The 115,343-nt window shown below is 64.6% G+C and carries 97 protein-coding genes and 2 tRNA genes (2 of these 99 cut by a window edge); 72 read left to right on the top strand and 27 right to left on the bottom strand.

Annotated features, from left to right (window positions below):
• From I6F31_RS26500 to I6F31_RS26490, 3 genes are all read left to right on the top strand, one after another.
• Window positions 1-577, top strand: partial view of a phosphatase PAP2 family protein gene (locus tag I6F31_RS26500; RefSeq protein WP_035999564.1) — the 3' portion only. It extends 269 nt beyond the left edge of the window; only the last 577 of its 846 coding nucleotides appear in the window; the start codon falls outside the window, past its left edge; the stop codon is at window positions 575-577.
• 77 nt (window positions 578-654) lie between these two features.
• Window positions 655-1,392: a glycosyltransferase family 2 protein gene (locus tag I6F31_RS26495; protein ID WP_036027971.1), complete on the top strand. Its 738-nt coding sequence runs from the start codon at window positions 655-657 to the stop codon at window positions 1,390-1,392.
• On the top strand, window positions 1,389-1,727 hold the full coding sequence (locus I6F31_RS26490; protein WP_025036223.1) for a lipid-A-disaccharide synthase N-terminal domain-containing protein: 339 nt from the start codon (window positions 1,389-1,391) through the stop codon (window positions 1,725-1,727). Before I6F31_RS26495 ends, I6F31_RS26490 begins: the two co-directional genes overlap by 4 nt.
• A gap of 65 nt (window positions 1,728-1,792) precedes the next feature.
• Here the strand turns inward: I6F31_RS26490 and metC are convergent, their stop codons facing one another.
• Complete coding sequence (gene metC, locus I6F31_RS26485; RefSeq protein WP_036039383.1) at window positions 1,793-2,977, bottom strand: cystathionine beta-lyase; 1,185 nt, start codon at window positions 2,975-2,977, stop codon at window positions 1,793-1,795.
• 397 nt (window positions 2,978-3,374) lie between these two features.
• Here metC and I6F31_RS26480 point away from each other — a divergent pair, with 397 nt between their 5' ends.
• From I6F31_RS26480 to I6F31_RS26450, 7 genes are all read left to right on the top strand, one after another.
• A complete protein-coding gene (locus I6F31_RS26480) occupies window positions 3,375-4,391 on the top strand; it encodes an amino acid ABC transporter substrate-binding protein (RefSeq protein WP_035999559.1) in 1,017 nt (338 codons plus the stop codon).
• Between the two features lie 25 nt (window positions 4,392-4,416).
• Window positions 4,417-5,622 (top strand): ABC transporter permease subunit, encoded by a 1,206-nt coding sequence (locus tag I6F31_RS26475; RefSeq protein ID WP_036027974.1) that lies wholly within the window; start codon window positions 4,417-4,419, stop codon window positions 5,620-5,622.
• Window positions 5,619-7,139 carry an amino acid ABC transporter permease gene (locus tag I6F31_RS26470; protein ID WP_225147929.1) on the top strand — a complete coding sequence of 507 codons (1,521 nt, stop codon included), beginning with the start codon at window positions 5,619-5,621 and terminating at the stop codon, window positions 7,137-7,139. Before I6F31_RS26475 ends, I6F31_RS26470 begins: the two co-directional genes overlap by 4 nt.
• A gap of 11 nt (window positions 7,140-7,150) precedes the next feature.
• Window positions 7,151-7,888: an amino acid ABC transporter ATP-binding protein gene (locus I6F31_RS26465; RefSeq protein ID WP_035999552.1), complete on the top strand. Its 738-nt coding sequence runs from the start codon at window positions 7,151-7,153 to the stop codon at window positions 7,886-7,888.
• A 92-nt stretch (window positions 7,889-7,980) separates the two neighbouring features.
• Entirely contained in the window at window positions 7,981-10,212 is a 2,232-nt protein-coding gene (locus I6F31_RS26460; RefSeq protein ID WP_225186352.1) for a tetratricopeptide repeat protein, read from the top strand.
• A gap of 112 nt (window positions 10,213-10,324) precedes the next feature.
• Window positions 10,325-12,598, top strand: coding sequence for a tetratricopeptide repeat protein (locus I6F31_RS26455; protein ID WP_225186351.1), 2,274 nt, complete (start codon window positions 10,325-10,327; stop codon window positions 12,596-12,598).
• Window positions 12,599-12,716: 118 nt separating this feature from the next.
• Window positions 12,717-14,954 carry a tetratricopeptide repeat protein gene (locus tag I6F31_RS26450; protein WP_225186350.1) on the top strand — a complete coding sequence of 746 codons (2,238 nt, stop codon included), beginning with the start codon at window positions 12,717-12,719 and terminating at the stop codon, window positions 14,952-14,954.
• 61 nt (window positions 14,955-15,015) lie between these two features.
• On the opposite strand, the gene I6F31_RS26445 is transcribed toward I6F31_RS26450, so the two are convergent.
• Window positions 15,016-16,050 (bottom strand): cysteine synthase A, encoded by a 1,035-nt coding sequence (locus tag I6F31_RS26445; RefSeq protein ID WP_225186349.1) that lies wholly within the window; start codon window positions 16,048-16,050, stop codon window positions 15,016-15,018.
• Between the two features lie 640 nt (window positions 16,051-16,690).
• Here I6F31_RS26445 and I6F31_RS26440 point away from each other — a divergent pair.
• The 7 genes from I6F31_RS26440 (at window position 16,691) to I6F31_RS26410 (ending at window position 27,114) form a co-directional block, all read left to right on the top strand.
• The gene (locus tag I6F31_RS26440; RefSeq protein ID WP_225186348.1) at window positions 16,691-18,175 is read left to right on the top strand and encodes an efflux transporter outer membrane subunit; all 1,485 of its coding nucleotides are present in this window, start codon (window positions 16,691-16,693) and stop codon (window positions 18,173-18,175) included.
• Window positions 18,165-19,568 carry an efflux RND transporter periplasmic adaptor subunit gene (locus tag I6F31_RS26435; RefSeq protein ID WP_035999538.1) on the top strand — a complete coding sequence of 468 codons (1,404 nt, stop codon included), beginning with the start codon at window positions 18,165-18,167 and terminating at the stop codon, window positions 19,566-19,568. Before I6F31_RS26440 ends, I6F31_RS26435 begins: the two co-directional genes overlap by 11 nt.
• Window positions 19,569-19,605: 37 nt before the next feature.
• The gene (locus tag I6F31_RS26430) at window positions 19,606-22,755 is read left to right on the top strand and encodes an efflux RND transporter permease subunit (protein ID WP_225128768.1); all 3,150 of its coding nucleotides are present in this window, start codon (window positions 19,606-19,608) and stop codon (window positions 22,753-22,755) included.
• Window positions 22,755-25,856: an efflux RND transporter permease subunit gene (locus tag I6F31_RS26425; RefSeq protein WP_225186347.1), complete on the top strand. Its 3,102-nt coding sequence runs from the start codon at window positions 22,755-22,757 to the stop codon at window positions 25,854-25,856. The genes I6F31_RS26430 and I6F31_RS26425 overlap by 1 nt, the downstream gene beginning before the upstream one ends.
• Before the next feature lie 37 nt (window positions 25,857-25,893).
• The gene (locus tag I6F31_RS26420; RefSeq protein ID WP_225128772.1) at window positions 25,894-26,634 is read left to right on the top strand and encodes a tRNA-uridine aminocarboxypropyltransferase; all 741 of its coding nucleotides are present in this window, start codon (window positions 25,894-25,896) and stop codon (window positions 26,632-26,634) included.
• Window positions 26,635-26,718: 84 nt separating this feature from the next.
• Window positions 26,719-26,792, top strand: a tRNA-Cys gene (locus I6F31_RS26415).
• Window positions 26,793-26,967: 175 nt separating this feature from the next.
• The gene (locus I6F31_RS26410; protein ID WP_167361661.1) at window positions 26,968-27,114 is read left to right on the top strand and encodes a hypothetical protein; all 147 of its coding nucleotides are present in this window, start codon (window positions 26,968-26,970) and stop codon (window positions 27,112-27,114) included.
• A gap of 80 nt (window positions 27,115-27,194) precedes the next feature.
• Here the strand turns inward: I6F31_RS26410 and I6F31_RS26405 are convergent, their stop codons facing one another.
• Entirely contained in the window at window positions 27,195-27,401 is a 207-nt protein-coding gene (locus tag I6F31_RS26405) for a hypothetical protein (protein ID WP_225112836.1), read from the bottom strand.
• Window positions 27,402-27,664: 263 nt separating this feature from the next.
• Here I6F31_RS26405 and I6F31_RS26400 point away from each other — a divergent pair, with 263 nt between their 5' ends.
• From I6F31_RS26400 to I6F31_RS26340, 13 genes are all read left to right on the top strand, one after another.
• Window positions 27,665-27,925 (top strand): hypothetical protein, encoded by a 261-nt coding sequence (locus I6F31_RS26400; protein ID WP_025036239.1) that lies wholly within the window; start codon window positions 27,665-27,667, stop codon window positions 27,923-27,925.
• A gap of 421 nt (window positions 27,926-28,346) precedes the next feature.
• Window positions 28,347-29,267 carry an ABC transporter substrate-binding protein gene (locus tag I6F31_RS26395; RefSeq protein WP_225186346.1) on the top strand — a complete coding sequence of 307 codons (921 nt, stop codon included), beginning with the start codon at window positions 28,347-28,349 and terminating at the stop codon, window positions 29,265-29,267.
• A gap of 182 nt (window positions 29,268-29,449) precedes the next feature.
• Complete coding sequence (locus I6F31_RS26390; protein ID WP_225186345.1) at window positions 29,450-31,072, top strand: amino acid ABC transporter permease/ATP-binding protein; 1,623 nt, start codon at window positions 29,450-29,452, stop codon at window positions 31,070-31,072.
• A gap of 43 nt (window positions 31,073-31,115) precedes the next feature.
• Window positions 31,116-32,357, top strand: a complete 1,242-nt coding sequence (locus I6F31_RS26385) for an acetamidase/formamidase family protein (protein ID WP_225186344.1) — start codon at window positions 31,116-31,118, stop codon at window positions 32,355-32,357.
• A gap of 134 nt (window positions 32,358-32,491) precedes the next feature.
• On the top strand, window positions 32,492-34,822 hold the full coding sequence (locus I6F31_RS26380; RefSeq protein ID WP_225186384.1) for an acetamidase/formamidase family protein: 2,331 nt from the start codon (window positions 32,492-32,494) through the stop codon (window positions 34,820-34,822).
• A 13-nt stretch (window positions 34,823-34,835) separates the two neighbouring features.
• Window positions 34,836-35,219: a RidA family protein gene (locus I6F31_RS26375; protein ID WP_225136736.1), complete on the top strand. Its 384-nt coding sequence runs from the start codon at window positions 34,836-34,838 to the stop codon at window positions 35,217-35,219.
• Window positions 35,220-35,609: 390 nt separating this feature from the next.
• Window positions 35,610-36,773 (top strand): PspA/IM30 family protein, encoded by a 1,164-nt coding sequence (locus I6F31_RS26370; protein ID WP_225186343.1) that lies wholly within the window; start codon window positions 35,610-35,612, stop codon window positions 36,771-36,773.
• A 10-nt stretch (window positions 36,774-36,783) separates the two neighbouring features.
• Window positions 36,784-37,443 carry an OB-fold-containig protein gene (locus I6F31_RS26365; RefSeq protein WP_225186342.1) on the top strand — a complete coding sequence of 220 codons (660 nt, stop codon included), beginning with the start codon at window positions 36,784-36,786 and terminating at the stop codon, window positions 37,441-37,443.
• Window positions 37,444-37,466: 23 nt separating this feature from the next.
• The gene (locus I6F31_RS26360; RefSeq protein ID WP_225125444.1) at window positions 37,467-39,161 is read left to right on the top strand and encodes a flotillin domain-containing protein; all 1,695 of its coding nucleotides are present in this window, start codon (window positions 37,467-37,469) and stop codon (window positions 39,159-39,161) included.
• 207 nt (window positions 39,162-39,368) lie between these two features.
• A complete protein-coding gene (locus I6F31_RS26355) occupies window positions 39,369-39,737 on the top strand; it encodes a hypothetical protein (protein ID WP_036027987.1) in 369 nt (122 codons plus the stop codon).
• A gap of 137 nt (window positions 39,738-39,874) precedes the next feature.
• Window positions 39,875-39,949: transfer RNA gene (locus I6F31_RS26350), tRNA-Asn, on the top strand.
• Window positions 39,950-40,618: 669 nt separating this feature from the next.
• Entirely contained in the window at window positions 40,619-41,743 is a 1,125-nt protein-coding gene (locus I6F31_RS26345; RefSeq protein ID WP_225186341.1) for an AI-2E family transporter, read from the top strand.
• Window positions 41,744-41,769: 26 nt separating this feature from the next.
• Window positions 41,770-42,225 carry a potassium channel family protein gene (locus I6F31_RS26340; protein WP_035999460.1) on the top strand — a complete coding sequence of 152 codons (456 nt, stop codon included), beginning with the start codon at window positions 41,770-41,772 and terminating at the stop codon, window positions 42,223-42,225.
• A 49-nt stretch (window positions 42,226-42,274) separates the two neighbouring features.
• Here I6F31_RS26340 and I6F31_RS26335 read toward each other — a convergent pair whose 3' ends face one another.
• Window positions 42,275-42,958 (bottom strand): helix-turn-helix domain-containing protein, encoded by a 684-nt coding sequence (locus tag I6F31_RS26335; protein WP_225186340.1) that lies wholly within the window; start codon window positions 42,956-42,958, stop codon window positions 42,275-42,277.
• A gap of 305 nt (window positions 42,959-43,263) precedes the next feature.
• Here I6F31_RS26335 and I6F31_RS26330 point away from each other — a divergent pair, with 305 nt between their 5' ends.
• Window positions 43,264-43,887 (top strand): response regulator, encoded by a 624-nt coding sequence (locus I6F31_RS26330; RefSeq protein ID WP_225186339.1) that lies wholly within the window; start codon window positions 43,264-43,266, stop codon window positions 43,885-43,887.
• A 171-nt stretch (window positions 43,888-44,058) separates the two neighbouring features.
• Window positions 44,059-44,427, top strand: a complete 369-nt coding sequence (locus I6F31_RS26325) for a response regulator (RefSeq protein WP_225174926.1) — start codon at window positions 44,059-44,061, stop codon at window positions 44,425-44,427.
• 14 nt (window positions 44,428-44,441) lie between these two features.
• Here I6F31_RS26325 and I6F31_RS26320 read toward each other — a convergent pair whose 3' ends face one another.
• From I6F31_RS26320 to I6F31_RS26310, 3 genes are read right to left on the bottom strand one after another with little or no spacing between them, the layout of a single operon-like run.
• Complete coding sequence (locus I6F31_RS26320; protein ID WP_225174927.1) at window positions 44,442-45,026, bottom strand: invasion associated locus B family protein; 585 nt, start codon at window positions 45,024-45,026, stop codon at window positions 44,442-44,444.
• Between the two features lie 23 nt (window positions 45,027-45,049).
• On the bottom strand, window positions 45,050-45,934 hold the full coding sequence (locus I6F31_RS26315) for a dienelactone hydrolase family protein (RefSeq protein WP_225174928.1): 885 nt from the start codon (window positions 45,932-45,934) through the stop codon (window positions 45,050-45,052).
• A gap of 11 nt (window positions 45,935-45,945) precedes the next feature.
• A complete protein-coding gene (locus I6F31_RS26310) occupies window positions 45,946-47,634 on the bottom strand; it encodes a TrkA C-terminal domain-containing protein (protein WP_225174929.1) in 1,689 nt (562 codons plus the stop codon).
• Window positions 47,635-47,766: 132 nt separating this feature from the next.
• Here I6F31_RS26310 and I6F31_RS26305 point away from each other — a divergent pair, with 132 nt between their 5' ends.
• The 4 genes from I6F31_RS26305 (at window position 47,767) to I6F31_RS26290 (ending at window position 53,548) form a co-directional block, all read left to right on the top strand.
• On the top strand, window positions 47,767-48,447 hold the full coding sequence (locus I6F31_RS26305; RefSeq protein ID WP_225186383.1) for a YoaK family protein: 681 nt from the start codon (window positions 47,767-47,769) through the stop codon (window positions 48,445-48,447).
• Between the two features lie 173 nt (window positions 48,448-48,620).
• On the top strand, window positions 48,621-51,374 hold the full coding sequence (locus tag I6F31_RS26300) for a decarboxylase (RefSeq protein ID WP_225186338.1): 2,754 nt from the start codon (window positions 48,621-48,623) through the stop codon (window positions 51,372-51,374).
• A gap of 17 nt (window positions 51,375-51,391) precedes the next feature.
• Window positions 51,392-53,092: a transporter gene (locus I6F31_RS26295; RefSeq protein WP_035999441.1), complete on the top strand. Its 1,701-nt coding sequence runs from the start codon at window positions 51,392-51,394 to the stop codon at window positions 53,090-53,092.
• 15 nt (window positions 53,093-53,107) lie between these two features.
• Entirely contained in the window at window positions 53,108-53,548 is a 441-nt protein-coding gene (locus I6F31_RS26290; protein WP_035999439.1) for a hypothetical protein, read from the top strand.
• A gap of 163 nt (window positions 53,549-53,711) precedes the next feature.
• Here I6F31_RS26290 and ppk2 read toward each other — a convergent pair whose 3' ends face one another.
• Together ppk2 and I6F31_RS26280 are read right to left on the bottom strand one after the other, a co-directional pair.
• Window positions 53,712-54,512, bottom strand: a complete 801-nt coding sequence (ppk2, locus tag I6F31_RS26285; RefSeq protein ID WP_225186337.1) for a polyphosphate kinase 2 — start codon at window positions 54,510-54,512, stop codon at window positions 53,712-53,714.
• Between the two features lie 17 nt (window positions 54,513-54,529).
• Entirely contained in the window at window positions 54,530-54,982 is a 453-nt protein-coding gene (locus I6F31_RS26280) for a hypothetical protein (protein ID WP_035999435.1), read from the bottom strand.
• 164 nt (window positions 54,983-55,146) lie between these two features.
• Here I6F31_RS26280 and I6F31_RS26275 point away from each other — a divergent pair, with 164 nt between their 5' ends.
• The 7 genes from I6F31_RS26275 (at window position 55,147) to I6F31_RS26245 (ending at window position 63,007) form a co-directional block, all read left to right on the top strand.
• A complete protein-coding gene (locus tag I6F31_RS26275; RefSeq protein WP_035999432.1) occupies window positions 55,147-55,572 on the top strand; it encodes a hypothetical protein in 426 nt (141 codons plus the stop codon).
• Window positions 55,565-56,800: a biotin/lipoyl-binding protein gene (locus I6F31_RS26270; RefSeq protein ID WP_035999428.1), complete on the top strand. Its 1,236-nt coding sequence runs from the start codon at window positions 55,565-55,567 to the stop codon at window positions 56,798-56,800. Before I6F31_RS26275 ends, I6F31_RS26270 begins: the two co-directional genes overlap by 8 nt.
• Before the next feature lie 95 nt (window positions 56,801-56,895).
• Window positions 56,896-58,791: a sensor histidine kinase gene (locus I6F31_RS26265; RefSeq protein ID WP_085968738.1), complete on the top strand. Its 1,896-nt coding sequence runs from the start codon at window positions 56,896-56,898 to the stop codon at window positions 58,789-58,791.
• A gap of 110 nt (window positions 58,792-58,901) precedes the next feature.
• The gene (locus I6F31_RS26260; protein WP_225186336.1) at window positions 58,902-59,864 is read left to right on the top strand and encodes an ABC transporter substrate-binding protein; all 963 of its coding nucleotides are present in this window, start codon (window positions 58,902-58,904) and stop codon (window positions 59,862-59,864) included.
• 113 nt (window positions 59,865-59,977) lie between these two features.
• Window positions 59,978-61,651, top strand: a complete 1,674-nt coding sequence (locus I6F31_RS26255; protein ID WP_225186335.1) for a DUF3300 domain-containing protein — start codon at window positions 59,978-59,980, stop codon at window positions 61,649-61,651.
• Window positions 61,648-62,565, top strand: coding sequence for a DUF2950 domain-containing protein (locus I6F31_RS26250; RefSeq protein WP_225136713.1), 918 nt, complete (start codon window positions 61,648-61,650; stop codon window positions 62,563-62,565). The genes I6F31_RS26255 and I6F31_RS26250 overlap by 4 nt, the downstream gene beginning before the upstream one ends.
• The gene (locus tag I6F31_RS26245) at window positions 62,549-63,007 is read left to right on the top strand and encodes a hypothetical protein (protein ID WP_035999416.1); all 459 of its coding nucleotides are present in this window, start codon (window positions 62,549-62,551) and stop codon (window positions 63,005-63,007) included. Before I6F31_RS26250 ends, I6F31_RS26245 begins: the two co-directional genes overlap by 17 nt.
• Window positions 63,008-63,028: 21 nt before the next feature.
• Here the strand turns inward: I6F31_RS26245 and I6F31_RS26240 are convergent, their stop codons facing one another.
• Window positions 63,029-63,547 (bottom strand): GNAT family N-acetyltransferase, encoded by a 519-nt coding sequence (locus I6F31_RS26240; RefSeq protein ID WP_035999413.1) that lies wholly within the window; start codon window positions 63,545-63,547, stop codon window positions 63,029-63,031.
• 154 nt (window positions 63,548-63,701) lie between these two features.
• Between I6F31_RS26240 and I6F31_RS26235 the strand changes: the two genes are divergently transcribed.
• The 4 genes from I6F31_RS26235 to fabI are packed head-to-tail and all read left to right on the top strand — an operon-like array spanning window position 63,702 to window position 68,927.
• A complete protein-coding gene (locus I6F31_RS26235; RefSeq protein WP_057029173.1) occupies window positions 63,702-65,930 on the top strand; it encodes a DUF3141 domain-containing protein in 2,229 nt (742 codons plus the stop codon).
• Window positions 65,931-65,959: 29 nt separating this feature from the next.
• A complete protein-coding gene (locus I6F31_RS26230) occupies window positions 65,960-66,922 on the top strand; it encodes a phosphate acetyltransferase (protein ID WP_035999408.1) in 963 nt (320 codons plus the stop codon).
• A 5-nt stretch (window positions 66,923-66,927) separates the two neighbouring features.
• A complete protein-coding gene (locus I6F31_RS26225; RefSeq protein ID WP_225186334.1) occupies window positions 66,928-68,142 on the top strand; it encodes an acetate/propionate family kinase in 1,215 nt (404 codons plus the stop codon).
• Window positions 68,139-68,927, top strand: coding sequence for an enoyl-ACP reductase FabI (gene fabI, locus I6F31_RS26220; protein WP_225147950.1), 789 nt, complete (start codon window positions 68,139-68,141; stop codon window positions 68,925-68,927). Before I6F31_RS26225 ends, fabI begins: the two co-directional genes overlap by 4 nt.
• 18 nt (window positions 68,928-68,945) lie before the next feature.
• Here the strand turns inward: fabI and I6F31_RS26215 are convergent, their stop codons facing one another.
• Together I6F31_RS26215 and I6F31_RS26210 are read right to left on the bottom strand one after the other, a co-directional pair.
• A complete protein-coding gene (locus tag I6F31_RS26215) occupies window positions 68,946-69,545 on the bottom strand; it encodes a hypothetical protein (protein ID WP_225140824.1) in 600 nt (199 codons plus the stop codon).
• The gene (locus I6F31_RS26210) at window positions 69,542-70,468 is read right to left on the bottom strand and encodes an alpha/beta hydrolase (protein WP_225186333.1); all 927 of its coding nucleotides are present in this window, start codon (window positions 70,466-70,468) and stop codon (window positions 69,542-69,544) included. The genes I6F31_RS26215 and I6F31_RS26210 overlap by 4 nt, the downstream gene beginning before the upstream one ends.
• 132 nt (window positions 70,469-70,600) lie before the next feature.
• Here I6F31_RS26210 and I6F31_RS26205 point away from each other — a divergent pair, with 132 nt between their 5' ends.
• Window positions 70,601-73,108 carry an alpha/beta hydrolase gene (locus I6F31_RS26205; RefSeq protein ID WP_225147952.1) on the top strand — a complete coding sequence of 836 codons (2,508 nt, stop codon included), beginning with the start codon at window positions 70,601-70,603 and terminating at the stop codon, window positions 73,106-73,108.
• A 9-nt stretch (window positions 73,109-73,117) separates the two neighbouring features.
• Complete coding sequence (locus I6F31_RS26200) at window positions 73,118-74,002, top strand: alpha/beta hydrolase (protein WP_109143791.1); 885 nt, start codon at window positions 73,118-73,120, stop codon at window positions 74,000-74,002.
• Between the two features lie 196 nt (window positions 74,003-74,198).
• Here I6F31_RS26200 and I6F31_RS26195 read toward each other — a convergent pair whose 3' ends face one another.
• Genes I6F31_RS26195 through I6F31_RS26185 form a run of 3 tightly spaced genes read right to left on the bottom strand, consistent with a single transcriptional unit; the run spans window position 74,199 to window position 75,972 of the window.
• Complete coding sequence (locus I6F31_RS26195; RefSeq protein ID WP_036039469.1) at window positions 74,199-74,657, bottom strand: MaoC family dehydratase; 459 nt, start codon at window positions 74,655-74,657, stop codon at window positions 74,199-74,201.
• A 12-nt stretch (window positions 74,658-74,669) separates the two neighbouring features.
• Entirely contained in the window at window positions 74,670-75,320 is a 651-nt protein-coding gene (locus I6F31_RS26190) for a 3-oxoacid CoA-transferase subunit B (RefSeq protein ID WP_225125424.1), read from the bottom strand.
• Window positions 75,321-75,324: 4 nt separating this feature from the next.
• Entirely contained in the window at window positions 75,325-75,972 is a 648-nt protein-coding gene (locus tag I6F31_RS26185) for a CoA transferase subunit A (RefSeq protein WP_035999395.1), read from the bottom strand.
• Window positions 75,973-76,430: 458 nt separating this feature from the next.
• On the opposite strand from I6F31_RS26185, the gene I6F31_RS26180 reads away from it, so the two are divergent.
• From I6F31_RS26180 to I6F31_RS26160, 5 genes are all read left to right on the top strand, one after another.
• Window positions 76,431-76,610: a hypothetical protein gene (locus tag I6F31_RS26180; protein WP_035999393.1), complete on the top strand. Its 180-nt coding sequence runs from the start codon at window positions 76,431-76,433 to the stop codon at window positions 76,608-76,610.
• 142 nt (window positions 76,611-76,752) lie between these two features.
• A complete protein-coding gene (locus tag I6F31_RS26175) occupies window positions 76,753-77,415 on the top strand; it encodes a protein-L-isoaspartate O-methyltransferase (RefSeq protein WP_036028010.1) in 663 nt (220 codons plus the stop codon).
• Window positions 77,416-77,619: 204 nt separating this feature from the next.
• Window positions 77,620-79,005 carry a TolC family outer membrane protein gene (locus tag I6F31_RS26170; RefSeq protein ID WP_035999388.1) on the top strand — a complete coding sequence of 462 codons (1,386 nt, stop codon included), beginning with the start codon at window positions 77,620-77,622 and terminating at the stop codon, window positions 79,003-79,005.
• Between the two features lie 303 nt (window positions 79,006-79,308).
• On the top strand, window positions 79,309-80,073 hold the full coding sequence (locus I6F31_RS26165) for a DUF2497 domain-containing protein (protein ID WP_057029343.1): 765 nt from the start codon (window positions 79,309-79,311) through the stop codon (window positions 80,071-80,073).
• Between the two features lie 151 nt (window positions 80,074-80,224).
• Entirely contained in the window at window positions 80,225-83,101 is a 2,877-nt protein-coding gene (locus tag I6F31_RS26160) for a valine--tRNA ligase (RefSeq protein WP_225147953.1), read from the top strand.
• Window positions 83,102-83,193: 92 nt separating this feature from the next.
• Here I6F31_RS26160 and I6F31_RS26155 read toward each other — a convergent pair whose 3' ends face one another.
• A complete protein-coding gene (locus I6F31_RS26155; RefSeq protein ID WP_036028025.1) occupies window positions 83,194-83,796 on the bottom strand; it encodes a DNA-3-methyladenine glycosylase in 603 nt (200 codons plus the stop codon).
• Between the two features lie 130 nt (window positions 83,797-83,926).
• On the opposite strand from I6F31_RS26155, the gene lipA reads away from it, so the two are divergent.
• From lipA to I6F31_RS26140, 3 genes are all read left to right on the top strand, one after another.
• The gene (gene lipA, locus I6F31_RS26150; protein ID WP_036028026.1) at window positions 83,927-84,883 is read left to right on the top strand and encodes a lipoyl synthase; all 957 of its coding nucleotides are present in this window, start codon (window positions 83,927-83,929) and stop codon (window positions 84,881-84,883) included.
• Between the two features lie 6 nt (window positions 84,884-84,889).
• On the top strand, window positions 84,890-85,360 hold the full coding sequence (locus I6F31_RS26145) for a type II toxin-antitoxin system RatA family toxin (RefSeq protein WP_027542754.1): 471 nt from the start codon (window positions 84,890-84,892) through the stop codon (window positions 85,358-85,360).
• A gap of 156 nt (window positions 85,361-85,516) precedes the next feature.
• On the top strand, window positions 85,517-86,299 hold the full coding sequence (locus I6F31_RS26140) for a mechanosensitive ion channel domain-containing protein (protein WP_050996038.1): 783 nt from the start codon (window positions 85,517-85,519) through the stop codon (window positions 86,297-86,299).
• 6 nt (window positions 86,300-86,305) lie between these two features.
• Here I6F31_RS26140 and I6F31_RS26135 read toward each other — a convergent pair whose 3' ends face one another.
• The gene (locus I6F31_RS26135) at window positions 86,306-86,914 is read right to left on the bottom strand and encodes a CinA family protein (protein WP_035999375.1); all 609 of its coding nucleotides are present in this window, start codon (window positions 86,912-86,914) and stop codon (window positions 86,306-86,308) included.
• 3 nt (window positions 86,915-86,917) lie between these two features.
• Window positions 86,918-88,099, bottom strand: a complete 1,182-nt coding sequence (locus I6F31_RS26130) for a bifunctional 2-C-methyl-D-erythritol 4-phosphate cytidylyltransferase/2-C-methyl-D-erythritol 2,4-cyclodiphosphate synthase (RefSeq protein ID WP_035999374.1) — start codon at window positions 88,097-88,099, stop codon at window positions 86,918-86,920.
• 277 nt (window positions 88,100-88,376) lie between these two features.
• On the opposite strand from I6F31_RS26130, the gene dusB reads away from it, so the two are divergent.
• The 3 genes from dusB to ntrC are packed head-to-tail and all read left to right on the top strand — an operon-like array spanning window position 88,377 to window position 92,002.
• A complete protein-coding gene (dusB, locus tag I6F31_RS26125; RefSeq protein ID WP_085968735.1) occupies window positions 88,377-89,378 on the top strand; it encodes a tRNA dihydrouridine synthase DusB in 1,002 nt (333 codons plus the stop codon).
• Complete coding sequence (locus tag I6F31_RS26120) at window positions 89,375-90,550, top strand: nitrogen regulation protein NR(II) (protein WP_035999469.1); 1,176 nt, start codon at window positions 89,375-89,377, stop codon at window positions 90,548-90,550. The genes dusB and I6F31_RS26120 overlap by 4 nt, the downstream gene beginning before the upstream one ends.
• Before the next feature lie 9 nt (window positions 90,551-90,559).
• The gene (gene ntrC / locus I6F31_RS26115; protein WP_035999368.1) at window positions 90,560-92,002 is read left to right on the top strand and encodes a nitrogen regulation protein NR(I); all 1,443 of its coding nucleotides are present in this window, start codon (window positions 90,560-90,562) and stop codon (window positions 92,000-92,002) included.
• 189 nt (window positions 92,003-92,191) lie between these two features.
• Here ntrC and I6F31_RS26110 read toward each other — a convergent pair whose 3' ends face one another.
• Window positions 92,192-92,338, bottom strand: a complete 147-nt coding sequence (locus I6F31_RS26110) for a hypothetical protein (RefSeq protein WP_167361662.1) — start codon at window positions 92,336-92,338, stop codon at window positions 92,192-92,194.
• A gap of 173 nt (window positions 92,339-92,511) precedes the next feature.
• Between I6F31_RS26110 and I6F31_RS26105 the strand changes: the two genes are divergently transcribed.
• The 5 genes from I6F31_RS26105 to I6F31_RS26085 all read left to right on the top strand — a co-directional run bounded on the left by I6F31_RS26105 (window position 92,512) and on the right by I6F31_RS26085 (window position 98,572).
• Entirely contained in the window at window positions 92,512-94,920 is a 2,409-nt protein-coding gene (locus tag I6F31_RS26105) for a PAS domain-containing sensor histidine kinase (RefSeq protein ID WP_225186332.1), read from the top strand.
• 17 nt (window positions 94,921-94,937) lie between these two features.
• Window positions 94,938-96,308, top strand: coding sequence for a sigma-54 dependent transcriptional regulator (locus tag I6F31_RS26100; RefSeq protein WP_035999365.1), 1,371 nt, complete (start codon window positions 94,938-94,940; stop codon window positions 96,306-96,308).
• Between the two features lie 249 nt (window positions 96,309-96,557).
• The gene (hfq, locus tag I6F31_RS26095; RefSeq protein WP_007591126.1) at window positions 96,558-96,806 is read left to right on the top strand and encodes an RNA chaperone Hfq; all 249 of its coding nucleotides are present in this window, start codon (window positions 96,558-96,560) and stop codon (window positions 96,804-96,806) included.
• A gap of 11 nt (window positions 96,807-96,817) precedes the next feature.
• Window positions 96,818-98,197, top strand: coding sequence for a GTPase HflX (gene hflX / locus I6F31_RS26090; RefSeq protein ID WP_225147955.1), 1,380 nt, complete (start codon window positions 96,818-96,820; stop codon window positions 98,195-98,197).
• A gap of 153 nt (window positions 98,198-98,350) precedes the next feature.
• Window positions 98,351-98,572 carry a DUF2158 domain-containing protein gene (locus I6F31_RS26085; protein WP_128261685.1) on the top strand — a complete coding sequence of 74 codons (222 nt, stop codon included), beginning with the start codon at window positions 98,351-98,353 and terminating at the stop codon, window positions 98,570-98,572.
• Window positions 98,573-98,620: 48 nt separating this feature from the next.
• On the opposite strand, the gene mazG is transcribed toward I6F31_RS26085, so the two are convergent.
• Window positions 98,621-99,457 carry a nucleoside triphosphate pyrophosphohydrolase gene (gene mazG / locus I6F31_RS26080; RefSeq protein ID WP_057029181.1) on the bottom strand — a complete coding sequence of 279 codons (837 nt, stop codon included), beginning with the start codon at window positions 99,455-99,457 and terminating at the stop codon, window positions 98,621-98,623.
• Between the two features lie 127 nt (window positions 99,458-99,584).
• On the opposite strand from mazG, the gene queC reads away from it, so the two are divergent.
• Window positions 99,585-100,298 carry a 7-cyano-7-deazaguanine synthase QueC gene (queC, locus tag I6F31_RS26075; protein ID WP_225147956.1) on the top strand — a complete coding sequence of 238 codons (714 nt, stop codon included), beginning with the start codon at window positions 99,585-99,587 and terminating at the stop codon, window positions 100,296-100,298.
• A gap of 111 nt (window positions 100,299-100,409) precedes the next feature.
• On the opposite strand, the gene I6F31_RS26070 is transcribed toward queC, so the two are convergent.
• The 3 genes from I6F31_RS26070 to nthA are packed head-to-tail and all read right to left on the bottom strand — an operon-like array spanning window position 100,410 to window position 102,075.
• Window positions 100,410-100,787, bottom strand: a complete 378-nt coding sequence (locus tag I6F31_RS26070; RefSeq protein ID WP_225147957.1) for a nitrile hydratase accessory protein — start codon at window positions 100,785-100,787, stop codon at window positions 100,410-100,412.
• Window positions 100,787-101,446 carry a nitrile hydratase subunit beta gene (gene nthB / locus I6F31_RS26065; protein WP_225147958.1) on the bottom strand — a complete coding sequence of 220 codons (660 nt, stop codon included), beginning with the start codon at window positions 101,444-101,446 and terminating at the stop codon, window positions 100,787-100,789. Before nthB ends, I6F31_RS26070 begins: the two co-directional genes overlap by 1 nt.
• Complete coding sequence (nthA, locus tag I6F31_RS26060) at window positions 101,443-102,075, bottom strand: nitrile hydratase subunit alpha (protein ID WP_225112872.1); 633 nt, start codon at window positions 102,073-102,075, stop codon at window positions 101,443-101,445. Before nthA ends, nthB begins: the two co-directional genes overlap by 4 nt.
• Before the next feature lie 118 nt (window positions 102,076-102,193).
• Here nthA and I6F31_RS26055 point away from each other — a divergent pair, with 118 nt between their 5' ends.
• The 3 genes from I6F31_RS26055 (at window position 102,194) to I6F31_RS26045 (ending at window position 105,020) form a co-directional block, all read left to right on the top strand.
• Window positions 102,194-103,000: an enoyl-CoA hydratase/isomerase family protein gene (locus tag I6F31_RS26055; protein ID WP_128262154.1), complete on the top strand. Its 807-nt coding sequence runs from the start codon at window positions 102,194-102,196 to the stop codon at window positions 102,998-103,000.
• A 225-nt stretch (window positions 103,001-103,225) separates the two neighbouring features.
• The gene (locus tag I6F31_RS26050; protein ID WP_225186331.1) at window positions 103,226-104,365 is read left to right on the top strand and encodes a methionine ABC transporter ATP-binding protein; all 1,140 of its coding nucleotides are present in this window, start codon (window positions 103,226-103,228) and stop codon (window positions 104,363-104,365) included.
• The gene (locus tag I6F31_RS26045) at window positions 104,355-105,020 is read left to right on the top strand and encodes a methionine ABC transporter permease (protein ID WP_057029183.1); all 666 of its coding nucleotides are present in this window, start codon (window positions 104,355-104,357) and stop codon (window positions 105,018-105,020) included. The genes I6F31_RS26050 and I6F31_RS26045 overlap by 11 nt, the downstream gene beginning before the upstream one ends.
• Window positions 105,021-105,026: 6 nt before the next feature.
• Here I6F31_RS26045 and I6F31_RS26040 read toward each other — a convergent pair whose 3' ends face one another.
• Window positions 105,027-106,016, bottom strand: a complete 990-nt coding sequence (locus tag I6F31_RS26040) for a helix-turn-helix domain-containing protein (RefSeq protein ID WP_225186330.1) — start codon at window positions 106,014-106,016, stop codon at window positions 105,027-105,029.
• 183 nt (window positions 106,017-106,199) lie between these two features.
• Between I6F31_RS26040 and I6F31_RS26035 the strand changes: the two genes are divergently transcribed.
• The 3 genes from I6F31_RS26035 (at window position 106,200) to I6F31_RS26025 (ending at window position 111,961) form a co-directional block, all read left to right on the top strand.
• Entirely contained in the window at window positions 106,200-107,390 is a 1,191-nt protein-coding gene (locus I6F31_RS26035; protein WP_225140860.1) for a serine hydrolase, read from the top strand.
• 15 nt (window positions 107,391-107,405) lie between these two features.
• A complete protein-coding gene (locus I6F31_RS26030; RefSeq protein WP_225186329.1) occupies window positions 107,406-109,394 on the top strand; it encodes a primary-amine oxidase in 1,989 nt (662 codons plus the stop codon).
• Window positions 109,395-109,720: 326 nt separating this feature from the next.
• Window positions 109,721-111,961: a TonB-dependent siderophore receptor gene (locus tag I6F31_RS26025; protein ID WP_225147963.1), complete on the top strand. Its 2,241-nt coding sequence runs from the start codon at window positions 109,721-109,723 to the stop codon at window positions 111,959-111,961.
• 54 nt (window positions 111,962-112,015) lie between these two features.
• On the opposite strand, the gene I6F31_RS26020 is transcribed toward I6F31_RS26025, so the two are convergent.
• The 3 genes in view from I6F31_RS26020 to I6F31_RS26010 are tightly spaced (at most 35 nt apart) and all read right to left on the bottom strand, a layout consistent with a single transcriptional unit that may run on beyond the window.
• Window positions 112,016-113,467, bottom strand: coding sequence for an aldehyde dehydrogenase (locus I6F31_RS26020; protein WP_225112878.1), 1,452 nt, complete (start codon window positions 113,465-113,467; stop codon window positions 112,016-112,018).
• A gap of 35 nt (window positions 113,468-113,502) precedes the next feature.
• Window positions 113,503-114,234 carry an ABC transporter ATP-binding protein gene (locus tag I6F31_RS26015; RefSeq protein ID WP_036028046.1) on the bottom strand — a complete coding sequence of 244 codons (732 nt, stop codon included), beginning with the start codon at window positions 114,232-114,234 and terminating at the stop codon, window positions 113,503-113,505.
• A protein-coding gene (locus I6F31_RS26010; RefSeq protein ID WP_225112879.1) for a branched-chain amino acid ABC transporter ATP-binding protein/permease crosses the window boundary here: on the bottom strand, window positions 114,227-115,343 show its 3' portion. Its footprint extends 554 nt past the window's final position; the window shows 1,117 of its 1,671 coding nt (coding positions 555-1,671); the start codon falls outside the window, past its right edge — the gene reads right to left on this strand; it ends in the stop codon at window positions 114,227-114,229. Before I6F31_RS26010 ends, I6F31_RS26015 begins: the two co-directional genes overlap by 8 nt.

The following is a 115,343-nucleotide window of genomic DNA, read 5'->3' as shown; positions in this document are numbered from 1 at the left end:
TTTCGGCAAGGACGAGTATATCCTCTCGGTGCTGGGGGCTGCGCTGGTGGTGCTGGCGCTCGTCGCGGCCGGGCTGCGTGGGAGCCGCCGCGCGCTGCTGCTCGGCTTCGGCACGCGGCTGCAATTCCTGTTTCTGTCGGTTGCCGTGTCAGCCTTCGTCGCCGAGATCCTGAAATATGTCATCGGCCGCGGACGTCCGTTCGTCGGGGGCAAGGCCAATCCGTTCAACTTCGTCCCGTTCGAGGGGACGGGGGCTTATGCCAGCCTGCCGTCAGGCCACGCCGTGGCCGCATTCGCCCTGGCGTTTGCCGTCTCGGCACTGTGGCCGCGTCTGCGCGTCTTCATGTTCACTTACGCAATCGTGATCGTGCTGACGCGCCTGGTGTTGCTGGCGCATCATCCGAGCGACGTGGTCGCCGGCGCTCTGGTCGGAACGGTGGGCGCCATGGCCGTTCATTACTGGTTCGCGGCCCGAAAGCTCGGATTTGCCATCCGCGCCGACGGCACCATCGTGCCGCTTTCAGGGACGTTTTCCGACCGCCTCAAAAGGGTTGCCCACCGGGCATCCGCCCCATAAAAGCGGCTGCCTGCCGGGACCGCCGGTTCCCTTGGGCAGGTCCTTTGGGCAGGTCAATTCCAACCACGAGCCTCGATTTGTCGACGTCCCAGCCTTCGGTGTCCATCGTTGTTCCCGTGCGCAACGAAGCCGACAACATCGCGCCGCTGATCGCGGAGATCGGCGCGGCACTCGATGGCCGCTGGCCCTATGAGATCATCTACGTCAACGACGGCTCGACCGACGCCACCGGCGAGCGGCTTGGCGCCATCATGAAGCAGCAGAGCAATCTGCGTCAGCTTCGCCATGCAAGATCGGGCGGCCAGTCGGCGGCCGTGCGCAGCGGCGTGCGCGCGGCGCGCGGAGAGATCGTGGCGACACTCGATGGCGACGGCCAGAACAATCCGGCCTTCCTGCCCGACCTGATCGCTGCAGTCGAGAAGGGGGCAGGGCGCGTCGGTCTCGCGGCCGGCCAGCGGATCGGGCGCAAGGACACCGGCTTCAAGAAATTCCAGTCGCGCGTCGCCAACGGCATTCGCAACGCCATCCTGAAGGACGGCACGCGCGACACCGGCTGCGGGCTGAAGGCGTTCCGGCGTGACGTTTTCCTGATGCTGCCTTATTTCGACGGGCTGCATCGCTTCCTTCCCGCGTTGGTCCGCCGCGAAGGCTACGACATCGCCTATGTCGACGTGATCGACCGGCCGCGCCATTCGGGCGTGTCCAACTATGGTTTCTTCGACCGGCTGTGGATCGGCATCATGGATCTCGCCGGCGTTTGGTGGCTGATCCGCCGCAAGAAGCCGACGCCAGAAGTGACCGAGGTGGACGCATGATCATTCAATACGGTCAGGCGCTGAGCAATTATCTCTATGACGTCTTCGTCGCCAAGTTCGACTTCTGGCTGGCATTCGGCCTGGTCGCGCAGCTGTTCTTCACGGCGCGCTTCCTGGTGCAGTGGATCGCGAGCGAGCGCGCCGGCAACAGCGTGGTGCCGATGGCGTTCTGGTTCTGCTCGATGGGCGGCGGGCTGATGACGCTGGTCTATGGCGTCGTCAAGCGCGAGCCCGTCATCATCCTCGGACAGTCGCTCGCGACCATCATCTATATCAGAAACATCATGCTGATCTGGAAGAACCGCGGCACCGCCTCGAAGACGCTGGACCGCTGATCCAGCGTTCGGCTCCGCTTGTTGAAGCCTGGCACGTTGCTAGGCGAGATGCCCAATCCTGATGCTCACATGGCCGCTTTGAGGGCAGCGAAGCCGCGGTCGAGATCGGCCTTGAGGTCGTCGGTGCTCTCGAGCCCGATGTGGAGACGCAGCGTCGGGCCGCCGGGCTCCCATTTGGTCGCGGTGCGATAGGCATCGCAATCGAAGGGAATTGCAAGGCTCTCGAACCCGCCCCAGGAAAAGCCCATGCCGAACAGCTTCAGCGTATTAAGCATGGTGTCGACCGCCTGCTGCGGCGCCGGCTTCAGCACGATGCTGAACAGGCCCGAGGCGCCGGTGAAGTCGCGCTTCCAGATCGCATGACCGGGATCGGTCTCCAGCCCGGGATGCAGCACGCGCGCAACCTCAGGCCTTGCCGCCAGCCAGCGCGCCATCTCGAGCCCGGAGCGATGATGTTGCGCCAGCCGCACCGACAGCGTGCGGAGGCCGCGCAGCGCCAGGAAGACGTCGTCGGGGCCGGCACAGACGCCGAGCAAGCGGATGCCTTCGGCAATCATCGGCCAGGCCTTGGCGTTGGCCGAGATGGTGCCGAACATGATGTCGGAATGGCCGCCGATATATTTCGTCGCGGCCTGCATGCTGATGTCGACGCCCTGGTCCAGCGAGCGGTGATAGAGCGGCGTCGCCCAGGTGTTGTCGTCGATGACGAGCGCGCCGCGCCCATGTGCGACTTCGGCGATGGCGCGGATGTCGGGCATCTCGAACGATTGCGAGCCCGGCGCCTCCACCAGAACGGCCCGGGTGTTGGGCTTGAACAGCTTGTCGATGCCCGCGCCGATCATCGGATCGAAATAGGTGGTCTCGACGCCGTAGCGCGTGAGCATGCCGTTGCAGAAATTGCGCGAGGGCCGATAGATGTTGTCGACCACCAGGATGTGGTCGCCGGCTTTGAGCACCGAGAGCAGGGTGGTGGAAATCGCCGACAGCCCCGACGGCACGATACCGACGCCGGCGCATTGCGGACCCTCCAGCGCCATCAGCGTCTCCTGGAACGCCTTGGTGGTCGGGGAACCGTGACGGCCGTAGGTGAACTCGCCGCGATGGGCGTGCAGGTCCTCTGCGGTCGGATAGAGCACGGTCGAGCCGTGGAAGACCGGCGGATTGACGAACCCCTTCTGCGCCTTGGTGTCGCGGCCGGAGGTGACCAGCCGGGTCTCGGCGTGCTGCTCTTGGGGGGACGAAGAATCCATGCGCCTGCTTTCAAAACCGCGTTTCCACCGGACGCATCGCGCCCCTGGGCCGACCGAAAGGCCGCGGTCGTTAATAACAGAACACAGAAGAGTCCCGTCAACCCCTTGACCCGGAACGCCAGTCGTTCTGTGATGCGCAGGTGCTATTCAGTCGCCGCATGTTGAGGGGCCTGCCGCGACCTTCGATCCATTGCCTGACCGGACGTCGCGTCACAGCCAAGAGATGGCGGGCGCCGGCGGCGGGGATGAAGGTATGGGCTCCCGAGATCGGCGAGTGTTCGGCAAGGTTTTCCAGCATGACTCTTGCAAGGCCGGATTCTTGAAGGACCTGGTTTGGCAGAGACGATCCTAAGACAACATTCCTGACCTTGAGACGACCTTGAAAGGCCCAAAGCCCATGAAACGCGTAACCCTGGCTCTCTCCCTTGCTCTCGCCGCCGGCCTCACCGCCCAAGCCGCCGATGCGCAAACGCTCAAGACCGTCAAGGATCGGGGCATGCTGTCCTGCGGCGTCAGCCAGGGCCTGCCGGGCTTCTCCTCGCCCGACGACAAGGGCAACTGGACCGGCATCGACGTCGACGTCTGCCGCGCCATTGCCGGCGCCATCTTCAACGATCCGACCAAGGTCAAGTTCGTGCCGCTGTCGGCCAAGGACCGCTTCACGGCGCTGCAATCCGGCGAGGTCGACGTGCTCTCGCGCAACACCACCTGGACCATCTCGCGCGACACCTCGCTCGGCGCCAATTTCACCGGCGTGACCTATTACGACGGGCAGGGCTTCATGGTGAAGAAGTCGCTCAAGGTGAATTCGGCGCTCGAGCTCAACAGTGCATCGGTCTGCGTGCAGACCGGCACCACCACTGAGCAGAATCTCGCCGACTACTTCAAGGCCAACAACATGAAGTACGAGGTGATCGCGTTCGCCACCAACGACGAGACCGTCAAGGCCTATGAGGCCGGCCGCTGCGACGTCTTCACCACCGACCAGTCGGGCCTGTACGCCAACCGCCTCAAGCTCGCCAGCCCCAACGACCACATGGTGCTGCCCGAGATCATCTCGAAGGAGCCGCTCGGTCCGATGGTGCGGCACGGCGACGACCAGTGGTTCGACATCGTGAAATGGACGCTGTTCGCGATGCTCACCGCCGAAGAGCTCGGCGTGACCTCGAAGAACATCGACGAGAAGGCGAAGCTGGAAAATCCCGAGCTGAAGCGCGTGCTCGGCAGCGACGGCAATTTCGGCGAACAGCTCGGCCTGACCAAGGATTGGGTGGTGCGGATCGTCAAGACCGTCGGCAATTACGGTGAGGTGTTCGATCGCACCGTCGGCGCCGGTTCGCCGCTCGGCATCAATCGCGGTGTCAACAATCTCTGGAACAAGGGCGGTCTTCAGTACGCGCCGCCGATCCGCTGATCAGCCCTGATCGGCCGGCAGCGGCATGAGCACCGAGGCTCGAAAACCGCCGCCCCAGATCGCGCTGAAGATCCGGCGCATTCTGGGCGGCAAGGCAGGCTGGAACGGCGTTGCCGTCCAGTTTGCCTTCGCGGCGATCCTGGGCTGGATCGGCTACGAGATCGTCTCCAACGCGCGGGCCAATCTCGAGAACCAGCACATCGCCGCCGGCTTCGGCTTCCTCAGGAACAATGCCGGCTTCGACGTCAACCAGACCCTGATCTCCTATACCGGCTCGGACACGTTCCTGCGCGTGTTCGTGGTCGGACTGTTGAATACGCTCGTGGTCTCCGTGGTGGGCATTGTCTTCGCCACGGTGATCGGCTTCATCGTCGCGCTGTGCCGGCTGTCGCCCAATTGGCTGCTGTCGCGGGTCGGCGAGATCTATGTCGAGGTCATCCGCAACCTGCCACTGCTGTTCCAGATCCTGTTCTGGTACCTGGCGGTGCTCGCGGCCCTGCCAAATCCGCGGCAGAGCATTTCCCTGTTCGGCATTGCCTTCATCAGCAATCGAGGCCTCGTCATTCCCAGCCCGATCGGTCAGAGCGGTCTTGCGCCGTTCCTCGCGGTGCTGGCGCTCGGCATCGTCGCCTCACTGGCGCTGCGCGTCTACGCAAGGCGAGCGCTGTTTCAGCGCGGGCAGGTGATCCGCATCTGGCCTTCCGTGCTGGCCCTGCTGTTCGGGCTTCCGCTGGCCACGATGCTGGTCTTCGGTCTGCCTTTCACCTTCGAGCTGCCGCAGCTGAGGGGGTTCAACTTCGCCGGCGGCTCACGCATCATCCCGGAATTCGTGGCGCTGACGGTGGCGCTGGCGACCTATACCGCCGCCTTCATCGCCGAGATCGTGCGCGCTGGCATCCTGTCCGTTCACAAGGGGCAGATGGAGGCGGGATCTTCGCTCGGCCTCAGCCGCGGCGCCACGCTCCGCCTCATCGTCGTGCCGCAGGCCATGCGCGTCATCGTGCCGCCGCTGACCAACCAGTACCTCAATCTCACCAAGAACTCGTCGCTGGCGGTCGCGATCGGCTATCCTGACCTGGTGTCGGTGTTTGCCGGCACGTCACTGAGCCAGACCGGGCAGGCGATCGAGATCATCGCCATGACGATGGGCGTCTATCTCCTGATCTCGCTCCTCACCAGCGCGATCATGAGCGTCTACGGGTGGCGCGTCAGCCGGAGCCTCGGCGCATGAGCGATGTCATCTCGTCCAGCTTCGTCCGCCAGGACCTGCTCGCCGAGCGTCCCGCGCCGGTGAAGACCACGGGCTTCATCGGCCTGATGCGCACGCGCCTGTTCAACTCGCCGACCAACATCCTGCTGACGATCGTCGGCGCCTTGCTGCTCTGGTTCACCATCGTTCCCTCCGTCAAGTTCCTGTTGGTCGATGCGGTCTGGAGCGGTAAGGACCGCACCGCGTGCCTCGCCGAGAACGCCGGCTTTGCGGTCGGCGCCTGCTGGCCCTACATCCAGGCGAAGCTCCCGCAACTGATCTACGGCTTCTATCCCGAGGCCGAGCGTTGGCGGGTGAACTTGACGCTGTTGCTTGCAGTCGTCCTGCTGTTGCCGCTGCTCATTCCGCGGCTGCCGGCCAAGAGCCTGAATGCCGGCCTGTTCTTCGTCGCCTTTCCGGTGGTGGCGTTCTTCCTGCTGCACGGCGGCGGCATCAAGGGCTTCGGGCTGAGCTGGACGGCCGGCCTGCTGCAATTGTTCGACGAGAGCATCGTCGGTGCCGGACAAGCGCTGATCACATCGAGCAGGACCTCCGCGGTCGGTCCGCTGCTGTGGGCGCTCGGGAGCCTCATCGTGCTGCTCGGTACGCTGATCCATTGGCTGATCTTTCCGCTCACCTGGCTGCGCGATTATCTCCAGGGCACGGGCCAGCCCGTCTGGGCGGATTTCGGCGTCACGGCCGCGATCGTCTGCCTGATCGCCTTCGTTCTCGGCGGTGGCGTTCGCACCGGCGGGCGGGCTCTGGCGTCGAGCATCGCCACCTTCATTGGCATCGCCATCGTCATCAGGCTGATGGATCTCGATCACGGCGGATTGCCGATCGTAACGACGAATCTGTGGGGTGGCCTCCTGGTGACGCTGGTGGTGTCCGTCACCGGCATCGTCACCTCGCTGCCGATCGGCATCGCGCTCGCGCTCGGCCGCCGCTCGACGATTCCCTTGATCCGGATCTTCTCGATCGCCTTCATCGAGTTCTGGCGCGGCGTGCCGCTGATCACCGTGCTGTTCTTCGCAACCTACATGCTGCCGCTGTTCCTTCCCGGCAATTTCACCGTCGACGGCTTGGTGCGTGCGCTGATCGGCATCGCGCTGTTCACCGGCGCCTATCAGGCCGAGAACGTCCGCGGCGGGCTCGCGGCCATCCCGCGCGGGCAGAGCGAGGCGGCCGCCGCCCTCGGACTGTCCTGGTGGAAGACGACCTCGCTGATCGTGCTGCCGCAGGGGCTGCGGCACGTCATTCCGAACCTCGTCAACAGCTTCATCTCGCTGTTCAAGGACACCTCGCTGGTCTCGATCGTGGCGCTGTTCGATCTGCTCGGCTCGCTGCGCGCCTCGTTCGCGGATCCGAAATGGTCGACGCCGTCGACGGCGTTCACCGGCTTCGCCTTCGCTGGGATCATCTACTTCCTGTTCTGCTTTGGCATGTCGCGCTATTCCTTGTTCGTCGAGCACCGCCTCAACGCCCACCGCCGCAACTGATCGAGGCCACCATGTCCGAGCCCATCGTCAAGATTTCCGGCCTGAACAAATGGTACGGCGAATTCCACGTCCTGCGTGACGTCGATCTCGCGGTGCAGAAGGGCGAACGCATCGTGATCTGCGGCCCCTCGGGCTCGGGCAAGTCCACGCTGATCCGCTGCATCAATGCGCTGGAGGAATTCCAGGAAGGCGAGATCGTCGTCGACGGCATCGAGCTCGGGCCGAACCTCAAGCACGTCGACGCGGTCCGCCGTGAAGTCGGCATGGTGTTTCAAAGCTTCAACCTGTTCCCGCATCTGACCGTGCTCGACAATTGCACGCTGGCGCCGATCTGGGTCCGCAACATCCCCAAGAAGGACGCCGAGGTGACGGCGATGAAGTTCCTCGAACGCGTCAAGATCCCGCACCAGGCCAACAAGTTTCCGGGTCAGATGTCCGGCGGCCAGCAGCAGCGTGTCGCGATCGCCCGGGCCCTGACCATGAACCCGAAGGTGATGCTGTTCGACGAGCCGACCTCGGCGCTCGACCCCGAGATGGTCAAGGAGGTGCTCGACACCATGGTCGACCTCGCCGAGGAAGGCATGACCATGCTGGTCGTCACTCACGAGATGGGCTTTGCCCGCGAGGTCGCCAACCGCGTCGTGTTCATGGACGCCGGGCAGATCATCGAGGCCAACACTCCGAACGAGTTCTTCGCCGCCCCGCAGCACGCCCGCACCAAGCTGTTCCTGAGCCAGATTCTGCGCTGAGTCCGGCGACCCGTGGCCTCGCCGGTCTGACCGCAAGCCTGGCACCATCCGAATCGGCTTGCCTCTTTTCGGACCATCTCCGGAGAGAGACCTTGCAGAGCGGTGCTGGCGTGCGCGCATACCAGAATGCGCGACTGGAAAAGAAGCTGAAGAAGCAGGCGGACGCCGTCATGGCCTTCGCGATCGAGGCACTCGGGCAGGGCAGGCCCGATGAGGCCGAGATGCTCTGCCGCGAGATCTTGAAGGAGGTGCCGGATCATTTTCATGCCACGCATCTGCTCGGCCTGCGCGCGTTCGACGGCGGGCGGCTCGATGAGGCGGAATTCCTGCTCGAGCGTGCGATTGCGCTCGAGCCGCGTTCGCCCGATGCGCACGGCAATCTCGGCGCCGTCTATTTCGCGCTGGAGAAATTCGCTGGCGCCCGCGCCTGCCAGGAGAAGGCCATCGCGCTCAAGCCGAATTGTCCGATCACCCTGACCAATCTCGGCAATACGTTGCTGCACATCGGCCTCGGCAACGAGGCGATCGGGCTGCACGAGCGGGCGATCAGGCTGAAGCCGGATTATGCCGATGCGTTTTGCAACCGCGGCATGGCGGAATTGATGACGGGCCAGTTCGAGCGCGCCAAAGCGAGCTTCGACCGTGCCCTGACATTTCAGCCATCTCACGCCGAGGCGATCGCGGGCAGGGGGATGGTCAGCCTCGAGCTCCGACACTTCGCGCAGGCGGGTGCCGCCTTCGACGCCGCGCTCGCGATCAAGCCGGATTCGCCGCGGATTCTGTTGCAGCGTGGAAGGCTCAATTTGAGTTTAGCCCGGCTGGAGCAGGCGGCCGCGGACCTCGACGCGGCGCTGGCGCAATCGCCACGGCTCGAGCTCGCGCTGTGCTGGCGGGCGCAGATCGACATTCTCGCGGGCAACACGGCGCGGGCGATGGCAGGCGTCAAGACGCTGCTCGAGGTCAATCCGCAATCCGAGATGGGGTTGGCGCTTTTGGCGGCGTGCCATGTGAACCAGGGAGACATCGCGACCGCGCTCGCGCACCTCGACGCCGCGCTCGAGATCGCGCCGGATTTTCCGGAGGCGATCGGATACAAGATCTTCGTGCTGGACTACCTGCCGGAGGCCGATTTCGCCGCCCAGCAGGCCGCGCGGAAATACTGGTGGGACGCGATCGGCGCGAAGCTGCAGCAAAGGACGCTGGCGCCGCGGCCACTCGATCCTGACCGGCGGATCGTGATCGGATACGTCGCATCCGAATTCAGGAACCACTCGGCGGCATACTCTCTGTTGCCGGTGCTGCGCCATCATGATCACGCCCAGTTCAAGGTCGTCTGCTATTCCTGCTGGCCGGTGCAGGACGAGATGACGGAGAGCTTCAAGCCTCTCGCGGATGTCTTCGTCGATGCCGCACAATTGTCCGATGACGAGCTGGCCGACCGCATCCAGGCCGATGGCATCGATATTCTGATCGATGTCTCCGGGCACACGACCGGCAGCAGGCTTCATGTCTTCGCCCGCAAGCCGGCGCCGATCCAGGTGACGGGCTTCGGGCACGCCACGGGGACGGGCCTTCAAACCATGGACTACGTGCTCGCGGACCCGATCTTCATCCCGCAATCGGCGCGTCATCTCCTGGCCGAGAAGGTCCATGACCTGCCGTGCCTGATCACAATCGATCCGATCCTGGACATTCCGCCTTCAGAGCCACCCATGCTCCGCAACGGCTACGTCACTTTCGGGGTGTTCAACCGCATCTTCAAGATTTCAGACGAGGCCATCCGGGTGTGGTCGAACGTGATGCATGCGGAGAGGGGATCGAAGATCATCGTCAAGAACGGGCTGCTTGACGATCCATTGCTGCGCGATCGACTGGTCGCGCGGTTCGCGGCACAGGGCATCGCCGAAGAGAACGTCATCTGCATGGGCTCGACCTCGCGTCCCGAGCATCTGCGGGCCTTCGCGATGGTCGACATTTCCCTCGACACCTTCCCGCAGAACGGCGGCATCAGCACCTGGGAGTCCCTCTATGCCGGCGTTCCCGTGGTCGCCAAGCTCGGCAGCGGCGCCTCGTCGCGCGCCGGCGGCTCCATCGTTGCCGCCGTCGGCCTGGAGGACTGGGTCGCCGAGGATGACGCGGGCTATGCCGCCATCGCGTGCAACTATGCGGCGCAGCCGGCCTACCTGGCAAAGCTGCGGGCGGATCTCCCGGCTCGGATCGCAGCCTCGCCGGCCGGCGACGTCGAATTTTACACGCGCGAGGTCGAAGCGGCCTATCGCCGGTTCTGGCGCGATCATTGTGCCGCCGCCTCGGAGGTGGCGTAGGACGATTGCGCTGGGCCCCGGGAAATCCCGGAGGCGATAGGACTCCGGTGACCGGCGGGCCAAGCTCGCGAATCAGTTAGACTCTGCTGAGGGCATCCTCCGGAGATACACCTTGCAGAAGAGCGGCGGCGGCGCGCGCGCGTTCCAGAATGCGCGATTGCAGAAGAAGTTGATGAAGCAGGCCGACGCCGTCATTGCCGCTGCAGCGAACGCCTATGGCCAGGGCCGATATGCCGAGACCGAGGCGCTATGCCGCGAGATCCTGAAAGCCCTTCCGGATCATGTCGATGCCATGCACCTGCTCGGCATGTGCGCCCATGACGGCCGGCGCCTGGAAGAGGCGAGGGAGCTGCTTGAGCGCGTGATTGCGCTCGATCCGCGCCTGCACGATGCCCACAACAACCTCGCGACCGTGCATTTCGACCTCGGCAATTACGAGGAGGCGCGGCGCTGCCAGGAGAGGGCGATCGCGCTCAAGCCGAATTTCGCGGTGGCGCTGACCAATCTCGGCAACACGCTGATGCATATGGGGCTGTACGAACAGGCGCTCGAGATGCACGAGCGCGCCATCAAGATTAAACCGGATTATGCCGATGCGCTCTGCAATCGCGGCATGGTCGAGATCGTGCTTGGGCAGATCATGCGTGCCAAGGAGAGCTTCGATCGCGCCCTGCTGTTTCAGCCGCGTCACGCCGAGGCCATCGTCGGCAGCGGCATGGTCAGCATGGAGCTGCGGCACCACGAGGAGGCCGCAGCCAAGTTCGCTCAGGCCCTCGCAATCAAGCCAGGCGCGCCACGAATTCTGGCCCAGCGCGGACGGCTCAGTTACGAGCTGCAGCACCTGCAGGAGGCGCTGGCGGATTTCGATGCGGCGCTTGCGATTTCGCCCAAGCTCGAGCTGGCCCTTCGGGGCAAGGCGCAGGTCTGCCTCGTCATGGGAAGGACCGCGCAGGCGATGGCGGCCGCAACGACCTTGATCGAGCGAAATCCTCGCTCGGAGATGGGGTTGGCGCTTCTGGGCTTCGCTTATTCGAACCAGGGAGACATGGAATCCGCGATTGAATATCTCGATCGCGCGCTGGCGCTGCGACCGGACTATGGAGACGCGATCAGAGGCAAGATCTTCTTGCTGGACTACCTTGCGGAGGCGGATTTCGCGGTCCAGCAGGCGGTGCGAAAGTCCTGGTGGGATGCAATCGGCTCGAGGATTCCGCAAAGGACCCTGCCGAAGCGGCCGCTGGATCCGGACAAGCAGATTGTGGTCGGATATGTCGCGGCCGAATTCCGACAACACTCGGCGGGACTCACCTTGCTGCCCGTGTTGCGCCATCATGATCACGCCAAGTTCAAGATCGTCTGCTATTACGCCTGGCCGGGGGCGGACGAGTACACCGCCAAGTTCAAGGCGCTGGCGGATGTCTGGGTCGACGCTTGGCAGATGTCGGACGACGAGCTCGCCGATCGTATTCAGGCCGACAATGTCGACATTCTGATCGACGTTTCCGGCCACACGACCGGCAACAGGCTGCAATGCTTCGCGCGGAAGCCGGCTCCGATCCAGGCCACCGGCTTCGGACACGCGACGGGTACGGGCATGCCGACCATGGATTACGTGCTCGCCGATCCCATTTTCATTCCGCCATCGGCCCGGCATCTGTTTCCCGAGAAGATCCACGATCTGCCGTGCCTGATCACGATGGAGCCGGTCACCAATCTAAAGCCCTCCGAGCTGCCGATGCTCCGCAACGGCTACGTCACCTTTGGTGTGTTCAACCGCATCTACAAGATCTCGGATGATGCGATCCGCGTGTGGTCGCGCATCATGCGGGAAGTGCCGGGATCGAAGATCATCCTCAAGCATGGTTTGCTCGACGATTCCCTGCTGCGCGATAGCCTGGTCGCACGCTTCATCGCACAGGGTATTGCGGAGGAGGACATCACTTGCCTCGGCACCACCTCGCGTGACGACCATCTGATGGCCTTCGACAAGATCGATATTTCCCTCGACACGTTCCCGCAGAACGGCGGCATCAGCACCTGGGAATCCCTCTACAAGGGCGTTCCGGTCGTGGCCAAGCTCGGCATTGGAGCCTCCTCGCGTGCTGGCGCCTCCATCGTGGCGGCCGTCGGCCTCGGCGACTGGGTCGCGGAGGATGACGACGGTTATGTCGAGATCGCCCGCAAGTTCGCCTCGCAGCCCGAATATCTGGCAAAGTTGCGCGCGGGCTTACCGGCCCAGATCGCAGCCTCGCCCGCCGGCAATGTCGAGATCTACACGCGTGAGCTCGAGGCGGGCTACCGAAAGTTCTGGCGCGACTATTGTGCCGCTGCCGCCGAGCACGGCGACGCTGCGGTCAGCGGGGCGGACGCACCTGGCGGCTCCTGAGCCGCATCCTGCAGGCGACCCCCGGGATATCCCGGACGGATTTCTGGTCCGGCAGCCCGGCCGGGTCGGTGCGCGAATCAGTTAGACTCGGCCTTGGGCCATCTTCCGGAGAGACACCTTGCAGAGCAGCGTCGGCGCGCGCGCATTCCAGAATGCGCGATTGCAGAAGAAATTGAAGAAGCAGGCCGACGCCGTCATCTCCGCCGCGGCGAGCGCCTATGGTCAAGGCAGATATGCGGAGAGCGAGGCGCTCTGCCGCCAGATCTTGCAAGCCGTTCCGGATCATTTCGACGCGACGCACGTGCTCGGCCTCAGCGTGCAGCAGGGCGGGCGCCTCGACGAAGCGCAACAGCTGCTCGAGCGCGCGATTGCGATCGATCCGCGCTCGCACGAGGCTCAGAGCAATCTCGCGGCCGTCTACTTCGTGCTTCAGAAATTGGAAGCGGCGCGCGCCTGTCAGGAGAAAGCGATCGCGCTGAAGCCGAATTTTACGCCGGCCCTGGCCGGTCTCGGCAACACCCTGCTCCAGATGAACCTGCCCGAACAGGCCATCGAGGTCTACGATCGCGCGATCAAGCTGAAGCCCGACTACGCCGACGCGTTTTGCAATCGTGGCGTGGCGGAGCTGGCGCTGTTCCGGTTCGACCGCGCCAGGGAGAGCTTTGATCGCGCGCTGCTGTTTCAGCCGCGCCACGTCGAATCGCTCATCGGCAAAGGCGTGGTCAGCATCGAGCTCAAGCGCTACGATGAGGCGGAGGCTGCGCTCGCAGCGGCGTTCGCGATCAAGCCCGATTCAGCGAAGATCCTGGCGCAGCGCGGACGCCTCAATTCGTCCCTGTCGCGGCTGGAACAGGCGGCCGCGGACTTCGATGCGGCACTTGCGCTTTCACCCCGGTTCGAGATGGCCTTGCGGGGCAAGGCGGAGGTCTCGCTCAGCCTGGGAAACACCGCACAGGCGATCCTGGCCTGCACGACCTTGCTCGAGCAGAATCCACGTTCCACGATCGCATTGGCGTTGCTGAGCTCCTGTTTTGCAAATCAGGGAGAAATCGCGTCCGCAATCGAACATCTCGACGCCGCGTTGGCGATCTCGCCGGATCCAGACTTGATGGCGCGGAAGATCTACTATCTGGACTTTCTCCCCGACGCCGATTTCACGATCCAGCAGGCGACGCGACGGTCCTGGGGCGAAGCGATCGGTGCCCGCGTGCCGCAGAGGAAGCTCGCCCCCCGGCAGCTCGATCCCGACAGGCGGATCGTGATCGGCTATGTTTCCGCCGAATTCTGGTATCATTCGGCGGCGTTCGGCTTGCTGCCGGTGCTGCGCCATCACGATCATGCCAGCTTCGAGGTCGTCTGCTATTCGTGCTCGCCGACACGAGATGCGATCACAGCCGAATTCAAGTCGGCGGCAGACGGCTGGGTCGATGCCTGGCAGATGTTCGACGACGAACTGGCCGATCGTATCGAGGCCGACAAGGTCGATATCCTGATCGACGTGTCCGGGCACTCGTCGGGCAACAGGCTTCAGGTCTTCGCCCGCAAGCCGGCTCCCATCCAGGTCACGGGCTTCGGGCACGCGACCGGTACCGGCCTTCGGACGATGGACTACGTGCTCGCGGACCCGGTCTTCATTCCGCAATCGGCGCGGCATCTGCTGGCCGAAAAGGTCTATGACCTGCCGTGCCTGATCACGATCGATCCCATCCTCGATGTGCCGCCTTCGGAGCTTCCCATGCTCCGCAACGGCTACGTCACCTTCGGCGTGTTCAACCGCGTCAACAAGATCTCGGACGAGGCCATTCGCGTGTGGTCGAACGTGATGCGGGAGGTGGCCGGATCGAAGATCATCATCAAGCATACGCTGCTCGACGATCCCCTGGTGCGCGACGGCCTTCTCGCGCGCTTTGTCGCCCACGGGATTGCCGAGGAGAGGATCACCTGCCTCGGCTCGTCCGAGCGCGCCGATCATCTGCGAGCCTTCGCGCTGGTCGATATTTCGCTCGATCCGTTTCCGCAGAACGGCGGCGTCAGCACCTGGGAATCCCTCTATGCGGGCGTTCCGGTCGTCGCCAAGCTCGGCCACGGCGCATCCTCGCGCGCCGGCGGCTCCATCGTGGCCGCCGTCGGTCTTGACGACTGGGTGGCCGAGGACGACGAGGGCTACGCCGCTATCGCGTGCAAATTCGCTGCCCAGCCCGCGCATCTGGCAAAGCTGCGCGCGGTATTGCCGGCCCGGATCGCGGCTTCGGCCGCGGGTAATGTCGAAACCTACACGCGCAGGGTCGAGGAGGGTTACCGCAAGTTCTGGCGCGACTATTGTGCCGCGGCCTCGGAAAGCGGGGAGGTCGCTTAAGCCGGCCGAACCGCGCAGATTTTGTGGATCTGCGCCTTCGGCCCGAGGATGCCCGTGACGATCAGACGAAGGGCGGCTTGATGTTGCTGCGCTTCTCCAGCCATTCCGGCACCGGCAGGTTCTTGGCGCGCATGAAGTCGGCGTTGAACAGCTTCGACAGATAGCGGCTGCCGGAATCGCACAGCACGGTGATGATCGTCTTGCCGGGCCCGAGCTGCTTCGCAAGCCGCATCGCGCCGACGACATTGATGCCCGTCGAGCCGCCGAGGCACAGACCTTCATGCTGGAGCAGTTCGTAGATCGCACTGACGGCGTCGGTGTCGGGAATGAGATAGGCATCGTCGACCTTGGCAGTCTCGACGATCGCGGTGGCGCGGTTGAGGCCGATGCCCTCCGTGATCGAGCCGCCCGGCGTCGCCTTGGGATCGCCGGTCCTGAAATATTCGTACATGCCGGCACCGTGCGGATCGGCGCAGGCGATGCTGATGTTCTTGTTCTTCTCCTTCAGATAGCGGCTGACGCCGGCGAGCGTGCCGCCGCTGCCGACCGAGCAGACGAAGCCGTCGACCTTGCCGCCGGTCTGCTCCCAGATCTCAGGCCCCGTGGATTCGTAATGCGCCTTGGCGTTGTCCAGGTTGTTCCATTGGTCGGCGAACAGCACGCCATTGGGCTCGGTCTTGCGCAGCTCGTCGGCGAGCCGCCGGCCAACATGCTGGTAGTTGTTGGGGTTGGCGTAGGGAAGGGCCGGCACCTCGATCAGCTCGGCACCGCAAAGCTTCAGGAAATCCTTCTTCTCCTGGCTCTGCGTCTCCGGGATCACGATCAGGGTGCGGTAGCCGCGCGCGCTCGCAACCACGGCAAGACCGATGCCGGTATTGCCGGCGGTCGCTTCCACCACCAGCCCGCCGGGCTTCAGCTCGCCGCGCTTCTCGGCCTCCAGGATCATCCATTTCCCGGCGCGGTCCTTCACCGACTGACCGGGATTCATGAACTCGGCCTTGCCCAGGATGGTGCAGCCGGTCAATTCCGAAGCCTGCTTGAGCTTGATCAGGGGGGTGTTGCCGATGGCTTCGACAACGTCGTTGCGAATGGTCATGTCGGGGAAAATCACTACCAAGGGGTTGATCGGCTTTGGCCCGAACCTAGTGCTTGGGAGGCCAAAGGGGAAGGCTTTTGCGCTGCGGCGAACCCGACCGAAACGCCCGCGGAAACAGTGATATGCCTGCAGTAGGAAATGGCCCAACCCCGGCCCGTGCACGAAACGATTGCGCTCCCGATCAACGTTGTTGCGACCAATTCTTGCCACGGGCGAAACGGGTCGCGACAGGGCGCGTGTCCTGTTCGCGGGGGATTGTCTAGAAATGCGGTTGTCCCTCGGTGGTAAGAACCTCAGCCGCCGCAGCGGGAGAGGCGAAGCGAACCCTGCAGCAACGGGTGTGGCCGCGATATCACATGAAATCTTGGTAAGCTTGCTTACGTTTTCCCAATGTTTCGCAATGAAGAAAGTCTCTGCGAGACAGCCGCTTTTCGCATTCTTGTCAGTTCGCTCCCGCCTCGTTGGCACGGGCATCTCGCAATTGCGGCACTGTCCCGCCGTTCCGCGCCCGGCTAGTATGAAGCTCAGGTTCCGCAGAAAGCATCATCACTGTGAGCGCGTCGTCCAAAGCCTCCCGACCACCCTGCCGCGAATCGGTTAATCCGGCAGCGTTGCGGCGGCTTGATCTGCCCGGCGGGGGGTGGATGTGACACAGCAAGTTCCAGTGGTCGCCTCGCGGCGGTCTCGCGGTTCTGCACTCCGAACGCTGCGCGCGGCGCGATGGACTGCGGTGCTGTGCCTCGCCGCGGCTTCGGGGGCTTGCGTGCTGACCCAGGATCTTCCCGATCCCGCGCTCGACGTTCCCACGCATTACAAATATGCCGGGAAGGGCGACGCGCCGCCGTCGCTGGATTGGTGGCGCGGCTTCCGCTCTGCGGAGCTGACGCAGCTGATGGAGGAGGCGCAGACCGTCAATCTCGACATCGCCGCGGCCGTGGCGCGCATCGTCCAGGCCGACGCCCAGGCGCGGCAGGCCGGCGCGGCGCTGCTGCCGAGTGTCTCGACAGGCGGATCCGAAACCTATTCGCGCACATCGGGCTCGAGCGCTTCGGGACTGTCCATCGGCGGACGCGAGGTCGTCAATTATTCGGCCTCGCTGAGCGCGAGCTATCAGCTCGATTTCTGGGGCCAGAACCGCGACGCGCTGCAATCGGCAGAGGAGACGGCGAACGCCAATCGTTTCGATCGCGACACGGTCGCGCTGACCACGCTCGCCGCCGTCGCCAACGCCTATTTCCAGGTGCTGGCCTCGCAGGACCGCATCAGGACCTCACAGCGCAACATCGCGAGCGCGCAGCGCATCCTCGATGCGGTCAGGGAGCGCCGCAGGGCCGGCACCGGCACCGATCTCGACGTCGCCCAGCAGGAGAGCGTGCTGGCGAACCAGAAGGCGCTGGTGCCGCCGTTGCGCCAGACGCTGGACCAGAACGTCAACGCGCTCGCCGTGCTGGTGTCGCGGCCGCCGGAGAGCGTGCGCGTGCACGGCGGCTCTCTGGACCGGATCGCGATCCCGCGCGTGACGCCCGGCCTGCCGTCGGAGTTGCTGACGCAGCGGCCGGACATCCGCCGACAGGAGGCGCAGCTCGCCTCGGCCACCGCCAACATCGGCAATGCCCGGGCACAATTCTTTCCGACCATCCAGCTCACCGGCAATGGCGGCTACCAGAGCTCGGCGCTCGTCTCGCTGTTCCAGCCGCATGCGGCCTTCTTCCAGCTCGTCGGCAGCGCGACACAGCCGATCTTCGACGGCGGCAGGATCCTCGGCAATTTCGAGTTGGCCAAGGCGCGGCAGGACGAGCTGCTGCAAACCTATCGCAAGACCATCGTCCAGGCCTTTGCCGACGTCGACAACGCCCTGTTCTCGATCAAGCAGACCACGATCAGGCTGCAATTGCAGCGCGACGTCGTCGCCGCCTCGCGTCGCGCCTTCGATCTTTCCGAGCAGCAATTGCGCGCCGGCACCGCCGACATCGTCACAGTGCTCAACACCCAACTGACCCTGTTCCAGGCGGAAGACGCGTTGTGGCAGGCCCAACTCGCACGGCTTCTGGCCATCGTCAGCCTGTACCAGGCGCTCGGCGGAGGCTGGGAGCCGCGAATGGAGAAACCGGTCAATGCTCTTTAAGCCGGACACCAAGCAAGGCGCGCGAGAGGGGACAGCGAAGCGATCGCGCGGCCGCAGCTTCGTCATGACCCTGATCACGCTCGCGATCCTTGGCGGCCTTGGTTACGTCGGCTGGATTGCAATGCAGCAGCAGCAGGCGAACAACCGCAATCAGCGCCCCGATCTACCGGTGCCGGTGCTGGCGGCGAGCCCGCGCATCCAGGACGTGCCGGTTTATCTCGACGGCGTCGGCGCGATCCGCGCGCTCAACACCGTAACCGTGCGCTCGCAGGTCGACGGCAAGCTGATCGCAGTCAACTTCACGGAAGGCCAGGACGTCAAGAAGGGCGACGTGCTCGGCGAAATCGATCCGGCGATCTATCAGGCTCAGTACGACCAGGCGGTTGCCAAGAAGGCGCAGGATCAGGCCCAGCTCGCCAACCAACGCATCGACCTCGCGCGCTACGAGCAGCTCGCTGCCTCCAACGCCGGCTCCAAGCAGCAGGCCGACACCCAGCGTGCGCTGGTCGCGCAGACCGAGGCGCTCGTCAAAGCCGACCAGGCTGCGATCGACAACGCGGCGGCGACGCTGAGCTACACCAAGATCGTGGCGCCGATCTCGGGCCGCGTTGGCCTGCGCCTGGTCGACCAGGGCAACATCATCCATGCCTCCGACACCACGGGCCTCGTGGTGATCACGCAATTGCAGCCGATCGCGGTGTGGTTCAGCCTGCCGCAACAGCAGATCATGCGCGTCAACGCGGCGGCAGCGAAGGGGCCGCTCGCGGTCGACGTGTTCGGCAATGACGGCATCACGGTGATCGATACCGGCAAGCTCACCGGCATCGACAACCAGGTCGACCAGACCACCGGCACGCTCAAGCTCAAGGCCGAATTCCCCAATGCCAATTACCAGCTCTGGCCGGGCCAGTTCGTCAATGTCCGCCTCAAGGTCGAGACCTTGACGCAGGCGCTGGTGGTGCCGACCTCGGCGGTGCAGCGCGGCCCGATCGGCACTTTCAGCTACGTCATCGGCGCGGACAACATCGTCTCGGCCAAGCCCGTGACGGTGACCCAGCAGAACGAGCATGACGCCGTGATCGCGAGCGGCCTGTCGGCGAGCGAGAGGGTGGTCACCACGGGCTTCGCAAATCTGTCCGACGGCTCCAAGGTGATCGTCGGCCGCGATGACCAGACTCCGTCGGCCGATCTTGCCCCACGCAAGCGCTCGCGCGCACCGGACGCCCAGAAGAAGGATGGTGCTAACGAAGGCCAGAAGGACGGGCAGAAGGACGGCCAAGCCAAGGACGGCGAGTTGCGCGCCAAGCGCAAGAGCAGTGAAGGCGACCAGAAGGGGCAGACGGGACCGGCGCCGGGGCCGGGGGCATCGGAAAGTGGAGCCAAGCAGCCATGATCCCGACAACAGCCGCTTGAAGCGGCAGGCATAACCCATGGGTGTCTCCGAACCCTTCATCCGCCGGCCGATCGCGACCTCGCTGCTCGGCATCGCGCTTCTGATCGGCGGGCTGCTCGGCTATTTCGCACTCCCGGTCTCGGCGCTGCCGCAGGTCGATTTCCCGACCGTGCAGGTGACGACGCAGCTGCCGGGCGCGAGTCCGGACGTGATCGCCTCGCTGATCACCGCGCCGCTGGAGCGGCAGCTCGGGCAGATCCCGTCGCTCTCGGCGATGAACTCGACGAGCTCGTTCGGCGTCAGCCAGATCTCGCTGCAGTTCGAGCTCAACCGCGACATCGACGGGGCGACGCAGGACGTGCAGGCCGCGATCAATGCCGCCGCGGGCGTGCTGCCGAGGACGCTGCCTTACCCGCCGACCTACGCCAAGGTGAACCCGGCGGATGCGCCGGTGATGACGCTGGCGCTGCGCTCGGACACGATCTCGCTGCGGGTGATGAGCGACATCGCCGACACCATTCTGGCGCAACGTTTGAGCCAGATCTCCGGCGTCGGGCGCGTGTCCGTGCTGGGCGGGTTGAAGCCGGCCGTGCGCATCCAGGCCGATCTGGCCCGCCTTGCAGCCTACGGCATCGCGATGGAAGATCTGCGCACCGCGATCGCCAATGCCAATGTCTCGGGGCCGAAAGGCTCGCTCGACGGCGCGCAGCAATCCTACATCATCGCCGCCAACGACCAGATCGCGGCGGCTGAAGCCTACAAGCCCGTCATCATCGCCTATCGCAACGGCTCGCCGGTGACCATTGCCGACGTCGCCCAGATCGTCGACGGCCTCGAGAACGACCGCACCGGCGGCTGGTACCAGGGCACGCCGGCGGTCATCCTCGACATCCAGCGCCAGCCCGGCGCCAACGTCATCGACGTCGTCAGCCAGATCCGCGCCGAGATCCCGAAACTGCAGCGCGCGATCCCGGCCGGCGTGAATCTCACCATCGTCTCCGATCGCACCGTCACCATCCGCGCCTCGGTGCGCGACGTACAATTCACGCTGGTCCTTGCCGTCGTGCTGGTGACGCTGGTGGTGCTGCTGTTCCTGCGTTCGTTGCGCGCGACCGTGATCGCCGGCGTCGCGCTGCCGCTGTCGCTGATCACGAGCTTCGGCATCATGTATTTTGCCGGCTTCAGTCTCGACAATCTGTCGCTGATGGCGCTCACGATTGGCACCGGATTCGTTGTCGACGATGCCATCGTGATGATCGAGAACATCGTGCGCCACATGGAGAATGGCGACGGCGCGATGGAAGCCTCGCGCAAGGGCGCCAGCGAGATCGGCTTCACCGTGATCTCGCTGACGGTGTCGCTGATTGCGGTCTTCATCCCGCTCCTGTTCATGTCGGGCCTGGTCGGGCGCATGTTCCGCGAATTCGCGCTGACCTTGACGATTGCGGTCGTGACGTCGGCGGTGGTCTCGCTGACGCTGACGCCGATGATGTGCTCGCGGCTGCTCAAGCACGCGCACGAGGAGCTGGCCGTGCCGGGACTGGCCGCGATCAGCCGCTTCATCGACCGCACGGTCGACGCCTATCACGGATCGCTGTTGTGGGTGCTGGAGCGCCAGCGCGCCACGCTGGTCGTGACCTTCGTTACGCTGATCGCGACCCTGGTGCTCTATGTCGTCGCGCCCAAGGGCTTCCTGCCGCTGCAGGACACCGCGTCGATCACGGCGGTGACGGAGGCGGGGCCCGACGTGTCGTTTGCGGAAATGAAGAGGCGGCAGGCCGAGGCGGCCGAGGCCATCAGGGCCGACCCTGATGTGGTCGGCGTGGTCTCGGTGATCGGTGCGGGCTCCGTCAACCCGACCACCAATGTCGGCCGCCTCGTCATGAGCTTGCGGCCGCGCGGCGAGCGCCGCGACGATGTCAGCGTGGTCGTGACCCGGTTGAAGGAGCGGGTCTCCGGCATCCCCGGCATGACCGTCTATTTCCAGCCGGTGCAAGACGTGCAGATATCGACCCAGTCGAGCCGCTCGCAATACCAGTACACGCTGACCGGTACCGATGCGACGCTGGTCTCGGAATGGGCGCGCAAGCTGGTTGCGGAGATGCGGCGCGATCCCTTGTTCCGGGATGTCTCCTCCGAGGCGCAGGAGGGCGGCCTGCGGGCGCAGCTCGATGTCGACCGCACGCGCGCCGGCCAGCTCGGCGTGAGCCTGCAAGCAATCACCGACACGCTGAACGATGCCTTCGCGCAGCGGCAGATCTCGACCATCTACGGTCAGGCCAACCAGTACCGGGTGGTGCTGGAGGCGCTGCCGATGTATCAGCGCGATCCCTCGATCCTGTCGAAGCTCTATCTGCCGGGTGCCGCGAGCGCCACCGCGGGCGCGCCCAATGCCCAGGTGCCGCTGTCGGCCGTGGCGACGCTGAAGCGGACCACGGCGCCGCTCGCGATCTCGCATCAGGCGCAATTCCCGTCGGTGTCGCTCAGCTTCAACCTGGCGCCGGGCGCGGCGCTCGGCGATGCCGTCGAAGCCGTAAAGGTGATCGAGACCCGCATCGGCATGCCGGGCAGTATCGTCGGCGTCTATGCCGGCGACGCCGCCGAATTCGCCAAGGCACTCGCCGGCCAGCCCTGGCTGCTGCTCGCCGCCGTCATCACGATCTACATCGTGTTAGGGGTGCTCTACGAGAGCTATATCCATCCGATCACGATCCTGTCGACGCTGCCCTCGGCCGGCGTCGGCGCCATCCTGGCACTGATGCTGTGCGGACAGGACCTCTCGGTGATCGGCCTGATTGGCATCATCCTCTTGATGGGCATCGTCAAGAAGAACGCGATCATGATGATCGACTTTGCGCTCGAGGCCGAGCGCGGGCGGGGCATGTCGCCCAGTGAAGCCATCGTGCAGGCCTGTCTGTTGCGCTTCCGTCCGATCATGATGACGACGTTGGCGGCGCTGTTCGGGGCGCTGCCGCTCGCGATCGAAAGCGGCACCGGCGCCGAGCTGCGCTTTCCGCTCGGCATCTCCATCATCGGCGGCCTGCTGCTCAGCCAGCTCCTGACACTTTACACGACGCCCGTGATCTATCTGGCGCTCGATCGCATCAACCGTCGCCTCGAGCAGGCGCTGCCGCCGGCTGGATCCGGCGGCCCGCCGGTCGCCGGCGCGACCGAGGGGATGCAGTGATGGCATCGATCTCGGAGCCCTTCATCCGCCGCCCGGTCGCGACCACGCTGCTGTCGATCGGGCTGTTCCTGCTGGGTGTCGTCGCCTACCGGTTCCTGCCGGTCGCCTCGGTCCCGAACGTCGACTTTCCCGCCATCTTCGTCTCCGCCAGCCGGCCCGGCGCCGATCCGTCCGTGATGGCGGCGACGGTGGCGTCGCCACTTGAGCGGCGGTTGGGAGAGATCGCCGGCATCAACCAGATCACCTCGACCTCGAGCCTCGGCACGACCAGCATCCAGCTTCAGTTCGACATCGGCCGCAACATCGACAAGGCCGCGCGCGACGTGCAGGCGGCCATCAACGCCGCGATGGTCGACCTGCCGAGCGACTTGCCGACGCTGCCGCGTTTCCGCAAGGCAAACACGGCCGGCGCACCCATCTTCGTGCTGGCGTTGACCTCCAAGACGATCTCTCCGTCGGCGATCTACGACGTCGCGGATAGCGTGTTGGCGCAACGCATCTCGCAGGTGCCGGGCGTCGGCAACGTGTCGATCTCCGGCGCCGACCAGCCGGCCGTGCGCGTGCAGCTCAACCCGGTTGCGCTGTCCAATGCTGGAATCGCCACTGACGACGTGCGAACCGCGATCATCGCCGCCAACGCGCTCGGCCCCGTCGGCATCTTCGAAGGCGAGCGCCAGAGCGAGACGCTGTCGCTGAACAAGCAGATGCGCACGGCGAAGGAGTTCCGCGACATCGTCATCAAGAGCTCGGGCAATAATTTCGTGCGGCTGTCGGACGTCGCCGACATCGAGGATTCCGTCCGCAACGTCCGCTCGATCGCCTGGTTCAACAGGCAACCGGCGGTTCTGATCCAGATCACCAAGCAGGGCGATGCCAACGTCATCGACACCGTCGATCGGGTTAAGGCGCTGATCCCCGAGCTGAAGCAGTGGATCCCGGCCGGTGTCGAGATCTCCACCCTGGTCGATCGGACCGGCACGATCCGCGCCAGCGTGCTGGACATGCAATGGACGCTGCTGGCAACGTCCATCCTGGTGATGGTCGTCGTGTTCGTGTTCCTGCGGCGGCTGACGCCGACCATCGCGGCCGGCATCTCGGTGCCGCTGGCACTCGCCGGCACTTGCGCCGGCATGTGGGTCGCGGGCTTCTCCATCGACAACCTGTCGCTGATGGCGCTCGCCATCTCCGTCGGCTTCGTTGTCGACGACGCCATCGTCATGATCGAGAACATGTTCCGCAACCTCGAGCAAGGCATGCGGCCGTTCCGGGCGGCGCAGGAGGGCGCCAAGCAGATCGGCTTCACCGTGGTCTCGATCAGCCTGTCGCTGATCGCGGCCTTCACGCCGCTGATCTTCATGGACGGCGTCGTCGGTCGGCTCCTGCGCGAATTTTCGCTGACGCTGACCTTCGCCATCCTGGTCTCGACGCTGGTGTCGCTGACGGTCACGCCGATGATCTGCGCCCATTACATCCGGCAGGCCACCTCCGGCACGGCAACGCTGTTCGACCGCATCATCGAAGGCGCGCTGTCGCGCACCATCGTGTTCTACGCCCGCACCCTGCGCACCGTGCTGGAATTCCCGCTGCTGACGCTGCTGGTGTTCTTCGCCACCATCGCGCTCACGGTGACGCTCTACATCAAGGTCCCCAAAGGCTACTTCCCCACGGACGATTCCGGCTTCATCATCGGCGCGACGCGCGCCTCGGCGGACACCTCGTTCCAGTCGATGCTCGGCCTGCAGCAGCGGCTCGCCGAGATCGTGATGAAGGATCCCGCCGTGGCCGGCATCGGCTCGACGGTCGGCAGCGGGGGCCCGGGGCCGGCGACTTCGAACCGCGGCACCATGTTCATCAGCCTGAAGCCGCCGGAGGAACGTGGCCACGTGTCGACTGAGGTCGTGATCGACCGGCTCAGGCGCGCGCTATATCCCGTGCCCGGCATCCGCCTCTTCATGTTCGCTGCCCAGGACGTGCGGGCCGGCGGGCGTCAGAGCGATTCCGACTACCAATATACGCTCACCAGCACCGATCTCGGCCTATTGCAGAAATGGGCGCCGATCGTGGCCAAGCGCCTGGAGAGCGTGGAGGGCATCACCGACATCTCCAGCGATCGCGATCCTGGCGGGCTGCAGCTGACGCTCGCCATCGACCGCCAGAAGGCGTCCGCGCTCGGCGTCAGGGTCCAGGACATCGACAACGCGCTGAACAACGCTTTCGCACAGCGGCAGATCTCGATCATCTACACCCAGCGGAACCAGTACATGACCGTGCTGGAGATCGACCCGAAGTTCCAGGTCGACCCCTCCAATCTCGATCGCATCTACGTCGCCGGCGCGGGAGATGCGCAGGTGCCGCTGTCGGCCGTGGTGCGCGCGACGCGCGGGCTCGCTGCGCTCGCCGTCTATCATTCGCAGTCGTTCCCATCGACCACGGTGTCCTTCAACCTGATGCCGGACGTGCCGCTTCAGGCGGCGACCCAGAACATCCAGCGCGCGGTCGACGAGTTGCACATGCCCGAAGGCATTCGCGGCAGCTTCGACGGCAATGCCGGCGATTTCGCCAGGACCAGCGGTCGCCAGCCGCTCCTGATCCTCGGCGCTCTGGTCGCGATGTATATCGTGCTCGGGGTGCTCTACGAGAGCCTCGCCCATCCGCTCACGATCATCTCGACGCTGCCCTCGGCCGGCTTAGGTGCGCTGCTGGCCTTGCAGCTCACCAACACGCCGCTGACGGTGATCGCCTTCGTCGGCATCATCCTCTTGATCGGCATCGTCAAGAAGAACGGCATCATGATGGTCGACTTCGCGCTCGATGCCGAGCGCCAGCGCGGGCTGTCCTCGGCCGAGGCGATCTTCGAGGCCTGCCAGGCGCGCTTCCGCCCGATCCTGATGACGACCATGGCGGCGCTGTTCGCCGGCATTCCGCTGGTGATTGCGACCGGCCCCGGCACGGAGCTGCGCCGGCCGCTCGGCATCACCATCATCGGCGGCCTGTTCGTCTCGCAGATCCTGACGCTGTACACGACGCCCGTGATCTACCTGCTGATCGACCGCCTGCGGCGGCGATCCGAGCCGCGTCCGCTGGCGGCACCGGCGGAATAGGTTGTTGCAGCGCCGCGCGAAGCGTATAGCGGCGACCATGTCCAATCCGCCCAAGACTGCCGCCGCGCTGGCCGAGCCGATCCCCGAATGCCCGCATTGCCAGAAGCCGATGCCGCTGTGCATTTGCGACAGCGTCACGCCGATCGAGAACCGGCTCTCGCTCCTGATCCTGCAGCATCCGCAGGAGCAGGACAGGGCACTCGGCACGGCGCGGCTGCTGGCCAGGCATTTTGCCGATGCCACGGTGCGGGTCGGCCTGTCCTGGCCGAGCCTGTCCAAGGCGCTGGGACGGCCGGTCGAGAATGCTTCGCACTGGGCGGTGCTCTATCTCGGCTCGGCACGCGCGGCCGATCTCGATGCCGAAGGTGAGATCGTCGCACTCAACCGCAAGGGCGAGGTCGCGGAGAACCAGCGCGCGATCCTCGGCAAGCTCGAAGGTGTGGTGCTGCTCGACGGCACCTGGAGCCAGGCCAAGGCGCTGTGGTGGCGCAATCCCTGGATGCTGAAATGCCAGCGCGTGATCCTCAATCCGGCACGTCCCTCTCGCTACGGGCGCTTGCGCAAGGAGCCGCGCCGCGACGGCCTCTCGACCATCGAAGCCGCCGCGACGATCCTCGCCGGCCTCGAGCGGCGCCCTGATCTCGCCGAGACGCTTCATGCCAGTTTCGAACGGATGCTGGCTCGCTACCGCGAGGTCCAGGCCGAGATGCCGGAACTGGCACCCAAGCCCGCGCCCAAGGGCCGCCGGCGCGACTTCAGGCGCGGCAAGCGCGCCTGATTTCGGCTGGACATTTCGCTGTGCTACAAGCGGGCCGTGGGGTTGCCTAAGCCATTGATCCCCTATATTGGTCCGCCCTTACGGGGCCACGTGGCGGAGTGGTTACGCAACGGTCTGCAAAACCGTGTACACCAGTTCAATTCTGGTCGTGGCCTCCATCACAAGCCTCTGATTTTCCGCAAAATTTTGGCCTATGCGCGGTTCCGCCGAGCCGCACGTACCCGCCAGCCACCGGGTTTGCCCGGGGCTTGGCGGAAAGGTGCGATTCAGGTCCTCTGGCATAGACTTCGCATCTGCGAAGAGACGCATCCAAACCCTGGAGCTGGAGAGCACGTGGGCGACGTCGTTCGATTTGTCCCGAAATCCGAGCTGGAGCGGGCCCGCCTCATTGCCGAGGCGCGCGCGATCTATGACAGCATCTTCCCGCCGGCTGCACCCGACCGGGCGCCGCAGCAGGGCGAGGAGCGCGTCAAGACTTGATCGGGGCTGCGCCGGTCCCCGGCGCTCGGTCATGCCGAACCGCCCGCAAGGCGGACGCATCGGTTCACTTCAAGTCGGCCTCAGCAGGCCGCGTACCAGCCGTCGGGAAAGGGCAGGAGGGGCCAGGCGCCCTCGTTGTCATTGGCAGCCTTGTTGGCTGCCTTGGGCGTCGCGTCGAAGCTCCACGAGCGGGGCACGTAGTCCTCCACCGGCACGGGCGCGAAATCCTCAAAGACCATGGCGTCCCGGACAGCATCCAGCAGCAAATTGAATTCGGCTTCGCTCATCACACCCTCGCAGAATGCGGACGGCGCAATGTCGCAAAGCCGGTTTGTTTCCGGATTGATCCGATCGTTCGCATTTTAACGATGCGGCGATCGGGACCCGAATGGTTAGCGATTCCTGAAAATCCCCGCGGCAACCCTATGTGCCGCCGCCGCGCAGCGGGTGTGAAGGAGATCACGTTCCCGGCGGTTTATTTCTCGTAACCCCTTTGTCCCATGCCGGCCAATGCAGGCCGGAGCGGGCAGGGCAGAGCGGGAGACTGGTCATGAAGGCGAGGTTCTTGCGGTTTGCGGGCGTGAAGAGCCGGGCGCGGGGCGCCTCTACGGTCGGGCTATTCCTGACGCTATTTGCCTCCGCGGCCCATGCACAGGGAACTGCGGAGCAGCGGCGGGCCTGTACCCCCGACGTCTACCGGCTCTGCGCCGGCGAGATCCCCAACGTCCGCGCCATCACGGCCTGCCTGCGCCGCAACCGCGCGAGCCTCAGCGAGGCCTGCCGATCCGTGTTCGACCAGGCGGGCGGCTGAACGGCCCGGCTTGTGGGCTTGTGCGCAGCAAGTCCCTCGCAGGGGCTCGCGAATCCGTCACAGGCACCCTGTGGATATGCTGTGGATTTGCTGCGGATGCTGGACGTGGATGCTTCGTACCTTCATCGCATCTTGGTCGCCAATCGTCATATCTGCGTCAAATGAGCTCACCGAATGATTCAGCGGGCCGGCAGATCGCTGCTGCGGCCGAGAGCATTTCGTAATCCCCCGAATTCGGAATCCCTCACCTGCGTCGCGGTCCGCGGACAGTTTTTGGGCAACCGTTTGCCCAAATGCCGGGCGCGCTCCGTCCAAATTTTTGTACGCCCGCGGACAAGCTTTTCACCGCCCACTCCCGCACGCTTCCTCCCCGATCACTGGAGCATGGCAGACGCCATGACATTTCGGAGGAACTGGCGAGATGGAGAAGTCGATTTGGCCCCAGGCGCGGCGGGGAATGGCGCGCGCATCATTGCCGCGGTGCAAGCTCATGCTCGGCGCCGCCATTGCTTTCGGTCTCGTCGTTGCCTCACCGCTGAGCGCGCAGGCCGCAGCGCCCGCTGCCTGCGCCGCGCTTCAGGAAAAGTATCCGGACTGGAAGGGCAAGACGCTCGTCAATGCCATCAACCCGCACACGCCGGGCTATGAGACGATCGATCCGAAGGATCCCAGCAAGTATATCGGCTTCGACATCGATCTCGGCGAAGCCATCGGCGAATGTCTCGGCTTCAAGCTGACCTACAAGGCGGTGACGTTCGCGGCGCTCCTGACCACGCTTGCCGCCGGTCAGGCCGACATCGTGATCTCCGACATCTACGCCACCAAGGAGCGCGCCAAGGCGGCCGACTTCATCACCTACTCGAAGGTGTTCGATGGCGTGCTGGTCGCCAAGGGCAACCCGAAGGGCATCAACGGCATCAACCTGTCGCTGTGTGGCGCCGCTGCTGCCGAGAACACCGGCTATGTCGAGGTACCCCTGATCCAGGCGTTGATCCCGGAGTGCAAGAAGGCCGGCAAGCCGGAGCCGACCATCCAGCTTTACGACAACAACGCCAATTGCATCCAGGCGATTCTGGCCGGCCGCGCCGACACCTACATCAACGACGTCAACACCGTCGACAGCGCCGTAAAGGCCTATCCGGACAAGCTGGAGAAGGCGGTCGCTGTGACGATCCCATACTCGGTCGGCATCGCTGTTCCCAAGGGCAAGCCGAAATTCCGTGACGCCGTGCTCGCTGCCCTGATCGAGGTGCAGAAGGCGGGCACGCACATGGAGCTGCTGAAGAAGCACGGGCTTGATGTGAACAACTTCATGGAGCCGGAAATCCTCACGGCTGACTAAGCGCGCGGTTTACCTCTCCCCGACGGGAGAGGTCGGCGCGAAGCGCCGGGTGAGGGGCCGTAACCCTCACCCGGATGGTATCGAGCGATGCGACGCAGCCGAAGCTTTCGCTTCGAGAGGGGGCGCGTCCTCGAGGCGCCGCCTTCCACCAAACCCGATCCCGTTCTCATGACGGTCGACTGATGTCGCTGTTCCTTCATTACCTGAGCATGCCGTATCTGCTCGCGGGCATCGAGCTCACCCTCGAGGTGACCGCCCTCGGGCTCGGCGGCGGGTTGATCCTTGGATTGATCCTCGCCGGCATGCAGCTCTCGCGCTTCTGGCTACTGGCGGCGATCGCCAGGGCCTACACCGTGATCTTTCGCGGCACGCCGCTGATCCTCCAGATGGTGTTCGCCTACGACGCGCTGCCGCATATCGGGATCAAGCTGCCGGCCGTGCTGGCGGCAGGCCTTGCGCTCGCCTGCAACGAGGCGCCGTTCATTGCGGAGATGCTGCGCGCCGGCGTCCTTGGCGTCGACCGCGGCCAGGTGACGGCGGGGCAGGCGCTCGGCATGACGCCGTCGGTGCTGATGCGCCGGGTGATCGCGCCGCAGGCCATTCGCACCATGATTCCGGCCTTCGGAAACGAGGCGGTGAGTGCATTGAAAAACTCCTCGCTCGCTTCCGTCATCGCGGTGCAGGAACTGACCTTGCGCTCGACCCAGCTGGCGTCCTCGACCTTCGACTTCTTTTCCATCTTCTTCGCCTCAGGGCTGCTGTATCTCGTTCTGACCACGGCCATCAGCGTCATCCAGCTCTTCGTCGAATGGCTGCTCGATCTCGACCGAACCACGCGCCGCCAGCGCAAGCTGGCCGACTATCTGCCGTGGCGCCGTGTCGAACTCGTCACCAAGCTCGACCTTGCTGACGCGGCCAGCCCAGATCCCGAGCCTGCACCGGCAGAGCTGGCCGAAACGCCGCCACTCGCCCTGACCCGCGAGGAGCGCGCCCGCCGCGCGGCGACGATCGCGCGCAACAATATCGCGGTCGAGGCCAAGGACCTCACTAAGAGCTACGGCGGGCAAAAGGTGATCAACGGCCTCGACTTGACCGTGCGTGTGGGCGAGGTGGTCGCGTTGCTCGGTCCCAGCGGCTCCGGCAAGAGCACGCTGCTTCGCTGCATCAACCATCTGGAGAACTGGGACGCCGGCACGGTGCGCGTCGGCGGCCGGCGGCTCGGCTTCGGCGAGAATGGCAAGTCATTGTCGCCGCGCGCCATCGCCAACGAGCGGGCCAGTGTCGGCGTTGGCATGGTGTTCCAGCAATTCAACCTGTTTGCTCACCTCTCGGCGAAGGAGAACATCGCCGGGCCCTTGCGCTGGGTCCACGGCATGACCCGGATCGACGCCGACCGCCGCGCCACCGAGCTGCTCGACCGCGTCGGGCTGTCGCACCGCGCCGATGCGCTGCCGCGACATCTCTCCGGCGGCCAGCAGCAGCGCGTCGCCATCGCCCGCGCGCTGGCGCCCAATCCGAGCGTGCTGCTGCTGGACGAGCCGACCTCGGCGTTGGATCCCGAGCTCGTCAATGAAGTGCTGGTGGTGATCCGCCGCCTCGCGATTGACGACGGCCTCACCATGATCATCTCGACGCACCAGATCCGCTTTGCCGATGAGGTCGCGGACCACGTCGCTTTCCTGAGCGGTGGCACCATCGTCGAGGAGGGGCCGGCGCACGAGGTGCTCTCCAATCCACGCAATCCGCTGACGGCGCGTTTCCTCAGCGTGATGGAGGCCGACAAGACTCCGGAGACGGTGCGATGAGCCCTCTCTCCACCCTGTGCAAGATCCCCGAAAAGGTCACGTCATGAAGCATGTCACGCTGCCGGTTTCACCGAAAACCGTCCATTGGGGCTATTTCTCCAAAACGGTCACGCCGGCCCTGACGCTGCGCTCGGGAGACCGGGCCACGATCGAGACGCTGACCCACCACGCCAATGACGATTACGAGCGCATGATTCAGGGCGATCTCGGTGCCGAAAGCGTGTTCCTGTGGACGCGCGAGCACAAGGCGGTGGCGCGCCGCGGCTCGGGCCCGACGAAAGGCCCGTTCATCCGCGGCGCGGGCGAGGGGATCGGCGTGCACTTGCTCACCGGCCCCGTTGCGATCGAAGGCGCCGAGCCCGGCGACATTCTGGAGGTGCGCATCCTCGATATCAGGCCGCGGCCGAGCTGCAGTGCCTGTCATGCCGGCCGCTGCTTCGGCTCCAATGTCGCGGCGAACTGGGGTTTCCACTATCACGACCTGATCGAGGAGCCGAAGCCGCGCGAGGTCGTCACCATCTTCGAGCTCGACACCTCCGGCGAGCCCTATGCGAAGGCCGTCTACAATTACGTCTGGACGCCGCAGACTGATCCTGACGGCATCGTGCACCCGACCATCGACTATCCGGGCGTGCGCGTGGACCATGCCACCATCAGGAAGCGCGAGAAAATCCTTTCCGGCGCGAAGGTGCCGGCGCGGCTGCATTTCGGCACCATGGGCCTTGCGCCATCGGAAGCCGATTTCGTCAGCTCGATCCCGCCGAGCTATACCGGCGGCAATATCGACGACTGGCGCATCGGCAAGGGCGCGCGGATGTTCTATCCGGTCGCGGTCCCCGGCGCTTATTTCTCGGTCGGCGATCCCCATGCCGCGCAGGGCGACAGCGAGCTCGGCGGCACCGCAATCGAGACCTCGCTGACCGGCGATTTCGAATTCATCCTGCACAAGAAGGCCGACCTCGGCGGCACCAGTCTCGAAGGCCTCGACCATCCCATGCTCGAGACCGATCATGCGTGGTCGTTCTACGGCTTCACCTATCCGAATTATCTGGCCGCGCTCGGCGCCAACGCGCAAACTGAGATTGCCAATCACAGCAGTCTCGACCGTGCGATGCGCGATGCGTTCAGGAAGCTCCGCCGGTTTCTAATGACGGTGCACCGCCTCAGCGAGGACGAGGCGATCTCGCTGATGTCGGTCGGCGCCGATTTCGGCGTCACGCAGGTGGTCGATGCCAATTGGGGCGTCCACGGCACGATCAGAAAGAACATTTTCCGCTGCGAGTAATGCATTGAGACGCAGACTGTTTTCGGGATGAGCAGGTGACAAGCGGAGACTATTTGCGGCCCGTCGCAGCGACGGAGGACCGCGTGCGTCTGGCACAGAGGTTGCTTCGATCGACCGCAATCTGGGTCGATCCGATGAGCTTTCGCCCGTTCACGAGCGAGTCCTACACGCAAGACGACCGGCCCGAAGCCTGGCGGGACGTGCTTGCGGCGGTCGGCCTGCAGCCGGCAGGCGGCCATTCCTTCTTTGACGGGCATGCTACCGCCTCCCATCGCCAGACCGCCGGCGTTGCGCTGACGCGCATGGCCGCGGGCGCGCAGAGCGTCGGTCCGCTGGCACGAGCGAACGAAGACCTGCCGATCGCGCTGATGCCGGTCGAGGATGGCATGGTGTTGAAAACCGTCGGCGGACACCGCATCGTTCCCGTCGGTCATCTCGTGATGCTGCCGCGCGGCGGCGACTGGAGCATCGTGTTCCAGCGGGACATGCGCGCCATCGTGCTGTCAGTCACCTCCGAGGCGCTGCACGGACGCCTTTCCGGTAAGCCGCGGCTCGGCGAGCCGCGCGTCGTTCCGACCAGCGGCTTTGCCGAGGTGTTCTCGCGCCTGCTGGACGCGACCGCGCGCACGCTCGACACTTTGAGCGATTCCGAATGGAATCTGCTTGCGCAGTCGCTCGTCGATCTTCTCCTGACGCTCGCGCATCAACTGGCGGCATCGACGTCCGACGCCGGGGCGAGCGCGACGCAGGCCGCGCTGCTGCACCGGATCTGCCAGACCATCGAGCGCCGCCTGGACGATCCCGATCTGGTGCCGGCGCGCGTCGCCCAGGCCGAGGGAATTTCCGAGCGATATCTGCAAAAGCTGTTCGAGACGGTCGGCGACAATTTCACCCATTATGTTCGCGAGCGTCGTCTCCAGCGCGCCTGGGCGGATCTGTCCAATCCGTCGGAGGCGCATCGGTCGATCTCGGAGATCGCCTACGCCTATGGCTTTGGTGACTCCGCACATTTCAGCCGCGCCTTCCGCCATCGCTTCGGTCTGCCGCCGCGCGAGTTCCGACAGCAGGAGGCGGAGCGGGCGACAGTGCAACCCGGCGTCACCGGCCAGCGTGGCTGGCCGCAGGAAGCGCTGGCACAATTGCGTGCGCATCAGAGCGTGGAAGCCCGCAGCCGCGTCGCTTGCGCCGGCGCCGGGGAGCCGACGACCACCGAACGCCGTCATCACCATCTCCCGGTCGAGGCCAGCCGCGTTCATTGGGGCTATTTCAACCGTTCGCTGCCACCGCAGATCGAGATCGCGTCGGGTGACACCATCACCATCGAGACGCTGACGCAGCACGCTTCTGACGACCCCGAGTTGATGATAACAGGCGACGCCGCCGCGGAAAGCGTATTCGGCTGGACGCGAAGCAAGAAGAACGTCGACCGCCGCGGCGCAGGACCCATGGATGCCAGCGTGTTCGGCCGCGGTGCCGGCGAGGGGTTTGGCGTGCACATCTGCACCGGTCCCGTCGCGGTGAAGGACGCTCAGCCCGGCGATGTGCTGGAGGTGCGTATCCTCGACATCGTGCCGCGCGCGAGCCGCAATCCGAATCATGCGGGTCGTGTGTTCGGTTCGTCGGTCGCAGCGTGGTGGGGCTATCACTACAACGAGTTTCTCGGCGGTCCCAAGCCGCGCGAAGCCGTCACCATCTATGAGATCTTCGAGGAAGCCGAGCTGCCGCACGCCCGCGCGCTCTACTCCTATCGCTGGGAGCCGCAGACCGATCCCTTCGGCGTGGTGCATGCCACCTACGACTATCCCGGCGTTCCCGTCGCACCCGGTACGATCAAACGTCGGCACGCCGTGCTCGACGGCATCAAAATTCCCCTGCGTCCGCATTTCGGCGTCATCGCGCTGGCGCCGCGCGAGGTCGATTTCGTCGATTCCGTGCCGCCGTCCTACTTCGGCGGAAATCTCGACAACTGGCGGCTGGGGAAGGGGGCGACCGTCTATCTTCCCGTGTCGGTCCCTGGCGCGCTGCTGTCGGTCGGCGATCCTCATGCGGCGCAAGGCGACGGTGAGCTCAGCGGCACCGCGATCGAATGCTCGATGACCGGCACCTTCGAGGTGATCCTGCACAAGAAGGCCGGTCTCTCCGGCCGTCCCTTCGCCGATCTCTCCTATCCTCTGATCGAAACCGAGAGCGAGTGGGTGCTGACCGGCTTCAGCCACCCCAACTATCTCGCGGAATTCGGCGCGCAGGGGCAGAGCGAGGTCTACGCAAAATCCTCGCTCGATCTCGCCATGAAAGACGCTTTCCGCAAGATGCGGCGCTTTCTGATGAACGTCAAAGGCCTCAGCGAGGACGAGGCGATCGCGCTGATGTCGGCGGCGGTCGATTTCGGTGTAACACAGGTCGTCGACGGCAATTGGGGCGTGCACGCCATTCTCAGCAAGCGCCTCTTTCAGGACGCATCTTAACCAGGACATCCAAGTGAAATTCCACATGATCAGCGGCGGACCGAAGCCGGTCGCGCCCTTCAGCCACGCGGTGGAGACCGACGGCTTCGTCTTCGTGACCGGCCAGATGCCCGATACGCCGCAGACGCCGGGCGTGCTGCCCGAGGGCATCGTCGCGCAGACGAAGGCCGTGATGGAGAATTTGAAGGTGGTCCTTGCGGGCCTCGACCTCGGCCTCGAGCACGTCGTGATGACGCGGATCTATCTCACGCGCTTCAAGGAAGACTATGCGGCGATGAACGAGACCTATCGGACGTACTTTCCGCCGGATCGCCTGCCGGCCCGCACCTGCGTCGGCGTCACCGGCCTGGCCTATGATGCGCTGATCGAGATCGATCTGGTGTGCCGGCGGCCGTGACGGTCTAGGCGCGTGGCCTAGATTGAGCGAAGCGATATCCGGAACCGCCGCTGCGCTCTGAAATGAGAGTCACAGAGGTGTCGCGTCAGACTCCGTCACTGCGAGCGCAGCGAAGCAATCCAGACTGCCTCCTCGGAAGCAGTCTGGATTGCTTCGTCGCAAGAGCTCCTCGCAACGACGCGCCGAGGGAGTGATGGCCTACCGAACGCTCCCCGCATTTCATCTCAAATTGCAACCGTTGCGTGCAGGAAGTCTTGATCGGCCGTCCGCTAGGGATGATCGGCCGCCTTGAACGCAGGCCCTCGTCGTCGCGACTAACCGACAGAGCGCATAGGGATCAGCAGAACGTGATCGAGCTTCCTCTTCCTAAAGCACTAAAATGGTGCTTTAGTGCTTTCCATGAGCCAATCGCCCCGATACGCGCCGTCCGCGCTGCGTTACCGGCTTGCCCCTGACCCGGCTGCCAAGGCCGCCATCGACGCGACATTCCAGGCCTATGACCGCATGATGGAAATCCTCGACGAGGTGGCGCGGATCCACAATGTGGGTTCCAATGTGGTCCTGCTCCATGCCCATGCCTATGAGCCGATCCGCAAACAGACGGCGCTGCCTTCGCGGCTGGTGACGTTGGGGCTGCGCGACCGCGCGGAGTATCGCGCCGCGCAAGGGCGCCGCCTGCCGCTCGACGACAAGCTCGCCAAGATCAAGGGGCCCGCCACCATTTCGATTGCGACCGTGCAAGGGCGCTTCAGCGTGCCCTTCGACTACGCCGGCTATGCCGAGGGCTGGGGACAGAGCGTGCCGGCGCGCCTCATCCGCACCGACGACGGTTTCGAAGTTCACTACGGCGTCACGCCGAACAGCCTGCCAGAGGAGGAGAACGCCATGGATACCATCGCTGCCGCTCCCGACAATTTCCTGTCCCGAGTCGGGCGCCTGATTGCCGGGATCGCGTACGATGCGATCGAGCAGGCGGAGGGCAAGAACAAGCTGAAGGTGGTCGGACAGGCCATCCGCGAGATCGAGCGCGCCGAGACCGAAGCGCGCGATGCGCTCGCCGCTGCCCGGGCCGAGGAATATCGCCTCAACGCGCGCCGCAGCGAGATCGAGCGGGCGATGACCGATCTGACCGCCAAGATCGAGGCCGCGATCGCAGACGGGCGCGATGATCTCGCCCGCGCCGGCATCGCGCGGCAAATGGACCTGGAGGCGCAGTTCGAGGTGCTCTCTCGCGCCATCGACGAGAACAACGAGAAGATCGAGCAATGCGTCACATCGCTCCGCGCGGTGCTGTCGGCGCTCCAGGATGCCGAGCAGCGCCGCGCCGATCTCGAAAAGAGCGAGGCACAGGCCAGCCCACAGACATCGACGTCGTCGCGGAAATCCGGCGGCACCTCCGCTGCCGCAAAGGCGCTGCGGGCGGGCAGGGCAGTGGCACGGGCCACCGGCGTGCCGCCGGGAATTCCTTATTCGAGCGACATCGACGAGCTGAGCACGCTCCATCGCGACAAGGAAATTGCAGCGAGGCTGGCCCGGTTGAAGTCGGGCGGCTGAGTGCGGTGTCATGAGCGCTCTGCTCGAACACGTCATGGCGCCTGAGGTCAGGCCGTTCGCGATTGCGGCGGCCATGATCGTCATCGTCGGCTCGGTCGAGGTGATCTCGATGCTGGTCGGGGCCTCCTTGAGCGAGATGCTGGGCACCAACATCGATTTTGCTCATCCCAGCGACAACGGCGTGCTCAACGTCATTTCCTGGATCAATGTCGGCGGCGTGCCGCTCTTGATTTTCCTGCTGCTGCTGCTCGGCGCCTTCTCCATCACCGGCTTCCTGATCCAGGACCTCGCGCGAATGGTTGCCGGTCCCTTGCCGGCGTCGATCGCCTCGGTCGGGGCGGTTGCCGCATCGGTTCCGTTGGTCCGCGTTTCCAGCCGTGCGATAGCGCGGATCATTCCCAAGGACGAAAGCTACGTCGTCGGCTTGGGGGATCTCGTCGGCCGCATCGGGGAGGTCGTCGTCGGCCCGCTCGACCAGGGGCCGCCCGGCCGCGTCAGCGTCGCCGACGTCCACGGCAACCGCCATTTCGTCTCGGCGGTCGCGGCACCGTCATCGGGACCTTTGCCGCAGGGAACCATGGTCCTCCTGGTCGACCGCGATGGCACGCGCTTCGTCGCGGTGAAGGCCGACGATGAACTCAAGCCGCCCAAGCCCACTCTAAGCAATTAGCAAGTCCCACAGCGGAGAAAGCCATGTTCGACATCGCAGTCCCGGCCGTGATCGGCGTCGCGCTGATCGTCGTCCTGGGGATCGTCTTCACCATCCTCTACAAGCGCGCCACGCGCGACGAGGCCTTCGTGCGCACCGGGCTCGGCGGCAAGAAGGTCGTGCTCGACGGCGGCGCCATGATCCTGCCGATCTTCCACTCCTATGCCAGCGTCAATTTGAAGACGTTGCGCCTCACCGTCGAGCGTAAGGAGCGGGAATCCCTCATCACCAAGGACCGCCTGCGCGTCGACATCGTTGCCGAGTTCTACGTCCGCGTCCGTCCCGACGAGGAGAGCATCGCGCTCGCAAGCCAGACGCTGGGCGCATTGACCAATGACGCCGAGGCGCTGCGCAACCAGGTCGAGGCGAAATTCGTCGACGGCCTGCGCTCGGTCGCCGCGACCATGAGCATCCTGGAGCTTCAGGAGAAGCGCTCGGATTTCGTCAAGCACGTGCAGTCGACCGTCGAGTCCGACGTGAAGTCGAACGGGCTCGAGCTGGAATCGGTGTCGCTGACCAAGCTCGACCAGACCGACGTCAAATTCTTCAACCCGGAGAATTTCTTCGACGCCGAAGGTCTCACCCAGCTGAAGACGGTCACCGAGACCCGCCGCCGCGATCGCAACGCCATCGTGCGCGATAACGAGGTGGCGATCGCGCAAAAGGACCTCGAGGCGCGGCAGCAGACCCTTGGGATCGAGCGGACCAAGAAGGAAGCCGAGCTGTCGCAGGAGCGCGACATCGCCAACAAGACGGCGAGCACCCGCGCCGAGGTGGCGACCGCGACGCAGACGGCGCGTCTGACCGAGGAGAACGCTCGCATCGACACCGATCGTGCGGTTGCCGAGAAGGAGGCGGGCGCCAAGCAGGTCAAGGAAACCGCGGTGATCGAGTCGGAGCTGGCGATCAACAAGCGCAAGACCGACGCCCAGCGCGAGATCCAGATCGCGACGCAGGAGAATGAGATCCAGATCGCGGCGAAGAGCAAGGAGACGTCGGAAGCCGTCGCCGAAGCCAAGACCGCCGAGGCGCTGGCCGTCTCCGCGGAGGAAAAGGTCGTCACCGCGCGCGCCATCGAGGTCGCCGATCGTGCCCGCCTGACCCAGGTGCTGGCCGCACGCACCGAGGCCGAACGCAAATCGACCGAGCTGATCGTCGCGGCCGAGGCCGAGAAGAAGGCCTCGCTCGATCGCGCCGAAGCCGTCAAGACGCTGGCCACCGCGGAAGCCGAATCCAACAAGATCAAGGCGGTCGGCGTCCGCAACATCGGCGAGGCGGAAGCCGCCGTCATCACCATGAAGAACGAGGCGCAGAACAAGCTCGGCAGCAACGTCATCGATTTCGAGATCGCCAAGAAGCGGATCGAGACCATGCCGTCCGCGCTGGCCGAGATGGTGAAGCCGATCGCGAATCTCAAGGATGTCCGCATCCTGCACACCGGCGGCGCGTTCGGCGGCAACGGTGCGAGCGGAGGTAATGTCGGCTTCGGCGAAGGTCTGGCCGGCGAGCTGCTCAAGGTCCATGCGCTGCGTCCGATGATCGACGAGATCCTGCGCCAGAGCGGCTTTGCGCCGGACGAGGATCCGGTGAAGGCGCTGGTCGGCGCCGTGACCGGAAAGAGCAACGGCGCGGCCGTGCCGGCGCCGCTGCCGGAGAAAACAAACGCCGCCGAACTATGAATGCCGGTTCATTGCTGCGGAGAATTCGAATCGATAAACAGGCGGGGCGCGTCTCGCGTCGCGCGAACGTTCCGGAGCGCGGATCGATCGTGTCTTGAATCGGTCGATCTCGCTCCGGACGAGTCTTGAGGCAACGTTTTGTTTGCCACGGCGCCTGCGTCGATCGACATCGGGCGCCGAGACCTGTTTCGAGCGGAGAATTTCACAATGAAGCATTTTCTGTCCGGATTGATCGCGATCGCCCTTTCGATCGCCGCCGCACCGTCGCTTGCGGCCGATGCCCGCAACGTCACCGTCGTCAACGAGACCGGCTATGCCATCAAGTTCCTGGGCTTCAACGCGCCGGATGACGGGCTGGACGAATGGGAGAACGAGCTCGACAAGGTGTTGCAGAACCAGGCCAGCACTTATGTCGAGTTCGACGACGACGATGAAGGCTGCGTCTGGAACATCCGGGTCGACTGGAAGAACTATGACGAGTCGGTGCTGTGGAAGAACGTCAATCTCTGCAAGCTCACCGCGCTCCGCTTGCGCTACGACCCCGGCACCAAGACCACCTCGTTCCTGGCGGAATAATCCTCGCCCGGTCCCGGCCGGAGGAGCGGCCATTCCAGGTCCCTCCGAGCGCGTTGCGGATGATGACGAATTCGTCCTTTGCAAGCGCAAGCGGCTTTGTTATACGCAGCCGCGCGCGAACGAACGGTTCGCCCTTTTCCTCGGTAGCTCAGCGGTAGAGCATCCGACTGTTAATCGGATGGTCGCTGGTTCGAATCCAGCCCGGGGAGCCATCAGGCTGTTTCCAAGCCTTTCAAAACACTCCAGAACTAAGCAAGTCCTAGGGGTAAGCCACTGAAAAATCAGAGGTTTCAACGTCTCGTTCTGTTCTGCCACTTCCGCCGTGGTCCGGAGCGGCTGGGGATATGGAGGGGGTAGGGGCCTTGTACCGACCCAAATTGCCCCTCGGGATCCCCCAAATTCCGGCGACGGCGTTGGAATAAAGTTCCAAAAGGCACTCTCTGATCGGGTCGTCCTGAGCGCCAAGTCCGAATCGAAGGAATGAAAGCCGGCCGATACCTCCAGAGCCCCTGGCCCTCTTGGTCGTGACCAGAAAGAACAGGCCGCCGGGCGGAGCGGCCGATATAGCTCGGCCGTACCCGCCATTAGCCTCCAGACGGGCACAGCAATCGAGATCATGGGCTTTGCCGTCGGTCGGAGCTATGTCGAGATCAATCCGTTCGTCGGCGTCAACTTCACGACTGCTGGCTCAGGTCCAGCACCGGGGCATTCTCACTCGCGGGCGGTGGACCGCGCAATCTGCGCCGAGACGCAACTGGCTGCGCGCCTGTTGCCGATCTCGCTAGGTGACCGATCGCCTGGCTTGATCTGGATCAAGCCTCCTCGGCGGGCCGCCCCGCTAGCTTTTCAGTAGCGGTCCGTCGGCTTGGAGGCAACGACCCTTGAAAACGCTTCGCCAGCTTCTGTCCGCGGAGGACATTGTCCAACTCGTGATCCGGCTGGGCTTGCTCGGGCTGCTGATCTTCTGGACATTTCTCGTCCTCCGGCCGTTCGTGCCGATCCTGAGCTGGAGCGCCGTGTTGGCGGTGGCATTTCATCCCGTCTTCGCCTGGCTCGCCCAACGCCTCGGTGGCCGTCCCCGGACAGCCTCAGCCGTTCTCACCCTGATCACGCTGGGCATCGTCATCGGTCCCGCCGCGTGGCTCGGCCTCAGTGCAGTCGAAGGGATCCGGGACCTTGCGGCCCAGATCGGCAGTGGCGATCTCGCGCTCCAGGCCGCACCGGAGCAGATCAGGAGCTGGCCGTTGATCGGTCCTCAGCTCTACGCGATCTGGAACGAGGCCTACACGAACATCCGTGCGGCGCTGCGCGAGGTGGCGCCGTACTTGAAACCGCTCGCCGGAGTGATGCTGTCGTTTGCCGGTGACACCGGAATTGGCATGCTCCAATTCCTGCTGTCGGTGATCGTCGCGGGCTTTCTGCTCCCGCACGGCGCGCAGCTCGTCGCCGCGCTGCGCGGCTTCCTGTTGCGCGTCGTGCCCGGCCGGAGCGAGCACTTTCTCGAGCTCGCCGGCGCAACCATACGCGCCGTCGCGCAGGGCATTATCGGCGTCGCTATCCTTCAGGCCTTGCTGGCGGGCATCGGCTTCAAGCTCGCAGAGATCCCAAGCGCGGGACTGCTCGCGGTCGTCGTGCTCTTGCTGTCGATTGTCCAAATCGGCGCCGGCCCCGTTCTTTTCCCCGTGCTGGTCTGGATATGGGTGGACAAGGACGTGACCGTCGCCCTGCTCTTGACTGTCTATCTGGTCGTCGTCGGTCTGCTCGACAACGTGCTGAAGCCGCTCGTCATGGGGCGGGGCCTGACGACGCCGACGCTGGTCATCCTGATCGGGGTCATTGGTGGTACGCTCGCGCATGGAATCATCGGACTGTTCATTGGGCCGATCATCCTGTCGGTGGCCTGGGAGCTCGCGACCGCATGGACAGGAATCGACCGCGCTGCTTCAGCGCGGGTCGATCAGGAAACCGTTGTCGCAAAGGAAACCATCGAGGCACGCTTGGCCTAGGCTAAAATGAGGTGTGTTTCACCCCGATGATGCTCCAATTCCTTGTCGGCACGCTCGTCAGCGTGATCAATATCGGAATCCACGCGCTCGTGACGGTGGTCGCCGTCACGGTGGCCCGCAGTGCCGTCCCGCGCCATACCAAGCGGCCGCGATTGCACCTCATGAGCGTCATGATCACGATCGCCGTCGTGTTGAAGATCGCCCACATGATCGAAATTCTGATGTGGGCGGCGACCTATCATATCGTGCACGCGGCGACCGCCGACGCGGACATGCTCTACTTCGCGTTCGTCAACTACACCACGCTCGGCTACGGCGACATCACGCCGGTGCCCGAATGGCGGCTGATTGGCCCGCTGACCGCCATGAACGGCGTTCTTCTGTTCGGCTGGTCCGCCGCCATCCTGTTCGAGGTTTTGCTCAGGACGCTCGACCATCTCGGGCTCACGGAAAAACCCGGCGCGGACCTGCCGGGCACCTGAGCCGGGGCGATCGCGACCATTGCGGATCGCGAACCGGCATTTCGCCGGTTCACGGCTGCAGATCGAGTCCTGCGAGCTGGTGCCGGTCGAGGAGCACGATCTGGCGCTGGGTGTTGCCGATGAAGCCGAGCACGCCGAGTTCATGCAGCCGCGACAAAGCCCGCGAGACGGTCTCCAGCGTCAGGCCGAGATAGTCGGCAATGTCGCGTCGGGACATCGGAAGCGCCATGACGCCGGCAGCCGTCAGGCGCTTGTCCATTTCGAGCAGGAATGCGGCGACGCGCTCCAGGGAGGTCTTGCGGCCGAGCAGCAGCATGTGGTCTTCAGCATGCTGGAGGTTGTTCGTGGTCATGCTGAGCAGGTTTCTGGCTACCATGGCATCGCTCTCGGCCACGATTTCCAGGCTTTGGCGTTTGATCAGCCGTACCGTGGTGTCGACGATGGCTTCCGTCGTGAAGCGGTGCTCGCTGCCGTTCTCGAGCCCGAAAATGTCGCCGACGAGGTGAAATGCGCCGATCTGCCTGCGCCCGTCCGACAGCAGCTTGTAGCTACGCACCGCGCCGGATTTGACCTGGTAGACATACTCGGCCGGCTCCTTCTCGCCGTAGATCTCGGAGCCTTTTCGGTAGGAAAATTCGCTTAAATTGACCAGGGCATTTGAATGAGATGCCATGCCGAGGTCGCGGAGGGTATTGGGACGCAGCTTGGAATCCGTCGTGATGCGAACGAACATAGGCCAACTCCTCAGCTTTTCCGCCGAATTGGTCTGTCAGACGAAATACTTTGCCGGAAATGCGCCGCGCTATCCCACTCCCGCCGAAGTTGATTTTCGGCCAGCGAGGTATTGTTATCCATTGTCCCAAGGTTCATTGTACCATAGGACAGCACGGACGATTGCTGCGCTGGATGAGAAGCCCTCTGCGCAGGGTAGCTGCGGCAAATTGCGAAGCAGATATTTCGACTTTCAGACGTGAGGATCGCTTTGAACAATGAGAAGGACGTCGAGCGTCCTCATTGAGTTGGGCGAGAGGTAGAAAGTTGCCAGGCCTTGTTCACGTCGTTGACGATGACGAGTCGTTTCGGACCGCGATCGAGCGCCGGCTAAAGCTCGCGGGATACGAGGTCGCGACCTACGCCTCGGCGCTGGAGCTCCTGGACTCGGCGCCGGATGACGGGCAGGCGGGATGTATCCTGCTCGACGTGCGGATTCCGGGCCTGAGCGGTCCCGACCTGCAGGCGCGGTTGGCTGCGGCGGGGTCGATGCTGCCCATCGTCTTCCTGACCGGTCATGCCGACACGCCGACGACCGTGCGCGCGATCAAGGCAGGTGCGGAAGACTTCCTGACCAAACCGATATCGTCCGAGCAGTTGCTCGATGCGATCGAGCGTGCGCTGGCCAGTCAGCGGACCGCACGCGCCCAGGCCAGCAGGCTGGATGCGTTTCGTGGTCATCTGGCCACGCTGACGCAGCGCGAGCGACAGGTGTTCGATCTGATCGTGCGCGGCCGGATCAACAAGCAGATCGCGCATGAGCTGGGCACCACCGAGCGCACCGTGAAGGCGCACCGCCATCAAGTGATGGAGAAGATGCAGGTTCGCTCGCTGGCGGAACTCGTTTCGATCGCAGAGCGTCTCGGAATGCTCGATCCGGAAGAACGCTGACGGCTCTGAAAAGGCGCGCGGTTCCCTCGAACGTGCCTGTCCCAAAGGACAATGCAAGGGCGTGTTGACAGTGCACGACGAGCTATGTGCAATAATGCACATAGGCACACGCGAAAGCGCGGAGCTGTCGTATCCGATATCCCACTGTCGTCTTCCGGAAAGGCAATCGCCTTGCTCCTGCGCGAGTCCGTCTTCGTCGTCGATGACGATCCGTCCATGCGGACCAGCATGGACAGGCTGCTGCGAGGATACGGCTTCGCCACAACCCTGTTCGACACGGGAGGGGCCTTGCTCGATCATGGCAGGTTCCACACCGCGATCTGCATCATCCTCGACATCAATCTGGGTGCAAGGTCCGGCATCGAGGTGCGGCGAAGCCTGGCCGAGAAGGGCATTGCGGCACCGGTGATCTATGTCACCGGCAATGACAGCCCGGCAAACCGCTCGGCCGCGATTGCCTCGGGCTGCATCGCCTATCTCATCAAGCCGTTTGCGGCGCAGTCTTTGATCGAATCCGTCCAGCGCGCCCGCGTCTTGTAGCTCCACGACGGCCGTCATTCTTCGACATATTGCTCGAGTATCCTGGTCGGCGCCCCCTTATGGGCGGAACCGAATTGCGCGAGCGGAATCGAAGTCGTCACGGCAAGAAGATTGGAGTCGACGAGTTCGAGCAGAAGCGTTTGACCGTTTTCCATCTCCGAGATGATTTTTGGCGTCACGACGTCCGCCGCGACGCATAAATTGGTGAGACACCAGGTATAAGGAATGCGGAACGCGGCGCCATGGTCGACGGCCAGTTTCGGTGCTTGCTGCAGGTACATTCCGACCGGCACGAAAAGTTGCAGGCGGGCGGTGGGCGCGTCCTCCCGCTCGATCAGATCAATGCGCACGGCTGTTTGCCCGGTCGCGAACCGGCCAGTGATCGAGGTTCGGCAGAGGGTGGGCGCGCCGCCGGCCTTGAAGCACAATTTCTGCCAGCTGCCATAGGTGATGTCGCTGGCGTCGCGCTGGCCGCGTGTTGCGACCTCGGAGGACTTTTCCGCTTGCGCCGCCTTGAGCGAAGCGACAGCCAAGACCGTCGCGACTCCGGCGGCTGCAACCATCAGGAGACCAGAGAGACAATCAAAAGCACGGGCCATCGCTGCAACTCCGAGATCCGGACTCAGTTCTGCGCGTCGAGAAACTTCGCCACCAACGGCGACCAGAGCGGAACCGCGTCCGGCGAACCGAGGAGGAAATGTCCCTCGTTGCCGAACGGGGGCATCAGGTGATATTCGGCCCGGCCGCCGGCGCCGATGAAGGCAGCGTGCATGCGCTTCGATAGGTCGGGACCGAAATACGTGTCATTCCCGGTGTAGATCCACAGCATCGGCACGCGCGATGTGCGGCCGAAATCGGCGGTGGCCTCGACCAGTCGGTCGGGCGCGCAATTGTTGTTCGGCTTGCCGTCGACGCGTCCGCCGCGGCCTCCGGCAAAGACGATGATGGCCTTCACCTGTGGCGGGTTCACGCTCGACAAGGCGATCGAGGCCCAGCCGCCGGCGGACTGGCCGACCACGATCACGTCCTTGGGGATGATCCGCTTCTCGGCGGCCAGATAGTCAATGATCCAGAGATCGACCTGGGCGACCGCGAGGCCGGCATCACGGAAATTGGGATTGGCGCACTTCCCGATTTTCGAGAAGAACGGGCCGAACATTCCGCGTTCGGGGATGTCGATTGCCTGCGCGCCATAACCGCTGCCTACCGGGGCCGCCACGAGATAGCCGCGCCTCGCAAACCATTTGGCGGCGTCGCGAAATTCGACCAGAGGGAAAAGGCTGCGCTGGGTCGCGTCGAGCGAGACACCGTGATTCATGATGACGAGCGGGAACGGACCGTCGCCGACCGGGCGCACCAGATAGGCGAACATCGGCAGCGGCAGGGGCAGCGCCCAGATTTCCTCCTGGATGCGGACCTCGTCCGCGGCGTGCGTGGGCGATGCGGCCACGAAAACGCTGAGCAAGGTGATCGCGAAAAAATGGAGCAATGCAGGTCCGCGTCGCATCCGGGCCTCCCTCAACCTGAATAGGTTGCGGCCACGACGATTGGGCCGAGCACCGTGAGGACGACATTGCCGACCGCGTAGGGGACGGCGACACCGAGCACCGGCGTCTGGCTCTCGGCAACGTCGCAGGCGCCGGTGACGGCGGCATCGACCGTCATGGCGCCGGCGAGCGCACCGCAGGTCACGACCGGATTCATGCGCAGCAGATAATAGGCAACCAGCGTTCCCACCGTCATCGGGACCAGCGTGACGACGATGCCCATGCCGACCAGCAACAGACCGTGCGCCTGGATCGCCGACCAGGCGGCAAGGCCGTTGCCGAGTCCGATCGCCGCGATGAAGCCGCCGAGGCCGATGTCGCTCAGGGTCTGCTGCGCCGCGGGCGGCATTGCGCCGATGCCCGGCCTGCGCGAACGCAACCAACCGCAGACGAGCCCGGCGATCAGCGCGCCGCCGCCGCCACCGAGTGTCAATGCGACAGTGCCGATTTTGAAGCTGGCAAGGCCGGCCAGAAGACCCACTGCGATGCCGGCAGCGAGAAAGGCGATGTCCGTGCGGTCGCTCGTATTCAGAGCGTGTCCCACTGGCGCCGTTGCCCGCGCGATATTGCCGGTGCTGCCGACCAGCGTCATGACGTCGCCGAGATAGACGCGCGTATCGGGACCGAGCGGCACTTCCCGCCCCATGCGCGTCAGCGCACGCAGGAATACACCGCGTGCATTGTCGCCGAGCCGGTCAACGATTTCGCGCAGTGAGCGGCCGTGCAGCTGGCGGTTTTCAACGAGCACTTCGATCACATTGCCGGGCAGGTTGCGTAGCAGTTCCCCCGCGTCGATCTCGGCCCCGAGGATCGGCTTGGCCGCGACGATCGCGGCGGTCGGACCGGCGATGACGATGTCGTCGCCGGCCTCGAGCACGGTATCCTGCTGCGGCTTGATGTCGGCCCCGCTGCGCACGATCCGCTCTACGACCGTGCGGCCGCCGATCTCCGCCTCGATCGCACTGATGGTGCGACCTGCGCCGGCCGTGACGCGATAGGCGCGGGCCTGGAATTTGCGATAGGACAGGTTTTCCGTCTTTGGCGGCGTACCGCCGGCGAGCTCCGCCTCGAGCTTCTTCGCCTCCGCCTTCAGATCGATCCGCATCAGCCGCGGCGCGACGAATGGCACGAACAGGAGCGTCAGGATGTAGCCGAGCACGTAGGTCACCGCATAGCCCGCCGCGATGTTGGCTTCCTGCTGCTTCAGCACGTCGCTCGGCAGGCCGAGCTGCGCCAGCGCGCCGGATGCGGTGCCGATCACCGAGGATTGCGTCAGCGCCCCTGCCGTCAGTCCTGCCGCTGTCCCCGTATCCAACGTGAAGACACGCGCGAAGATGAGCACGAGCGCGAGCCCCGTGGCGCCGATCACCAACGCCAGCACGACCTGTGCCAAGGTCCGCACGCTCAGCGAGGCGAAGAATTCCGGTCCAGAACGGTAACCGATCGTAAAGACGAACAGGCTGAACAGGATCGCCCGGAGGATCGGCGGGAACGTGAAGCTCCCGAGCTGTCCGATCAGCACGGCGACAATCAGGATGCAGGCGGTGGTTCCGATCGAGAAGCCGCGGATCCTGATGCGGCCGAGGATGGTACCGATCGCGATCGCGAGCAGCAGGAATATTTCCGGTGCGGTGGCGATGATCCACCTGACGGTTTCCATGGCATTCCCCCGGCGCTTTGGCGCGATTTGATTGGCGGCGGCGAGATGTTGCTTGATCCAGATCAAGCCTTCGCGGCGACGTGGCGGCGGCTATGACGCGATGGAATGTTCGCGACAGCCCATATTGCCGTCATGAGTACCCTGAACGTCACAACCGGTGCGATCCGCCGCGAGGAGACAGTCGAGATCGTCCTGCTGCTCGCCTTTGTCGGCGGCTATATCGACGCCTATACCTGGATCATCCACGGCGTGTTGGCGAATGCCCAGACCGCCAACCTGATCTTCCTGTGGATTCACGCGATGGCGGGCAACTGGGCGAAGGCGCTGCACTTCGTGCCGCCAATCCTGGCGTTCGCGGTCGGCATCGTGCTCGCAGCCTGGCTGCGCCGCGCAACGGGCGAGCGGGCCAGCGCGGTCAGTACGTTGATCGAGATCCTGCTGTTGATAGCGATCGGCATCTTGCACAATAGGTTGCCCGATTTGGCTGGAACGCTCGGTATTTCCGCCGTGGCAGCGATGCAGGCCGCAATGTTCGTCAAGGTCGAAGGCACAGTGTGCAGCACGGTGATGATCACCAGCAACATGCGTCAGGCCATCGAGAACGTCTTCGCAGTCGCAGCAGGCGGCGCACCACTCGGAACGCTGCGCCGCTCGGGCATTTTCATCGCGTTGTGCGTCGTGTTCGGCTTCGGTGCCGCCGCCGGAGCCTTTGCAACCAAGAGCGTCCCCGATCTCGCGCTGGGCCTGCCGGTCGTCGCGCTGTTGATCGTGCTGCTGCGCAGCGAAGCGCTACGTTCGCAGGAGGGGAGATGAGCGCGCCAATGATCAGGTGAGCGTCGCACAACGAACGGCCTGATCTTTTCGTGTTGCGCTGCGAACGGCACGGCGTCGGCCCGCAGAATGCACGCGACCGTTGACTTGGATCAATGGAGCGAGCCGCGCCGCACCCACGATCCGCATCACCTTTAGAGGATCGGGAGAGAGAGATGTCCAAAGACGCCAAGCCCGCACAGAAGCGTATCGACCAGTTCTTTTCCGGCCCGGGCGCGCGGGCAGACGACTGGCGCGACGTTGTGGAAGCAGCAAAGACCTGGGCGCGCGTCGGCAATCGCACAGCCTATGACGCGGGGTTGGCCGATCTTTCGATCATCGAAGAATTTCACGGCTATCCCGGTCCGCACCTCATGGCGGCGCTGCGGGAAGCAGCAGTCGCCGGCGACGGTGCATCATCGTTCGCCCTTGCGACGAGAATTGCCCAGGCACTGGCGACGCGATCCTTCCGCCAACATGCCGGTGACTGGAGCCCCAAGGACGACGGCAACGGCGATGCGCCCGAGCTCGCGCCGCCGGCCTTTGGCGCGCACAGCGCGCGCAGGCCGTATTTCGAAACCCTGATCGTCACCGGCGTATCTTCCAGCCAATGGCCGGCGCTGGCCGCGGAATGGCGCAAGCTGCGGCGCCCGGTCGACGCGTTCATCTATGAACCTGTGATCGTCGGCAGCCTGGAGGACGCTTTCTGTGCGACGATGCTCAATCCGAACATCGGAGCCGTCATCATCAACGAGGGCTTTGGCCTGCGTTCGCGGCACGATGCACCGGTGTTGCGCTCGATCATGGCCTCGGCCGGTCTCAACGACGAAACCGACGCTTCGGCGCTGCGGCTCGCCCAGATCATCAAGCGCGTCAGGCCCGAGCTCGACCTTTACATGATCTCGAACCGTGACGTGGAGGAGCTCGCCGGCAATCCCGAGGCGGACGTGGTCCGCCGCATCTTCTATTCCGTTGAAGAGCTGCTGGAACTCCACCTATCGATCCTCGAAGGCATCCAAGATCGCTACGACACGCCGTTCTTCGACAATCTCAAGAAATACGCCCAGCGTCCGATCGGCACCTTCCACGCGCTGCCGATCGCCCGCGGCAAGTCGATCTTCAAGTCCGACTGGATCCGGGACATGGGCGAGTTCTACGGCCCGAACCTGTTCCTGGCCGAGAGCAGCGCCACCACCGGCGGTCTCGACAGCATGCTGGAGCCGACCGGCAACATCAAGAAGGCGCAGGAGAAGGCGGCGAGGGCGCTCGGCGCCGACCGCGTCTTCTTTGTTACCAACGGCACATCGACGTCCAACAAGATGACGGTGCAGGCGCTGCTCGCGCCCGGCGACATCGCGATTGTCGACCGCAATTGCCACAAGTCGCATCACTACGGCATGGTGCTGGCCGGTGCGCAGCCGCTCTACGTCGAAGCCTTCCCGATGACGGAATATTCGATGTACGGCGCGGTGCCGCTGAAGACCATCAAGCAGGCGCTGCTGGGCGCCAAGGCCGATGGCCGGCTCGACCGCGTCAAGATGGTCGACCTCACCAACTGCACGTTCGACGGCCATATCTACAACACACGGCGGGTGATGGAGGAATGCCTCGCCATCAAGCCCGATCTGATCTTCCTGTGGGATGAAGCCTGGTTCGGCTTCGCGCGTTTCTCGCCATTCCTGCGCCGCCGCACCGGACTTGGCGCGGCCAACGAGATCGAGGCATGGATGCGCGATCCCAAGTCGGTCGCGGCCTATGAGAAGCAGCAGGCCGAGCTCGGCAAGAACCCGTCCGACGAGGTGCTGCTCAAGACCCGGCTGATCCCGGACCCCCGACAGATCCGGCTGCGCGTCTACCAGACCAACTCGACCCACAAGTCGATGTCGGCGATCCGCCAGGGCTCGATGCTCTCGGTCAAGGACGTCGAATTCCACACCGTGGAGCAGCAGTTCAAGGAAGCGGTGTTCACCCACGCCTCGACAAGCCCGAACCAGCAGCTGATCGCGAGCCTTGACATCTCACGGCGGCAGATGGAGCTGGAGGGCTATGGCCTCGTCGCCAATGCGATCGAGATCGCGTTCGCGATCCGCCAGGCGGTCAACAACAACCCGCTGATCTCGAAATATTTCCGCATCCTCGGTGCCGACGCCATGGTGCCGGCGCAGTACCGCCAGAGCGGCTTCACCGACTTCCTCGCCCCCGGCGTCAACTGGGCGAACACGCTGAAGAGCCTGGACGAGGACGAGTTCTGCCTCGACCCGACCCGCATGACGCTGGTATGCGGCACGGCCGGCTATGACGGCACGCAGTTCAAGGGCATTCTCGCCAACGAGTACAACATCCAGGTCAACAAGACCTCCCGCAACTCGGTGCTGGTCCAATCCAACATCAACAACACTCGCAGCGACGTCGCGCATCTCGTTCGCGTGCTCGCCGAGATCGCGGGCGAGATCGACCGCGGCCTGGCCCAGGGCGGTGCCAATGCGCGAAAGACCTTCGAGGCACGGGTGACGAGCCTCATGAAGGACGTACCCGATCTGCCGAACTTCTCGCATTTCCACCCGAGCTTCCGCGGCGATGCTGGCACCAAGACCAACGAGGGCGACATCCGCAGCGGCTTCTACGCGGCCTATGACGTCGCCGGCTGCGAGCACATCCGCCTCAACGATCCCGAGATCGACCGGCGGCTGAAGGCCGGGCCCGAGCTCGTCTCGGCCAACTTCGTGATCCCGTATCCGCCGGGCTTCCCGATCATGGTGCCCGGCCAGGTCATCACCCAGGAGACGATCGACTTCATGCGCAAGCTCGATGTGAAGGAGATCCACGGCTACGACGCCAAGGAAGGGCTGAAACTCGTACGGACGGAAGCCTTGGCCAAGCTCGGCAGGCCAAAGCCCAGCGCCCAGCCGAAGCTCAAGGCCGCGTCATAGGTCGGGAGGGGACGAACATGCAGGCATTTTTCCAGTTCTTGCAGCAGTACCCGTATCTGCTGCTGTTCTTCGTGGTCGGTCTCGCCGTCTATATCGGCCGAGCCAGCATCAAGGGTTATGGCCTCGGCATGGTCGCCGGTGCCATCGTGGTCGGCGCGGGCATCTCGGTCTGGGCATCCAGCTATGGCGTGAAGCTGGAGTTGAACAACTTCGCCAAGAGCCTGTTCTACTATCTCTTCATGTACGGCGTCGGCCTGCGCGTAGGTCCGTCCTTCGTCAACAGCCTGCGGGGCGACGGGATCAAATTCTTGTTCCTCGCGGTGGTGTCGAGTGTGATCGGCCTGACCCTCGTCGTGCTTGGGGCGAAGCTCTTCGCATTGCCGCCCGGTGCGGCTGGCGGAATGCTGGCGGGATCGCAGACCATGTCGGCGGCGATCGGTTCGGCCGAGCAGGCCGTCACGTCGGGAGTCGTGAAACTGCCTGCCGGGATGAAGCCCGAGGACGCCTCCGGCATGATCGCTTTGTCCTACGGTATTACCTATATTTGGGGCACCGTCGGCATCATCCTGATCTGCAAATACCTGCCGCGCTGGTGGGGCGTCGATGCCAAGGCCGCCGCCAAGAAGTATGAGCAGGAGTTCGGCGTCAAAGATCTCGAAGGCGGCGCCCTGACCGGCTACCGTCAGTTCGGTCTGCGGGCCTACCGGCTGGAGAATCCTGCGACGATCGGGATGAGCATCGCCAAATTCCGCACGGTCAATCCCGAGTACCGTATCGTCAATGTCGGGCGCAATGGTGAGCCGCAGGGGGCTGATCCCGAGCTCGTGCTGCAGAAGGGCGATATCGTCGCGCTGGGCGGATCGACCGAGCATCTGACTGAGAAGATGGGCCTGATTGGTCCGGAGGTCGCCGATGCCAAGACGCTCGGTATACCCATGGACCAGGCGGAAATCGTCGTCTTCAACAAGGACGTCGTCGGGCGGACCTTCGAGTCCTTCCGCGACACGGCCATCGCCGGCCAGCTGCAGGTGACCAAGGTCGAGCGGGGCGGGGTGCAGATCCCGGCCGGTCTCAAGACCAAGCTGGAGCGCATGGACATCGTCTCGGTGGTCGGCCTGAAGTCGGCGGTCAACGAGCTCGGCGAGATGTGGGGCCGCATCGCGCGCGCCAACACCTCGACCGACTTGCTGACCCTGTCGGTCGGCATGATCATCGGCTTCCTCATCGGCATGATCGAATTCCCCGCCTTCGGTGCCAAGGTCGGTCTCGGCAATGCCGGCGGGCTGTTGCTGTCCGGCGTGATCGTGTCCTCGGTCGTGTCGCGGCTGCGCTTCTTCGGCAATACGCCGAACGCGGCGCGAAACGTGCTCGAGGATCTCGGCCTCGTTGTGTTCGTCGCGATCGTCGGGGTCAATGCCGGCGCCGGCCTGTTGGCTCAGCTCACCGGCGCGCTCGCGCTCAAGATCTTCATCGTCGGCTTCATCGCGTGCACGATCCCGCCGTTCATCGTCTGGGCGATCGGCTTCCACGTCTTCAAGATCAATCCGGCGGTGCTGATGGGCGGCGTTGCCGGCGCGCGGTCGCATTCCGGCCCGTGCCGCGAGGCCGCGGTCGAGATCCAGAGCTCCGTGCCCTGGATCGGATTCCCGGTCGGCTATGCCGTCTCGGGCATCCTTCTCACCATCTTCGGCTACTTCGCGATGATCCTGGCTCAATAAGGGGAAGAAAACGTCATGAGAAAACTGTCCTTCGGCGCCGTCCTGGTCGCTTCGCTCGCCGCTGTTGCCGGCTTTAGCACGTCCGCGCGTGCCGACACCGGCCAGGTCGCGGTCGTCTTCACCAAGGGTGGCTTCATCGTCGGCGCCGGTGGCGGTGAGGGCGTTCTGGTCTACCGGGGCAAGAAATACCCATTCACGGTGTCTGGCATGAGCGTGGGCCTCACCATCGGAGCGTCGACCACGAAGTTCGTCGGCCGCGCGCTCAATCTAAAGGGGCCGGCGTCGATCGAAGGCTCTTATGCCGTGGGAGGAGCGGGTGGGGCAATCGCCGCAGGTGCCGGCGCCGTTCAGTTGCAAAACAGCAATGGCGTGATCCTCCAGCTCAGCGGCCCGCGGGTCGGCGCGGAAGTATCGGCTGCAGTCGGTGGCGTCACGATCCGCCTGAAATCGAGTTGAAGGGGTTGTATGGCCATTGAGCGATCGACGGCAGCGTCGGGCCCCTAGGGCATGATCCGGAAAAGTGTGTAGCGGTTTTCCGAATAGAACATGCTCAAACAACAACCTAAAGCGCGATGACGATTCATTCCAATCGCATCGCGCTTTAGCGGCCTGACGCTGCTCAATAGCGCTGCGCGACGAAACTCATTTTCTTGAGGCTGGCCTGGTCGTTGTAGCGTCCCTTGTCGGAGCGCTTCGGCAGTTTGATCTTGTCCTTCTTGATGCGCTTGAAGGGGATGGCGCCGAGAAGGTGCGCGATGCAGTTGAGCCGCGCCCTTCGTTTGTCGTCAGAGCGGACGATGTTCCAGGGCGCATCCTTCGTGCTGGTCTTCTTCAGCATCAGGTCGCGCGCGCGCGAATAATCGTACCAGCGACGGAAGGATTCCAGGTCCATCGGACTGAGCTTCCACTGTCGGACCGGGTCGTCGATGCGGGCCTTGAAACGGCGCTCCTGCTCGTCCATGCCGACCTCGAGCCAGATCTTGATCAGGATGATGCCGCCGTCGATGACGTATTTCTCCATCTGCGGGCACAGGTTGAGGAAACGCTCGTGCTCGGCGGGGGTGCAGAAGCCCATGACGTACTCGACACCGGCGCGGTTGTACCAGCTCCGGTCGAAGATCACGATCTCGCCGCCGGCCGGAAATCGCTCCATGTAGCGCTGGAAGAACAATTGTGTCTTCTCGCGGTCGGACGGCGCGGGCAGGGCGACGACCCGGAACACGCGCGGGCTGACCTTCTCGGTGATCGCCTTGATCGTGCCGCCCTTGCCGGCGGCGTCCCGACCCTCGAACAGGACGATGACCCGGAGCTTGTTTTCCCGCACGTAGTCCTGGAGATGGCACAGCCCGACCTGGAGCTTCTCGAGCTCCTTCTCGTAATCCTTCCGCTTCATCCGCTCCGCAGGGCCGTCCTTCGCCATGCCGATCCCACCTGTTGCTAATCGTCCCAGGAAATGGTCACGCCGATGTCGCCGGGCACGCCGCCCGGAAAATCGATGATCTGATAGGCGATGCGATAGCCGCGCGGTTTCAGGTAATCGGTCCAGAGCTGGAAGATCTCCTTGGGAATTCCGGTCAGGGTGTTCTCCCAGCCCTTCTCCATCTGATTGATGGCGCGGCCCTTGTCCGTGCAGAGCGAGTTGGGGAAGCGATAGACCAGCACTTCCGTGAGGCCGTTGCGCACCGCGCGCTGGATCACGGTCGAGGCGAGCTTGATCTTCTCCTCCTCGGTCTTGCCCGAGGGCTTGCTCAAGCGCTCGATCAAGGCGCGCTTCTCCGCCTCGGCCGCGGCGGCAAGGCGCACATATTCCTCCGCCTTTTCGGCTTCCTTGAGGGCGGCTTCCTTACGAATCTGGGCTGCGCTGGGGATGAGATCGTCTAGGCCGGGCATGGCGGGCGGCTCCTGATGGTTGTCCAATCAGCATGCGGCTGACGCTAGGGTTGGCCCTGACGTGTTCCCTTGACTCAAATCAAACAAACGCGAACATACCCGAACACAGTGCCGCCCATGGACGTTTTGACCGGGAGAGACGTTTGAGCGAGCAGCTTCATCCGATGGCACCGCATCATCTGCCGTTTTATCTCGCACCGGGGAGCGGGACCGATACGCTGATGGTGGTGATGGGCGTATTCCTGATCGGGGCCGTGCTCTGGGTCGGCACGCTCTACTGGAAACTGCACAGCCTGCCCGAGCGGATGGCGCACAAAACGCATAAACTGCAGTTCGAGTTAGTCGCCGTGCTCGGCCTGATCTCGCTGTTCACGCACATGCACATCTTCTGGATCGCCGGACTGCTCCTCGCAATGATCGATCTTCCGGATTTCGGCACGCCGCTGCGCAGCATTGCCGGGTCCGTCGAGAAGATCGCCGACGCGACGCCGGCCTCCGATGCGGAGGAAGTCCAGGCTGAGGCGGCCGTCGCACCGCCCCCCGCGGACAAGCCGGGACCCGCCAAGGAGAAGGAGCGCAGTCATGCTTGAGCTGCTGATCTGCTCCCTCGTCACGATCCTTCCGGACTACCTGTACCGCCGCTACGCCCAGGGCAAGCGCTTCGGGAAGGAAATCACCTTCTTCTCGGTCTGGTACGAGCTGCGCTGGGGCATCACCGCCTGCCTGATGCTGACGGTGTCGCTCATCACCATGATCTTCTACTTCCATCCGGCGACATCGTCGGCGACGCTGTACTTCCGCACCGTGCCAATTCTGCCCGAAGGCTCGGGCCGTGTTGCCGAGGTCAAAGTCGGCTTCACCGCGCCCGTCAAACAGGGCGATGTGCTGTTCACGCTCGATAGCTCGAAGCAAAAGGCTGCGGTCGAGACCGCCAAGCGGAAGGTGGCAGAAGTCGATGCCGCCATGCAGACGGCGCAGGCCGACGTGGTCAAGGCCGAGGCGCAGCTCGGCGAAGCGAGGGCCAACTACCAGCAGGCCAAAGACGAGCTCGAGGTCAAGACCGAGCTCCAGCGCCGCAATCCCGGCATCGTTCCACAGCGTGACATCGACAAGCTCCAGGTGCTGGTCGATCAGCGACAGTCCGGCATCGACGCCGCGACGGCGGCGAAGCAGTCAGTGTCCTTGCAGGTCTCGGCTCTGCTGCCGGCCCAGAAGGCCAGCGCCGAAGCCGCGCTCGACCAGGCGCAGGTCGATCTCGACAAGACTTTCGTACGCGCCGGCGTCGACGGGCGCGTCGAGCAGTTCCTGGTTCGCCCCGGCGATGTCGTCAACCAGCTGATGCGTCCGGCCGGTGTTCTCGTTCCGGAGGGCGCGGGCCGCAAGGCGCTCCAGGCCGGTTTCGGCCAGATCGAGGCGCAGGTCATGAAGACCGGCATGGTGGCGGAAGCGACCTGCATATCCAAACCCTGGGTCATCATTCCCATGGTGATCACGACGGTGCAGGACTACATCGCGGCCGGACAGTTTCGCACCGGCGAGCAGCTCATCGATCCGCAGAATGCCGTCCGTCCCGGCACGATCCTGGTTTTCCTGGAGCCGCTCTACAAGGGCGGTCTCGACGGTGTCACGCCGGGCTCGAGCTGCATCGTCAACGCCTACACCAGCAACCACGAGGAGATCTCGGCCAAGGACACCCCGACCAGCCGGAAGATCGCGCTCCACGTCGTCGACGGCGTCGGCCTCGTGCACGCGCTGCTGCTGCGGATCCAGGCGCTGTTGCTGCCGATCCAGACGCTCGTGCTGAGCGGCGGGCATTGAACGTTGAGAGAAGGGCGATGACCCTGTGCCGGAGTCGCAAGGCCATTCAGCTTTGCCTACGGTCCGGGACATGGTTCTATACCGATGTTGTGAGGATGATCGCGCAGGAGGAGTGGGGGCGTCAAGCCGGCTTCCCGGATCGTGGACGCATGCGCATGCGCGTCTGGTTTCTTGCTTTGCTGACGCTCGCTTCTTGCTTGCTCGAGCCCTCGGCCGCATTGGCTCAGCAGGCCAAGCGAGTTGTCATCCTGCATTCTTTTGGCCGCGACTTCAGGCCCTGGGGGCAATATGCAAAGTCCATCCGGGAGCAACTTGACCGACTTTCGCCATGGCATCTGGATATCCAGGATCACTCCCTCGTCGCCGCCCGGTTCGGCGATGAGGATCCTCAGGCAGCCTTCGTCTCTTATCTCAAGGCGCTGAACGCACGGCATCAGCCTGATCTAATCGTCTCGATCGGCGCTCCTGCCGCGAACTTTGTGCAGCGAAACCGGTCAAATCTTTTTCCGCGTGTGCCAATGGTGTTGACGGCGGTTGAACAGCGCCGGGTGGATTCCGCCAATCTCTCGCCCGAGGACAGCGTCGTTGCCGTCGCGCATGATTTCCCTCGATCCTTCAACACCATTCTCAAAGTGCTTCCTGCAACGAAGAGAATCGTCGTGGTGAACGGTGCGTCCCCGAACGAAATGGTGTGGCGAAGAGAAATCCAGAAGGATGCTGACCTCTTCGCGGGCAAAGTCGAGTTCATCTGGCACGACGGTATGTCGTTCGAGGCTATCCTGCAGATCTGTGCTGCACTTCCGCCGGACTCCGCAATTTTTTGGCATCTCATGAATGTCGACGCCACGGGCGTGGCCTACGAAGGTGATCGAGCCCTGCAGGCGCTCCACAAGGTCGCCAATGCTCCGATCTTCTCCTACGACGACGGCTTTTTTGGCCGGGAGATCGTCGGCGGCCCCATGTACTCCGTCGAGGAGATCAGCCGCCTGACTGCGACCGTGGCTGTACGGCTGCTCGGGGGAGAAAAGCCGGCCGATGCCAGGCCTGCCGCGGTCAGATTCGCGGCTGCCAAATTCGACTGGCGACAGCTTCATCGCTGGGGAATCAGCGAGAGCCGCTTGCCTCCCGGCAGCGAGGTATTTTTTCGCGAGCCAAGCATCTGGCAACGCTATCGCTGGCAGATGTTGATGATATCGGCCGCCTTTCTAGTACAGGCTGGTCTCATCAGCGGGCTGCTGCACGAACGCCGGCGCCGCAGGTTCGCCGAGATCGAGTCACGGCAGCGCCTTGCCGAACTCGCGCACGCCAACCGTTATTCTGCCGTCGGTGAGCTGACCACGTCTATCGCCCATGAGCTGAACCAGCCGCTCGGCTCCATCCTGACCAATGCCGAGACAGCGGAACTCATGCTGCGAGCGAGCTCGCCTGACATCGACGAGGTTCGTCAGATCCTCGCCGATATCCGGCGCGATGATCAGCGGGCAAGCGAGGTGATCCGGAGGCTGCGCTCCATTCTGAAAAAGGCGCCCTTTGAGGTCAGGATTATCGAGCTCAACGATACCGTTCGCGAAGCAATCGATCTCGTGAAGACCCTCGCGGGGGGGCGCCGCATCAGCCTCATCTACGTGCCTCTTCTCACCCAACTTCACGTCAAGGGAGATCCGGTCCAGCTTCAGCAGGTCATTCTCAACCTGATCATCAACGCAATGGATGCGATTTCCGATGCGGACGCCGGAAAGCGGGAGGTCAGCGTGTCGACGCTCAGCACCGGCAATCAGGCCGAGATCAGGATCGCCGACACCGGGCCCGGAATACCCGCCTCCGATCTCGCAAGCCTGTTTGATCCGTTCTTCACGACCAAACCGCAAGGCATGGGCATGGGCCTTGCAATCGCCAGAACCATCGTCGAGGCCCATCACGGCACGATCGCTGCTGCGAACCAGCCTGCGGGCGGCGCACTGTTCACGATCAGGCTTCCGACCGCTCGCTGAGCGGGCGGTATCTTGATCTTGATCAAACATCACGGCGCTGAAGCCGTTCTCTCTCGGTCGCATGACAAGTACGACGGGCGAGCGTGAGGCGTATGAGACGTCGTGACTTCATGAGGCTGGTTGGTGCTGCCGCTGCATTGCCGGTCCTGGCGAAAGCCCAGGACCGAATGCCCGCCGTCGGCGTGCTGACGGGCAATGTCGCTGGTGATCCCGGCGCGCAAATGCGCGTGGAAGCCTTTCAGCAGGGTCTCACCGATCGAGGCTGGGTCGCCAACCAGAACTACCGCCTGGAGGTGCGCTGGCCGGGCCCCGATCCGGCGCGCCAGAAGTTGGAGGCGCTCGAGCTCGTCGCCGCGGCGCCGGACGTGCTGTTCTCGACCAGTACGGGATCAACACGTGCGCTGCGCGATGCAACGCAACGAATTCCGATCGTCTTCGTGGGGCTTTCCGATCCGGTAGGGACGGGGCTTGTCGCTAATCTGGCCCGGCCGGCCGGAAATCTGACCGGCTTTTCGCTCTATGAGCATTCGATGAGCGGGAAGTGGCTCGGCCTTTTGAAGGACATGGTGCCGGGAATGAGCCATGCGGCCCTGCTGTTCAATCCGGAATCGGCACCCTACGGACCGTTCTATGTTCAAGCGGCGCACCAGATGGAAGGCCGTCTCGGCCTCAAGATTGCCGGTGCGAGCGTTCGCAGCGGTCCGGAGATCGCGGGAGCGATCGAGACGGCGGCGCGCACAGGCGGCGGCCTCGTCGTGCTGCCGGATGGCGGCTTCTTCGGAACCCACAGCGCGATGGCCATTGCATTGCTGGCGCAGCGGCGCGTGCCCGCCATCTTCGCAGTCCGTTTCTACGCGTCGAATGGCGGGCTGATGTCGTATGGTGCAGATCTGACCCAGCAATTTCGTGATGGCGCCGGCTATGTCGACCGCCTCCTGCGCGGTGCCGATATCAGCACTCTCCCGGTGCAATTTGCCACCAGGTTTGAGTTCGTCATCAATATGAAGACGGCCAGGGCGCTCGGCCTGACGGTCCCGAGCCGGCTTCTGCTGGATGCCGAGCTAATCGAATGATAATCCGATCTTGCGCTGCGGCAGCCCCGACTGCCTCGTTTCGTTGATCTCGATCAACAAACGGCTGCGCCCCGGCTTGATCCTCGCGCACTCGAAGTCCCAGGGAGGATGTGATGTTTCGTTGCGGCAAGACCCTGATGGCGCTGGCGCTGTTGATGGCAACTTCGGTCGCCGCAATGGCGCAGACCCCAACGACGCCTGCAGCCCCGGCGCCGCAGGCGCAGCCTGCCAGCCCGCCCGCACCGGCGGCCGAGCTCCTGAAGCCCGAGCAACTCGAGGCCCTCGTCGCGCCGATCGCGCTTTATCCGGACGAGTTGCTCGCAAATGTACTGGCCGCCTCGACCTATCCGCTGGAGGTGGTGCAGGCCGACCGCTGGCTGAAGGAGCGCAAGAGCCTGAAGGGCGATGCGCTGAAGACGGAAGTGGAAAAGCAGGGCTGGGACGACAGCGTCAAGGCGCTGGCCAGCACCGCCGATGTCCTCGCGATGATGAGCGAGCAGCTCGACTGGACCAAGAAGCTGGGCGATGCCTTCCTCGCCCAGCAGCCCGACGTGATGGACGCGATCCAGCGTCTGCGCAACAAGGCCTATGACAACAAGAAGCTCGTCACCACCAAGCAGCAGAAGGTCAGCGTCCAGTCTCAGGAAGGCAAGCAGGTCGTCGTGATCCAGCAGGCCGATCCCGCGGCGATGTACGTGCCGTATTACGACCCGGCGACGGTCTACGGCAGCTGGCCCTATGCGGAGTATCCGCCTTATTATTGGGGCTACCCGTCTTATATCGGCGCCGGCGTGGTCGCGGCTGGCATCGCGTTCGGCACGGCCTGGGCGATCGGACGCTGGGGCAATTACTGGGGCGGCGGCTGCAACTGGGGCAACCGCAACGTCTATGTCAACCATCGCACCACGAATATCGGCAATGGCTGGCAGCACAATCCGGCGCACCGCGGCGGTGTGCGCTACAACAACAGCAATGTTCAGCAGCGCTTCGGCAACAACAATCTGAAGGCCGGCGTGTCGGACCGGATGGATTTCCGCGGCCGCGACGGCAACCAGGTGCTGCGCCCCGACCAGGGTGCCGGGGACCGGGCGGGAGATCGTGCGGGTGATCGCGGCAGTCCAGGAGATCGCGCAGGAGATCGCGCAGGGGATCGCGCCGGCAATCGTGGCGACCGTCCGGGCGCGGGCGATCGCCCCAGCGCAGGGACGCGCGACCGGCCTGGCGGCGGCGATCGTGCCGGTGCCGGTGATCGTGCCAAAGGTGCGACCAAGGGCGGTGGCGATCGCGCCAAGGCTGCGAACCGCGCCGGCGGCGGTGCGGCCAATCGTGGCGGGGCCATGAACGTTTCCTCCGGCCGCTCGGCTGCCGCGGCATCCGCGCGCGGCCGCGCCAGCATGGCGAGCATGCCGCGCGGTGGCGGCGGCGGACCAAGCTTTGCCGGCCGCGGCGGCGGTGGCGGAATGGCGATGCGTGGCGGCGGTGGAGGAGGCGGCTTCCGCGGCGGTGGCGGCGGTGGTCGGCGTTCCGACGCAGCGCTGAAGCATGATGTCGTCCTGCTCGGTCATCTCTCGAACGGCCTCGGCTATTATCGCTTCAGCTACGTCGGCAGCGACAAGGCCTATGTCGGCGTGATGGCGCAGGAGGTCGAGCAGGCGATGCCCGCTGCCGTGACCCGCGGCAGCGACGGCTATCTGCGCGTCCATTACGAAAAACTCGGGCTGACGTTCCGCACCTATCGCGACTGGCTCGCCGGCGGCGCGAAAATTCCTGCGGAGGTGATGCCATGACCGGTCTGAAATCGTTTAGCCGTGCGCTGATGCCCGGCGTCCTCGCGCTCGCGCTGCTCGGATCGGCCTCTCTCGCACAGGAATCCTACAAGACACCGGAAGAGGCCGCGTCTGCGCTTGCCGCCGCGGTCAAGAGCGGCCCGAAAGACATCTTGAAAGTGCTCGGCAGGAATGCGGAGGACATCGTGTCGTCCGGCGACGAGGTTGCCGACAACGACATTCGGGCGCGCTTCACCGCGATGTACGACGCCAAGCACGGCATCAAGGCGGAGGGCAACAAGACCGCCACCTTGATGCTCGGGCCGGACGATTTTCCGTTTCCAATTCCGCTGGTCAACACCAGGACGGGTTGGGCGTTCGACACCGACGAGGGACGCATCGAAGTGCTGCGCCGTCGCATCGGCCGCAACGAGCTCGACGCGATCCAGACCGCGCTCGCCTTCGTCGACGCGCAAAACGAATATGCGGAAAAGGACCGCGGCGAGGGCGTCGGCGTCTACGCGCAGCGCATCGTCTCCTCGCCCGGCAAGAAGGACGGCCTGTTCTGGCGCGACGACAGCGATCCGAGTCCGCTCGGCGCGCTGGCGGCCGAAGCCTCGAAGGAGGGCTATCGCGGCGGCGATGTCGGCCCTGCACCCTATCACGGCTATTACTTCCGGATTCTGAAAGGGCAGGGGCGGGACGCTCCCGGCGGCGCGCTCAACTACGTCGTCAAGGGCAAGATGATCGGTGGCTTCGGCCTGATCGCCTGGCCCGCGGAGTACGGCAATTCGGGCGTGATGACCTTCTTGGTCAATCATGACGGCGTCGTGTATCAGAAGGATCTCGGCAAGCGCACGGCGTTCGTCGCCGAGCGCACAACGTTGTTCGATCCCGACGAGACCTGGAAGAAGGTCGATGCCGCAAAACCCTGAGCCGCGCGTGCGCGCATTTCGCCTGATCGCGCTGCTCCTGCTCGCGCTCGGGCTGACCCTGCCGGCGGCGCCGTCCTTCGCGCAGGCCACCGGTCAGGTCAGAGTGAAGATCGTCAAAGCGGGATTCCTGGCCGGCGGTGGCGTGGGCAGCGGCGTGTTGACGTACCGGGGCAAGACCTACCCCTTCAACGTCAGCGGCGTGAGCCTGGGCATCACGGTCGGTGCAACGGTCGGCCGCCTCGACGGCTGGGCATCCGGTATCCGGGAGGTCAGTGACTTCGCCGGCAACTACAGCTCCGTCGGCGGCGGCTTTGCGCTGGTCGGCGGCGCCAATGGTGTGCACCTGCGCAATGAAAAGGGCGTCACGATGGTGCTGCAAGGCCCGAAGGCGGGACTCGAGCTGGCGGCCAATATCAGTCGGATCACGATCGCTTTGAGGTGAGGCTCAAGCCGGGCGCGAGGATCAAAGCGTGAGCGACAGGTGCACCGTTCTCGGATCGTCACTCCGCGCGAGCTTGAAGCCCGCCTTCGCGAACACGCTGCGCATGGGCATGTTGTCGGACAGAACCTCGGCTGTGAGCTCTCTTACGCCTTGTTCGCGCGCGATCTCTGTCAGGTGCCTCAGCAATAAGGAGCCCACCCCGCGACCTTGCCAGGCATCCACCACGACGAAGGCCATCTCGGCCCGACCGGGCTCGACGATGACGTACCGGCCGCCGCCGATAATGGCGTATCGACCCTGTTCCTCGGCGAGAGCGGCCAGCGCAACGTGATTGCTGAAATCCACGTCCATGAAGAAGGCACGCTCCTTCTCCGAGAAATGCCGTTTCAAAACGAAGAACCGGCTTTGCAGCGATTGCGGTCCAGTGCGCGCAATGGCAGCGAGCATATCCGCCTCGTCGCTGGCGCGAAGCGCGCGGACCTGGATCGGGGTGCTGTCCTTCAGCACGGTTTGCACGCTGTAAGTTGCAGCTTGGGACATTGCCGATGTCGCTCTTTCAAAACCGCCCGGCCGGGTCTCATGCCCTATAATGCAGGATAGACGCCTCCGAAGCGTGCAGATCATCTTGACCTAGATCAACGTTCGTCCTCGCTCCAAGCCGTCAATTGGCCGAGGCGACGGAGAGGTCGAGAACATGTCCATGCACAAGATGCAAATTCCGGGCGGTCCCATGTCGGGGCTGGTCGCCTCGGCAGTCGAATACCTCGTCGATGCGGGACAGCGCAGTATCCTGTTCCTGGATATCATGCGCCGGCGCGGGGACCAGTACAGGGAGCACCTCGCGCAAACCGCCCCGCATGTTTTGCAATATGCGGCGGAGTTGATCATCGACGGGCGCCAGCTCGCCGAACCCGTCAATTACGCGCTGGTGCGCATCGTTCCGCCCGCCAACGTCGAGATCGACATGAACCGGCGGCCGTTCGTCGTGGTCGATCCGCGTGCGGGCCACGGCCCCGGCATCGGCGGCTTCAAGGCCGACAGCGAGATCGGGGTGGCGATGAAAGCAGGCCATCCCTGCTACTTCATCGGATTCCTGCCGGACCCGATGCCCGGTCAGACCATCGAGCGCATCGCGCGTGCCGAAGCCATCTTCATCGAAAAGGTCATGAGCCTTCACCCGGATGCCGACGGCAAGCCCTGCGTGATCGGCAATTGTCAGGCCGGATGGGCCGTCATGATCCTGGCCTCGCTACGTCCCGAGCTATTCGGCCCGCTGATCATCGCCGGCGCGCCGCTGGCCTATTGGGCCGGCGTGCATGGAAAATATCCGATGCGCTACTCGGGCGGGCTGTTGGGCGGAAGCTGGTTGACGGCCCTGACCTCCGATCTCGGCGCCGGCAAGTTCGATGGTGCTTGGCTGGTGCAGAACTTCGAGAACCAGAACCCGTCGAATACGCTCTGGACCAAGCAATACAACGTCTATTCCAAGGTCGACACCGAGGCGGATCGTTACCTCGAATTCGAGCGTTGGTGGGGCGGCCACGTCAACCTGAACGCCGAGGAGATCCAATTCATCGTCGATGAGCTGTTCGTCGGCAACAACCTCGCGGCCGGCAACATCGAAATGTCCGATGGCCGGAAGGTCGACCTTCGCAACATCAGATCCCCGATCGTGGTGTTCTGCTCGGAGGGCGACAACATCACGCCGCCGCAGCAGGCGCTGCATTGGATCCTCGATTGCTATGCCGATGTCGATGAGATCAGGGCCTATGGCCAGACCATCGTCTACACCGTGCACCAGAACATCGGCCATCTCGGCATCTTCGTCTCCGGCGGCGTCGCCAAGAAGGAGCACGCGGAATTTTCCAGCAACATCGACCTCATCGACGTTCTGCCGCCCGGACTCTATGAAGCGACGTTCGAGGCGAAGGATGAGGAAACCGCAAGTTCGGATCTGGTCGTCGGCCAGTGGGTGATGCGCTGCGAAGCGCGGACGCTCGACGACATCCGCGCCATGGGCGGCAATTCGCCTGAGGACGAGCGACGCTTTGCCACCGCCAAACGAATCTCGGAAATCAACCTGGCGGCCTATCGAAAATTCGTCCAGCCATGGCTCAAGCGCATGGTGACGCCACAGATGGCCGAATGGGCTCACAACATGCATCCGCTGCGGCTGCAATACGAGCTGTTCAGCAGCCAGAATCCTTTCATGGCGACGGTGAAATCATTGGCCGAGAAGGCCGCCGAGAAGCGCAAGCCGGTCGCCGCGGACAATCCGTTCCTGGCGTTCCAGGAGCAGATCTCGAAGCAGGTCGTTCACGCCCTCGACAGCTGGCGCGATTCACAGGAGGCGCTCAGCGAAGCGATGTTCCTCAGCGTCTACGGATCCCCGGCGCTCCAGGCGGCGGTCGGGATCGATCCGACGTCCACGCCGTCGCGTCGGCGTGAGATGTCCGCCGAGCATCGCACCATGCTCGAGAAGCGCATTGCCGAGCTGAAGTCGCGGATCGGTGAGGGCGGCCTCCGTGAAGCGGCGTTGCGCGCTTTGCTCTATGTCGGCTCGGCACGGGGGATGGTGGACGAACGCAGCATCGAGGCTCTGCGCCGGGTCCGCCGGGATCATGGCGGCGCACGCATGTCTCTTGCCGAGTTCAAGATGCTGGTACGCGAGCAGTTCTTCATGCTGCTGCTCGACCGGGAAGGGGCGCTCGCTGCAATCCCGAAATTGCTGCCTGACGACATGAACGTTCGCCGCGCAGCATTCGAGGCGATCGAGCAGGTGCTGTCGGCCAGTGCGGATGTCACCGGCGAGCGCGCCAACCGGCTGCGGCAGATCGCCGGCCTGTTTGGCCTCGACACCGCGGAAGGTGCCGAAAGGGCGTCGAACGTTGCCCCTTTCGATCCCAAGGCGAAGGCGTCGTAACGCGAGTTGCAAGGATCGGGAGCGACATCATGTCAGCAGATGCGACGGCCACGCAGTCTCCCAGCAAGTATGATCGCCTGATCGCGGCGGCCAGGGCAATCCCGCCGACGCCGACCGTCGTGGTGCATCCCTGCGATGAGACATCCTTGCGCGGCGCCGTCGACAGCGCGTCTGCCGGCATCATCCGGCCGCTCCTGGTCGGACCGGAGCGGAAGATCCGGGATACGGCTGGCACGTTCGGCCTGGACATCTCGGGTTATGAGATCGTGGATGCCGCGCACAGCGACGAAGCCGCGGCGAGGGGTGTCGAATTGATCCATGCCGCGCGCGGCGAACTGCTCATGAAGGGCAGCCTTCACACCGACGAGCTGATGCGAGCCGTCACGGCCAAAGTCGGGGGATTGCGCACCGATCGGCGCATCAGCCACGTTTTCGTCATGGATGTGCCGGCCTACGCCGAGACGATCTTCGTCACTGACGCCGCAATCAACATCTTCCCCGATCTGGACGCCAAGCGGGACATCATTCAGAACGCGATCGATCTCTACAATCAGGCGGGCTTCGGCAAGTCGCCGCGGGTGGCCATCCTTTCCGCGGTCGAAACCGTCACATCGAAGATTCCATCCACGATCGAGGCCGCGGCGCTCTGCAAAATGGCGGATCGCGGCCAGATCACGGGCGGCGTGATCGACGGGCCGCTGGCGTTCGACAACGCGATCGACCTCGAATCCGCGCGGATCAAGGGCATCAAGTCCGAGGTGGCCGGCCGTGCTCAGATCCTGGTCGTGCCCGACCTCGAAGCGGGCAACATGCTGGCCAAGAACCTCGCCTATTTCGCCAAGGCCGACGGCGCCGGCATTGTGCTCGGCGCGCGCGTCCCCGTCGTCCTGACCTCGCGTGCGGACAGCCCAAGAGCGCGGATGGCGTCCTGCGCAGTTGCTGCACTTTATGCTCACGCGCGGCGCCAGAAGGCGCCGACAGTCGCGGCGTGACCGCCATGGACAGCATCCTCGTCGTCAACGCCGGCTCATCGAGCGTCAAGTTCCAGGTCTTTGCGGTCGAGGGTGAGGGCGTTCTGCGCCGCCTGATCAAGGGGCAGGTGGACGGCATCGGCAGCCGTCCGCGCTTGCGGGCGAGCAGGGCAGGCAATGATCCCATGGCGGACCGGGCCTATCCGATCGAGGCCATTCCGGACGTGCCGGCGGCGATGCAAGTCGCGGGGGAATGGCTGCGGAACGAGGCGCGCATCCATCCATTGGCGGTCGGGCATCGCGTCGTCCATGGCGGGCCGGATCATGAGCGGCCAATTCTCGTCGATCATGGCGTGGTGGCACGGCTAGAACGCTTCGTCACGTTAGCGCCGCTGCATCAGCCGCACAATCTGGCGCCGATCCGCTCGATCCTGGCTAATTTCCCGACGATACCCCAGGTCGCGTGCTTCGACACCGCGTTTCACCGCACGCACGGTCCGCTGGCCGATCATTACGCCATCCCCTACCAGGTTCACGCCGAAGGTGTGCGACGCTACGGCTTTCACGGGCTCTCCTATGAGTACATCTCCAGGACCTTGCCCCAGATTGCGCCAGAGGTCGCAAAGCGCCGGGTGATTGTCGCCCATCTCGGCAGTGGCGCGTCGATGTGCGCGATGAAGAATGGGCTGAGCGTCGAGAGCACGATGGGATTCACCGCGCTCGATGGGCTGCCGATGGGCACGCGCCCGGGCCAGCTCGATCCGGGCGTCGTGCTGTACCTATTGTCCGAGAAGGGGATGACGCCGTCGAAGGTGCAGGATTTTCTCTATCGCGATTGCGGATTGAAGGGGCTTTCCGGGCTCAGCAACGACATGCGCGAGCTGGAGGCGAGCACGGATCCGCAAGCGAAGCTGGCGGTGGACTATTTCGTCTATCGCATCGGCCTCAACGCCGGAATGCTGGCGGCGGCGTTGCAGGGGATCGATGCCTTCGTCTTCACCGCCGGCATCGGCGAGAACTCGAGCGGCATCCGCGCGCGTGTGGCGGAGCAGCTCGGCTGGCTTGGCGTGGCACTCGACCCAGCCGAGAACACGCGCCATTCGCGGCTGATATCGGCAAAGACGAGTCTCGTTCCGGTCTACGTCGTCCCGACGGACGAGGAGCTCATGATTGCGCAGCACACGCTGACGCTGTTGATGAACGGCCAATCGCCCAACCCCAGACAAGAGAGGGTGTCATGATTACAGTATTTCCGGACAGCAAGGTCGCACTAAAGGGGAAGAAGGGCCTCGTCGTCGGCATCGCCAACGACCAATCGATCGCCTGGGGCTGCGCCAGGGCGTTTCGCGCGCTCGGAGCCGATCTCGCCGTCACCTATCTGAACGACCGCGCCAAGAAGCACGTCGAGCCGTTGGCGCAGGCCCTGGAAGCGCCGATCTTCCTGCCGCTCGACGTCATGGTCGAAGGCCAGACTGAAGCGGTATTCGAGCGGATCAAGTCGGAGTGGGGGCAGCTCGATTTCCTGCTTCATTCCATCGCCTTTTCGCCGAAGGAAGCATTGCACGGCCGCGTCGTCGACGTCGGCCGCGACGGCTTTCTGAAGACCATGGACGTCTCCTGCTGGTCGTTCCTGCGGATGGCACATCTAGCCGAACCCCTGATGAAGAACGGCGGCACGATGTTCACCATGACCTATTACGGCAGCCAGATGGTGGTGGAGAACTATAATATCATGGGCGTTGCCAAGGCGGCGCTCGAAGCCGCGGTCCGCTATGCCGCTGCCGAGCTCGGTCCGAAGGGCATCCGCGTGCACGCGATCTCGCCAGGGCCGCTCGCCACCCGCGCGGCCTCGGGCATTCCGGAGTTCGATGAGCTAATGGACAAGGCGCAATCCAAGGCGCCCTCGCGCAGCCTCGTCAGCATCGACGATGTCGGCAACGCCACCGCGTTCCTGGCGCTCGACGGCGCCAAGCTGATCACCGGTGGCGTGCTCTATATCGACGGCGGCTATCACATCATCGATTGAGCGCGCAATCGCGCGTTGTCATGCCGGCGGTACGCCGATGCCGATGCACTCGAGTAATTCGCGCCAGAGCTTGCGGACGTCGGCGTGACGCTGCGCGAGCGCCGCACTGACCGCGTCGCGATGCGGCGCAAGGTCTGTGCTCTTCAGAAACAGAATCTGGGCCTGCAACAGCCGGCCACTCTCAAATTCGATCCGGCGTAGCGCCATAACAAAAGGATCCTGCGCATTGGCCTCGATCGGTAGGATCGCAGCCGGCCGTATGCCGGCATGCACGGCGTGGGCAAGCGCTGCGAGGTGAATCATTTGGGCAAGGCGAGGGTCTGCGATCCCTTCGACCGGTGCAGGCAGCCAGGCGGACTCCCATGAGGCGAGCATGTAACCCAGGGAAGGATCCAGCACCCAGGACGTGGCGCGCAGCAGCAGCGAGACGATCTCGGTCTCGCGATAAAATTGAGCATTCAATTCGGTCTGCCATGCCGCGTCGAGCCTCGCGGGCAGCATGAAAGCGAATTGCCGAGCCAGGGCGCCGTGCGCCGAAATCAGGAATGCTGCGACCTTCGTCTGCTGGTTCGGTGGAATGCGACCGTCCGGCGCGACGGGACCGAGGAAGCCGCTCATGGCAGCGCTCGCTTGACCGGGATGGCACGCAGATGATCGTAGCCGGCAGGAAACGGCGTGAGCTCGCCGCCGGGCTGGTCCGGCGCCACCCAGACCGCTTGATTGCCCTGCCAGCGGCCGGCCAGCACGTCTTCGGCAAAGCGCGCCAGCAGATCGGCGGTCAGTGCCCCTTTCTCCAGCGTGAAGGCGTGATAGGCCATGGGGATGATCACCAATGAGCTGTTCTGAATCTCGACACGCAATGTTTCGTGGAGAACCCGCGGCGTCAGGAAATCGAACTCGCCGTTGAGAATCATGGTCGGAACGGCGATCGCGGACAGGCGCGGCGTGAGCGGCTGGAAGTCGAGGAAAGATTCCATCAGGTTTTGCAGCGCGTAGACGTCGTTGACCAGCCAACCTTGCCGCTTCACGCTCTCGAGCTTGTCCAGCAGTGGCTTCAGCCATTGGTCCGAGAGGTTCATGGGCAACAGGAGATCCTGGAGGTAACTCGTGCCACCGAGGATCAGGCCGGTCCGCAGCGCATTGCCAAGCAGCAAGAGTTGCGGCGACAGCTCCGCAAAGCAGCTCATCGGCACCAGCCCGGCCAGCCGCTTGCCATGCTCGATCGCATATCGCAGCGCGATCAGGCCGCCAAAGCTGATCCCGCTCAGAAAGATCGGACCGTCCCCGAGTTCGTCGATGAGGAGGCGCAGTGCAGCGACTTGATCGTCCTGGCTGATGAAGAGCCTCGGCTTGTCGGAGGCGCCCTGGCCGAGAAGATCGAAGGTCGCAACGCGAAAGCCTCGCGCCGACAAGGCCTCGCGATAGGCGCTCCACAGCTCGGAATATTGCGTCAGCCCGTTCACGAGAACATAGGCCGGTGCGCCCGCCGGCCCGTCGAGCTCATAGCGGATCCGATATGAGCCGTGGCTGAGTAAGGGCATCGCGAGGGTACCGCCGGTCTTTTGATGCCCGCGATCCTCGATTCCTCCGAGCGGATTCCATTGAGCTAGATCAAACCTTCCCCGGCCGCCCTGCCTAGCGTTTCAGGAAAATCTTCCAGGGAGGATCGCATCATGGCCGGACGAGATGCGTTGAATCGTTGCCTGTTGAGCCTGATCGTGCTGCTGCTCGGAACGGCGATCGCAACCGCACAGCCTTTCACGCGCCGTTCGTCGCAGGTGCAGCATGACGGGCTGAAGAAGACCTACGAGATCGCCAACTTCCGCCTGGGCGGCAAGTACGACCTGACCGACCCTTCCAAATGGGAGAACGGCGGCGAGGGCGGCGTCACGCTGGAATCGCTCGGGGCCGGCAAGCTGCGCACGGCTTACATCGCCGTCGGCAACGCAAGGCGCAACGCGGCGGGCGAGATCACCAATGCCATCGTGATCAACTCCTATTATTCCGGCGATTCCACCGACATGTACGAACAGTGGGTCAAGGGTGCGGCGTTGTCGGGTGGCGTACCCATCATTGGTCCGGGCCGGCCGATCGATACGGATCGTTACTATGTCATCATGGTCGATCCGCTCGGCACTTGGGGCGCGAGCAAGCCATCCGACGGCCTAGGCATCAAGTTTCCGCAATACAGCTACTACGACATGGTGCAGGCGAACTACCGCCTGCTGCGCGACGAGCTGAAGGTCGCGCGCGTCGCGCTGGTGACCGGCGTCTCCATGGGTGGCACGCAGACCTACGTCTGGGGCGTGATGCATCCGGAATATGTCAGCGCCCTGATGCCGATCGGCGGCACCACGCAATCGGATGGCGACGACCCCGTCGGCAACTGGACCTTCCAGATGATGACGGCCGCGATCCAGGGCGATCCGGTCTGGCAGGCGACCGAGGGCGATTATTACAAGCTCCCGAAGGAAAAGCATCCGGTGCCGGGCGTGGCCTTCGGCTGGTCGATCCTCGGCATGACGGGTTATGACTTTTCCTTCCGCACGACCCAGAACTGGGCGGCGGTACAGCCCGAGATTTTCTATTGGGATCCGCCGAACGAGAAGGCCGGCCTCAACGTCACCAATCGCGCCAAGCTCTACGACGCCGTCGACCTCGTCTGGCGCAATCGGGTCGGCGAGACCCATAACGTCAATCCCTATCTCGGTCGCATTCAGGCTCGCACGCTGGTGATGCACATCACCAACGATCTCTGGCTCAACTTCAAGCTGGCGCAGAAGGCCGTTGATCGTGTGCCCGGCGCTGACCTCATCGCACAGGAGAGCCCGGTCGCGCATTACGGCGTGTTCCCGATCATCAATCAGCGCAAGAACGATCCGAAGTTCGTCACCTTCATGGATGACGTGGCGGCCCTCGATCGTGCCCAGAAATTCGTCGACAAGAACTATCGCGTGCCCGACGTCGCCCAGACGATCGATCCCAAGAAGTCGTTCTGGAAGGCCTACGTGACCTATCCCTATCCGGTCAAATTCGGCAGTGCCAAGGACAAGAGCGGCAATTCCTGGGAAATCGGCTACATGGACGAGTATGCCGGCACCGACAAGGATCCGAAGGTGCTCGTCATCATCCACGGCAAGGGCGCGTTCGGCGGCCATTACGGCAACATCATGCAGTATGCGCTGCGCAGCGGCCTGCGCGTGATCGTGCCGGACCTACCGCATTACGGCATGTCGGGGCCCGGCAATCTCGACAAGAATCCCGCTCGCACCATGCAGGACATGCGCGAGGTGATCTACGACCTCGTGGTCAACCAGCTCGGAGTCAAGAAGGCGTACTATCTCGGCCACTCGCTCGGCGGCCAGTTCGTCGTGGGCTACGCCCTGACCTGGCCTGATGCGGTGCAGGGCCTCGCCTTGGAGGCGCCGTCCGGCCTCGAGGAATATCCGCGCGAGATCACCATTGCCAAGGACAAGAAGGCGCCTCTGTTCGCCGACGGTCTCGGCCGAGACTTCGACAAGTGGAAGCAGGTCTGGGACCAGACCGGTATTCTCGCTGCGGAAAAGGCGCGGAGCGAGCAGAACGTCCGCGACTTCTTCTACTTCAAGAAACGTGATCCGGACACCGGCGTGGTATCGGCTGCGAAGAGCGGATACTTCTTCAACGACAGCGAATATGCCCGTTTCCATACCGAGCAACGCGCCGGGCTTACCAAGGGCAACCCGAAGGAGCTCGATCAGTGGTGCAACGTCTTCATCTTCGACATCTACACGATCGGTGCTGAGCTCCAGCAGGATGACCCGAAGAACCTCTATGAGCGGGTCACCCAGATCAAAGCGCCGATCTTCCTGGCGTTCGGCGACAAGGAGCCGTTCATTCCGACGCCTGCGTTCAACGGCCTGACGGACCTCGGCCGCGACGTCATCACGCCGTTCATGACGCGTATGACCAATGCCGGCAACCGGCCGATGCTCAAGATCTATCCGGAGACCGGACACTTCATCCACACCGATAATCCAGTGGAATACGCTGCCGATGTCGTGGATTTCGTGACCAACGGGGAGGTGGACACATCATCGCCGCTCGGAACCGATCGCATGATCAAGGGCGCCGTCGTCTCTGCCTTGCCAGTGGCGCCGACACCGCCTGGAGCGGCTCCGACGGCTGGCCTCAACAAGTAGGGCCCGGCGGTGCCAAGGGTGCAGGCGGGCGAACTCCGACTCGGCTGGCGGGAGTGGGGAGGAGGCGACGTCACCGTCGTCTTCATCCACGGAAATCTCGCCAGCAAGGACTGGATCGAGCTCGCCGCGCCATTGTTTCCGATCGGGCTCCGTGTGGTTGCAATCGATTGGCGCGGCTGTGGCGACAGCGACCGGCCGAAGCCGTCGGCCGACTATTCCAACTACTCCATGCGGCAGCACGCCGAGGACATGCTGGCGGCGCTCGATACGCTCGGGATCGGCTATTGCCATCTCGCGACACATTCCACCGGCGGCATCATCGCCGCCAGAATGCTGCTCGAGCAGCCGCAGCGCTTCGGCCGTGTGTTCGCGCTCGATCCGGTAACGCCGCTCGGCATGGCCTTCGATGCCGATCAGATCGGATTATTCAGGGCCATGATGTCGAGCAAGGAGCTGACGCGGTCCGTGATGGCTACAGCCGCTTCTTCGCTGTTCGTCCCGGAGAGCATGGGGCCGAACATGGTCCCTCGCTTTCGCGAGGGGCTGGGAGAGATCCAGACGCTGTTCGATCGGATCATCGAGCAGACCTTCGGCGTATCGGAGGGGATCTGGATCGGCACGCCGGTGAACCTGACGCGGGAGAAGGAGAGCCGTGAGCTGGAGCGCCGTATGTCCGAGATCCGGCATCCGCACCTCGTGTTGTGGGGCGAGCGGGACGGTTGGATCGCGCCGGCCGATCTCCGTGCTATGGCCGAAGCGATGCCGGATTGCCGGCTGGTCATCGTGCCAGGCGTAGGGCATTCGATGAACCTCGAATCGCCGGCACTTTATGCAGGCTATTTCGGCGCCTGGTTCGGAGGACGTGCCGCGTCACCATCCACGGCGCCAAGCTGATCCCCGGCGGGGCCTCGACGTCGACGGCGGCCACCACATCGTCGATTGACGCGCTGAGCAGTCCGGGACCCATGATCGATGGTGACATATTGCCAGTGTTTTGCCCGACGGAGCAACCGGTTCCGGGCGAACAGGAAACATCCGTCAAATCAGCCCCATGTCTACTGTGCATGGGGTGGTTTTTCGACTCTTTGACTCAGCGATAGTGCAGAGCGATCAATTCGGCGACACAGGCCGGCCTTTTGCCGCCCTCGATCTCGATCACGAGGTGGTAGTTGACGCGCAGCCCGTCCGGCGGCACGTCCTCCGCTTCCGCAATCGTGACCCGGCCGCGCAGCTTCGAGCCGGCCGGAACCGGCGCGAGATATCGGATGCGGTCAGCACCGTAATTCAGCGTGTTGCGCAGCCCCTTCAGGCCGATGACCGAGCGGATGAACAGCGGGGCAAGGGCAAGCGAGAGCAGGCCATGGGCGATAGTCTTGCCGCCCGGCATCTCCTGCTTGGCGCGCTCCTGGTCGACATGGATCCACTGCTCGTCGCAGGTCGCCTCGGCGAACTGGTTGATGCGGTCCTGCGTGATCTCGATCCAGTCGCTGGCGCCTATCTCGGTGCCGATTGCGGATTTGATCTCGTTGAAGTCGCTGAATATTCGCATGGGTTGACCTGTTCAGAGCTTCATTTCCGGAACATTGTCGGGAATGGCGAGTTCGGCCTCCGTCAAGGCCATGACCTCGCCGATGCTCATGCCGGGTGCTGTTTCCAGCAGCGTCGCCTTGCCATCGGGAAAACCGATCACGGCCATGTCGGTCACGACAAGGTTGACAGGGCGTGCCGAGGTCAGCGGCAGCGAGCATTTCACCACGATCTTCGACTTGCCCTTGGCCGCGTGCTGCATGGCGACGATCACGCGCTTGGCGCCGGTGACGAGGTCCATTGCGCCGCCCATGCCCGGGACCATCTTGCCCGGAATCATCCAGTTCGCGAGATGGCCATGCGCATCGACCTGGAGGCCGCCGAGCACGGTGACATCGACGTGGCCGCCGCGGATCAAGCCGAACGACATCGCGCTGTCGAAGGTGGATGCGCCCGGCAGCGCGCTGATCGGGCGTCCGCCGGCATCGGTGAGCGTCGGATGCGCCATCCCCTGCTCGGGAATCGGCCCGGTGCCGATCAATCCGTTCTCGGACTGGAAGAAGACCTTCAGGTCCGACGGCACATAATTGGCGACCAGGGTCGGAATGCCGATGCCGAGATTGACGAGATTGCCGCTCTTCAGCTCCTTGGCGACACGCCGGGCGATGATGATCTGGGGATCCATGATGTCACCCGTTGGTGATGAGATAGTCGACGAGCGGCGCGGGGGTGACGACGTGATCGGGCGCGATCACGCCGACCGGGACGATATGCTCCGCCGTCACGATGACGGTGTCGGCCGCCATCGCCATGACCGGGTTGAAATTGCGCGAGGTGAGGGCGTAGGCGAGGTTGCCGAGGTAGTCGGCGAGGAAGGCGTGCACCAATGCGAATTGCGCCCGCAGCGCCGTTTCCAGCAGGAACGGCTTGCCGTCGACTTCGATCTGGCGCTTGCCTTCGGCCACCAGCGTTCCGACCCCGGTCGGCGTCAGCACCCCGCCGAGACCGCACCCGCCGGCGCGGATGCGTTCGACGAAGGTGCCTTGCGGCACGAGGTCGACCGCGATCTGGTTCGCCAGCATCTGCTGCTGCGCCTTCGGATTGAGACCGATATGCGTTGCCGTCAGCTTCGACACCAGTGCCTGATCGAACAGCTTGCCGACGCCCTTGCCGGGCGTGGCCGCGTCATTCGAGATCAAGGTCAGACCCGTCTTCCTCTGACGCACGACTTCGTCGAGCAGCCGCTCCGGCGTTCCAACTCCCATGAAGCCGCCAACCATGACGCTGGCGCCCGCCGGGATCATCGCAACGGCTTCTTCGACGGAAACAGCCTTCATGATCGAAACTCCCGGTCGCCCGACGATGGGCTGAAGGGCGGTAATGTGTGGATGTTGGCGGGCGGGCGACGGGCTCCCTTGATATGGGTCAAGGGCCTCTGGATCATTGCGCGCCGTCAGCGCGCCCTTCTCCAACGTGAACGCATGGTAGGCCTTGGGAATGATTTGGGAACCTCGACGCTGAGGCGCGCTAAAAGGCTCAAGAGAAACCGACGCTTCCGTAACGAAACCGGATCCAGTCCGGAGAGCCGAATCTTACTAAATTCAAAAGCTTGCCCTTGCATCCTGATGCTGCGTGCTATGTGCTTTGCCTGAAATCTAGAGCGAAGCACCGGGGTGCAGCACGGAATCGCGCTCGAACACCTGTGCGTCGGCGAGGTCCCGCCATTCGGACGGCGCCAAAACGACTCAATTTACGTCGAGCGTGGATCTGCCGGACACTCGCGGAGCTGATTCCCATGCCAGACAACAAGGTCGACCGTTCTGATTTGGCCCCCTCGATTCTGCCGGCCGGCATCCCCGAGCTCAGCGACGATGAATGCCTCGCTTGTCTCGCGCGCGCAGTCGAGGCGCCGGATTCGGCGCGGCTTGACGAGGTCGCTGGCCTCATTGGCCGCCTGGCAGTCGCCATCGAATAGGGCCGGCCCGGCCCTCCCATCAGGAGAGGTTGCGGAGGGCGAAACGCGCATCGCCAACCGCTATGTTGCGTTTTGACCGAGCATGCTCCAAAAGATGCCGCGATTTTTCTCCGCGGCATCGTCCGCATTGCAGGGTCCGCAAATGTCCGGTTTTTCGACCGCGCGCCAAAAAATGGTCGATGGCCAGGTGCGCACCAATGACGTCACCGACCGTCGTGTTCTCGATGCCATGCTCACGGTGCCGCGCGAGGCCTTCGTGCCGGCCGGCCGGCAGGCGCTGGCTTACCTCGATCTCGACCTCGACGTCAGCGAAGGCGCCGCCAAGCGGTTCCTGATCAAGCCGGCGCTGACCGGCAAGCTGCTCCAGGCCGCCGAGATCGGCGCGGATGACAACGTGCTGGTCGTGGGCTGCGCCACCGGCTATCTCGCCGCACTGGCCGCCAAGCTCGCGCGTCAGGTCACGGCGACCGAGTGCGATTCGGCTTTGGCGGCCAAGGCCAGCGACGCCTTCGCCGCCCAGGGGCTTGCCAATGTCGCCTGCAAGGCGGCGGCCTGCACCGAGGGGGACCCTGCTGCTGCCCCCTATGATGTGATTCTCCTCAACGGCGCGGCCGAGGTGATGCCGGAAGCGCTGCTCGGGCAGCTGAAGGAGGGTGGGCGCCTGGTGGGGGTGTCGGCCGAATCGAGGCCGCCGCGCGCCACGATCGTGACCCGTACCCACGGCGAATTCGGTCATCGGACCCTGTTCGACGCCGCCGCCCCGGTGCTTCCCGGGCTGGAACGGGCGGCTGCCTTTGTCTTCTGACGGCCCCAAAGCCGCCCCAAATCCCGTTCTGAATCAGAAGTGTGGCCGGGATGCTGCACGCGAAGAGTTTCCACTGAGAACCACCCCCAGGTAGTTCCGTCGCGCTTGACCGCGTCCTATGTTGCGGCGGGGCAACGACTCCATTGGTACGGTACCCCGGCTCGCGGGCACGAGCCGGGCGCTAGAACGAACGGAATTTCACGGATGCATGGGGTGAAGCTCTTCACCGGAGCTGCGGTTTCGGTCCTGCTGCTGGCGCTTGCCGGGCCGACACCTGCCTTGGCGGATACGATCGAGGGCGCGCTGGTGCGCGCCTATCAGAACAACCCGCAGCTCAACGCACAGCGTGCCCAGGTGCGCTCGACTGACGAGGGCGTGCCTCAGGCCTTGTCGGGCTATCGCCCGAGGGTCAATCTGACAGCGACCGGTGGCTATTCATATCAAGATTTGCAGAGTGCCCCGGGGACCAACTCAGTCTACGGAACGAGGGTGCCTCGCAGCATTGGCGTGACGGCGACACAGACGCTCTACAATGGCAACCAGACCGCCAACCGGACCCGCGCGGCGGAGAGCCAGGTGTCCGGTACGCGTGAAGCGCTGCGCGGTATGGATCAGAGCGTACTGCTGAGCGCCGCGACGACCTACATGGACTATCTGCGGGATGCCGCCACGCTCGAAGTCCAGCGCAGCAACGTGCGCGTCCTCGAGCAGACACTGAAGCAGACCCGCGACCGCTTCAATGTCGGCGAAGTGACCCGCACCGACGTCGCCCAATCGGAAGCGCAACTGGCGGCCGGGAGGACCCAGGCGCTCACCGCTGAAGCGAATCTGACGACGACCCGCGCGAACTACCGTCGCATCATCGGCAACGAGCCCACGAATCTTGCGCCCGGCTCGCCTGTCGATCGGTTTCTGCCTCAGACGCTGGCTTCCGCCATCGAGCTCGGCCTGATCGAGCACCCCAACGTGACGGCCGCCATGTACGGCATCGACGTCAATTATCTGCAGGTCAAGATCAATGAAGGAGCGTTGCTGCCGACACTTTCGGTTCAGGCAACGGCCCAGCGGGCCGACGAACAATCCTTGATTCAGATGCGTTCGTACACCGCATCGGCGATCGCGCAGCTCACCGTGCCGATCTATAATGGCGGTGGTGAATATTCGCTGATCCGCCAGTCCAAGGAGAACCTGGCGCAGCAGCGGCTCAACCTCGAAACGACTCGCGACCAGACCCGCGCGACCATTGTGCAATGGTGGGGCTCGCTGCAGGCCACCAAGGCGCAGGTGCAGTCGGCTCAGGCGCAGGTGACGGCGTCCGAGATCGCCCTGAACGGCGTCCGCGAGGAGGCCAAGGCCGGCCAGCGCACCACGCTGGACGTGCTCAATGCGCAGCAGGCGCTGGTGAACGCGCGCGTTGCGTTGGTGACCGCGCAGCACGATCGCGTGGTCGCATCGTATAACGTCCTCGCGGCGGTCGGGCGTCTATCGCCGCAGGTCCTCGGCCTTGCGACTACGACCTACGACCCCAGCGTTCACTATCATCAGGTGCGGGACAGCTGGGCGGGTGTGCGCACGCCTGACGGCCGCTGATTCCCGTAATCATCCGGTCGATCTCGCCAATAGCCGAGGTCGACCGGTGCTTTGCTTGCAATCGTCAAAATCCCTGACATAGCCTTGCCAAGATGATGCGGGTCGATTCGCCCGCGTTGATGTCGTGTGCGTAACGCTTCGGCGCCGGGGGCAGGGGCGCACCGCTGCGCGTCGAGCCGTGATCTGGGGACAAGTCGGGCTGCGGCGACGAAAATGGCGGACCCATCGTTGCGGAACCGGCCAATCCTGCCGTGCTTGGTGTAAAACAACGCATGCGAGGGCGTTGATGATGTGGAGTCGGAGATGACGCAGCCTGCAAAGGTCACAGAACCCTCGATGGAGGAGATTCTGGCCTCGATCCGGCGCATCATTGCCGACGACGAGGCAAAGCCCCCGCCGGCTGAGGCCGCCAAGCCCGAGAAGGCTGCTGCGCCCGCCGCGCCGCCGAAGCCGCAGGCGATGAACGACATTCCGCCATCCAAGGTCGCTCCGCCTAAACCCGCCGCCGAGAAGCCGGCACCGCCGCCGGCTGCAAAGCCGGCGCCGCCACCTGCGCCGGCGCCCGCGGCGGACGCATCCAACAGCCAGGACGATATCGACGCGTTGCTGGCGGGTCTCGATGCGGCCACACCTACGCCGGAGGTCCGCGCGCCCGAGCCAGAGCCCGAGCCTGAGCCCGACGTGCTCGAACTGACCGACGACATGGCGATGGACCCGACGCCACCTCCGCCGCCGCCGACCTTCCGCAAGGTCGAGCCACGCGACGATCTCGAATTCGCCGAGCCGCCGCGTCCCGCCCCGCCGCCGTCCTACGCGCCGGTGGACTTCGACGCGCCGCCGCTGCCCCCGCAGCAGCCGATCCTCGCGCAATCGACGGTCTCCGCGGTCGAATCCGCCTTCAACTCCCTGGCCCATACGGTGCTCAGCAGCAATGCGCGGACGCTGGAGGACCTGGTCAAGGAGATGCTGCGGCCGATGCTGAAGTCCTGGCTCGACGACAACCTGCCCGGCCTCGTTGAACGCATCGTGAAGGCCGAAATCGAGCGGGTCTCGCGCGGCGGCCGCTGAGGGCGGCCGAAGGGCCCTCATAAAGCCCGGCTTGGGCGTCATATTCGGGCCCCGGACCGGGCTGGAAAGCGCTGTTGCCGCCTCGTTTTCCCTGACCTTTTCGTTGACTTTTCGTTGACTTGGCCCCCTCGCGCGGCTTTCTAGCAGCCCCATGATCGAGAAAAATTACCAGCCCGCCGATATCGAAACTCGCATGTCCGTGGTGTGGGAGGACAGCCTTGCGTTCAAGGCTGGCCGGCCCGACCGCCGTGATGCCGTGCCCTTCACCATCGTGATCCCGCCGCCGAACGTGACGGGCTCGCTGCACATGGGCCACGCCCTCAACAACACGCTGCAGGACATCCTTTGCCGGTTCGAGCGCATGCGGGGCCGCGACGTGCTGTGGCAGCCCGGCACCGATCATGCCGGCATCGCCACCCAGATGGTGGTCGAGCGGCAGCTGATGGAGCGCCAGCAGCCCGGTCGCCGCGAGATGGGCCGCGAAAAGTTTCTGGAGCGGGTCTGGCAATGGAAGGCCGAGAGTGGCGACACCATCATCAACCAGCTCAAGCGCCTCGGTGCGTCCTGCGACTGGTCGCGCGAGCGCTTCACCATGGACGAGGGCCTATCGAAGGCCGTCGTCAAGGTCTTCGTCGAGCTGCACCGCGAGGGCCTGATCTACAAGGACAAGCGGCTGGTGAACTGGGACACCAAGCTGCTCACCGCGATCTCCGATCTCGAAGTGCAGCAGACGGAAGTGAAGGGCCACCTCTGGTATCTGCGCTATCCGATCGAGGGCAAGACGTTCAACCCCGAGGATCCCTCGAGCTTCATCGTGGTCGCCACCACGCGCCCCGAGACCATGCTCGGCGATACCGGCGTGGCCGTCCATCCGGAGGACGATCGCTACCAGAAGCTGATCGGCAAGAATGTCGTCCTGCCGCTGGTCGGCCGCAAGATCAAAATCGTCGCCGACGAGTATTCCGATCCCGAGAAGGGATCGGGCGCTGTGAAGGTGACGCCGGCGCACGACTTCAACGATTTCGAGGTCGGCAATCGCCACGGGCTGCGCCGGATCAGCGTGCTCGACAGGGAAGGCTGTCTCGATCTCCTCGACAACGAGGATTATCTGCGCGACCTGCCCGAAGGCGCTGCGCAATTCGCCGAGGAATTCCACAAGGTCGACCGCTTCGCTGCGCGCAAGCGCATCGTCGAGCGGCTGGAATCGTTCGGCTTCGTCGAACGGATCGAGCCGCACACCCACATGGTGCCGCACGGCGATCGTTCCAACAGCGTGATCGAGCCGTATCTGACCGACCAATGGTACGTCGACGCCAAGACGCTGGCGAGACCGGCGATCGCGGCGGTGCGTTCGGGCGAGACGACCTTCGTGCCGAAGAACTGGGAGAAGACCTATTTCGATTGGATGGAGAACATCCAGCCCTGGTGCATCTCGCGTCAGCTCTGGTGGGGTCACCAGATCCCGGCCTGGTACGGCCCTGACGGCAAGGTGTTCGTCGCCGAGACCGAGGAGGAGGCCATCAGCCACGCGCTCGGCTATTACGTCGAGCAGGAGGTCATTACGCCCGAGCAGGGCCGCGAGATGGCGCTCGACCGCAACAAGCGGGAAGGCTTCATCACGCGCGATGAGGACGTGCTCGACACCTGGTTCTCCTCGGCGCTGTGGCCGTTCTCGACGCTCGGCTGGCCCGACGAGACGCCCGAGGTGCAGCGCTATTATCCGACCAATGCGCTGGTGACCGGCTTCGACATCATCTTCTTCTGGGTCGCCCGCATGATGATGATGGGTCTGCACTTCATGAAGGAAGTACCGTTCTCGACCATCTACATCCACGCCCTCGTCCGCGACGAGAAGGGCGCCAAGATGTCGAAGTCGAAGGGCAACGTCATCGATCCCCTCCACCTGATCGACGAATACGGCGCCGACGCGCTGCGCTTCACCCTGGCCGCGATGGCGGCGCAGGGGCGCGACATCAAGCTCGCCACCAGCCGCGTCGAAGGCTACCGCAATTTCGCGACCAAGCTCTGGAACGCGTGCCGGTTCGCGGAGATGAACCACTGCGCCGTGCCTGATGGTTTCGAGCCGGCGACGGCAAAGGAGACGCTGAACCGGTGGATCGCGCATGAGACCGCCCACACCACGCGCGAGGTGACCGAGGCGATCGAAGCTTATCGCTTCAACGATGCAGCCGGCAGCATCTATCGCTTCGTCTGGAACGTCTATTGCGACTGGTATGTCGAGCTCGCCAAGCCCGTGCTGCTCGGTCCGGACAACCCTGCCAAGGACGAGACCCGCGCCATGGTCGCCTGGGCGCGCGACGAGATCCTGAAGCTGTTGCATCCCTTCATGCCCTTCATCACCGAAGAGCTGTGGGAGGTGACGGCCAGGCGCGAGGGCCTGCTCGCATTGGCGCCGTGGCCGCTGAAGCCGGTCGAGCCGACGCCGGAGCAGCTCGCGATGCTTGCGGCGACCACGGGACCGACCGATGCGCTCGTCTCGCCGGCCTGGGTGCTGCCGATCTTCGATCATGCCGACTTCACCGATCCGGCTGCCGAAGCCGAGATCGGCTGGGTCATCGACCTCGTCACGCAGATCCGCTCGGTGCGCGCCGAGATGAACATCGCGCCGGCAACGCTGACGCCGCTGGTGCTCGCAGGCGCTTCGGCCGAAACCAAGGAGCGCGCGCCGCGCTGGGCCGATGTCATCAAGCGTATGGCGCGGCTGTCGGACATCTCCTTCGCCGACCGCGCGCCCGACGGCGCTGTCCAGCTGCTGGTGCGCGGCGAGGTCGCCGCGCTGCCGCTCAAGGGCGTGATCGACGTCGCCGCCGAGCGCACGCGTCTCGACAAGGAGATCGGCAAGGCCGAGGCCGACATCAAGCGCGCCGAGTCGAAGCTGGCGAACGAGAAGTTCGTCGCCAACGCGGCCGAGGAGGTCGTCGAGGAGGAGCGCGAAAAGCGCGAGACGGCGCTGGCGCGCAAGGCGAAGCTGCTTGAGGCGATGGAGCGGCTGAAGCAGGCGTCTTAGAGCATGATCCGGAAAAGTGTGCAGCGGTTTTCCGGAAAGATCATGCTCAAACAATAACCTAAAGCGCGATGATGATTCATCGCGCTTTAGGCTTATTTCGGAAACGGCTTGCTCAAAAACTTCGAGCCCCTGACGCCATAGCGCCAGGGCAGCTCGACCGCCTTGGTGATGCCGATGCGGATGCCGGTTGCGACCTCGACATCCTCGGTTCGCGCATGCAGCGCGATGGGAGGCCGGTCCAGCGGCAGGGCGTTGTGCGCGATGGTGATGCCGAGCGCCTCGGTCAGCTTGCCAGGGCCCGAGCACAGCGCACGCACCTCCTGCAGATGCCGGCGTCGGCGCATCGCAGCCAGGCCATGCGTCGGCTCCAGCGCACGGATCAGCACGGCGCTGGCCGAGCCTTCCTCCTCGCAGACGAAGTTGACGCACCAATGAATGCCGTAGGAGCGGTAGACATAGGCAAAGCCAGGCGGGCCAAACATGACCTGGTTCCGCTGCGTCGGCCCGCGATAGGAGTGCGCCGCCGGGTCGGTATGGTGATAGGCCTCGACCTCGACGATGATCCCGCCGACGCCGTCAACGAGCATGGTGGCGCCGATCAGGTCGGGCGCGACCTCATGGACGCTGCGTCCGAAGAAGGCGCGCTTCAGGGGCTTGCCTAGCCGCGGTGGTGAAGCGTTCGAGATTGGAGCCATTCGAGGTGAGAATCGCCTGATAACGGAGCAAGATATTGCCCATATCTGCCATGTTCCCTGAAGCGGGGCGAGCCGGGTTGCGATGCCAGGCCAGACCGACTAGGTAGGACCTGAACAGACCGGACACCCCATGGTCGTTATTGTCGATACCATCTCGAACCCGCTGCGCCCGCGCCACCCCGAAAAGGTGAACCGGCCCGATTCCGCTTCGCCGCCGAAGCCGGACTGGATCCGCGTGCGCGCGCCGAACACCCGCGGCTATGCCGATACCCGCAACATCGTGCGCGCCAACGGCCTGCATACGGTGTGCGAGGAAGCGGGCTGCCCGAACATCGGCGAGTGCTGGGACAAGAAGCACGCGACCTTCATGATCATGGGTGACACCTGCACCCGGGCCTGCGCCTTCTGCAATGTCAAGACCGGCCTGCCCAATGCACTGGACGCGGCCGAGCCGCAGCACGTCGCCGAAGCCGTGGCCAAGCTCGGCCTCGCCCACGTCGTCATCACCTCGGTCGACCGCGACGACCTCACTGACGGCGGCGCCGAACATTTCGCTCGGACCATCCGCGCGATCAGGGCCGCGTGCCCCTCGACCACGATCGAGATCCTGACGCCCGACTTCCTGCGCAAGGAGGGGGCGCTCGAAATCGTCGTTGCGGCGAAGCCCGACGTGTTCAACCACAATCTCGAGACGGTGCCGTCGCGCTATCTCACGGTGCGGCCCGGCGCGCGCTACTTCCATTCGATCCGGCTGCTGCAGCGGGTCAAGGAGCTCGATCCCACCATCTTCACCAAGTCCGGCATCATGGTCGGCCTCGGCGAAGAGCGCCACGAGGTGCAGCAGGTGATGGACGATCTACGCTCGGCCGACGTCGACTTCCTGACCATCGGACAATATCTGCAACCGACCCGCAAGCATCACGCGGTGATGCGCTACGTGCCGCCGGACGAGTTCTCGTCCTACGAAAAGATCGCCTACACCAAGGGCTTCCTGATGGTGTCGGCAAGCCCGCTCACCCGCTCGTCGCATCATGCCGGCGAGGATTTCGCGAGACTGAAGGCTGCGCGGGCAGCTCACGCCCGCTGACGTACCATGCATCGAGTTTCGAGCAAGCACCGTGTCAACCACAGCGCGTCCGAGATGTTTGATCTGGTCGCCGATGTCGAGCGCTACCCGGAATTCGTGCCGCTGTGCAGCGCGCTGAAGGTGCGCCAGCGCATGGCGAAACCCGACGGCACCGAGGTGCTGGTCGCCGACATGACGGTGTCGTTCAAGCTGGTCAAGGAATCCTTCACCAGCCGCGTGACGCTCGACCGCGCCAATCTGAAGATCCTGGTCGAATATCTGCAAGGTCCGTTCAGGAATCTGGAAAACCGTTGGACGTTCGAGCCCAAGGGCGAGGGCGTCTGCGACGTCGGCTTCTTCCTCGCCTACGAATTCAAGAGCCGCATGCTGGCGATGCTGATGGGCTCGATGTTCGATGCCGCCTTCGCGCGGTTCTCGACCGCGTTCGAGAAACGGGCGGACGCGATCTACGGCCGGCCAAAGCTGGCGTCGACGTAGTCGCGATCAGCACTGCTCTCTCCACCGCTCGCAATGACAATGGAGCGGCGGGCGTGCCCTCCCAATCCAACATCGCTCCGTGTTCCCCATCAGCATCCACCGGGATCATTTCGCATCGCGGCGCGTTCTCAACCGACTGACCGGGTTGGAGCCGTCATGACCATCAATTTCGACACGCTGAAAGCTTCGCTTGTCCTGTATGGCCTGAACGCGATCTACGCGGTCCTGCTGCTCGCGGTCGGCTGGTATCTGTCCGGCGCGATGCAACGCTTCGTCACGCGCGTCCTCAGCGTGACCCACCGCGTCGACCCGCTGGTGACGCTGTTCGTAGGCAGCCTTGCGCGCTATGGCGTGCTCGCGGTCGTCGGCATCGCCGTGCTGCAGCTGTTCGGCATCCAGACGGCGAGCCTCGTTGCCGTGCTGGGCGCGACCTCGCTCGCCATTGGTCTTGCCTTGCAGGGCACGCTGTCCAATCTCGCCGCCGGCGTGATGCTGCTCTTGTTCCGGCCCTTTCACATCGGCGACGATGTCGAGGTCGCCGGCAAGGCGGGCAAGGTGAGATCGCTGTCGCTGTTCATGACCGAGCTGGTCGCGCCCGACAACACGCAAATCCTTTTGCCGAATGGACAGGTCTGGGGCGCGGCCATCATCAACCACAGCGCCTATCCTGGCACGGGCGAGATCAAGGTGACGTTTCCGGTCCCCGCCGGCGCCGTTCCGGCGCTGGCCGATCGCATCCTGAAGGAGCTTCGCAAGGATTCCCGCATCGACGATCAGGCGCAACCTGCCGTCTCCGTCAGCAAGGTCCTCGATGTCGCCAATCCCGCCGCGCCGATCCTGGAATTGACGGTTAGCGCCAAGGCGAAACCGTCTGAAGCTGGCGCGGTCAAGCAGTGCGTGCTCGATCATGCGAGCGCGCTGCTTGCCACGGCCGCCTGAGACGATTTATCCCCGCGGCGGACGTGGCGGCCTGCGTTTGACCACATGCCGGCGCGGTGAGCGCGTCACACGCGGGCGCAGGCGGCTGGCGGCGGTGCGCTGCGGCTTGGCCGCGACTTGCGGGCCGCGGGCCAGATCCATCAGCATGCGCAGCGCCTCGACCACGGAGCGGGCGCGCACCGCGCTGCGGCCGATGGCGCCGAAGCGGTGCTCGCGGTGGATGATGCGGCCGTCGCGCGCGGCGGCGGCGAAGTGCACGAGACCGACCGGCTTGCCGGGCGTGGCGCCGCCCGGGCCGGCGATGCCGGTAATGGCGACCGCGAGATCGACATCGGCGCGCTCAAGCGCACCGATTGCCATTGCGGTCGCGGTCTCCTTGCTTACGGCGCCGAAATTGGCCAACGTGCTCGCCTCGACGCCAAGCATCGCGCGCTTGGCCTCGTTGGAATAGGTGACGAAGCCGCGGTCGATGACATCGGACGAGCCCGGGATGTCAGTCAGTGCGCCCGCGACGAGACCGCCGGTGCAGGATTCGGCCGTTGCGATCGTCAGCTTGCGCATCCGGCACAGATCGAGCAGCGAGCGGGAGAGGGCGCGTGCGTCGCTGCCGCCCATGGCCTAGACGCCCCAGGGAAGGCGGATGGTGGCGCTCGCGGTCGCCGCGATGCCTTCCTCGCGGCCGGTGAAGCCGAGCCGCTCGCTGGTGGTCGCCTTCACTGCGATGCGCGAGATGTCGACGCCGGAGATCTCGGCGATGCGCGCGCGCATGGTGTCGCGCAACGGGCCGATCTTCGGCCGCTCGCAGATCAGCGTGACCTCGAGATTGGCGACGCGGCCGCCGCGCGCTGCGACGCGCTCGATGGCATATTTCAGGAACTGGTCGGAGGAGGCGCCCTTCCACTTCGCATCGCTCGGCGGGAAGTGCGAGCCGATGTCGCCGTCGGCGAGAGCGCCGAGAATGGCGTCGACCAGCGCATGCAGGCCGACATCGCCGTCGGAATGAGCCAGGAAACCCTTGGTGTGCGGCACGCGCACGCCGCAGATCATGACATGGTCGCCTTCGCCGAAGGCGTGCACGTCGTAGCCGGTGCCGGTCCTGATGTCGCCGAGCTGGGCGGCCAGGCGCGCTTCCTCGCGCACGAAATCCTCGGGAGTTGTGAGCTTCATGTTGGCAACATCGCCTTCAAAGGTTGCAACCGTCAATCCTGCCCATTCGGCAATCGCGGCATCGTCGGTGAAATCCGAGCGTCCATCCCTTGCCGCACGACGATGCGCCTCGAGGATGACGTCGAAACGAAAGGATTGCGGCGTCTGTGCGATCCGCAAGGAAGCGCGCTCCGGCGTGGCCTCGACGTTGCCGCTTTCGCCGGTGACCTTGATGGTGTCGGTGACGGCAACGGTGGGGATCGCAGCGCCGGTGCGGCTCGCCGCCTCGATCGCGCGCGAGATCACGCCTTCCGAGACGAAGGGGCGCGCGGCGTCGTGGATCAGCACGATGTCCGGATTGTGCTTGGCCAGCGCTTCGAGGCCGGCGAGCACCGAAGCCTGCCGCGTCGCGCCGCCATTGGTCGGTGGCTCGTGCCTGAGCCCTGCGACCGCTGCGGTGAACATGGCGCTGTCGTCGGGGTTCACCACCGGCTGCACCGCGAACACCTCAGTGTGACCGCTGAAGGCTTCCATGGCGCGGCGGATCACGGGCACGCCGCCGATCTCGCGATATTGCTTCGGCCCGCCGGCGCCGGCGCGCAGTCCACGCCCGGCTGCGACGAGGACGACCGCGGTGCGCTGTGATTTCGCCATAGGACTCAAATACTCAATTGCTAATGAAAGAGCAGGGGGTGATTTGCCGGCATGCCTCTAGCACGGCAGGCCCGCAAAAAAAGGGGGTTTCCCCGGATTGTGGGAAACAGCATTTTGCTGCAGTGCACTTGAAAGATCTACAGAACTGTCTAAACTGTAGGCATGACGCTTGACTGCACAAGAATTGTGCGCAAGATAGATCATGGCAGGCGCGATGAGGCCCTGCCCAGTCAACGGGACCCCTGTGACCGGCTCGGCAGTATCAGGCTCTAAGCCGTTGAAAATAGGCGATATTGAAGTCGCCACCCCGGTCTTCCTGGCGCCGATGTCGGGTGTGACTGACTCGCCCGTCCGCCGGCTGGCCGCCGAGCTTGGGGCTGGTCTCGTTGTGTCTGAAATGACCGCTAGCGATGAGCTCGCCAATGGCCACCGGATGTCCCGGTTGCGCTGCGAAGCCACTGGCATCGGCCCGCATGTGGTCCAGCTCGCCGGCTGCGAGATGCATTGGATGGCCGAAGGCGCCCGGATCGCCGAAGCGGAAGGCGCCGATATCATCGACATCAACATGGGCTGTCCCGCCCGACACGTCACCGGCGGCCAGTCCGGCTCGGCCTTGATGCGCGACCTCGACCATGCCGTCAGCCTGATCGAAGCGACGATCGCGGCGGTGAAGGTGCCGGTGACGCTGAAGATGCGCCTCGGTTGGGACGACCGCAGCCGCAACGCGCCGGAGCTGGCGCGACGTGCCGAGGCCGCCGGAATCAAGCTCGTCACCGTGCACGGCCGCACCCGCTGCCAGTTCTACAAGGGCGAGGCCGATTGGGATGCGATCCGCGCCGTGCGCGAGGCCACCTCCCTTCCGCTCGTCGTCAACGGCGACATCACCTCTTACGAAAAGGCGCTGGCGGCATTGGACGCCTCGGGCGCCGACGCCGTGATGATCGGCCGCGGCGCGCAGGGCCAGCCCTGGCTGCCGGGCCAGATCGGCCGCCGTCTGAACGGCGGGGCCGAGGAAGCCGTGCCCTCGCTCCAGACGCAGCTGCATTATGTCCGCACGCTCTATGACGGCGTTTGTGCGCTCTATGGCCTGCGCATCGGACTGAGGCACGCCCGCAAGCATCTGGGCTGGGCGCTCGACGTCGCAGCGCAGGCGAGCCGTGCGCCGGCCGAGAAGCTGAAATCCTGGCGGCAGAAGATCCTGGTCTCGGAGGATCCGCGCCTCGTTCACGATGCACTGCAAGACGCCTTCGACGACTTCGCATGGAGCGCTGCTGCATGAGTTCAGCCGCTGAACATCGTCGGCCGCTTCAGTCCGACAGCGACGCAATCCTGGATGCTTTGCCCAACCCCGTGCTCATGATCGGGCCCGACGGCAAGATCGTCGCCGCCAACATCGCCACCGAGGCCTTCTTCGAGATCTCCACGCAATTCCTGAAGCGGCAGTCGCTAAAGGAGCTGGTGCCGTTCGGCAGCCCGTTGCTGGCGCTGATCGACCAAGTGCGCTCCTCGAACGCGCCGGTCAACGAATACAAGGTCGATCTCGGCACGCCGCGCATGGGCGGCGACCGCCAGGTCGACCTGCACGTGGCTCCACTCACCGAGCGGCCCGGCCATATCGTCGTGATGCTGCAGGAGCGCACCATCGCCGACAAGATGGATCGGCAGCTCACCCATCGCAGCGCAGCGCGCTCGGTGATAGCGCTAGCAGCAATGCTCGCGCATGAAATCAAGAATCCGCTTTCGGGCATTCGCGGCGCAGCGCAGCTGCTCGAGCAGCAGGCCTCGTCCGAGGACCGCATGCTGACGCGGCTGATCTGCGACGAGGCCGACCGCATCGTGACGCTGGTCGACCGCATGGAGGTGTTCGGCGACGAGCGCCCCGTGGTGCGCGGCCCCGTCAACATCCATTCGGTGCTCGATCACGTCAAGCGGCTGGCGCAGTCGGGCTTTGCCCGCAACATCCGCTTCGTCGAGGATTACGATCCCTCGCTGCCGCCGGTGCTGGCGAACCAGGACCAGCTGATCCAGGTGTTCCTCAATCTCGTGAAGAACGCCGCCGAAGCGCTGATCGACGTGCCCGATGCCGAGATCCAGCTCACCACCGCGTTCCGACCCGGTGTGCGCCTGTCAGTCCCCGGTCAAAAATCGCGGGTATCCCTTCCGCTCGAATTCTGTGTGAAGGACAACGGACCCGGCGTGCCCGACGATCTTCTGCCCAACCTGTTCGATCCCTTCGTGACCACCAAGCAGACCGGCTCGGGTCTCGGCCTTGCGCTGGTCGCCAAGATCGTCGGCGATCACGGGGGCATCATCGAATGCGAATCTCAGCCGCGCAAGACCACCTTCCGCGTGCTGATGCCGATGTATTCCACATCGGTCAAACACGCCGATCAAAGCAGTCGCGACGGCTCTGCCGGGAAGTCGTCGCCTGCGTCACAGGGGGCAAAATGAGGATCAACGATGCCCGCAGGTAGCATTCTCGTAGCCGATGACGATACCGCCATCCGCACCGTTCTTAATCAGGCACTGTCCCGCGCCGGTTACGAAGTGCGGCTGACCGGCAATGCCGCAACGCTGTGGCGTTGGGTCAGCCAGGGCGAGGGCGATCTCGTCATCACCGATGTGGTGATGCCGGACGAAAACGCCTTCGACCTGTTGCCGCGGATCAAGAAGATGCGGCCGAACCTGCCCGTCATCGTCATGAGCGCGCAGAACACCTTCATGACGGCGATCCGCGCCTCCGAGCGCGGGGCTTACGAATATCTGCCAAAGCCCTTCGACCTGAAGGAACTGATCGCCATCGTCGGCCGCGCGCTCGCCGAGCCGAAGGAGCGGACCTCGTCGCCGGACGAGGACGCCGAGATGGAGGCGATCCCGCTGGTCGGCCGCTCGCCGGCGATGCAGGAAATCTACCGCGTGCTGGCGCGCCTGATGCAGACCGATCTCACCGTGATGATCACGGGTGAGTCCGGAACCGGCAAGGAACTGGTGGCGCGAGCGCTGCACGATTACGGCAAGCGCCGCAACGGCCCCTTTGTCGCGGTCAACATGGCGGCGATCCCGCGCGATCTCATCGAGTCCGAATTGTTCGGCCACGAGCGCGGTGCCTTTACCGGCGCCAACACCCGCGCCTCCGGCCGGTTCGAGCAGGCCGAGGGCGGCACGCTGTTCCTCGACGAGATCGGCGACATGCCGATGGAGGCGCAGACCCGCCTGCTGCGCGTGCTGCAGCAGGGCGAATACACCACCGTCGGCGGCCGTACCCCCATCAAGACCGACGTGCGCATCGTCGCGGCGTCCAACAAGGACCTGCGCGTGCTGATCCAGCAGGGCCTGTTCCGCGAAGACCTGTTCTTCCGCCTCAACGTCGTCCCGCTGCGGCTGCCGCCCTTGCGCGAGCGCATCGAGGACCTGCCGGATCTCGTGCGGCACTTCTTCACGCTGGCCGAGAAGGACGGTCTGCCGCCGAAGAAGCTCGACACGCTGGCGCTGGAGCGGCTGAAGCAGCACCGCTGGCCCGGCAACGTGCGCGAGTTGGAAAATCTCGCCCGGCGGCTCGCCGCGCTCTATCCCCAGGACGTGATCACGTCCTCCGTCATCGACGGCGAGCTCGCGCCGCCCTCGGTCAGCCCGGGGGCTGCGGTCCAGCAGGGGGTCGACAATCTCGGCGGCGCCGTGGAGGCGTATCTGTCCTCGCACTTCCAGGGCTTCCCGAACGGCGTGCCGCCGCCAGGCCTCTATCACCGCATCCTCAAGGAGATCGAGGTGCCGCTGCTCACGGCCGCGCTCGCCGCCACCCGTGGCAACCAGATCCGCGCTGCGGACCTGCTCGGCCTCAACCGCAACACGCTGCGGAAGAAGATCCGGGATCTCGACATCCAGGTGTATCGGAGCGGGGGCTGACTTTCTTGCGACGAACGCCAAACGCGCTAGCGCGGACCGGTGGCTCAGCTCCCCCTACCAAGGCAGAGCTGAGCCTGTCCGGATCGCGCTGGCCGTTGTGGCTGACGCGGTGAGCACAAGTCCTGACGGGACTCTAATGTTCCGCCCGCACATTCAAATTGGTCGTCGGCCGCAGCGCGGCCATTGCGCCTATCTGACCAGTCCGCCGGAGGCTGGCACCACGCTCGCGACATTCAGCGGCGGCTGCTGAAGGCCGAGGCCGTTGACCAGGAGGTCGGCGGCCACGATCAGCAGCAGAACGGCCGAAACCATCGTCGCGAGAAAGATCCTATCCATGCGGATTAAGCCGGGACGGCGGGAATCCGTTCCGCCCAGGCGGCATGTGCCTGTGGATTGCGCGGGTCCGCCAGGGAGAACACGCCGCGGAATTGTCGCAATTCGGCAACAATGTGGTACGAATACATCAGTATCCGCGCGTCCGCGGACCCGTTTTCAGCATCATTGCCGGAATGACCAGCGCAGATACCTCGGCCGCACACTTTGACACGGCCCCAGCGGAAGAGCCCCGGCGCTGGTCGGTGCGACGCTGGCTGGCGCCCTTTGCCGTCGCGCTGGCGCTGCTGTCGGCCTTCCTGACCTTCCTGGTCCTGACGGGTCTGAGCACGATCGAGCCGACGCCCGCGGTGGTCCGCACATTCTATCTGATCAATGCCGCCACGATCCTGCTGCTGGTCGGGATCATTGTCCGGGAACTCTGGCAGCTGATCCTGGCGCGGCGGCGGGGCAGGGCGGCGGCGCGTCTTCACGTCCAGATCGTCAGCCTGTTCTCGATCGTGGCGGTGCTGCCGGCGGTGCTGGTCGCCGTCGTCGCCAACGTCACCATCGAGCGCGGCCTCGACCGGCTGTTCTCCGGGCCGACCAAGGAGGTGATCCAGAACTCGCTGACGATCGCGCGGGCCTACATGCAGGACCATGCGCAGCTGATCCGCGGCGACATTCTCGGCATGGCCAACGACATCGCCCATGCCCGGCCGCTCTACGACCAGGACCGCCGCTCGTTCCGCGAGATGCTGACGGCGAGCGCCGCGTCGCGCAACCTGCCGGGCGCGATGATCATCGACAAGAACACCAACATCCTGGAATCCGCCGACACCGGCATGCGGCTCGCTTATTCGCCGCCCGCGCCGGACTTTCTCAGCAACGTCAACGAGAACGAGCCCGAGATCGCGGTCCTTCCCGATGCGAGCTTCGTTGCCGCGGTGATCCGCCTGCGCGCCTTCAACGACACCTTCCTCTATGTCGCCAGGCCGCTTGATCCGAATGTCGTCAATCAGCTCAAGCAGACCGAGGTCAGCGTCGCCGAATACGCCCAGATCGAATCGCGCAGGCTCGGCATCCAGGTCGCCTTCGCGCTGATGTTCGCGGTGATCGCGCTGACCATTCTCATGGCTTCGGTGCTGATCGGTCTCAACTTCGCCAACTCGCTGGTCTCGCCGATCCGGCGGCTGATGAACGCGGCACATACAGTTTCGACCGGCGACCTGCACGTCCAGGTGCCCGTGCACCAGTCGGAGGGCGATCTCGCCCAGCTGGGCGAGACCTTCAACAAGATGACGCAGGAATTGCGCAGCCAGCGCGACGAGCTGGTCAACGCCAGCGACCTCATCGACAGCCGCCGCCGCTTCATCGAGGCGGTGCTGTCATCCGCGAGCGCCGGCATCATCGGCGTCGACGCGTCCGGCAGCGTCGGCATCCTCAACCGCTCCGCAGAGAAACTGATCGGGCACTCCGAAGCCGAGACGCTCGGCCATCCGCTCTCCGACGTGCTGCCCGAGCTCGACGAGATGATGAAGACGGCGCGGGAAGGCACCCAGCGCCTGGTGCAGGGCCAGATCACGATCACCCGCGACGGCACCGAGCGCAACCTGTCGGTCCGCGTCAGCGCCGAGAAGAACCAGCCGCATGACAGCTACATCATCACGCTCGACGACATCACCGAGCTGGTCTCGGCGCAGCGTACCTCGGCCTGGGGCGACGTGGCGCGCCGCATCGCGCATGAGATCAAGAACCCGCTGACGCCGATCCAGCTCTCGGCCGAGCGCATCCGCCGCAAGTTCGGCAAGGACATCACCGAGACCAAGGACAAGCAGATCTTCGACCAGTGCACCGATACCATCGTCCGCCAGGTCGACGACATCAGGCGCATGGTCGACGAGTTCTCGCGCTTTGCGCGGATGCCGAAGCCCGTGATGGAAGGCGAGGACGTCGCCGACACGGTGCGCCAGGCCGTGTTCCTGATGAAGGTCGCCCATCCCGAAATCGACATCGAGGCCGAGTTCAGGCAGGATCCGCTGCGCGCCCAGTTCGATCGGCGCCTGATCTCGCAGGCGGTCACCAACATCGTCAAGAACGCCACCGAGGCGATCGAGCAGGTCCCGCCCGAGGAGCTCGGCAAGGGGCGTATCGACGTCGTGGTGTCGCGCGAGGGCGACGACGTGCTGATCGACGTCATCGACAACGGCATCGGCCTGCCCAAGGTCGCGCGCTCGCGTCTGCTCGAGCCCTACGTTACCACGCGTGCCAAGGGCACCGGGCTGGGGCTTGCGATCGTCGGGCGCGTGCTGGAAGACCATGGCGGGCGGATCGAGCTGAAGGACGCCTCAGACTTCCGCCCAGGCCAGCGCGGCGCCTGGATGCGCATGCGCTTTGCCGTGTCGGGGCAACCCGCGAAGTCCGCGACAACAGAGCAAGTGCCGACGGTCAACGACGCGACTGGGACAACCTCCAAGCCCGACATCACGCAAACGGCGACGGAATCCATCGCGACCCAGGCAACAAAAGAGCCGGCCGCCGGAACCAAAGAGCCGGCTGAAAAGACCAATGATTCAACCAAAATCGAAGCCTCAACAGGCAGCTGACAAGACAGGCGCGATCCATGGCAAGTGAAATTCTGATTGTCGATGACGAAGCCGATATTCGCGATCTCGTTGCAGGCATTCTCGAAGACGAGGGGTTCGTCACCAGGACCGCGCGTGACAGCGACACGGCGCTCGCCGAGATCGCCAATCGCAGGCCGCATCTGGTGTTTCTCGACATCTGGCTGCAAGGCTCCAAGCTCGACGGCCTGCAGCTCCTGGAGCAGGTCAAGAAGGACAATGCCGATCTGCCCGTCGTGATGATCTCCGGCCACGGCAACATCGAGACCGCGGTCGCCGCGATCAAGCGCGGCGCCTACGACTTCATCGAGAAGCCGTTCAAGGCCGACCGCCTCATCCTGGTCGCGACCAGAGCGCTGGAGAATTCGCGGCTGAAGCGCGAGGTCAAGGAACTGAAGCAGCTCGCCCCGAGCGCCAGCCAGCTCGTCGGCCGCTCGCCCAGCATGAACCAGCTGCGCCAAACCATCGAGCGGGCGGCCAAGGCCAACAGCCGCATCCTGATCGTCGGCCCCGCCGGGGCCGGCAAGGAGCTGACCGCGCGCACGCTGCATATCGCTTCGGGCCGCGCCGACGGTCCGTTCGTCGTCATCAACGCCGCCGCGATCACGCCCGAGCGAATGGAGCATGAGCTGTTTGGCGTCGAGCAGTCCAATGGCGAGCAGCCGCGCAAGCCCGGCGCGCTCGAAGAGGCGCATGGCGGCACGCTGTTCATCGACGAGATCGCGGACATGCCGCGCGAGACCCAGAACAAGATCCTGCGCGTGCTGGTGGAGCAGTCGTTCCAGCGCGTCGGCGGCACCGCCAAGGTGCAGGTCGACGTGCGCATCATCTCATCGACCGCACGCAATCTCGAAGAGGAAATCGCGGCCGGCCGTTTCCGCGAGGACCTCTACCACCGGCTCTCGGTGGTGCCGATCCGCGTGCCCGCACTGTCGGAGCGGCGCGAGGACATTCCGGAACTGATCGACTATTTCATGGAGCAGATCTCGGCCGGCAGCGGCCTGCCCAAGCGCCAGATCGGTCAGGACGCGATGGCGGTGCTGCAATCGCATGTCTGGCCCGGCAATGTGCGCCAGCTCCGCAACAACGTTGAAAGAGTCATGATTCTGGCCGCCGGCGGGCCGGAAGTCATCATCACCGCCGACATGCTGCCGCAGGATGTCGGCTCGATGGTGCCGGCGATGCCGACCAGCAACAATGGCGAGCACATCATGGGCCTGCCGCTGCGCGAAGCACGCGAGGTGTTCGAGCGCGACTATTTGATTGCACAGATCAGCCGTTTCTCAGGAAATATTTCTCGAACGGCCGAGTTCGTTGGCATGGAACGCTCGGCCTTGCACCGGAAGTTGAAAGCGCTCGGCGTCGGCTAATGCTGCGACGCTGCGGCGGCATCTCGGGATTAGGCAAAGAAAATCATCGATTTCCGTAATTTTTCGGGGCAATAGGGCCACGCCTGCCGCTTCAAGCGGCTTGCCTAATACCCCGACCTGTCCTCTAATCGAACCGCTGTTCCTTCCGAGGGGGATCTCATGAAGGACGGCAACCGGAGGAAGCCCCGAACTCCACAAAGAGGGCCGCATCCGGCGCAATAAAAAGAAACTCAAAGCGAGAAAAAAACAATGGCGGCAGACCGCGCACAAAACCTACAGGACACCTTCCTTAATCACGTTCGCAAAACCAAGACGCCACTGACGATCTTTCTGGTCAACGGAGTGAAGCTCCAGGGCATCGTGACCTGGTTCGACAATTTCTGTTTGCTGCTTCGGCGCGACGGTCATTCGCAGCTGGTCTACAAGCATGCGATCTCGACCATCATGCCGGGCGCTCCGATTCAGTTGTTCGAAGGCGGCGAGGACCAGCCGGCTTGAGAGTGACCTGATTGGAACCCCGGAATTTCGACGGGGATGCCGACCGTCCGCGGTCGGCAGGGGCTACGCAGACGGGGCGAGTGCTTGTCATCGGCCCCTACTTGCGCGTGCGCGCGGGCAGCGCCGACGCGCAATCGGAGACTCATGCCTTGCGCGATACCGAGGCCCGGCTCGATGAAGCCGCGGGCCTCGCACGTGCGATCGATCTCGTCATTGCCGATGCCATCGTCGCGCCGGTCAGCCAGATCCGCCCCGCGACCTATATCGGCAAAGGCAAGGTCGAGGAGATCGCCGGGCTGATCAAGACCCTCGAGGTCGAGCTCGTGGTGATGGATTGCGCATTGTCGCCGATCCAGCAGCGCAATCTCGAAAAGGAATGGCATGCCAAGGTGCTCGACCGCACCGGGCTCATTCTCGAAATCTTCGGCCGCCGCGCCAAGACCCGGGAAGGCTCGCTGCAGGTCGAGCTTGCGCATCTCAACTACCAGCGTTCGCGCCTGGTGCGCTCCTGGACCCATCTCGAACGCCAGCGCGGTGGCTTCGGCTTCATGGGCGGCCCCGGCGAGACGCAGATCGAGGCTGACCGCCGCCTGATCCAGGAGCGCATCTCCAAGCTCGAGAGCGAGCTGAAGAAGGTGCAGGCGACGCGGCGCCTGCACCGTGCGGGACGTCAGCGCGTGCCGTATCGTGTCGTCGCGCTGGTCGGCTACACCAATGCCGGCAAGTCGACGCTGTTCAATCGCCTGACCCGCGCCGACGTGCAGGCGGCCGACATGCTGTTCGCGACGCTCGATCCCACCTTGCGGGCGCTCAACCTGCCGCATGGCGGCAAGGCGATGCTGTCGGACACCGTCGGCTTCATCTCCAACCTGCCGACGCAGCTCGTCGCCGCCTTCCGCGCCACGCTGGAGGAGGTGCTGGAGGCGGACGTCATCCTGCATATCCGCGACATCTCGCATGAGGACGCCGAGGCGCAGCAGAGCGACGTCGATGCGGTGCTGCGCCAGCTCGACATCAATCCGGACGATTCCGGCCGCATCATCGAGGTCTGGAACAAGATCGACCGTTTCGACCCCGAGCAACGCGAAGAGCTGCTCAACATCGCCGCGCGCAGGCCGGAGGATCATCCGGCGATGCTGGTCTCAGCCGTGTCGGGCGAGGGCGTCGACGCTCTGCTCGCCGCGATCGAGCAGCGGCTCGCGGCGAAACGGACCACGCTCGATCTCTCCATCGACGCCGCCGACGGCGCCGGCATCAGCTGGCTGCACCGCAATGCCGAGGTGCTGTCGAAGGAGCTGCACGAGGGCCGCTTCGACATGACCGTGCGGGTGGACGAGACCAAGCGGGATATCGTGGTGTCGAGGTTTGATGCGGTGCCGCGCGTGGCGTGACGGACGCAATGCTCGCGCGGAAATCTCAATGCATTCGATCTATCTGTAGTTGCGTTAGCCGCTAGAACCTCTACTCTGGGCGTTCCGTATCGGAGGCTTCCGATCTCGGTCTACCATCTTTTGCATCCCATAGATTTATTTGCGAGGTTTTCCATGGCCGCTCAGTTGAATCTCGGAGATCGTGTCCGTCTTCGTGGCGGCGGACCTTTGATGACCGTTCATTCGATCAATGGCGACAACATCGATTGCCAGTGGTTCACCGTTCAGGGTGAGCTTCAGGCCGCCACCTTTCCGCTCTACATGCTGACAATCATCGAGGGCGCTGCGGACGACGCGCAAGGGAAGGCCAAGGGAAAGAAGAGCGCTGTCGACTGAGACAACCGGCGTTGCCCTTGTTGTTGAGGCGCAGGCAAGGGGCGAGCATTATCGCTCGTCTCCGCGCCCCTCCTTGCGCTTCGCCGCATTCCATAGCGCGTCCATCTCCGCCAGCGACGCCTGCTCAAGCGTCCGACCCTGCGCCTCCAGTGCCCGCTCGATATAGGCAAAGCGCCGCTCGAATTTTGCATTCGTCGCGCGGAGCGCAGCCTCCGGATCGGCATCGACATGGCGGGCGAGGTTGACGAGGGCGAACATGAGGTCGCCGGTCTCCTCCGCAATCTCCTGCTTGTCGTTGCGGTCCAATGCCGCCTCGATCTCGTCGACCTCCTCGCGGATCTTGTGCAGCACCGCGCGCGGGTCGTTCCAGTCGAAGCCGACGGTGGAGGCCTTGCGCTGCAGCTCCATCGCGCGGGTCAAAGCGGGCTGGCCGGCCTTCACGCCCGAGAGCAGCGACTTGTGCGTCGGCGCCTCCTCCGGCGGCCGGCGCGCGGCGCGTTCGGCTTTCTCCTCCGCTTTGATGCGGTCCCAGACTTCCTTGACGTGGGAGGAGGCGAGATTGCCGTCCTTGTCGGCGAAGACGTGGGGATGGCGGCGGATCATCTTGCGGGTGATGGCCAGGACCACGTCACCGAAATCGAACGCGTTCTGCTCCGAGCCCATCTGGGCGTGGAACACGACCTGGAGCAGGAGATCGCCAAGCTCCTCTCTGAGATCGTCGAGATCGCCGCGGGTGATGGCGTCGACCACCTCATAGGCTTCCTCGATCGTGTAGGGCGCGATCGTCGAAAAATCCTGCTCGAGGTCCCAGGGGCAGCCGGTCACCGGCGTGCGCAGCGCCGCCATGATCTCGATCAGGCGGGAAATGTCGCGGGAAGGGGTCATTGCCGGGCAGTCTCCTGGGATACAGAGCCTTATGCCAAAAGCGGGCCCCCGATCCCAGCGCAAGGCGGCGGAACTGGCCGATTTCCACCGATTGGCGGGCAAGTCGTGCGATGCTAAAGCGCGGGCCATGAGTGATGCATTTTCCTCACAAATCGTGCTGGTGCTGTTCTCCGGCGGCCAGGATTCCACCACCTGCCTCGCCTGGGCGCTGAGCCGCTTCGCGCGTGTGGAGACGCTGGGGTTCGACTACGGCCAGCGCCACGCCATCGAGCTTGCCTGCCGCGACCGCCTGCTCGACGGCATCAAGGGCCTGCGCGCCGATTGGGCCGCAAGGCTCGGCGAGAGCCACACGCTGTCGATCCCGACGCTGGCGGCGGTGTCCGAGACGGCGCTGACCCGCGACGTCGCGATCGCGATGGGCGCGGACGGTCTGCCGAACACCTTCGTGCCGGGCCGCAACCTGGTGTTCCTGACCTTTGCGGCGGCGCTGGCCTACCGGCGCGGCATCAGCCACATCGTCGGCGGCATGTGCGAGACCGACTATTCCGGCTATCCCGATTGCCGCGACGAGACCATCCGCGCCATGCAGGCCGCGCTCTCGCTCGGCATGGCCAAGCAGTTCGAGCTGCACACGCCACTGATGTGGATCGACAAGGCCGCGACCTGGCGGCTCGCGCATGACCTCGGCGGCGACGGCCTCGTCGATCTCATCCGCGAGCACTCCCACACCTGCTATCTCGGCGAACGCGGCGCACGGCACGATTGGGGCTACGGCTGCGGCGAGTGCCCGGCCTGCAGTTTGCGGGCGAAGGGGTGGAACGAGTACGTGGCGGGACGGTAGGCTCGCTCTGTCGTCATTGCCAGCAGCCCTTGCGACGAAGCAATCGAGACTGCCACCGCGGAGGGATTCTGGATTGCTTCGCTGCGCTCGCAATGACGACGGAGCAATCAGCTAGCCAAAATCCTCTGGCCTGAGCTCGATCGGCTTGCCGTGTGGCGTGCGATCCGCGGCGTGGTCCCACGCATTCCGATAGCGGTGCAGCGTCTCCATCGACGCGACGCCCTTGCGGGCGACGAGGCCCTCCAGCGTGGCGAGCCAGTGCAGATAGTAGGTCTCGCCGGTGTCAGGATCGCCCGCGGCCTGGGCGCGCTTGATCTCGTCTGCGAGTGCTGCGGCCCATTCCGGCCAGGTGAATACGCCGCGTTCGTGCAGGCTCAAGGCCATCGCGAAGGCATGCGCCTCCCAGGGCGCTCGGAACACCGGGCCGTCGTCGTCGCACGGAATGCTCGGGATCGCCGCCGTCGCGGCGGCCGCAAGCGCGCCGCTCATCACGCCGGCTCCAGATAGGGCTCGAAAGCGTCGATCGAGACCTTCAGCGTGGGATCGCCGTCCTCGCCCCAGAGGTCGCGGCCCTCGAACACCACGGTATAGAGCCATTGCGGGTTCTCGCCGCGCTCCATCGCCGCCGTGTCAGGAAACACGTGGCAGCCATGGTTCAGCTCGACCACGCCGACATGGCCACGGACATAGCGCGGCAGCCGCGTGTGCGTGGCTGGATGAATATTCCTGGCGCGGACGCGATCGCCGATGTTGAATTTCGCCGGAGCCGGGGCAGGGCGGCCGAACTTGCCGCGCACCATCACGCGCTCGACATTGGCGCGGTCGAACTTGCCGTGCTTGAGCGCCTTTGCAGGCTGCATCGCATGGCCGGCGGCGACCTCCTCGCGGGTGAGATAGCCTTTGTCGATCAGCATCTCCTCGAGCCCCAGAAACCACTTCTTGTAATAGGAGCTCGACAGATAGACGTGCGGCGGCAAGGTCTCGCGATAGAAGCGCGAGGTGTCGATGTTGAAGGCGCCGGCCGCGCCCATCGCGCGCACCATGGCCAGCACGCGCGACTCCCATTCCTCGTGAAACATCGGCTCGTTCTGCTCAGGCTCGACCTTGCCGAACCCGTCCATGCCGCCCATGTCGTGCACGCCGTTCACGAGGGTGCTCCCGGCGTCCTTGGGAAACCGGTGCCGATCATGGAGTCGCGCGTCACGAGCTCGGCGAGCTGCTCCTCGCTCCAGCCTTCCGTGCCCGCGGGGCGCATCGGCAGCACCAGGAAGCGCGTCTCGGCGGTGGAATCCCACACCCGGATCTCGGTGTCCTTCGGCAGCGCGACGCCGAAATCGGCGAGCACGCCGCGCGGGTCCTTCACCGCACGCGAGCGGTAGGGCGCGGCCTTGTACCAGACCGGCGGCAGCCCGAGCATTTCCCAGGGGTAGCAGGAGCACAGTGTGCACACGACCATGTTGTGCCGCTCGGGCGTGTTCTCGACCACGACGAGATGATCGCCGACGCGGCTGACATGGCCGAGCGTGCCGATCGCCTTGGAGCCGTCCTGCAGCAGCGCCGTCTTGAACGCCGGATCGGTCCAGGCTTTGGCGACCACGCGCGCGCCATTGTGCGGGCCGATCTTGGTCTCATAGGCCTGGATGATAGCGTCGAGCGCAGCCGGCTCGACATAGCCTTTTTCGGTCAGGATCGTCTCGAGCGCGCGCACGCGCAGCTCGGTCTCGGACAGCTCGGAATGATCGTGATCGTGGTGATGATGGTCGTGATCTTGGCTCATGCCGCGGAAGATAGGCGCAATGGCTAGGGGCTGTCGAGGGCTCGTTGCAGCGCAGTCCTGGCACGTATGCGTGAGGGCATTTGTACGCTAGCATCCCGCAAACAGCGTGGAGATGATGGTGACCGATTACGTGAAGATCGAGAAGGGTCTCGGGCCGGAGGGGCGGATCGCGGTCGTGCGCTTCGACCGCGGCGACGGCATCAACGCGCTCTCGCCGGAGGCGCTGCGCCAGCTCACGGCGGCCGCGCGCAGCTTCGAGGACGATGCAGCGACCTCGGTCGTCGTGCTGACCGGCAGCTCGGGCGCCTTCAGCGCCGGCTTCGATCTCAAGGACGCCGAGGGACGCTCGCGCAAGGAGATGGACCTCGGCGCGCTGCGGCGGCACCTCAAGCTCGGGCCGCGCCTCACCCAAGCCTGGCAGGACATGGAGCAGATCACCATCGCCGCGATCGAAGGCTTTTGCGTCGGCGGCGGTGTCGCGCTGGCCGTGGCGCTCGATTTCCGGGTGATGGGGCGCGATGCGCATCTGCGCGTGCCCGAGATCGGGCTCGGCATGAATATGAGCTGGCAGAGCATTCCGCGCATGCTGCATCTGATCGGGCCGGCTCGTACCAAGCAGGCGGTGATCCTGGCCGACCAGCGTATCAGCGCGGACGAGGCCTATGAATGGGGGCTCGTCGAGCAGGTGGCGGATCCCGGCCATGCGCTCGATGCCGCCATGGAGCTTGCCCGCAAGGTTGCCGCGCAGCCGCCGCTGTCCGTCGCCATGACCAAGCTGACCGTCAACCGGCTCGCGCATGCGCTGGACGACCTTGCGAGCCACATGGATGTCGATCAGTTCGCGCTCGCCAGCCTCAGCGAGGACCACAAGGAGGGCGTGGAGGCGTTCCTGACGCGCCGCAAGCCGCGGTTCCGGGGTCGGTGATCACAGCGCCGATAGTCGGCGGATAATCTTCTCCGCCAGGAGGCGATCGGGAAAACTTCCTCCAAGTCCTTCCAAATATCTGAGATTGCAAGGAAGACCAGAAAGAGCGAAGGTGCGTGCTGCGGTGCAGCGCGCTCGATCGAGCCCTCGTCGCCATTCTCACCCCGTCGCAGACGCGACCGGTTCCCATTTGCTCTGGGCATCTGGGTGACCAAGCTATCGTGCATGAAGGCCATCTCCATGAATGCCCGCCAATCGCTCGCGATCGGACGACCGATCGAAACGCTCGAAGCGATTTCACCCGCGCCCGCCGAGCCGGACGCGATGGTTCGTTTCGCCGGCATCTCCAAGACCTATCCGGCCTATCGCGGCAAGCCCGGCGTCAACGCGCTGCAAGACATCGACTTCGCCATTCCGCGCGGCTCCATCACCGGCGTGATCGGCCGCTCTGGCGCCGGCAAGTCGAGCCTGGTCCGGCTGATCAACGGCTTGGAGAAGCCGACCACGGGCCGCGTGATCGTCGACGGCCGCGATATCTCGGCCTTGGCCGGCCGCGAGCTGCGGCTGGCGCAGCGCTCGATCGGCATGATCTTTCAGCATTTCAACCTGCTGTCCTCGCGCACCGCGGCCGACAACATCGCGCTGCCGCTTGAGATCGCCGGTTGGACCAATGCCGACATCAAGGCCCGCGTCGCCGAGCTGCTCGCGCTGGTCGGCATCGCCGACAAGCACGACCGCTATCCTTCCGAACTGTCCGGCGGCCAGAAGCAGCGCGTCGGCATCGCCCGCGCGCTGGCGACGCGGCCAAGCGTGCTGCTGTCGGACGAGGCGACCTCGGCACTCGATCCGCAGACCACGCGCGCGATCCTCGATCTGCTTGCGAACATCAACCGCGAGCTCGGCGTGACCATCGTGCTGATCACGCATGAGATGTCCGTGGTGCGCCAGCTCGCCAAGGAGGTGGTGGTATTGGACGCCGGCCGCGTCGTCGAGAGTGGTCACGTCTCCGACATCTTCACGCAGCCAAGACATCCGATCACGCAATCCTTCCTGGCGGAGGTGATCGGCGACAGCCTGCCGGTGTCGCTGGCGAGCCGGATCGTTTCGGAGCGGCCTGCCGGCGGGCAGGCCGTGATCCGGGTCCAGGTGCGCGGGGCAGGGGCCGGCGACACCGTGGTGGCGCGGCTCGCGCGTGAGCTAGCGCTCGACGTGTCGCTGCTGTCGGCGCGCATCGACGAGATCGGCGGCCAGCATGTCGGCTCGCTGACGCTCGGAATTCCCGGCGGCGAGGACGCGGTGACGCGGACGCTCGCCTGGCTCTCTCGATATCAATTCTCGGCGGAGCGTCTCGGCTATGTCGCCTGAACTCATCAACCTGATCGTCCAGGCTACCTTCGAAAGCCTGTACATGGTCGGCATCGCGGCGTTGCTCGGCACCGCCTTCGGCCTGCCGCTCGGCGTGTTCCTGGCCACCAGCCGCAAAGGCGAGCTGTTCGCGGCGCCCATCGTCAATCGCGTGCTCGGCATCGTCGTCAATGCGACGCGCTCGACGCCCTTCATCATCCTCGTCGTCGCCATCATCCCGTTCACGCGCCTCGTTGCCGGCACCTCGATCGGCTCGACCGCCGCTATCGTGCCGTTGACCATCGCCTCGACGCCGTTCATCGCGCGCCTCGTCGAGGCTGCAATCCGCGAGGTCGACGGCGGCCTGATCGAGACCGCGTCCTCGTTCGGCGCTTCGCCCCTTCAGATCGTGCTCAAGGTCCTGATCCCGGAGGCGCTGCCCGGCCTGCTGCTGGCGCTGACGCTCGCGGTGGTCAGCCTGCTCGGCTATTCCGCGATGGTCGGCGCAGTCGGCGGCGGCGGTCTTGGCGATCTCGGCATCCGCTACGGCTATCAGCGCTTCATGCCGGAGATGATGCTGGCCGTCGTGGTCGTGCTGATCGCACTGGTGCAGATAGTCCAGAGCGCCGGCGATTACCTGGCGCGCCGGGTCAACCGCCGGCTGCGGCATCGCTGAATCCGATCAGGCGGCACACCTCGCGCGACGCAGCGTCTGCGAGGGCAGCTCGCCGAAGTGACGCTTGTAGTCGAGCGAGAACTGGCTGAAGTGCCAGAATCCGTGCTGCACCGCGACGTCGTAGACCGAGGTCTCGTTGCCGCCGGCGCCCTTGAGATCGCGCCGCACACGGTTCAGTCGCATCGCGCGCCAATAGTGCATCGGGCTCGTGCCCAAAACCTCCTGGAAGCAATAGCCGAGCTTGCGCGGGCTGGCGCCGACGGCCTTGCAGACCTCCAGCAGCGAGAGCGAGCGATCGCCCCTGCCATGCATCAGCTCGCGGGCACGATCCACGGTTCGCTTCCGAGCCGCCGCGCTGCGGCCGGGATCGCTCGGGCGTGCGGTCGGCAGCATGTCCATGATCTCGACGAGGAGGGCATCTTCCAGGGCCTGCCTCGCCGCCGGATCGTTGAACGTTGCCGGAGCGGTCGTGATCGTCGCTTGAATGGCGGCCAGATGCGCCCGCAGCCGCGCGACCGGCGCTTCCGCCATTTCGATCACCTGCAGCCGGTGCCAGGCGGTGCGCGGCAGCTCGATGTCGAGCCGGGCGGCGAGCTCTGCGATCAACACCGTGCTGGCAACGACGCCGCGCAGCTCGAAGGCCTTCGGGGTACACATGTCGATCTCGGCGTCGATGCTGGCGAGGACGCGGGCGCCGCTGGCACCGGTCCCGTTGAAGCTGAGCTCGCCATCGCCGTGCCAGGGCAGGCCGATGCCAAAACTGTCGGCGCCAAGCTGGCCATATTGGCGGACCTGCTGGCTGGTGATCTCGCAGAACACCTCCAGCCGCCGCAAGGAGAGTTGCGTGAAACTGCCCCGGAACGCGCCGGCGCTGATCTGATCGTAGCTCAGCCGCCAGCGGCCGAGGCTTGCGCAATGCTCATCGACATCCGTGCTGTTCGCCTGGAGCAGGCCCGCAGCCGAGTCCTGAATCGGAAGATTTGCCGTTAAGGCCATGGCAGTACGTCGAAAATCCTTGAGCCGAGCAGCGAGCAGGAACCACGCCAGACTGGCACGGCCAGAGACACTGTCCAGCAAAATATTGCTGGATCTCGATAACGCCTGACAGCGCCGCGGTGCAGGCTTCCGTCCTGCCGTTCCGACATCGCTGCCGGGACGGCGCTTCGCGGAGGGATCGAGATGCGACCGACCGATGTCATGCGCGGCAGCCCGCCCGTACCCGAGGCTCAGGTGACGCGCGCCAATTGGCGCAGCTTTCCCGCGATCCGCTGGGGTTTTACCCACACCCGCGAAGTGCTGCCGACCGCAGAGATTCGCCGCTCCGCCCGGCCGACGCCAATGAGAAGCGCCCCGCGCGAACTGGCAAAGCTCGGCTTCACCGGGCCTGATGGCAAAGCGACCACGATCGAATGCGCGCTGCGCGAAACCTTTGCCGACACGCTCCTCGTGATGCATCAGGGCACGCTGATCCATGAATGGTACGGCGACGGCATGAGCGCGACCACGCCGCATCTGATCTGCTCGATCAGCAAGGCGATCGCTGGCACGCTCGGCGGCGTGCTGGCCGCGCGCGGCCTGGTCGATCCGGAGGCGAGGGTGCTGCGCTACGTGCCGGAGCTAGAGACATCGGTCTACGCCGGCTGCACCGTCCGCAACCTGCTCGACATGGCCGTGGCCATCAAGTTCGAGGAGGATTACGAGGACCCCGCCGGCGACCTCGCGCGCTATCGGTTCTCCTCGGGTTGGGACGTGCCGCCGCCGGACGTCGAGCCCAGCCATCAGCGCGCTTATCTGACGACGCTGCGCGGCAGCGGCAAACCGCACGGCAAGGTGTTCCACTACGTCTCGCCCAATACCGAGGTGCTCGGCTGGGTGTATGAACGCGCCTGCGGGATGCCCTACCATCTTATTCTCTCCGAGTTTCTCTGGCAGCCCCTGGGCGCGGAGGAGGACGGCTCTCTCACACTCGATAGCCACGGCATGGGCCGCATTGCCGGCGGCATCTCGGTCACCGCGCGCGATCTCGTCCGCTTCGGGGAGATGATCCGCTGCCGCGGCGTCGTCGAGGGCCGGCAGGTGGTGCCGGGCTGGTGGATCGACGATATCCGCGAGAACGGTGATCCCAAGGCGTGGGCCGATGGCGACCTCGCCGAGTTCTTCCCGGGCGCGCGCTACCGCAGCAAATGGTTCACCATCGATCCTTCGCGCAACGCGCTCACCGCGATCGGCATTCACGGCCAGCACCTCTATGTCGACCTCGACTCCGACACCGTCATCGTCAAGCTCGCAACACAGCCCAAGGCGATGGACGTGTCGATCGACCAGCGCTGGTTTGCTGCCTTCCGCGCCATCACCGCACATCTCGCCTGATATTTGGACGTCCTCATGCTTGAAACCGCCAAAGCCCAACCGCAAGCGCAGACCGCGACACCGCATCCGCTCGATCCGCTGACGGCCGACGAGATCACCGCGGCTTGCGCTTTGGTGCGGGCGGCGGCCGCCTCAGCGGCGAACTGCCGTTTCCCGACGGTGCGGCTGGAGGAGCCGACCAAGCAGGAGCTGGCTTCAGGCGAGGTGGGACGCCGTGCCTTCGCGTTGACGCTCGACGTCGCCACGGGCGAGGCGATCGAGCATATCGTCGACCTCGGCCGCGGCGAGATCGTCGGCCGCAAGGTCGTGCCGAATCGCGAGGCGCCCTATGGGCAGCCGCCGGTGATGCTGGAAGAGTTCTTCAAGTGCGATGCCGTGGTGAAGGCCGATCCCGCTTGGCGGGCGGCGATGGTTCGGCGCGGGCTGACCGACAAGGACATCGAGCTGGTCCAGGTCGACCCGTTCTCCTCCGGATTCTTCGACAAAGCGTTCGAGCGCGGCGCCCGCATCGTGCGGGCCGTCAGCTATTTTCGCGAGCACCTTCAGGACAACGGCTACGCCCATCCGATCGAGGGCGTGGTCGCTGTGGTCGACCTCATCGGGCGCAAGATCATCGAGCTCACGGATGAAGATCCGATTGTGCCGATTCCGCGCAAGAAACGGAACTACGGCGCGCATGAGGTGCCAAACCCGCGCACCGACATCAAGCCGCTGCATATCGAGCAGCCGGATGGGCCGAGCTTCAAGGTCGACGGTTGGAAAGTCGACTGGCAAAAATGGAGCTTCCGCGTGGGCTTCACGCCGCGCGAGGGCCTCGTGCTGCATCAGCTCGCCTACCAGGACGGCGCGCGTAAGCGGTCGCTGATCCACCGCGCCAGCGTTACCGAGATGGTGGTGCCTTACGCCGATCCGACCGCTAGCCACTTCTGGAAGTCGGCCTTCGATGCCGGCGAATACGGGCTCGGCATGCTCGCCAACGCGCTGGAGCTGGGCTGCGACTGCCTCGGCAACATCCACTATTTCGACGTGCCTGCCGCCGACAACAAGGGCGAGCCCTTCGTCATGCAGAACGCGATCTGCATGCATGAGGAGGATTACGGGATTGCCTGGAAGCACTACGAGTTTCGCAACGGCCTGTTCGAGGTGCGGAGATCCCGGCGGCTCGTGATCTCGTTCTTCGCCACCGTCGGCAATTACGATTACGGCTTCTACTGGTATCTCTATCAGGACGGCACGATTCAGCTGGAGACGAAACTCACCGGCATCATCCAGACTGCCGCGGTGCGGCCGGGCGAAAAGTACCGATGGGGCGGCATGGTCGACGATAATCTCGGCGGCCCCACGCACCAGCACTTCTTCAACGTCCGCCTGCATATGGATCTCGATGGCGGCGGTAACACGGTGACGGAGCACGAGTTCGTGCCGCGGCCCTGGGGCGACGACAATCCGCACGGCAACGTGTTCGACACCACCACGCGCGTGCTGTCGCGCGAGCGCGACGCCGCAGCGGTCGCCAATGGCGAGACCGGCCGGTTCTGGAAGATCAGTAATCCGAACGAGATCAACTCGGTCGGCGGTGCACCGGCCTACAAGTTCGTCGTCAATCCCAGCCCGCTGATGCTGGCCCAGGAGGGTAGTTACGTGCGCAAGCGCGGCGGCTTCGCCACCAAGCATGTCTGGGTAACTGCATTCGATCCGGCCGAGAAATATGCCAGCGGCGACTATCCCAACGTTCACGCCGGCGGCGACGGCCTGCCGCGCTATGCCGCGCAGAATCGCAATATCGAGAATGCCGACATCGTGGTGTGGCACTCCTTCGGCCACACCCATGTCTGCAAGCCCGAAGACTTTCCGATCATGCCGGTGGAATATGCCGGCTTCGTGTTGAAGCCAACCGGATTCTTTGCGGCGAATGCGGCTGGCGACCTTCCGCCGGACCGCAACAGCCGCAGCGTGCTGGCTGGCGAGAAGAGCACGACCTGTTGTCACGCGGACCGGACGTGACCTTCATCCGCTCGCACCCTTGGCTTTGGTCGCAACACTGATTGCGCGACGCGGCCGTGGCACGCGGTCGGGTCCTGACACACTGACAGAAACATTCTAGAAGCATTCCAATCCCAAAGAAGCAGCGCGCATGAGCGCATGCGTCGCACGTGCTGTGCACACGTCTGGAGAAATTCTAACGCCGTTCCTATCGCACTCCGAAACCGCCTGAGTTAGGGCGGGCCATCAAGATCGATACCGGCAAAGCCGGCAGTGCGTGGGGCTCAACAGACGTGACCGATTTCCAACCTTCTTCGCGTAAGAACACGCGCCGCCGACAAATCCAGATGCTCTTCCTCGGTGCGGCCAGCACACTCGCTCTCGCCGTGCCCTTCGGCTCTGCCCAAGCCCAGACGCAGATTCCCTCTGTCACCGTCGAAGCGCCGACGCAGCGCACCCGTCCAGCGGCGATTGCGTCGTCGCGACGGGCTGCGGCGGCGCGAACCGCACGCGCCAATCGTCGGGGCCCGGCGCAGCAGGCCGCGCCCACTCAGTCGGCAGCATCGAACGGTGCCACGAGCGAACGCGCCAACGGACCGGTACGCGGTTTCGTCGCGACGCGCAGCGGCACCGCCACCAAGACCGATACGCCCTTGATCGAAACGCCGCAGTCGGTGTCGGTCATCACCACCGACCAGATCAGAAACCAGGGCGCGGTCTCGATCGGCGAGGCCTTGCGCTACACCGCCGGCGTCAGCGGCGACGTCAATGGCGGCTCGGACACCCGCTTCGGCGGCCTCCAGATCCGCGGCTTCGACATGACGATGCCGGGCCTCTTCGTCGACGGCTTGCGGATTCCCTCCAGCAACTACGTGCACTTCAATGGCCTCGAGCCCTATGGGGCCGAGCGTATCGAGGTGCTCAAGGGTCCGTCCTCCGCGATGTATGGCGGCAGCGGCACAGGCGGCGTTCTCAACTACGTGACCAAGCTGCCGACGGCGCAGCAGTTCGGCGAGGTCTCGATCTCGGGTGGCAGCTTCAACCGCTATCAGGGCCAGTTCGACATGGGGGGCGCCGCCAACAAGGAAGGCACGGTGCTGTGGCGCCTGACCGGCGTCGTGCGCGACGGCGAGACCCAGGTCGATTTCAGCAAGGACAATCGCGTCTTCATCGCGCCCGCCGTCACCTTCAAGCCGAACGAGGACACCACCATCACCCTGCTCGCCAACTATCAGCGGGACCGGGCAGGGTGGGGCCTTCAGTTCCTGCCGGCCTCGGGCACGGTTTGGCCGAACAACGGCCGCACCATCCCGGTCTCGTTCTTCGCGGGCGTGCCGGGCTTCGACGCATTCAACACCGAGATCGCAACCGTCGGCTACCAGCTCGCGCACAATTTCACCGACAACGTCACGTTCCGGCAAAATCTGCGCTACGCCTATCAGCACAACGAGGAGAAGGTGTTTTATGGCGGCGGCTATACCAACGAAGCCGCAGGGCAGCTCGCGCGCTATGGCAGCTACAGCAACTCCTACATCAACTCGTTCGCCGTGGACAACCAGCTCCAGGGCAAGTTCACCACCGGCATTCTCAGCCACACCACGCTGGTTGGCGTCGACTATCGCAACACCTCCTTCCGCGACACCGCCTTCAGCGTCACGACCTCGTCCCCCGAGATCAACGTCTTCAACCCGAACTACAGCTACGACTACGCCATTGGCGCCATGTACGACAACACCGGCGTCAAGCAGTCCCAGGTCGGCGTCTATGCGCAGGATCAGATCAAGCTCGGCCGGCTCTCGTTCCAGCTCGGAGGCCGCCAGGATTTCGTGACCACGCAGGTCGATAACGGTATCGCCAATACCACGGCCGCGAAGGACGCCTCGGCCTTCACCGGCCGAGCCGCCGTGATGTACAATTTCGATAGCGGCATCGCGCCCTATTTCAGCTACTCGGAATCGTTCCTGCCGCTGCTCGCGACCGGGTTTGGCGGACAAATGCTCAATCCCGAGACCGGCGTCCAATACGAGGTCGGCGTCAAGTATCAGCCGATCGGCTGGAACGCGCTGTTCACCTTCGCCGCCTTCGACCTGACGCGCGATAACGTCGCTGTGTACGTGCCCGCGGCCACCTTTTACGAACAGATCGGGCAGGTGAAGTCGCGCGGCATCGAGCTCGAAGGCACGATGTCGCTCGCCGATGGCTGGAACCTGCGCGCCGCCTATGCCTATGTCGACGCCATGGTCACGCAGGATCCGGTGAATGTCGGCAAGGCGCCAACTACGGTGCCGCTCAACCGCGCTTCGCTGTGGAGCGACTATACGCTGCAGAACGGGCCGCTCGCCGGCCTGCAGTTCGGCGGCGGCATCCGCTATGTCGGCGCGACCTGGGGCGACGAGGCCAACACGTTCAAGGTGGGATCGTCGACCGTTCTCGACGCGCTGCTGGCCTACAACAGGGACAATTGGCGCCTGGCGCTGAACGTCACCAATCTCGCCGACACCCGCTATGTCGCCTCATGTTACAGCATGTCGGGCTGCTTCTACGCGGAAGGGCGGAAAGCCATCGCCAGGCTGACCTACCGCTGGTGAGCACAACGCGAGGACGGTCCGGCCTTGGAGGCCGGACCTGTTCCTTCCGCCCGATCAGAACGGATAGTGCCGGGGCCCGGTCTGCACGGTGACCCAGCGCAGCTCGGTGAACTCGTCGATGGCGGCCTTGCCACCGAAGCGGCCGTAGCCTGACGCCTTGGTGCCGCCGAACGGCATCTGAGGCTCGTCATGCACGGTCGGGGCGTTGACGTGGCAGATGCCCGCCTCGATCCGCCTGGCAACGCCGAGCGCACGGGCGATGTCGCGGCCGAACACGGCCGAGGAGAGGCCGTACTCGGTGTCATTGGCCACGCGCACGGCCTCGTCCACCCCGCTCACGCGCACCACGGTCACGACCGGACCAAAGCTCTCCTCGCCATAGATCCGCATCGCCGGCGTGACATGATCGACGATGGTGGCGGGCATGATGGTGCCGCTGCCGTGGCCGCCGGCAGCGAGCACGGCGCCCTTGGCGACGGCATCGTCGATCAGGCCCCGGACGCGCTCGCAGGCGGCGTCACTGACCAGCGAGCCGAGCACGACATTGCCCTTGCGTGGATCGCCGAAGGGAAGGCTCCTGGCCTTGGCGGCGAACTTGGCGATGAAGGCGTCCGCCACCTTGTCGTCGACGACGATCCGCTCGGTCGACATGCAGATCTGCCCCTGGTTCATGAAGGCGCCGAACGCTGCCGCATTCACGGCGGCGTCGAGGTCGGCATCGTCGAGGATGACGAGCGGGGCCTTGCCGCCAAGTTCCAGCAGCGCGCGCTTCAGGTGCTTTGCACATGCCAGTGCGATGAGGCGGCCGACGCGGGTCGAGCCGGTGAAGTTGACGCGGCGGATCGCGGGATGGGCGATCAACGCCTCGACCACCGCCTGCGCATCTTCTGGCGCGTTGGTCACGACATTGACGACGCCGTCGCCGAGGCCGGCCTCGGCCAGGCAGCTTCCGATCAGCCGATGCACGCCGGGGCTCATCTCGGACGCCTTCAGGACCACGGTGTTGCCGCAGGCGAGCGGCATCGCGACCGAGCGCACGCCGAGGATCACAGGCGCGTTCCACGGCGCGATGCCGAGCACGACGCCAACCGGCTGGCGAAACGCCATGGCGAGATTGTCGGGCTTGTCGGTCGGAATGACCTCGCCGGATATCTGCGTCGTCATGGCCGCGGCTTCGCGCAACATGCCTTCGGCCAGGTGCACGTTGAATCCGGCCCAGCCCGCGGTGGCGCCGGTTTCGGCGACCATCAGCGCGGTGAATTCCGCGGCCCGGCGTGCGAGGATGTCGGCGGCCGCATTGAGCCGCTTGCGGCGCTCGGACGGGCCAAGCTGCGACCAGGCCGGGAAGGCGGCGGCCGCAGCGTCCGCGGCCCGCATCGCGTCGTCGATCGAGGCCGCCGCCACGATCGTCGCGACGTCGCCGGAGATCGGGTTGTGGCGCTGGAAGGTACGCTGATGGCTGGCCGACTGGTCCTTGCCGCCGATGAGAAGGTCGATCGCGTTCATGATGCACTCCAAAGGTTGCAGGCGGGATTGAGCGATTATGGTGGGGACGGGGCCGCGCGGGCCTTGCCGAGATAGGCGCGCTGGACCTCCGGATCGTTCTTCATCGCACTGGCCGGCCCGCTGCCGGCGTTGCGGCCGGACTCGATCAGGTAGACACGGTCGGCGATGTCGAGGCTCGCCCGCGCATTCTGCTCGACCAGCAACACGCTGAGGCCGCTGCTACGGATCTCCGCCAGTGCACGGAACACTTCGCGGCTGAGCAGGGGCGACAGGCCGAGCGAAGGCTCATCGAGCAGGAGCAGCAGCGGGTTCGACATCAGCGCCCGGCCGATCGCCACCATCTGCTGCTCGCCGCCGCTCATGGTGCGAACGGCCTGGGCCATACGCTCGGCAAGGCGCGGGAACAGTCGCAGGATCCTCGCGAGCCGGTCTGCCTCGCCTGCGCGGGCGCGGGCGGGGTAGGCGCCGAGCTGCAGATTCTCGGCAACCGTCAAATCGCCGAATACGCCGCGGCCTTCGGGCACCAGCGCGATGCCGCGCTCCACGATCAGGTGGGCGGGCAGCTCGCCAATGTGATGTCCCTCGAACCGGATCGTTGCGCCGGGGGCAGGCTTGACCAGCCCGGCGATGCTCTTGAGCAAGGTGGACTTGCCGGCGCCGTTGGCGCCGAGGATCGCGACGATCTCGCCTTGCCCAATAGCGAGCGCAATGTCGGCGAGAGCCTGGTGCTTGCCATAGAAATGGGAGAGGGCGGCGACCTCAAGCATCGTCGCCTCCGAGATAGGCTGCAACGACTTTTGGATCGGACAACACGGCCTCCGGCGCGCCGCGCGCGATCACGCTGCCGGCATTCATGACGATGCAATGGCTGCACAGCGCTCGAATCGCATCCATGACATGCTCGACCATGATGATGGTGAGGCCGCGATCGCGCAATTTCGCGATCAGCGCGATGCCGGTCTCGAGCTCGCTCGGGTTGAGGCCCGCCAGCCATTCGTCGAGCAGCACGAGGCGCGGCTGCAGCGCCAGCGCGCGGGCAAGCTCGAGCCGCTTCTGGTCGATATAGGTCAGCTCGCTCGCGGGCGTTTCCTGCAGCTTGCCGAGCCCGACGAGGTCCAGCAGCTCGCTTGCCGTTGCGCCCGAGCCGTTCGTCGTCGAGAACAGCCGCGCCGCCGCAACGTTTTCGGCCACCGTCAGGTCCGGCATCACGCGCACCAGCTGGAACGTGCGCGCAAGGCCAAGGCGCGCGATCTGGTGCGCGCGCATACCGTTGAGGACGATGCCGCCCAGCCGGATCGTGCCCGAGGAGGGCCGCAGCGCCCCGGACAGCGTATTCAACAGCGTCGTCTTGCCGGATCCGTTCGGGCCGATGATGCCGATGATCTCGCCCGGCGTGACTGTGAAGCTGACACCGTCGACGGCGCGTAGTCCGCTGAACGATTTGCTGACGCCGTCGACCGCGAGCAGCGGTGCATCGCCCGCGCGGGCGGGCGCGGCGGCGGGACCGCCGGCCGGAACACGCCAGCGGCCCGCCCCGAACAGGCCGATCACGCCGTTCGGCAACACCATCACGATGAACACGAAGATGACGCCGAGCACGATGCTGAAATGGTTGGGCAGCGTCGCCGTCAGCACCTCGAACAGCAGGACCAGGGGAATGACGCCCAGCACGGGCCCGAACAGCGAGCCCGCGCCGCCCAGCAGGGCCATGATCACGACCTGGAACGAGATGGTCGGATTGAACGCAATGGCCGGATCGATATAGGTCCAGCGTGGCGCCATCACCGCGCCGGTCACCGCCATGAAGGTCGCGCTCAGAATGAAGACGCCGAGCTTGATCCGCGTGGCATCGATGCCGGAATGGCTCGCCGCGGTC

It is taken from the genome of Bradyrhizobium sp. NBAIM01, from assembly GCF_020194115.1.
GTDB lineage: Bacteria > Pseudomonadota > Alphaproteobacteria > Rhizobiales > Xanthobacteraceae > Bradyrhizobium > Bradyrhizobium yuanmingense.
Note: the sequence above shows the minus strand (reverse complement) of the source record. Positions and strands in the feature narration are given on the sequence as shown.

Excerpts from the sequence above, each read along its gene's own strand:
- I6F31_RS26490 (WP_025036223.1), top strand. The coding sequence starts at position 1,389 with ATGATCATTCAATACGGTCAGGCGCTGAGCAATTATCTCTATGACGTC.
- metC (WP_036039383.1), bottom strand. The coding sequence starts at position 2,977 with ATGGATTCTTCGTCCCCCCAAGAGCAGCACGCCGAGACCCGGCTGGTC.
- I6F31_RS26480 (WP_035999559.1), top strand. The coding sequence starts at position 3,375 with ATGAAACGCGTAACCCTGGCTCTCTCCCTTGCTCTCGCCGCCGGCCTC.
- I6F31_RS26475 (WP_036027974.1), top strand. The coding sequence starts at position 4,417 with ATGAGCACCGAGGCTCGAAAACCGCCGCCCCAGATCGCGCTGAAGATC.
- I6F31_RS26470 (WP_225147929.1), top strand. The coding sequence starts at position 5,619 with ATGAGCGATGTCATCTCGTCCAGCTTCGTCCGCCAGGACCTGCTCGCC.
- I6F31_RS26465 (WP_035999552.1), top strand. The coding sequence starts at position 7,151 with ATGTCCGAGCCCATCGTCAAGATTTCCGGCCTGAACAAATGGTACGGC.
- I6F31_RS26445 (WP_225186349.1), bottom strand. The coding sequence starts at position 16,050 with ATGACCATTCGCAACGACGTTGTCGAAGCCATCGGCAACACCCCCCTG.
- I6F31_RS26435 (WP_035999538.1), top strand. The coding sequence starts at position 18,165 with ATGCTCTTTAAGCCGGACACCAAGCAAGGCGCGCGAGAGGGGACAGCG.
- I6F31_RS26430 (WP_225128768.1), top strand. The coding sequence starts at position 19,606 with ATGGGTGTCTCCGAACCCTTCATCCGCCGGCCGATCGCGACCTCGCTG.
- I6F31_RS26425 (WP_225186347.1), top strand. The coding sequence starts at position 22,755 with ATGGCATCGATCTCGGAGCCCTTCATCCGCCGCCCGGTCGCGACCACG.
- I6F31_RS26420 (WP_225128772.1), top strand. The coding sequence starts at position 25,894 with ATGTCCAATCCGCCCAAGACTGCCGCCGCGCTGGCCGAGCCGATCCCC.
- I6F31_RS26405 (WP_225112836.1), bottom strand. The coding sequence starts at position 27,401 with ATGAGCGAAGCCGAATTCAATTTGCTGCTGGATGCTGTCCGGGACGCC.
- I6F31_RS26400 (WP_025036239.1), top strand. The coding sequence starts at position 27,665 with ATGAAGGCGAGGTTCTTGCGGTTTGCGGGCGTGAAGAGCCGGGCGCGG.
- I6F31_RS26395 (WP_225186346.1), top strand. The coding sequence starts at position 28,347 with ATGGAGAAGTCGATTTGGCCCCAGGCGCGGCGGGGAATGGCGCGCGCA.
- I6F31_RS26390 (WP_225186345.1), top strand. The coding sequence starts at position 29,450 with ATGTCGCTGTTCCTTCATTACCTGAGCATGCCGTATCTGCTCGCGGGC.
- I6F31_RS26385 (WP_225186344.1), top strand. The coding sequence starts at position 31,116 with ATGAAGCATGTCACGCTGCCGGTTTCACCGAAAACCGTCCATTGGGGC.
- I6F31_RS26380 (WP_225186384.1), top strand. The coding sequence starts at position 32,492 with ATGAGCTTTCGCCCGTTCACGAGCGAGTCCTACACGCAAGACGACCGG.
- I6F31_RS26365 (WP_225186342.1), top strand. The coding sequence starts at position 36,784 with ATGAGCGCTCTGCTCGAACACGTCATGGCGCCTGAGGTCAGGCCGTTC.
- I6F31_RS26360 (WP_225125444.1), top strand. The coding sequence starts at position 37,467 with ATGTTCGACATCGCAGTCCCGGCCGTGATCGGCGTCGCGCTGATCGTC.
- I6F31_RS26355 (WP_036027987.1), top strand. The coding sequence starts at position 39,369 with ATGAAGCATTTTCTGTCCGGATTGATCGCGATCGCCCTTTCGATCGCC.
- I6F31_RS26340 (WP_035999460.1), top strand. The coding sequence starts at position 41,770 with ATGATGCTCCAATTCCTTGTCGGCACGCTCGTCAGCGTGATCAATATC.
- I6F31_RS26335 (WP_225186340.1), bottom strand. The coding sequence starts at position 42,958 with ATGTTCGTTCGCATCACGACGGATTCCAAGCTGCGTCCCAATACCCTC.
- I6F31_RS26320 (WP_225174927.1), bottom strand. The coding sequence starts at position 45,026 with ATGGCCCGTGCTTTTGATTGTCTCTCTGGTCTCCTGATGGTTGCAGCC.
- I6F31_RS26315 (WP_225174928.1), bottom strand. The coding sequence starts at position 45,934 with ATGCGACGCGGACCTGCATTGCTCCATTTTTTCGCGATCACCTTGCTC.
- I6F31_RS26310 (WP_225174929.1), bottom strand. The coding sequence starts at position 47,634 with ATGGAAACCGTCAGGTGGATCATCGCCACCGCACCGGAAATATTCCTG.
- I6F31_RS26305 (WP_225186383.1), top strand. The coding sequence starts at position 47,767 with ATGAGTACCCTGAACGTCACAACCGGTGCGATCCGCCGCGAGGAGACA.
- I6F31_RS26300 (WP_225186338.1), top strand. The coding sequence starts at position 48,621 with ATGTCCAAAGACGCCAAGCCCGCACAGAAGCGTATCGACCAGTTCTTT.
- I6F31_RS26295 (WP_035999441.1), top strand. The coding sequence starts at position 51,392 with ATGCAGGCATTTTTCCAGTTCTTGCAGCAGTACCCGTATCTGCTGCTG.
- I6F31_RS26290 (WP_035999439.1), top strand. The coding sequence starts at position 53,108 with ATGAGAAAACTGTCCTTCGGCGCCGTCCTGGTCGCTTCGCTCGCCGCT.
- ppk2 (WP_225186337.1), bottom strand. The coding sequence starts at position 54,512 with ATGGCGAAGGACGGCCCTGCGGAGCGGATGAAGCGGAAGGATTACGAG.
- I6F31_RS26280 (WP_035999435.1), bottom strand. The coding sequence starts at position 54,982 with ATGCCCGGCCTAGACGATCTCATCCCCAGCGCAGCCCAGATTCGTAAG.
- I6F31_RS26275 (WP_035999432.1), top strand. The coding sequence starts at position 55,147 with ATGGCACCGCATCATCTGCCGTTTTATCTCGCACCGGGGAGCGGGACC.
- I6F31_RS26270 (WP_035999428.1), top strand. The coding sequence starts at position 55,565 with ATGCTTGAGCTGCTGATCTGCTCCCTCGTCACGATCCTTCCGGACTAC.
- I6F31_RS26265 (WP_085968738.1), top strand. The coding sequence starts at position 56,896 with ATGATCGCGCAGGAGGAGTGGGGGCGTCAAGCCGGCTTCCCGGATCGT.
- I6F31_RS26260 (WP_225186336.1), top strand. The coding sequence starts at position 58,902 with ATGAGGCTGGTTGGTGCTGCCGCTGCATTGCCGGTCCTGGCGAAAGCC.
- I6F31_RS26255 (WP_225186335.1), top strand. The coding sequence starts at position 59,978 with ATGTTTCGTTGCGGCAAGACCCTGATGGCGCTGGCGCTGTTGATGGCA.
- I6F31_RS26250 (WP_225136713.1), top strand. The coding sequence starts at position 61,648 with ATGACCGGTCTGAAATCGTTTAGCCGTGCGCTGATGCCCGGCGTCCTC.
- I6F31_RS26245 (WP_035999416.1), top strand. The coding sequence starts at position 62,549 with ATGCCGCAAAACCCTGAGCCGCGCGTGCGCGCATTTCGCCTGATCGCG.
- I6F31_RS26240 (WP_035999413.1), bottom strand. The coding sequence starts at position 63,547 with ATGTCCCAAGCTGCAACTTACAGCGTGCAAACCGTGCTGAAGGACAGC.
- I6F31_RS26235 (WP_057029173.1), top strand. The coding sequence starts at position 63,702 with ATGTCCATGCACAAGATGCAAATTCCGGGCGGTCCCATGTCGGGGCTG.
- I6F31_RS26230 (WP_035999408.1), top strand. The coding sequence starts at position 65,960 with ATGTCAGCAGATGCGACGGCCACGCAGTCTCCCAGCAAGTATGATCGC.
- I6F31_RS26225 (WP_225186334.1), top strand. The coding sequence starts at position 66,928 with ATGGACAGCATCCTCGTCGTCAACGCCGGCTCATCGAGCGTCAAGTTC.
- fabI (WP_225147950.1), top strand. The coding sequence starts at position 68,139 with ATGATTACAGTATTTCCGGACAGCAAGGTCGCACTAAAGGGGAAGAAG.
- I6F31_RS26215 (WP_225140824.1), bottom strand. The coding sequence starts at position 69,545 with ATGAGCGGCTTCCTCGGTCCCGTCGCGCCGGACGGTCGCATTCCACCG.
- I6F31_RS26210 (WP_225186333.1), bottom strand. The coding sequence starts at position 70,468 with ATGCCCTTACTCAGCCACGGCTCATATCGGATCCGCTATGAGCTCGAC.
- I6F31_RS26205 (WP_225147952.1), top strand. The coding sequence starts at position 70,601 with ATGGCCGGACGAGATGCGTTGAATCGTTGCCTGTTGAGCCTGATCGTG.
- I6F31_RS26195 (WP_036039469.1), bottom strand. The coding sequence starts at position 74,657 with ATGCGAATATTCAGCGACTTCAACGAGATCAAATCCGCAATCGGCACC.
- I6F31_RS26190 (WP_225125424.1), bottom strand. The coding sequence starts at position 75,320 with ATGGATCCCCAGATCATCATCGCCCGGCGTGTCGCCAAGGAGCTGAAG.
- I6F31_RS26185 (WP_035999395.1), bottom strand. The coding sequence starts at position 75,972 with ATGAAGGCTGTTTCCGTCGAAGAAGCCGTTGCGATGATCCCGGCGGGC.
- I6F31_RS26180 (WP_035999393.1), top strand. The coding sequence starts at position 76,431 with ATGCCAGACAACAAGGTCGACCGTTCTGATTTGGCCCCCTCGATTCTG.
- I6F31_RS26175 (WP_036028010.1), top strand. The coding sequence starts at position 76,753 with ATGTCCGGTTTTTCGACCGCGCGCCAAAAAATGGTCGATGGCCAGGTG.
- I6F31_RS26170 (WP_035999388.1), top strand. The coding sequence starts at position 77,620 with ATGCATGGGGTGAAGCTCTTCACCGGAGCTGCGGTTTCGGTCCTGCTG.
- I6F31_RS26165 (WP_057029343.1), top strand. The coding sequence starts at position 79,309 with ATGACGCAGCCTGCAAAGGTCACAGAACCCTCGATGGAGGAGATTCTG.
- I6F31_RS26160 (WP_225147953.1), top strand. The coding sequence starts at position 80,225 with ATGATCGAGAAAAATTACCAGCCCGCCGATATCGAAACTCGCATGTCC.
- I6F31_RS26155 (WP_036028025.1), bottom strand. The coding sequence starts at position 83,796 with ATGGCTCCAATCTCGAACGCTTCACCACCGCGGCTAGGCAAGCCCCTG.
- lipA (WP_036028026.1), top strand. The coding sequence starts at position 83,927 with ATGGTCGTTATTGTCGATACCATCTCGAACCCGCTGCGCCCGCGCCAC.
- I6F31_RS26145 (WP_027542754.1), top strand. The coding sequence starts at position 84,890 with ATGCATCGAGTTTCGAGCAAGCACCGTGTCAACCACAGCGCGTCCGAG.
- I6F31_RS26140 (WP_050996038.1), top strand. The coding sequence starts at position 85,517 with ATGACCATCAATTTCGACACGCTGAAAGCTTCGCTTGTCCTGTATGGC.
- I6F31_RS26135 (WP_035999375.1), bottom strand. The coding sequence starts at position 86,914 with ATGGGCGGCAGCGACGCACGCGCCCTCTCCCGCTCGCTGCTCGATCTG.
- I6F31_RS26130 (WP_035999374.1), bottom strand. The coding sequence starts at position 88,099 with ATGGCGAAATCACAGCGCACCGCGGTCGTCCTCGTCGCAGCCGGGCGT.
- I6F31_RS26120 (WP_035999469.1), top strand. The coding sequence starts at position 89,375 with ATGAGTTCAGCCGCTGAACATCGTCGGCCGCTTCAGTCCGACAGCGAC.
- ntrC (WP_035999368.1), top strand. The coding sequence starts at position 90,560 with ATGCCCGCAGGTAGCATTCTCGTAGCCGATGACGATACCGCCATCCGC.
- I6F31_RS26110 (WP_167361662.1), bottom strand. The coding sequence starts at position 92,338 with ATGGATAGGATCTTTCTCGCGACGATGGTTTCGGCCGTTCTGCTGCTG.
- I6F31_RS26105 (WP_225186332.1), top strand. The coding sequence starts at position 92,512 with ATGACCAGCGCAGATACCTCGGCCGCACACTTTGACACGGCCCCAGCG.
- I6F31_RS26100 (WP_035999365.1), top strand. The coding sequence starts at position 94,938 with ATGGCAAGTGAAATTCTGATTGTCGATGACGAAGCCGATATTCGCGAT.
- hfq (WP_007591126.1), top strand. The coding sequence starts at position 96,558 with ATGGCGGCAGACCGCGCACAAAACCTACAGGACACCTTCCTTAATCAC.
- I6F31_RS26085 (WP_128261685.1), top strand. The coding sequence starts at position 98,351 with ATGGCCGCTCAGTTGAATCTCGGAGATCGTGTCCGTCTTCGTGGCGGC.
- mazG (WP_057029181.1), bottom strand. The coding sequence starts at position 99,457 with ATGACCCCTTCCCGCGACATTTCCCGCCTGATCGAGATCATGGCGGCG.
- queC (WP_225147956.1), top strand. The coding sequence starts at position 99,585 with ATGAGTGATGCATTTTCCTCACAAATCGTGCTGGTGCTGTTCTCCGGC.
- I6F31_RS26070 (WP_225147957.1), bottom strand. The coding sequence starts at position 100,787 with ATGAGCGGCGCGCTTGCGGCCGCCGCGACGGCGGCGATCCCGAGCATT.
- nthA (WP_225112872.1), bottom strand. The coding sequence starts at position 102,075 with ATGAGCCAAGATCACGACCATCATCACCACGATCACGATCATTCCGAG.
- I6F31_RS26050 (WP_225186331.1), top strand. The coding sequence starts at position 103,226 with ATGAAGGCCATCTCCATGAATGCCCGCCAATCGCTCGCGATCGGACGA.
- I6F31_RS26045 (WP_057029183.1), top strand. The coding sequence starts at position 104,355 with ATGTCGCCTGAACTCATCAACCTGATCGTCCAGGCTACCTTCGAAAGC.
- I6F31_RS26040 (WP_225186330.1), bottom strand. The coding sequence starts at position 106,016 with ATGGCCTTAACGGCAAATCTTCCGATTCAGGACTCGGCTGCGGGCCTG.
- I6F31_RS26035 (WP_225140860.1), top strand. The coding sequence starts at position 106,200 with ATGCGACCGACCGATGTCATGCGCGGCAGCCCGCCCGTACCCGAGGCT.
- I6F31_RS26030 (WP_225186329.1), top strand. The coding sequence starts at position 107,406 with ATGCTTGAAACCGCCAAAGCCCAACCGCAAGCGCAGACCGCGACACCG.
- I6F31_RS26025 (WP_225147963.1), top strand. The coding sequence starts at position 109,721 with ATGCTCTTCCTCGGTGCGGCCAGCACACTCGCTCTCGCCGTGCCCTTC.
- I6F31_RS26020 (WP_225112878.1), bottom strand. The coding sequence starts at position 113,467 with ATGAACGCGATCGACCTTCTCATCGGCGGCAAGGACCAGTCGGCCAGC.
- I6F31_RS26015 (WP_036028046.1), bottom strand. The coding sequence starts at position 114,234 with ATGCTTGAGGTCGCCGCCCTCTCCCATTTCTATGGCAAGCACCAGGCT.